Genomic DNA, 115,343 nt, shown 5'->3' on the forward strand with positions numbered 1-115,343 from the left:
CTGCAAGGGCACAACGCGTAACCCCGCACTGTTTGCGGGGCACCCCAAACCGGCCTGATCAGCCGGTTTTTTTTCGCCTGCGGTTAACGCAGGTCGCGGTCCACCCACAGTACCGCCTTGCCGATCTGCTGCCGCGCCTCGATACGGGCATGAACGTGCTGCACCGTCTCTAGGCTGTAATGCCCTTCAATGTCCACCGTCAGCGTGCCTTCCAGCATCGCCGCGAACACAGCGTTGGCACGCCGTTGCACGGTCGCGCCATCGGCCATGTGGTCAGCCAGCCGTGGGCGCGTCAAGAACAACGAGCCCGCCTCCCCCAGCTCCATCGGGTCCAGGTCCGTCAGCGAGCCCGAGACATTGCCGTAGTTGACGATCAAACCGCGCGTGCGACAGGCGCGAAAACTCTCACGCAAGGTGTTTTTGCCGACGCAATCAAACACCACATCCACCCCTCGCCCGCCCGTGGCTTGCAGCACCTGGTCGGCAAATCGCTCATAGGTCCAGGCTTGATGGGCGCCCTGCTGCAAGGCAATCGCACATTTCTCGACGCTGCTGGCGGTGGTCAATACCGTTGCCCCCAACCGACGCGCCATCTGCACCAGTAATTGGCCGATGCTGCCGGACGCGGCATGAACCAGGCAGGTACTGCCCGCCTGCAAACGCGCTACATCGTCGATCAGGTAGTGCGCGGTGCAGCCCTGAAACATCGCCGCAGCGGCCTGATCGAAACCGATTGCGTTCGGGATCTGCGCAATTTTCTCGACAGGCACATTCGCATACTCGGCATACGCACCCCAGGCGATGCACCAGGCCACGCGGTCGCCCACAGCCAAGTGGCTGACGCCCGGACCGACTTCGACCACCACACCGGCGCCTTCCATGCCCAGGGTGCACGGCAGGCGCACCGGGTACGTCGAAGAGTGTGCGTATTTGCCCTGGCGGGTATGAATGTCCATGAAATTGATCCCGGCGCAGGCCACCTTGACCAGCACATGCCCCGGCGTGACCCGGGGTTTTTCAACGTCGTGGCGCAATTGGGCGACTTCGGGACCGCCGTAGGCTTGCAGGGTGATGGCTTTCATCGGGTAACAACTCCGTTTGCACTGGGAAGCGGCCATGGTAAAAGGGCGCGCTCGGTAGGAATATTCCCCAACCCTTCCCAGCCTCTGTGCGGAAATAACCCGATGTTCGATTGGCAGGATCTGTATTACTTCACCGTTCTGGCCCGCACCCAGTCGCTGTCGGCGGCCGCCCGCGAGTTGCAGGTGGAACACGCCACCGTCGGGCGCCGCGTCGATGCGCTGGAAAAAGCCCTCGGCGTAAAACTGGTAGACCGCCTGCCACGCAGCCGGCCACTCACGGCTCAGGGCCTGGCGCTGGCCGAGCTGGCCGCGGGCATGGGCGAGATGGCCACCGACGTGCTGCGCCTGTCGCGGGTAGCCTCCATCGAACTGGCCGGCACTGTGCGGGTCAGTTGCCCGCCGTCCATCGCCAACCACTGCATCGCGCCTCACATAGCGCGGTTGCGGGCCCAGTACCCCCAGCTGAACCTGGTGCTGATACCGTCCACTCAACTGGCTGCGCTCGACAAGGGCGAGGCCGATATCGCCCTGCGCACGGTGCGCCCCGACGAAGAGGCGCTGGTGCGCCGCAAGGTCGGCGTGGTGCGCTTCGGTCTTTATGGCGCGCCCGCGTTCAGGCAGTTGCCTACTGCCCAATGGACCTTCATCGCCTACGACAGCAGCCGTGATCACCTGCCGCAACAGGCGTGGCTGCACCAACTGCGCGGCCAACGCCCGATCGTGTTTGCCGCCAGCGAGTTGATCACCCAACAGACGGCCGCGCGCGCGCACGTCGGCGCAGTGGTGTTGCCAACGTTGGTGGGCGACCACGATCCGCTGCTGGCCAGGTTGCCGACACCCGGCGACGGGCCGGTCCGCGATATCTGGCTGACGGTGTACCCGGATATGCGCCGCTCGCCGTCGGTAAAGGTGGTGATGGAGTTTCTGGTGGCATGCATCGAAGGTGAAGCGCAGCTGCGGCGTTGAATCAGCCGGCGGTGGCGTTGACTCCAGCATCTGCTTGGCGCGTTCCAGGCGCAGGGTTTGCACATAGCTCTGTGCATCAGGTAGATGAGTGTCGGTGTACTCGGTCATAAGGTGGGAGCGGGCTTGCTCGCGAAGGCGGCCTGCCAGTGACACATGAGCTGACTGTCCCACCGCATTCGCGGGCAAGCCCGCTCCCACATTTGGTTCTCTGTGCATCAGATAGATGGGTGTCGGTTGTACTCGGTCAGAGGTGGGAGCGGGCTTGCTCGCGAAGGCGGTGTGCCAGTGATACATGAGCTGGCTGACCCACCGCATTCGCGGGCAAGCCCGCTCCCACATTTGAATCTCTGTGCATCAGGTAGATGGGTGCCGGTTGTACTCGGTCATAAGGTGGGAGCGGGCTTGCTCGCGAAGGCGGCCGGCCTGCCAGTGACACATGAGCTGACTGTCCCACCGCATTCGCGGGCAAGCCCGCTCCCACATTTGGATCTCTGTGCATCAGATAGATGGGTGTCGGTTGTACTCGGTCAAGGGTGGGAGCTGGCTTGCCTGCGATGGCATCAACCCGGTGTACCTGATGGACCGAGGTGCCTGCATCGCAGGCAAGCCAGCTCCCACAGAAAAGCAAAAGCAGTGCGGTGGTGGAGGCTGAAGTCGGTCAAATTGTGGCGAGCTGGCTTGTTGTGGCGAGCGGGCTTGCCCCGCGTTGGGGCGCGAAGCGCCCCCAGAACCTGACACCGCCGTCTACCAGTCAGCGCGCGGTGGCCTTGATGGGGGCCGCTTCGCAGCCCAACGCGGGGCAAGCCCGCTCGCCACAACAAGCCCGCTCGCCACGACAGGCCCGCTCGCCACGACAGCCCGGCTCTTCTCAGGAGGCGGTTTCAGGTTGCCAGATCCGCCAGCCCCAGGTGCTCGCGCAGCGTCGAGCCTTCATAGGCGGTACGAAACAACCCCTTGCGCTGCAAGTGCGGAATCACGCTCTCGACAAACTCAGTGAACGAACCCGGCAGGTAACCCGGCGAGATCACAAACCCGTCGCAGCCGCCTTGCTCGAACAGCTCCGCTAATTGGTCGGCGATCTGCGCGCCAGTGCCCACCAGTTGCGGCACGCGCACGCTGCTGGCGAAGATGCGGCCGAGTTGCTCAAGGGTAATTTCAGGCCCTTGCATCAACAGCTTTTCCGCCGCAGCGGCAGGGATCAGTGGCGACCGGGCAACCTCGGCCAGGGTGGCCGTCAGCGGGAACGGCGACAGGTCCACATTGAGCTGCGAAGCAAGTGTCACCAGCCCCAGCTCAGGCCGCGCCAGGGCGTTGTGCCGATCGCGTTTGGCGCGGGCTTCGGCCTCGCTGCCGCCAATAAACGGCATCACCGCGGTCAACACCTTGCAGCTGTCGGCGTCGCGGCCTTGCTGCACCACTTGGGCACGCACGTCATCGCGAAAGGCGCGCATCGCGTTCAAATGCGGGTGAATGGTGAAAATCGCCTCGGCCCAGCGCGCGCCAAACCGCCGACCGCGCCCGGACGAGCCGGCCTGAATCAATACCGGACGGCCCTGGGGCGTGCGCGGGATATTCAGCGGGCCCTCGACCTTGAACCACTCGCCCTGATGCTGCACCGACGTGATCAAGGCCGGGTCGGCGAGCACGCCGCGTTCGCGGTCCAGCTTGAGGGCGTCCTTGCCCCAACTGTTCCAGAGCTTCAATGCGACTTCGACAAACTCATCGGCACGGTCGTAGCGCAGGTCGTGTTCCAGGTGCTTGTCCTTGCCGAACAGGCGCCCTTCACTGTCGTTCATCGACGTGACGATATTCCACGCCGCGCGGCCCTTGGACAGATGGTCGAGGGTGGCAAATTCGCGCGCGATGTGCGCCGGTTCGTAATAGGTAGTCGAGCGCGTCGCGCCCAGCCCCAGCTTGCGGGTCTGGCCTATCAGGTAGGAGAGAATCGGCAACGGGTCCAGGCGTGTGGCGTCCTGGGCGCCGTAGCGCAAGGCAAACTCGCGCGAGCCGCCCATCTGGTCGCCCACGGCCAGGCGGTCGGCGAAGAACAGGAAGTCGAACAGGCCCTCCTCCACCACCTTGGCGATGCGCGAGTAGTAGTCGGGGTCGAGGTAATTGCCGAGCGTTTCGGGGTGGCGCCACACGGCGTGGCTGTGCACCACCGGCCCACTCAGGAGGAAGGCTGACAAATGGATCTGGCGGCTCATGGTTTGGGGGTCCACACGGTGATATCGGCGACGTTCAGTGGCTTGGGAATCAGCTTGGCGGCGTAATAGGTGTCGGCGATGCGTTGCTGTTCGGCAAGGTTTTGCACCTTGACCGGGATGATGTCGTAGCTGCGTCGGCTATTGGCGCGCTCCACCGTGGCCGGTGGGATGTTGCCCCACAGCGGCGCAAGGATGTCAGCGGCTTGCCTGGGATGGGCTTTGACCCATTGGCCGGTTTCGCGCAGGGTATCGAAGGTGATTTGCAGCACCTCCGGGTGCGCCTTGGCAAATTGTGTGGTCGCCAGGTAGAAGCGGTTGTAGTTGGCCAGCCCGTCGTTGCCATCGGCGATCACACGCACGTGATGCTCAAGCTGCTGGGTGGCGAAGAACGGGTCCCAGATCACCCAGGCATCCACGCTGCCATTTGAAAACGCCGCGCCACCGTCGGGTGCCTCAAGGTAACGCGGGGTGATATCGGCCAGCGTCAGGCCGGCCTTGTGCAGCGCCGAGATCAGCAGAAAGTTGCTGCCCGAGCCCTTGGACACGGCAACGGTCTTGCCCTTGAGGTCGGCGATGCTGTGGATCGGGGATGCGTCCTGGACGATGATCGCCTGGGCGCCGGGCGACGAGTTTTCCTGGGCGTAATACGTCAGCGGCGCATCGGCGGCCTGGGTGAACAGCGCAAAGGCGTCAGCCACGTCCGCGTGCAAATCGACACTGCCGGCGTTCAAGGAACTGAGCAGGCCGGTGCTGAATTCATGCCAATTGACGGTGAACCCCAAGGGCTTGAGGCGCTGTTCGAGCTGGCCATTTTGCTTGAGCAGGATCCACAGCGTCGACGAGCGCTGGTAGCTGATGTCCAGGGTCTGCTCGGCGTGGGCCGCCGCTGCGGCAAACAGCAGGCTGGCGGCGAGAATGAGTTGTTTCAACGTCATGGAAGGCCTTGGCATAGGTGAGTTGAAGGAAGCTGCTTATGCAAAAAGACCACATAAGACCTGGCAGACAAGCGAACTCGATTATATTAACGACGTGTAATTATGAAAGAACCCTATAATTCTATGGTTATGCCCAATTCGTCGAAACGCGTGAAAAGCGCCCTAAGCTCAGACCGAAAGAGTATTTATCGAATGCTTTTTAGAACTTTAAGCTTGGCCTTATTTCGCTGAAGATCGAGCGCGCCATGTCTATTCGTCGTCCCCTCGCCGTTGTCCTCGGGCTGCTGGCTTTTTCGGTTGCGGTGAGCGCCGAGGCTCAGGAAACCGTGCGCATCGGTTACCAGAAATCCTCGACCCTGATCACCCTGCTGAAAACCCAGGGCACGCTTGAAAAAGCCCTCAAGGCCGACAACATCGACGTGAGCTGGCATGAATTCCCCAGCGGCCTGCCGCTGCTCGAAGCATTGAACGTGGGCAACGTGGACATCAGCGCCGACGTGGCTGACACCGTGCCGATCTTCGCTCAGGCCGCCCAGGCCAAACTCACCTACTTCGCCCAGGAAGCGCCCTCGCCTTCAGCCCAGGCCATCGTGGTGCGCAAGGACTCGCCGATCCAGCAGTTGGCAGATTTGAAAGGCAAGAAAATCGCGGTGACCAAGGCCGCCGGCACTCACTACTTGCTCATCGCCGCACTGGCCAAAGCCGGCCTGGCGTTCTCGGATATCGAGCCGGCCTATCTGTCGCCGGCCGATGGTCGCGCGGCCTTTGAGAACAACAAGGTTGACGCCTGGGTCACCTGGGAACCGTTCCTCACCAGCGTGCAGCGTCAACTGCCGACCCGCACCCTGGCCGACGGCGCAGGCCTTGCCAGTTACAAGCGCTATTACCTGACCGGCACGCCTTACGCCAAAGCCCATCCCGAGGTCTTGAAACGTGTGTATGAGCAATTGGAAAAAGCCGGTCAATGGGTAAAAACCAACCCGCAGGACGCGGCGAAAGTACTCGGCCCACTGTGGGGCAACCTGGATGTGGCCACGGTGGAAGCCGCCAACGCGCACCGCAGTTACGAGGTGCAACCGGTCACGGTCGAACAGTTGGGTGAACAGCAGAAGATCGCGGATGCCTTCTTCAAGGCCGGCTTGTTGCCCAAGGCGGTGGATGCGCAGGATGTGCAGACCTGGAAGCCGTGAGAAGTTTCATTTTGACGATGAGGCCCATGCGCGCGCATGGCTGGCGGCCGAACCGTTTACGCATGGAGGGTTGTTCAAACAACTGGATGTGCAGGTTTTCCAGAACCGCTGGCCGCAGAAAGTCGGCTTCCCAGAGGCGTAAAGGCGTGGCGCGCGGGTAAACAAGCCGCCTGGGAAGTGGTACAACGGGTGTCCCGTGCCGCCCAGCGCTGCGCCACATCCCACTTCCTGGAGACCGCCGCTCATGACGCCCAAGCTCGAACAACTCAAGCAATTCACCACCGTGGTCTGCGACACCGGCGACCTGGAAGCCATCAGCCGCCTGCGTCCGGTCGACGCCACCACCAACCCGTCGTTACTGCTCAAAGCCGCCGCCATCCCGGAATACGCCGAGCTGCTGCGCACTGCCGTGAGCCTGTCCAAGGGCGACGTGGGCCTGGCCTGCGATCACTTCGCCGTGTCGGTCGGTGCGGGCATTCTCAAGGTGATTCCCGGGCGCATCTCGACCGAAGTCGACGCGCGGCTGTCCTTTGACGAAGACGCGCTGTGGGCCAAGGCCAGCCAGCTGATCGCCCTGTACGACCAGGCCGGTATCGGTCGCGAGCGCGTGCTGATCAAGCTGGCGTCCACCTGGGAAGGCATCCGCACTGCCGAACGTCTGGAAAAAGCCGGCATCCAGACCAACCTCACGCTGCTGTTCTCCTTCGCCCAGGCCGTGGCGTGCGCTGATGCCGGGGTGTTTTTGATCTCGCCATTCGTAGGCCGCATTTACGACTGGTACCGCAAAAGCACAGGCCTGGATTACACCGGCGCCGAAGACCCGGGCGTGCAATCGGTCACCCGCATCTACAATTACTACAAGGCCAACGCCATCCCGACCGTGGTCATGGGCGCAAGCTTTCGCACGCTTAGCCAGATCGAGCAACTGGCAGGTTGTGACCGCCTGACCATCAGCCCGGACCTGCTGCACAAACTCGATGAAGACAACGGCACGCTGGAGCGCAAACTGGTGCCGGGCGCTGAAGGTGAAGTGCGTCAGCAACTGACCGAAGCGCAGTTCCGCTGGGCGTCGAATGAAGATGCGATGGCAACGGAAAAACTCGCCGAAGGCATCCGGCAGTTCGCGCGCGATCAGGAGAAGTTGGAGGCGGTGCTGGCGGCGTTGTAACAGGACGCCCGATTGCTGTGGTGAGAGAGCCTGCTCCCTCGCCACGGCAATCACCCAAAGGCTGAGTGTTCGATGTGATTCAGAACGGCCCCTTTGTCATCACCCGCTCATCAATAAACCCGCGCAACATGCCAATGCGTTGCGTGGAGGCGTCACTCAGGCAACTCAGCCGCGCGCCACACGCGCGCCGCTGCTTGAGCCAGTCCGCCTGCCCGTCCATCAATGAGCCGCGCCCGCCCATGGCCATGAAGTGCTTGTTCAGGTCGTAGAGCAACGCCATCGTTACGTCCTGATCATTCAGGCTGCGGTTGGCGCAGATGGCAATTTCGTCAGCGGCCTTGGCCTTGGCGCAATCAAAGCTGGCGGCCTGGCTTGAAAGGCTGAACATCAGGGCACAAACACCGGTAAAGAGTGCAGGTTTGAGCAATAGACGTGACATCGGCGGTGGGCTCCGAAAAAAAATGGGCAAACAGCGGCGTTATAGATAGGCCCGCCGCTGGCCAAAAAGTTCTTCGACACCGAGCACCGTTCAGTCGCGGCCACCCAACTTACGGGCGGGCGGCGCACCGAGTAGTGCGCCGACGATCGGCGCCAGCCCGAGCCGCGACAGGTATTCGCTGCGGGCAAACAGCGCCGGGCCGGTGCTGCGGGCCGGTTGACGGATCAATGCACGTTTTTAGACTGATCCACGGCATCCATGTAGGCGACGAGGTGTCTCACGGGTTCAATCCTTTGATTTTTTCAAGTCATCATTGACCAACGCATCAGTTGCTACGCGCCACACCCTGCCCATACCGGTGAATCGCCAGGCAGTAGCCGATCAGCGCCACTGCCGCGAGCAACCCGCCCGCCGCGCCGATCCAGGCGAAGCCGAAGTGGCTGCCGACCCAGCTGCCCATCAGGGCGCCGCCGCCGATGCCAATGTTGTAGATACCGGAGAACATCGCCATGGCCACGTCGGTGGCGTCGGGTGCCAGCACCAGCACTTTGGATTGCATGGCCAGGCCAAAGCCCATGATCGCCATGCCCCAGAACACGCTCAGGCCGACGAGGTAGGACTCGGCGCCGCTCAAGGGCAGCATCAGCGCCAGGCACGCAGCAAGCAGGAACACCGCACTGACCACGAACAGGTGCGGGTTGAAACGGTGCACCAGGCTGAACAGCAGCGAGCCGATGATGCCCGCGCCGCCGAACACCAGCAGGAACAGGGTCACCACGTTACCGCTCAGGCCGGCGACGCCTTCGACGAAGGGTTCGATGTAGCTGTAGGCGGTGAATTGCGCGGTCACCACCATGGCGGTGAGCACGTACAGCGCCACCAGCGCCGGGCGCTTGAACAGCAACGGCAGGCTGCGCAGCGAGCCGGAGTTCTGGCTCGGCAGCAGCGGCAAGGTGCGCGCCAGCCAGAACACCAGGGCCGCGGCAAAGGCGGCGATCACCAGAAACGTGGTGCGCCAGCCCATCGCTTCGCCGAGCAGGCGGCCCAGCGGAATGCCCAGGACCATCGCCAGTGACGTGCCGGTGGCCAGCAGGCCGAGGGCTTGCACCTGCTTGCCCTCCGGCGCCAGGCGCACGGCCAGGGAGGCGGTGATCGACCAGAACAACGCGTGGGACAAGGCGATGCCGATGCGACTGACCATCAGCAGGCCGAAGCTGGTGGCGACGCTGGAGAGAATATGGCTGGCGATAAACAAGCCGAACAACACGATCAGCAACTTGCGCCGTTCGACGTTACGCGTCAGCAGCATCACCGGCAGCGACGTCAGCGACACGATCCAGGCATAGATGGTGAGCATCAGGCCGACGCTGGCGATGGGCATGTCGAAGCTGGCGCCGATGGCGCTGAGCAGGCCGACCGGTACGAATTCGGTGGTATTGAACACAAACGCGGCCAAAGCAAGGGCGATGACCGGTTGCCAGTTGGCTTGGGGGGTTGCGGCTGAAATGCTCATTGGCGGGCGAGGTACTCTGGCGATGATCCAACGGCCACGCAGAACAGCGCCGCCGCCGAGCATTCTATAGGTTTCTCGCCGCGCTGTTGACGCGGATCGTCGCTCTGAGGTTCAGGGCAAGGTCATGGTGATTACATAGTTGCCCGACACAATCGGCGTGCCGGCGCTGTCCACCAGCAGGTAGCGCTGGTCGTAATAACGCCCGGCGCCACTGTCGGCAACCAGCTTCACCCGGGCCGCGTTGACGCTGGCCACCGGCGCCAGACTGCGCACCTCGAAGCGGCTGCCGCGGTTAAAACTGGCGCAGCCGGTCAACTCTATCACCGCGCCGCTGCGCGCATTTGTCGCACACCCAGGCTCAACGATTGCGCCGGTGAACTGGATAGTGCCCTGCCCCACGGTCTGTGCCGCACCACAGGCACTGGCCCATAGGCAAAACAGGCCTGCAAACACCGAAATACCTTTAACGCTCATGCCGACACTCCTTATTGGGCTCTTACCCAGGAAGTCGTCTGGCCGGGCGTTAACTTGAGGTGATTCGGCCTAGGGTGTGATCTGGATCACGGATCCACCTGCCCCATCAGCTCGGGGATGCTTTCCGGCCGTTTGGCGTAGCGCTGCGCCAGCGCCGCGCACACCATCAACTGGATCTGGTGAAACAGCATCAGCGGCAGGATCAACACGCCCATGGTTGCGCCGGCGAACAGCACTTGGGCCATCGGCACGCCGGTGGCGAGGCTTTTCTTCGAGCCGCAGAACAAGATGGTGATGCGGTCTTCCTGGTTAAAGCCAAAGGCCTTGCCCAGCACGGTGGACGCCACCAGTACCAGGACCAGCAACACACAGCACGCCACCACCAGGCCGCCCAACTCCCACAGCGGGATCTTGTGCCAGATGCCTTCGTTGACCGCTTCGCTGAACGCGCCGTAAACCACCAGCAGGATCGAGCCCTGATCGACGAACTTCAGCCAGGACTTATTCCGGCCGACCCAATCGCCGATCCAGCGACGAGCGATTTGCCCGGCGATAAACGGCAACAGCAATTGCACGCTGATTTTCAGGATCGCGTCGACGGTGGAGCCCGCGTCGCCGTGCACGTTGAGCAGCAGCGTCACCAGCAGCGGCGTTAGGAAGATGCCGAACAGGCTGGAGGCCGCCGCACTGCAGATCGCCGCCGGAATGTTGCCGCGCGCAAGCGACGTAAAGGCAATCGCCGATTGCACCGTGGCCGGCAAGGCGCACAGGTAGAGCATGCCCATGTACAGGTCTTTGCCGATCAGCGGCGACAGCACCGGCTTGAGCGCCAGGCCCAGCAAGGGGAACAGCACAAAGGTCAGGCTGAACACCAGCAGGTGCAGGCGCCAGTGCCCGGCACCGGCAACGATGGCCTGGCGCGACAGCTTGGCGCCGTGCAGGAAAAACAGCAGCGCAATGGCCAGGTTGGTCACCCAGCCAAAGGCCACGGCGGTCTGGCCGCTGGCGGGCAGCAGGGAAGCGAGAATCACCGTGGCAATCAGGGTCAGGGTGAAGTTGTCAGGCAGAAAACGTGGACGGGTCATAAGCAAATCTTCCAGGGGTTGCCAAGAGCATCGATGCGACTCTAACGTAACGGCTTGTTACCGACTAACGCCAATGAGCCAGTAAATGCCGCCTAAAGGACATGACAAGACCGTCCGGCGCAGTGTGCCCGGGCTTTCCAGCCTGCCGCGGCCCGTGTATGGGCGCACGGAGTCGCTGCCCAATCGCGCGCTGACCCGCCAGCACAGCCACCCGTGGGTGCAGTTGTCCTACGCGATATCCGGGGTGCTGGAGATCCAGACCAGCGTCGGCCGCTTCGTCGCCCCGCCCCAGCGCGCGGTGTGGATCCCGGCGGGCGTGCCGCACCGGGTGTTCAGTTCGCCGCACACGGAAATGCGCAGCCTGTACCTGGCTTGCAGCGTTACCGCCTGGGCGGCCGAGCGGTGTCAGGTGTTGGAGGTGAGCAGTTTGTTGCGCGAGTTGATCCGCAGTTTCAGTGAGTTGCCGGTGGAATATGCCGAGGACGGGCCGGATGGGCGCCTGGCCCAGGTGGTACTCGACCAGTTGGCCGCTGCGCCGCAGGTGGATTTGATGCTGCCTTTGCCCCTGGACCCGCGGTTGCGTCAGGTTTATCGCAGCTTGAATCTGCATCCGGAGCAGCAGACGACCTTGGGGGATTGGGGGCGCAGGCTGGGGGTGAGTGAGAAGACGTTGAGTCGGTTGTTTTTGAGTGATACCGGGCTAACGTTTCGCGCTTGGCGTCAGCGGTTGCGGTTGCTGAGTGCGTTGCCGGCCCTGGAGCAGGGGGAGCGGGTTACGGATGTGGCGTTGGGGTGTGGGTATGAGTCGACTTCGGCGTTTATTGCGGCGTTTCGGCAGCAGTTTGATGCGACACCTGGGGAGTTTTTTCGGTGATGTTTGGGGTGGGTTATTGGGTACATATCCGTTATTTGGGTGATGGCGGGTATGGGTTCCGCTCTTACAGCGGGTCACTTTTGAAAAGAGCCCAAAAGTAACCAAAAGGCTCTTGCCCCACCACTCGGCACCTCGCCTAGGCTCGGTGTGCCCTCACGCAGGCTTTGGAGCGTGGGCCGCCGCGATGGGCCATCCATGGCCCAACACGGCTAAACCGGCGTCCTGCCGGTTTACCCACGCTCCAAAACCTGCGTTCGGCCAGCGTAGTTTAACGGGGCGCCTAAGATCAAGATCAAGATCAAAAGCACGGCGGCCTAGTAGCCGACCTGAGTGGTAGAAGCAAAAGCACAGCCGAGGCGGCCTGACAGCCGACCTGATTCTGGAAGCTGAACTCAATCAAATGTGGGAGCTGGCTTGCCTGCGATGGCATCAACCCGGTGTACCTGATGGACCGCGGTGCCTGCATCGCAGGCAAGCCAGCTCCCACAGAAAAGCAAAGCAGTGCGGTGCTGGCAGTTGAACTCGGTGAAATTGTGGGAGCGGGCTTGCTCGCGAAGGCGGTGGGTCAGTCAGCTTATGTGTCACTGAACCACCGCATTCGCGAGCAAGCCCGCTCCCACATTTGGAGCTCAGTACATCAGATAGAGGTGTGTTGCTGTGCTGTTGCCCTGCTTTTGCTTCAACCACTCAGGTCGGCTACCAGGCCGCCGTGCTCTGCTTTTGATCTTGCTTTTGACCTGACAGGCCCCGTCAACCACGCTGGCCGAACGCAGGCTTGAATCCGTGGGTAACCCGGCAGGACGCCGGGTTAGCCGTGTTGGGCCATGGATGGCCCGTCGCGGCGGCCCACGGATTCAAGCCGGAGTGAGGGAATGCCGAGCCTAGGCGAGGTGCCGAGTGGTGGGGCACAGACCTTTTGGTTACTTTTGGGGCGTTTGCCAAAAGTGACCCGCTGTAAGAGCGGAACCGCCAGCCGCCGTTACCGCAGAAATGGATATGTACCCCGCCCTACCCCCATGACGCCCCCGATTCACCCGAATGGCCACTCAACTCCCATTCCCACCATGAGCCTCTTCAAAGAAGTAATCCTTCCAACTCGCCGCCTTGTTCTTCAACACCCCCAGCTCCTGCAATTTCTCGGCATAGATATAGGTCCGCTGCGGCACGATGGTGAAATCGATCTCCGGGTCCTGGACAATTTTCTCCACCAGGTCCAACGGCAGCTTGGATTGCTCCACACGGATATACGCCTTCGCCGCGGCCGGTTTGTCGGCCTTGATGATCGTCTCGGCCTCAGCCAGCGCGTCGTAAAACGCCTTATAGGTCTTGGGGTTCTCGTCGTGGAATTTCTCAGTGGTGTAAAGCACGTTGAACGTAGCCTGCCCGCCAAGGATGTCGTAGGAACTGAGCACCTTGTGCACGTTAGGGTTAAGCAACTCCTGGTACTGGAACGGCGGGCTGGAGAAGTGCGAGTTAATCTCCGAACCACCGGCAATCAACGCCGCCGTGGCGTCAGGGTGAGCCAGGCTGATAGAGATATCGTCAAACTTCTTGTAGTTCGCATCGCCAAACTGCTTGGCGGTTTCGATCTGCAGGGTGCGCGACTGAAACCCCACACCGGCAGCGGGCACAGCGATGCGGTCTTTCTCGGTGAAGTCCTTGAGGGTCTTCACGTTAGGGTTGTTGGTCAGCAGGTAATTGGGCATCGAGCCGAGCGAGGCGATGGCCTTGACGTTCTGCTTGCCCTTGGTGCGGTCCCACAGGGTGAGCATCGGCGGCACACCGGCCGAGACCACGTCCAGCGCACCCGCCAGCAGCGATTCATTCATCGCCGTGGCGCCGGAGATGCTGTTCCATTCCACCTTGATATCCAGGCCCTGCTCCTTGCCGTGTTTCTCGATCAAGTGCTGGTCGCGCACCACGTCGAGGATCAGGTAGCCGATGCCGAACTGCTGGGCGATGCTGATTTTGCCTTCGGCCTGGGCACCGGGGCTGAGCAAGCTGCCAGCAGCGGCCAGCGACGCAACCAATAAGGTCAGGGAGGAACGCTTGAAAGTCATGGGGGAATCTGCCGCGTTTTCGGGAAGGTGATGAAGCCTAGCGGCGTTTTTTAAGACACGAAAAGAATATATAGCTCTATTCTTATGCAATAAATCAGCAGCGCTGAACGGCGGCGATGTTCGAGCGTCCGACGCCAAAACCTGCCAGCACGTGGTCGAGGTTTTCCAGGGTTTTACGCGTTTGCGCTGCGTCGCCATCGACGGAGGTTGATTGGGGAAACGCTAACAAGGCTATTGGCGAATGGACGTCGACCCTGAAGCGAGTACCTTCCGCGCAAAAAATCCCCATGGGCGCCGCTCGGCTGCTATTGTGCCGCGCTTTGAAATGCACCTGCCGACCTGCGAGGAAATGGACGTTGAACACTGACGATAAAATGACCGGAGACCTGTTCGAGGTGGATAAGCGCCTGTCACTCAAGCCCGTGGTGGACTTCAACGCCTACCTGCGCAGCGCGTTCGGCGACGGCCCATGCACCTGCGTACGCTGCGCCGCCAGCAACGGTGACGAAACCGGCTACGCGTACCAGCACAGCTTCAACTTTGATGGCAAACCCAGCCACCGCCGTTTTGCCTCGACCGCGGGCAGTGATGTGCTGACGATGCTGAAAAAAGCCTGGCTGTCGTACACCAAGGCCGAGCTGCCGCTCAGTGGCGAGCTGGCGCTGGACACGGTCAAGGAGTTCGTCGAGCCGCAGTTGCACAAGCGCGTGGCGCCGTTGTTTGTGGCCAGTGGCCTGGTCAAGGACGTGGACGGCGTGCTGCAGATCCAACCGCAGGCGGCAGCCTGACGTGAATGCGGGAGGGGCTTGCCCCCTCCCGGTTTGCGCTGCGTTCGGTTTAGAAGCCTGGAACGCCCTGCAGGCGTAAATCAGGCGTCACTTCTTCCAGCGGTTCGACAATCGGCCGCTCATCCATGCCCGGCAGCAGGATCACCTTGCGGCACTCCTCCTCGGCCTTGTCAAACAGCTCATAGCCGCGCGCAGCCTGCTCCAGCGACAACCGATGCGTGACGATCGCCTCGGGATTCAGATGCCCCAGCTCGATGTGCTCAAGCAACTGCGGCAGGAAGCGCTGCACATGGGTCTGGCCCATCTTGAACGTCAGCCCCTTGTCAAACGCGTCGCCAAACATAAACCCGTGAATAAACCCGGCATACACCCCGGCCACGCTGACCACCCCGCCACGGCGCACGGCAGCGATGCACTGGCGCAGGGCCTTGCCGCTGCTGCCTTCGATCTTGAGCGTGGTGAGGATGGTCTCGGTGGTGCTGCCCTTGGCTTCGAACCCCACTGCGTCCACCACGCCGTCCACCCCGCGCATGCCGGCGGTCTGGCGAATGATGGTGTCGGCGGGGTCGTCATCTTCTTCGAAGTTGATCGGGATCACCCCGTACATTTTCTGCGCGTAGGCCAAGCGATAGGGATGGTCATCGACCATGAAGATCTGCTCGGCGCCAAGCATCTGCGCGCACGCCGCGCTGAGCAGGCCTACCGGGCCGGCGCCGTAGATCGCAACGCTGGAGCCCTTGCCGATGCCGGCGTTGGTCACCGCCTGCCAGGCCGTGGGCAGGATGTCCGAGAGGAACAGGACCTTTTCATCCGCCAGCAACCCAGGCACCTTGAATGGCCCGGTGTTGGCTTTCGGCACCCGCACCAGCTCGGCCTGGCCGCCGGGAATGCCGCCATACAGACGGCTGTAGCCGAACAACGCGGCTCCCGGCGGTATCGCCTTTTTATTCAGGATCGCGCCGCGCCCATCATTGGTGGTTTCGCAGGCGGCAAATTGTTGCAGTTGGCAGAAGAAGCAGTCGCCACAGGCAATCACGAACGGGATCACCACGCGGTCGCCGCGCTGCACGGCCGTCACTGCCGGCCCGGTTTCCTCAACGATGCCCATGAACTCATGGCCGAAGATGTCGCCGTGCTCGACGGTCGGGATCTTGCCGCGGTACAGGTGCAAGTCCGAGCCGCAAATGGCGGTGGCGGTGACGCGCAAAATAATGTCGTCGGGCTGCTCAATGATCGGATCGGGCACCGTATCGACCTGCACTTTGTGCGCGCCCTGGAAAGTCATCGCTCGCATGCTCTGCACTCCTGTTGTTGAGAAGGTGTTGAAAGGGTTATTGATTAAGGGGCGCGACACCTGCGAGCGTTCCGTCGAGGTAGGGCCACAGCCGATCAGTGGTCGCCGCTGATGCGCGCCAAGCTTCAGCGCAATCGGGTGACGGTGAGCGCCACCACGGCGATCCGCTCGACGCCCTCATAGCCGGGTTTTTCCAGCTCTTCGCCAAAGACGTCAGGGTCGATTTCGCGGTAGGTCCAGCCGTAGTCAGCACTGGCCACCAACGGTTTGATCGCCTCCAGAAAGGCATCGGCACCGGCCACCATCGCCACGCCGGTGTAGAGCACCAGGCTGCCACCCAGAGCCAGGCGCTCGCGGGATTCGCTGACGATACGCACCGACAACTGCGCCCCCAAGGCACCGCCACCATGGCGGTAGGCGCGCTGATGCTGGTCATTCATATAGGGCGGGTTGGCAACGATCAGGTCGAATTCGCCGTCGACGCCGGCCAGTATGTCGCTGTGGTACGCGCTGACATTCGCCAGGCCCGCCAGCTCGGCATTCACCGCGGTCATGCGCAAAGCGCGGGGGTTGATGTCCACCGCCAGCACGTCAGCGTCAGGCCGGGCGCGGGCGATGACCAATGCACCGACACCCGCGCCGCAACCGATGTCCACCGCCCGCCGCACAGGGTCGAAACGCTGTTGCAGATGGGCTTGGATCACGTGGGCAAACCGGTAGCTGTCGGGGCCGAAAAACACCGCGTCGGCCTGGGTGGTCGGGTACGGCGAGTGGGCGAACAGCAACTCGTCCAGGCTCGACCAGCGCACGGTGCTGCGCCATAAAGCGTCGTGTTTTTCGATCACCTGCGCTTGCTGCAATTCTTCGCGAAAGGCCTCAGGCAACAACGCGTTATCAAATGGCAGCGACCAGCCGAACACATCGCGCATCGTCATCGCCAGCGGCGTTGCCAGGCGCTGACACACCCGTTGATGGGTCAGGGGCGTCGGCGTGATAAACCGGTAGCCGTTCTCCTTCAATCCGCGGCCCAGGTTCAACAAGGTGCGATCAACGAGCTGCTGTGCAGACATGAACCACACCCCTCAGCGCAGACGCGCGCGCAGTTGGATAAAGCGCCGCGTCGCGTAAAGCCCAGCCGGAGCGCAATGGCGCCGCGCCGACATCCACGGAATCAGCGCATCGAGCTGCTGTTCATCGGCCAGTTTGCACAGTGACTCAACCAGCGCCTGGGTGTCCGGATCGGCCGGGCGATGCTGCTCCCGGGAGAAACGGCTGCCGCGCCCCGGCCGTGCAGGCGGCACGCGCTCGCCGCTGACCCAGTCACCGGCAATCCAGTCGTGCAGCAGCTGCTTTTCAGCGCCGCTGAACACGCCGAACATCGCTGCACCGGCGCCCTCGATCAGTTGCCAGAAGCGGCTGTCGGCAGGGTCCTGGTTGCGCTTGATCCAGCCTTTGTCTTGCAGCGCCTGCAGGAACTCAGCGATCTGCCCAGGCTGTGCCAGCCATTGATTGACGGTTTTGCCCTCGAAGCGGCAGTAATCGGAATGCATGTGCTGACCGTACGTGCGCTTACGCTCAAGCATGGCCACGACTTGCTCCTGAACGTCGAAGCGCTCGATCACGGCCGTGGTGCCCGGCCCGAGGTCATTGAGCTGATAACCGCGGGCCACGCGGCGGTAGAACTGCTCCCTGCCCTCGCCCAGCGGCAGCAGGTTCAACACCGATTGCGCGGCCTTGCAGGCATGGCCGCTGCTGGCGTTGTCGATGGTGACGTGGAGGGTGAAGTAATAGGGATCGATGCCCAGCTCGCTCAGCTCGTACGAGGTGATCAGCAGGTGCAGGGGTAATTGCTCATAACCCAGGTTGTAACCGATCACCTCCGGCAGAAACTCCTCGGTACACAGGCCCAGCGCCAGTTGCAAGGCGCCTTGCAGGTAGTCGTCATCATTGAGGCCGGCTTCGCTGTCGGCATCGTGCTCGCTGAGCAGCTTGCGATAGATCACCACATGGTTTTGCGCGGCTTCGCCGTCGCCCAGTTCTTCGAGGTAGGTGGTCAGCAGCCCATCGAAGCGCTGGTCCTGCCAATAGCGCAGTAAACCGTACAGCCAGGCGCCATCGACCTGTTTGGTCGGCGCCAGGCATTGCAACACGTACAAGGCGTGGGCCTTGTTCTGGAAGTAGCGCCGTGGCTGACCCTGCTGGCGTTGCTCCAGGTAGTCGGCGTAGTCGCGGGCCACGGCGGCGCAGCGCTGCTCGACCCACGCGGGCAGTTGTTCGGGCGTGTCGGGCAATTCGCAGGGCACGTCCTGCACCTGGGCCAATTGCGCCAGCAAGAATTCCCGTGCCAGCGCCTCGCAACCCTCCGTCTCGTTGTACAGCTGCTGGTACACGCGTTGATGGCGGCCGTCGGCCGAGTCAGTCAGGGTGGCCGGTTGGCCCGACAGCGCTGTAAGAAGCGTCATGATGGCAGTTTCCACAAAGTCCGATACAACTCGGCTTTCTCACCAGAAAGCCCCGCAAGAGCGCTCAAAACGCGCGCTTCTAAAGTGCAGAGCATCTGGCTGTGGGGAAAATTCAATCGGCATTGCATGGCTGCGGATCAGCGGTTATCCGGCATCACTCGACAGATGCAAGGGGGTTGTAGACCAACTCCAGGCTTTACGACTACGTTGGCTGCGTACGAACGGGAGATTCTCTTCCTCGTATTGCAAGGCCCCCATGGCTGGATGTTGCCCGACATCGCCGCGCCGGACACTGCCATGGCGCGCGTCAGCCAGGCCAGCCAATGGATTCGCCAGGATTTTGCCGAACCGGATACGAAAGCGCGACCCAGTTCAGCCGCGACTATGCGCGGGTGTCCGGGCTGCCGCCCGCGCGGGAAACGGCGCGGATTTTGGCGGCGAACAAGGGGGTCAGTAGACACAAAATCAGTGGGCTGAGCGGCCCATTGGGGCGAGTGGGTTTGCTGTGGCAAGCGGGCTTACCGTGGCGAGCGGGCTTGCTGTGGCGAGCGGGCTTGCCCCGCGTTGGGCTGCGAAGCAGCCCCATAAAAGACGCCGAGTTCACCCAGACAGCATTCGGTCGTCAGGTTTTGGGGCTGCTTCGCAGCCCAACGCGGGGCAAGCCCGCTCGCCACGGATGCTGTGTTACTTACGCGCTGCCTCCCACGACTTGAGCAGGTCGTTGTAGCTCACGGTTTCGCCTTTGGGTTTCTCATTGGCCAGTTTCGGCTTTGGCGCGCCGGGTTGGTCGAACCAGTATTGGGCATCACGCTCGGGGTTCATTTTCGGGCCGCATATTGGCTGCACGTTGGAGCGTTCCAGGCGCGTCATGATCGCGTCCTGCTCCTTGGCCAGGTTGTCCAGCGCCTGCTGCGGGGTTTTCTCGCCGCTGGCGGCAGCCGCGATGTTGCTCCACCACAGTTGCGCCAGGCGTGGGTAGTCCGGCACGTTGGTGCCGGTCGGGGTCCACTCGACCCGTGCCGGGCTGCGGTAGAACTCCACCAGACCACCGAGTTTGGGCGCCAGGTCGGTCATGGCCTGGGAGTTGATGTCGGACTCACGAATCGGCGTCAGGCCAACGATGGTTTTCTTCAGCGAGACGGTTTTCGAGGTCACGAACTGCGCGTAGAGCCAGGCCGCGAGTTTCTGCTTCTCAGGCGTCGACTTGAGGAAAGTCCAGGAGCCCACGTCCTGATAGCCCTTCTTCATGCCCTTTTCCCAATAAGGCCCGACCGGCGATGGCGCCATGCGCCATTTCGGCGTGCCGTCGGCATTCACCACCGGCAGGCCCGGCTTGGTCATGTCGGCGGTAAACGCGGTGTACCAGAAGATCTGCTGGGCGATGTTGCCCTGGGACGGCACCGGGCCGGATTCGGAGAAGGTCATGCCCGCCGCTTCCGGTGGCGCGTAGGCTTTCATCCAGTCCACGTATTTCTGCGTCGCGTACACCGCGGCCGGGCCGTTGGTGTCGCCGCCGCGGGTCACGCTGGAGCCCACCGGGTGGCAGTCCTCCACGCGAATGCCCCACTCGTCCACCGGCAAGCCGTTGGGCAGGCCCTTGTCGCCGCCGCCGGCCATGGAGAACCAGGCATCGGTGAAGCGCCAGCCCAGTGATGGGTCTTTTTTGCCGTAGTCCATGTGCCCATAAATACGTTTGCCGTCGATTTCCTTGACGTCTTCACTGAAGAATTTGGCGATGTCTTCATAGGCCGACCAGTTCACCGGGACGCCGAGGTCGTAGCCGTATTTTTCCTTGAACTTGGCTTTCAGCTCCGGCCGCTCGAACCAGTCGGCGCGGAACCAGTAGAGGTTGGCGAATTGCTGGTCGGGCAGTTGGTAGACTTTGCCGTCCGGCGCGGTGGTGAACGAAAGGCCGATAAAGTCTTTGATGTCCAGGGTCGGCGAGGTGAAGTCCTTGCCTTCGTTGGCCATCAGGTCGGTGATCGACTCGGTCTTGCCATAGCGAAAGTGCGTGCCGATCAAGTCCGAATCGTTGACCCAGCCGTCATAGATGTTCTTGTCGGACTGCATCTGGGTTTGCAGCTTTTCCACCACGTCGCCTTCCTGCAGCAGGTCGTGGGTCAGCTTGATGCCGGTGATTTCGCTGAAGGCCTTAGCCAGCACCTTGGATTCGTACTCGTGGGTGGTGAGGGTTTCCGACACCACGTTGATCTTCATCCCACGGAACGGTTCTGCCGCCTTGATAAACCACTTCAACTCTTCGAGCTGCTGGTCTTGGGTGAGGGTGGACGGTTTGAACTCGCTGCCGATCCATTTTTTCGCCGCGTCTTCGTACGCATCGGCCCAGGCCGTGGCGCTCAAACCGCTGAGGGCCAGTACGCCGGCCAATGAAATGCTATGTCGCAGCTTATTGTTTTTATTCAACATAGAGACCTCCTGGTGGTTTATTCACAAGGGCACTAGCCCCAACGCATCACACTCAACAGCCATACCAGGGACAGCGCGGACGCCACCCAGATGCTCCAGTCGGTAACGCCGATAACCAGTAAATGCAGGTAGGCGCTGCCGAGAAGACCGATGAACAGGCGATCACCACGGGTGGTGCTGATCGGTAAAAAACCGCGCCGAGGGATGCTCGGCGAACGCAGTTCCCAGGTGGTCATGCCCACCAGCAGCACGCCGATGGCCGCAAAGAACAACGCGGTGGGAGTGGTCCAGGCCATCCATTCCATCATCGACTCCTCAGACCCGGCCCAGGGCAAAGCCCTTGGCCACGTGGTTGCGAACAAACCAGATCACCAGCATGCCGGGCAGGATGGTCAACACCCCCGCCGCCGCCAGCACGCCCCAGTCGATACCCGAGGCCGAGACCGTGCGGGTCATCACCGCCGCGATGGGCTTGGCGTTGACCGAGGTCAGCGTGCGCGCCAGCAACAGCTCGACCCAGGAAAACATGAAGCAGAAAAACGCGGTTACCCCGATGCCGGAGCCGATCAGCGGGATAAAAATCTTCACGAAAAACTTGGGAAAGCTATAGCCGTCGATGTAGGCGGTTTCGTCGATTTCCTTGGGCACGCCGGACATGAAGCCTTCCAGAATCCACACCGCCAACGGCACGTTGAACAGGCAATGCGCCAGGGCCACGGCGATGTGTGTGTCGAACAGGCCGATGGACGAATACAGCTGGAAAAACGGCAGCAAAAACACCGCCGGCGGCGCCATGCGGTTGGTCAGCAGCCAGAAGAACAGGTGCTTGTCGCCCAGGAAGCGGTAGCGTGAGAAGGCGTAGGCTGCCGGCAGCGCCACACTCAGGGAAATCACCGTGTTCAGGCTCACGTAATACAGTGAGTTGATATAGCCGGTGTACCAGCTCGGGTCGGTGAAGATCACCTTGTAGTTGGCCAGGGTGAAGTCCTGCGGAAACAGGGTCAGCCCGCCGAGGATTTCGGTGTTGCTCTTGAAGGACATGTTCAGCAGCCAGTAGATCGGCACCAGCAGGAACAGAATGTAGACCAGCAGCGGTATGACCTTGCGTTTGCTCATGTTGGCGGCCTCAGCGGTTGGCGTCGGAGTGGGTCATGGCGGTGTAGAACAGCCAGGACACCAACAGGATGATCAGGAAGTACACCAGCGAGAACGCCGCCGCCGGGCCCAGGTCGAATTGGCCGACAGCCATCTGGGTCAGGGTCTGACTGAGAAAGGTGGTGGCATTCCCCGGTCCGCCGCCCGTGAGGACGAAGGGCTCGGTGTAGATCATGAAGCTGTCCATGAACCGCAGCATCACCGCGATCAGCAGCACGCTTTTCATCTTCGGCAACTGGATATGCCGGAACACCGCCCAGGCCGATGCGCGGTCTATTCGCGCGGCCTGGTAGTACACGTCCGGGATCGCGCGCAGCCCCGAGTAACACAGCAACGCCACCAGCGAGGTCCAGTGCCACACGTCCATCACCAGCACCGTGACCCAGGCGTCCATGGTGTTGGCCGCGTAGTTGTAGTTGATGCCCATGGCGTTGAGGGTTGAACCGAGCAAACCGATGTCGGCACGGCCGAAGATCTGCCAGATGGTGCCCACCACGTTCCACGGAATCAGCAGCGGAATCGCCAGAATGATCAGCACCAGCGAAGACCAGCGGCCCTTGGTCGGCATGGTCAGGGCGATGGCGATACCCAGCGGGATTTCAATCAGCAGCACGCAGGCCGAGTAGATGAACTGGCGCAGCAAGGAGTCATGCAAGCGCGGGTCGAGCAGCACCTGCTTGTACCAGTCGGCGCCGACAAAGTAGCGGCTGGACTGGTCGAAGATGTCCTGCACCGAGTAGTTGACCACGGTCATCATCGGGATCACCGCACTGAACGCCACCAACAGAAACACCGGCAACACCAGCCACCAGGCCTTGTTGTTCTGCACCTTGTTCATGGCTGCACCTCCAGCAGGTAGTCATCGGCGTAGACCATCAGCCACTGCGCCGGAAAGCTGATCGAGGCGCTGCCCTGGGGCACCGGTTTGTCTTCGGCCAGGCGTATTTTCAACGGCGCGCCGTCGAGGTTGAGGGTCATGATCTTGTAAGTGCCAAGGTCTTCGACATGCGTGACATCGGCCTGCAGCGCGTCAGGGTTGTACTCGTCCCACACGTGGATAAATTCCGGACGGATGCCCACCTGCAGTTTTTTGTAGTCGCTGTCGCGGATGCGCTGCTGCATCGCCTCGGGCAACGGCAGCAGCGTGCCGGCAAACCGCACCCCGCCCGCCTCGGCCTGCACTTCAATCAGGTTCATGCCGGGGCTGCCAATGAAATAGCCGACAAACGTATGGCTGGGCCGCTCAAACAACTCGCGCGGCGTGCCGAACTGCACGATCTGCCCGCCGTACATCACCGCGATCTTGTCGGCAAAGGTCGAGGCTTCAAGCTGGTCGTGGGTCACGTAGACCATGGTGATATTGAACTGCTCGTGGATCTGCTTGAGCTTGCGCCGCAGTTTCCACTTCAGGTGCGGGTCGATCACCGTCAGCGGCTCGTCGAACAGGATTGCCGACACGTCATCACGCACCAGGCCACGGCCCATGGAGACTTTCTGCTTTTCATCGGCGGTGAGGTTGCGCGCCTTTTTGCTCAACAGGGTTTGCAGGTCGAGGACTTCGGCAATTTCCTGCACCTTGCTGTGAATTTTCGCCTCGGGCATGCCTTGGTTGCGCAGCGGAAAGGCCAGGTTGTCGAACACCGTCATGGTGTCGTACACCACCGGGAACTGGAACACCTGGGCGATGTTGCGGCGTTCCGGAGTGAGTTCGTTGACCACCCTGTGGTCGAACAGCACCTGGCCCTCCGAAGGGTTGAGCAGGCCGGAGATGATATTCAGCAAGGTCGACTTGCCGCACCCGGACGGCCCGAGCAAGGCGTAGGCACCGCCCTGCTCCCACACGTGGTTCATTTCCCGAATCGCGTAGTCTTCAGGGCCGGCGGGTGTAGGGCTGTAGCTGTGCGCGAGGTTCTGCAAATGGATCTCGGCCATCAGGCAACCCTCGCTACGCGGCGCCCGGGGGCCTGGACCAAGCGGCCCTGGCCATCGAACACAAACAGTTTATGGGTGGGGATGTACACGCGGATCGGCGCATCGACGTCATACTCGTGCACGCCCGGCAGGTGCAGCACCAGCAGAAAATGCTCGCTGCGCACGTGCAGGAAGGTTTCCGAGCCGCTGATTTCGGCCACTTCCACGGTCACGGCCAGTTCCAGGTCATCGTCGTTGCTCGGCACCAGGCTGATATGGCTGGGGCGCACGCCAAAGCGGAACTCGCCCTCGCCGATGGGTCGCAGGTCGACGTTGAGCGGGAAGTGCACAAAATTGGCGAAGCTGACTTCATTGCCGCTGATCCGCCCCGGCATCAGGTTGATCGGCGGCTCGGAAAACAATTCAGCGGCCAGCACGGTCTGCGGCTGGTGGTACACCTCGGCAGCCTTGCCACTCTGGATCACCCGGCCCTCATGCAGAATCGTGGTGGTGCCGCCAAGCGCCAGGGCTTCATTGGGCTCGGTGGTGGCGTAGAGGGCGATGGTGTGGCGGGCCTTGAACAGCTCGCGCATTTCCTGACGCAGTTCTTCGCGCAGTTTGTAGTCCAGGTTCACCAGCGGTTCATCAAACAGGATCAGCTCGGCGTCTTTAACCAGCGCGCGGGCCATGGCCGTGCGTTGCTGCTGGCCACCGGACAACTCCAACGGATGGCGCTGCAGGAATTTCTCGATGCGCAGCATTTTCGCGGTTTCGAGCACCTTGCTGTGGATCAGCTCGTTGGACACACCGGCCTGGCGCAGCGGCGAGGCGATGTTCTCGAACACGGTCATGGTCGGGTAGTTGATGAACTGCTGGTAGACCATCGACACGTTGCGCAGGCGCACCGGCTTGTGCGTGACGTCCACGCCATTCATCAGGATGCGGCCACTGTCGGGCTTGTCCAGGCCGGCCATCAGGCGCATCAGACTGGTCTTGCCGGACAGCGTGCGGCCCAGCAAGACGTTGAAGGAACCGGCTTCGAAGCGCAGGTTGGCGTCGTCGATCCAGGTCTGGCCTTCGACGACGCGGGAGACATGTTCCAGGGTCAATGACATGACACGCCCTTTTTTATTATTGGAATGAATCTGGCAACGACTCGGAGCGAGTTTCGTGCCAGAACTGGCAGGTGATTGATCTGTAAGGACATGGGCCGAATACGCCGCTCGAGCATGAACACAGGTGAACACCTGGGGCTGAACAACTGAACAGGCGCGGGGTTGACAATGAACAGTTGTGAACAACAATTGATGGGCGACGCGAATCAAAGGTGGGAGTGGGCTTGCCCGCGATGACGGTAGAACAGTCGGCATCTGTATTGACTGACCCACCGCATTCGCGGGCAAGCCCGCTCCCACATTTCGACCCTGTTTCTTCAGCCAGATTGTGCAAGCCCAATAACAATAAAAAAGAAGGTCGCCTCCATGGCCGAACCCCTGGCTCACGACACCCTCATCCAGGATTCCTGGCGCCGCTGCCGCGCGTTTGGCCTGGACCACCAGAGCACGCCCAGCTTCGACCAACTGCCCGCCGAGGGCATCAGCCAATTGCTGGAAAGCCAGCATTCACTGGTGCAGACCACCCACCAGGAAGTGCTGCCCTACTACGAAAACATCCTGAGCAATTCCAACTGCCTGATCATGCTGGCCGATAACCAGGGCCAGGTCCTGACCTCGTGGGGCACCCAGCGCTTTATCGAGCCGAAACTGGCGCGCGGTTTCAACGCCGGCGCCAGCTGGAGGGAGCGCAGCAGCGGCACCAATGCGATCGGCACCGCACTGGCCTGTGCCCAGGCGGTGCATATCGAGCACGACGAACATTTCCTCAAGGCCAACCGCTTCATGACCGGCTCGGCGGCGCCGATCTTTGATGCCCAGCGCGAAATCATCGCGGTGCTGGATGTGTCCAGCGACAGCTATCTGCCGCCCTCCCACACCCTGGGCATGGTCAAGATGATGAGCCAGACCGTAGAAAACCGGCTGATCCTCAACCTGTTTCGCGGCGAGCATTTCCAGCTGACCTTTAACACCGGCCTGAACAACCTCGACAGCCAGTGGGCCGGGCTGCTGATTTTTGATGAGAGCGGGCAAGTGCTGTCGGCCAACCGCCGTGCGGACAACTTGCTGGGCATCAGTTTGTCGCGGGTGCTGATCGACAGTTTGTTCAAGGTCTCGTTGCTGGAGTTGCTGAACCAGCCGGAAGGCTTGCCGTTCTCGCTGCAGGCGGCGGGCCGCAATCGGTTTCAGTGTTTATTGAAACGGCCGAAGAAGATGCCGATACAGGCGCGGGTCTTCAGTGAGCCCAAGCCGGGCAAGCCTGCCGAGCTGAAGCCGACCTCGATCAGCCTCAACACCCTGCACTTTGGCGACGCGCGCGTGGAAAAAGCCGTGCGCCAGGCCGAGCGTCTGCTGGAAAAAGACATTCCGCTGCTGATCCACGGCGAGACCGGCGTCGGCAAAGAGGTGTTCGTCAAAGCCCTGCACCAGGCCAGCTCGCGCAGCGCGCAGGCGTTTATCGCGGTGAACTGTGCGGCGATTCCGGCGGAGTTGGTCGAGTCTGAGCTATTTGGCTATGAAAAAGGCGCCTTCACCGGCGCCAATCAGAAAGGCAGCATCGGCCTGATTCGCAAGGCGGACAAAGGCACGTTGTTTCTGGATGAGATCGGCGATATGCCGCTGCCGACCCAGGCCCGTTTGCTGCGGGTGCTGCAGGAGCGCTGCGTGCAGCCGGTGGGCAGCAGCGAGCTGTTCCCGGTGGACTTGCGGATCATCTCCGCCACCAACCGCGCGCTGCGCGAATGGGTGCAGGCCGGGCGCTTTCGTGAGGATTTGTACTACCGCATCGGCGGGTTGACCCTGGAGCTGCCGCCGTTGCGTGAGCGTACCGACAAGCAGGCGTTGTTCCAGCAGTTGTGGCAGCAGCACCGCGACCCAACTCAATGGGCCGGGCTGAGTGCCGAGGTGCTGGCGTTGTTCGAGCAACACCCGTGGCCGGGCAATTTGCGCCAGGTCAGCAGCGTGCTGCAGGTAGCGCTGGCCATGGCCGAAGAACAACCGGTGCGCCCCGAGCACCTGCCGGATGATTTTTTTGTGGATTTGAACGTGCCAGCGCCGTTGCCTGCCAGCCAGGGTGTGGAAGATGGCATCGACCTCACGCAACGCTTGAAGGCCGCTGGCGGCAATATTTCCCACCTGGCGCGGGAGTTGGGCGTCAGTCGCAACACGTTGTACAAGCGCCTGCGCCAGCATGAACCTTGACTTAACGCGGCTTGACCACCACCAGCAAGTCCGTGAAGTACTCCACCTTGATCGGCAGGTTATCGGCCAGTGCCGCGAGCGCCGCCGCGGTGTCGTCGAGCTTGAACACACCGGACACCCGCAGGTTTTGCAGGGCCTGTGGGTCAAACCGCACCAGGCCATGGCGGTAGCTGGCGAGGGTTTGCAGCACGTCGCTCAAGGGCTGGTCATTGACCTTGAGCAGGCCACGCGTCCAGGCGTCCGGGTCGGTGTTGCCAATCGCCTGCGGCGACTGGGCGCGGCCATGGTCAAGCACCGCACGCTGGCCGGCTGCGACCTTGACGCCTTCTGCGCCCTCGCCTTTGACCGCCACGCTGGACTCGATCACCGTGACCACGGTGGTGCCGTCCGCGGCGCGCTTGACCAGGTAGCGGGTGCCCAGGGCGGTGGCCGTGCCTTGATCGGTGCGCACCACGAATGGCCGTTGCGCATCCTTGGCCACCTCGACCCATAGCTCGCCTTGCAGCAACTGGATCACGCGTTGGTGGCCGTCGAACTTCACGTCCACGGCCGAGTTGCTGTTGAGCTGCAAGCGGCTGCCGTCCTCGAGCGCGACCTGACGACGTTCGCCGACACCGGTGCGCTGATCGGCCATCCACACCGGCGCGCGCTCCAGACCGACCCAGCCGCAGAGCAATACGCCGAGTAAACCCAGCACCTGTGCGCCCCGCGAGCGTCGTGGGGCGAAGGCACGGTTAAGGGCGATGCGCGCCGGGCGCGCGGGCACGGCGTCGAAATTGCCCCACAGCGCACGCATGCGTTCGATGGCGACGGCATGGCGCGGGTCGGCCTGGCACCAGGCGTTGAAGGCCTGGCGGTCGGCGTCGCTGACGTCTTCGTCGTGCAGGCGTGTCAGCCAGTTCGCCGCTTGCTGGATGATGTGTTCAGTGCTCACGACAGCGGGTCCGCCGCGTGCAGGCTGTGGTAGCAATGCACCAGCGCCGTGGAAATGTAGTTTTTGACGGTACTGGGCGACACGTCCAGGCAGCACGCGATTTCGCTGTACGTCAGCCCGTCGAGGCGGCTTAACAGAAAGGCTTCGCGGGTCTTGGCGGGCAAGCCGGCGAGCATCTCGGCGATGCGCTCCAGGGCCTGCAACGCCACGTGGATTGCCGCCGGATCGGGCATGCCGGCGTCTTCGCACTGAATCACCAGGGCTTGCATGTAGGCCTTTTCGATGCGTCGGCGCCGCGCGCCGTCAATCAGCAAACGCCCGGCGGTGGTGGCGAGAAAGGCCCGCGGTTCCTTGATGTTGTGGGGGTCGGCCAGCATCAGGACGCGGATGAATGCGTCGTGGGCCAGGTCGGCGGCGTGCTGCGAACAGCCGAGTTTTTTGCGCAGCCAGCCGTGCAACCAGCCGTGGTGCTCGCGGTACATTGCCGTGAGGGTCTGCTGACGGGCGCCATCGCCCGGCGCGGCCGGAATGTCATGCATGCGCAAAAACTTCTCAAATGGGAAATATTACCAATTGCGCGAACAATGCCAGCAAAACGGTATGAGGGCAAGGGGGGCTCAGGTCGGCGCCAGTGCTGTTTTCGGGCGTTACTTGCTGGTAGTTATGGCGAGCGGACTTCCTGTGGCGAGCGGGCTCGCCCCGCGTTGGGGCGCGCAGCGGCCCCAGTAGGCCCACCGCGTTTTGGCAGGTAGAGCGCGGTAGCTGGTTTTGGGGCTGCTGCGCAGCCCAACGCGGGGCAAGCCCGCTCGCCACAGGAAGCCCGCGCTTCGCAGTGAGCCCCCTCGTCATACAAGTGTTGCTTAACGCCAACTCCACGACACGCCGGTAAAAATGCCTCGCCCGTCTGCCGGTGTGGACCGTGCCACATCCAGGCCCTTGTCGTCATAACCCGGCGTGACCGTATTGGCGTAGCGCCGGTTGGTGAGGTTGCGCACATCGACCCAGGCTTGCCAATCCTGCTTAGGCGCGTCGTAGCCGAAGGTGGCGCCGAGGGTGGTGTAGGCCGCCGCGTAGTAGGAATTGGCGTAGTCCACCGCCACGCGCGAGGAATGCTCGGTGTTGAGGCTGGTGTAAAACCCCGTCGGGTGGCTGTAGCGCAGTTGCGCCTGGTAGTAATGCTTGGGGATGCCCGGCAGGGTGTTGTCGCCGAAGCGGTCGTCGTCGCGGTAGTGGAAGTCGCTGAACGTGTAGGCCTGGCGCAAGGCCAGTTGGCCATTGCCGCCGCCGTCCCACAGCGGGCTGAGCAGGCTCAGTTCCACACCCTGGTGCACGGTGGGGCTGGCGTTGGCCTCGGCGACAATCGCGTTGGTGGTGGCAGTTTGCGCCTGCGTTTCGACGGTGAGCAGTTCGTGACGCACTTCTGAGCGGTACAGCGCCAGGTCCCACTGGCCAAACCACTGTTCGCCACGGCCGCCGACTTCCACAGTGGTAGCGGTCTGATTGCGCAGGCTCACGCCTTCACGCTGCAAGCCGGTGGCCGGGCCGCTGCCGGTGGGAAAGTATTTATTGGAACCCCAGATCATCGACCACGCGTGCGGTGGCTCGACCGAGCGACTCAGGTTGCCATACACCTGCAATTGCGCGTTGAAGTCATAGCGCAGGCCGATACGCGGGGCGTAATCCCAGTCGTGCTGGCTCAACGGCGCCTGACCTTCTGGATAAGTGACTTGGGTTTCGCGGCGGGTGTAGATCGCGGCCAGGCCGGTGGTCAGCCACAGGTCCGGTACCAGCTCCAAGTCGTTGCCGACATGCAGCACGGTGTCAGCGCCGAGATAGCTGTAGTCGCGGGTCTTGGTGCCGGGCGCGTAAATAGCCGTGTTACCGGCAGGCGTGCGCACGTATTCCGAGGCACCGTTATTCGGCATCGCCTGGGTGCTGCGCAGCCCTACCGTGGTCTTGCTGTCGTGGCCGAACAGCAGGTCCTGGCGGATGTAATTGAGGGTGCCACTGACGTCGGTGTAGGCGACTTTCAAGCGATTGGTGCCCTCGCGCAAGTCCATCGGATAGTCGTGATAGGCCAGCCCGACCTCGACGCGGGAATTGTCATCCAACTGCAAGGTGGTCTTGTTGGCGATCCAGGTCGAACCGGGCTGCAAACGCTTGGAATCGCGGGCGGCGTTGAGGCTGTTGGCGGCCGTCGGATCGTGGCTGATCTGCTCACGCGTCAGCTTGCCGGGGGTTTCGTTGGTGGTTTCGCGGTAGCGAAAATAGAAGCGCGTTTCCAGGTCCGGGTTGAAACGGTAGCCGAAGTTGGCGGCGATGCCCTTGCCGGTACCGGCGCTCTGGTGCTGGTAGCCGTCGGATTCGGAGTCGGTGAGGCTGATGTAATAGTCGGCATCGCCCAGCACCTGGCCGGAGCTGATCTCGCGCTGGGCATAACCGCGACTGCCTGCTTCATAACGCACCTGCAGTTTGGGTGCGTCGTAACCCGTGCGGGTGACGTAATTCACCGACCCGCCCAAAGCCAGCGCGCCCTGGTCAAAGCCATTGGCGCCGCGCAGCACTTCGACGCGGCTTTGCCACAGTGGGTCCTTGAGTTCGTAGGGCGTGCCGCCTGGGCCGGTCAGCGGCAAACCGTCGAACATTTCATACAGGCCGGAGGCGTGCGAACCGGGGCTGCGGTTCAAGCCCGAACCGCGTATCGAAAGCTTCACGCCTTCATTGTTGGCCGCCTTGGCGTAAACACCGGCCTGGTACTTGAACACGTCTTCATTGGTGCTGACCCGGCCCTGCTGCACGCTGCTCATGTCGATGTAGTTGGTGCCACCGGGCACGCTGTTGAGTTGCGCCTGGGCCACTTCGCCTGCGCTGACCTCGCTGCTGGTGACCTCGACCGGTGCCAATTGCAGGTCTTCGGCCTGCACCAGTGAACTGAGGGTCAAGGCGGCAAAAAGGAACGGAGGTTGGCGCAACAGCATGGGCAGATCCTTGGAATTTTGGGGCGCGACAGGCCTGGGCCGAGCACGCGAACAGGGGTGGGAAGCCACGCAGGCTTACCGAGTCACGCCTTATTAACGGACCAGACCCTTCCCACAACAGCTTCGGACGGCCTGTGTTGGTTAAGTCCAAAATCGAATTAACACATGCAAACTCAGTATTTAAGGAAATACGGCCGAGCTGATGTGGGCGATGTACACGGCACGCGCCGGGCTTGCCGTGTTGACCGCCCAGGCGGCGCCCTCCATTGATACGCGCCAGGCGTAAGACCGATGAATTTTCTGCAGGCACTTGCCGAGTCAACCGAACCGCTTCCAAAACCTGGCACCGATGACGACGACACCAGCCTGTGTGTCGCGCAGCGCCTGCGCAGCAAACGCCACCTGTCGCTGGACGGCCTGGCACGCGCCTGCGGCGTCCGGGCAATGCTGGCGCAGATCGAATCGGGCCGCAGCGTGCCGTCGATCAAGGTGCTGTGCAAAATTGCCAAGGGGTTGAAGGTGTCAGTGGCGGCCTTTCTAGAAGACCGCGCCTTTGAAGGCATGGAGGTGTTGCCGGCGCAGCAGAGCAAACGCCTGGTGGTGCCGATGGTGCGTTTGTCAGCCGCGCGTAGTTCCCCTACGACACGGCCCTCCACCGGCGATTCGATCCTGTTCTACACCGACCAGCCCCACCGCTACCGCAACTCGGCGGACAGCGAGGCGGTGGCGTCGTTGACCTCTTGTATAGGCAGATAAACGTCGCTGTAGATATGCGATTAGGCTCTTGAGACCAATCGTAAGGAAATAAACGATCTAACCCGCTTCAAATAAACCCCGCACCGGTCTCATCGGCCGTCGGCGCCAGCGAGCGCAGCAAATCATCCGCCTCCGTGCCCTGCGCAAATCTGAACCCAAGCATTTCGTCACACGCCAGAACATTCGCGAGCGCGTCACGCAACTGCGCCTCTGTCGGCGCGTCGCGCAGCAGTTTGTGGGCGGGCAATAGCACATCAGCGGGGACGCCTTGAGCACTTGCCACGTCGATCACGGCAAACAGGATAAATCGCAGGCGGACTTCGCGATCAGTAGGCCAAACCGTTTTGCGCTTTCCCAAGGTAGGCACTCATCGTTAAGAAAAGTCCGAGGCTATTGCCGACCGTGGGTATGTTTCAAGCAAAGGGGGGCAAGATAGGCCGTTTCCCACATATGAAAGGGAAATGCCGCACCGCATGATCGGTCCCCGCATCACTGCACGGGCAAAAAATTCATCAGCAGCAAGCTCTGCGCGTAATTGAGTGCAACGCGCCGGTAACGCTCGTCAAGCATTTGGGCAAGCAGGTCGAGGCGCGCAACCACTTTGCCGAACTCAACGGCGAAACTGAGGTTGCTGCCCTCCTCCGAGATTTCATTGGAGAACAGCAGCAACACGCCATTGGCGTCCTGACGCTGGCTGAGCAGCCAGGTGGCTTTCTCGATATTGCGCGCGGCATTGCTGACAAATTGCGGGTTGATCGAGTCGGTGACATAAAACTGCGTGCGCCCACCGTGTGCAGTCACCAGCATGCTGCCGATGGCATAGATAAACGCCCCGACCCGGTCGCCGCGAAACTCCGGGCTCAGCGAATAGCTCAAGGCCACCAGGTCACGACGGTCCCCCAGGGCAGGCAGCGGTTGCCGGTTCTCGATGGCCCGGCGAATTTCCCGCGCGGCAGTCACGGCATCGGTATAACCCGATTGGCGCCACTGGTTGGGGTTGCGCAGGTAGAGCTTGTTCATCAGCACGTACAGGCTTTGCAGGTTGTCGCGCATGCTCAAGGTTGCCATGCGGTCGACGCTGGTCTGAAAAAACTCATCGGGCTTGCCATCGCGCAACTGCCTGGCGATATCGCGGCCCTGTTGCTGGCTGCAGCCGGAGGCACAGAGCATAAACACCGCTGCGATCAGCAGCGGCCAGCGGGTGATAAAAGCAATTGACGTTCGATCCATCGGCACCGGGTCTGGCTGCTGTCCACGCGCAGAATGAGCGCGGTCGTGACAGGGATAGATCAGAAGAATGAAAAAAAGTGCGGCGCACCGGCCTGGATCAGCAAAGGCCTACAGGCTAAAAGCACGCGCAGTGGTGCAATCCTGTCGAATTCTTGCCTGATCCTCCGAGTTGTCGATGACTGGATCGATAGCTGTTGCGCCGTGGTCTAGAGTGCAACGATGGGCAACTTATAAAAAAAGCCACACCAACCGATGATCAGCAGGTGAACCATGCAATTACGTATCAACCAGAAATCCTACGAGGTCGATGCCGACGCCGATACGCCGCTGCTCTGGGTGATCCGTGATGACCTGGGGCTGACCGGCACCAAATACGGCTGCGGCCTGGCCCAGTGCGGCGCCTGCTCGGTGCTGGTGGACGGCAACGTGGTGCGCTCGTGCGTCACGCCAGTGGCGGGAGTGGTTGGCCACGAGATCACCACCATCGAGGCGATCGAAGCCGATGACGTGGGCAAGCGCGTGGTCGCGGCCTGGGTCGAGCATCAGGTGGCGCAGTGCGGTTACTGCCAGTCCGGGCAAGTGATGGCCGCCACTGCGCTGCTCAAGCACACCCCGGCGCCCAGCGATGCGCAGATCGAGGCGGCGATGATTAACCTGTGCCGCTGCGGTACCTATAACGCCATTCGCATAGCGGTGCATGACCTGGCCGTTCAGCCCGCCCGGCAGGAGAGCGCCTGATGAACACGCGCAACGCCCTCCTCGACACGCCATTGGGCGAACCGATCAACCTGTCCCGGCGCCGCTTCCTGGCCAGCACCGCCGTGGGCGCGCTGGTCATTGGCTTCGGCCTGCCGCTGGGCACGCCCAGGGCCTACGCCGCCACGCCCGACGCGGCAGAACGCGGCACCCAGGTGCCGGCGTTTTTAGAGATTCACCCTGATGGCACCGTGCGTTTGCTCAGCCCCTTCATGGAAGGCGGCCAGGGCACTCACACCGCCATGGCGCAGATTGTCGGTGAAGAGCTGGACGCCGACCCCGCCACCTTCATCGTCGAGGCCGCGCCGCCCGGCGATGCGTATGTGGTGATGGAAAACGGTATGCGCATCACCGGCGGCAGCATGTCGGTGCGCATGAGTTACCCGACCATGCGCCGCCTCGGCGCCCTGGCCCGCGCGATGCTGCTGCAGGCCGGCGCCGAGCAGCTTGGTGTGCCGGTCGCGCAACTGACCACAACACCCGGCCGCGTAGTGCACGCCGCTTCCGGCCGCTCGCTGGGCTACGGTGAATTGGCCGGGCGCGCCCTGGACATGCCAGTGCCCGACCCGGCCACCATCACCCTGCGCGACCCGAGCCAGTTCCGCTGGATCGGCAAGCCGGTCAAACGCCTGGATGCCTACGACAAATCCACCGGCAAGGCGCAATACAGTATCGACCTCAAAGTCGACGGCATGCTGCACGCCGCCGTCCAGCACGCGCCGCGCCTGGGCATGACCGTGGGCAGCCTGCGTAACCAGGCGCAGGTCGAAGCCATGAAGGGCGTGCACTCGGTGCATCAACTGCCCGGCGCCGTGGCCGTGGTGGCCGAGCGCTGGTGGCACGCCAAGCGCGCGGTGGAGGCGATCCAGGTGGAATGGCTGGAAGCCGCTGCGGATTCGACCGTACGCGCGATGCCGGCGGATTTTTCCAGCGACAAGTACCGTGACTTCCTCGCCGCCCAGCAAGGCCCGGCGCGTGACGACGAGAACGAAGGCGATGTGGCCGGCGCGCTGGCCAACGCCAAAACCAAAGTCGAAGCCACTTACCATAACCAGTACGTCAACCACGCCCAGCTGGAGCCGCCTTCTGCCCTGGCACGCTTCAACCCCGATGGCACGCTGGAGGTGTGGCTGCCGAACCAGGCGCCGGATATGTTCCGCGCCGATATCGCCAAACGCACCGGCCTCGACCCGGCGAAGATCACCCTGCACTCACCGCTGCTGGGCGGTTTTTTCGGCCGGCACTTTTTGTATGACTCGGCCAACCCTTACCCGCAGGCCATCGCGCTGGCCAAGGCAGTCGGTCGCCCGGTCAAGCTGATCTGGAGCCGTGAAGAGGAGTTTCTGCGCGACGTGCTGCGCCCGGTGGCGGTGGTCAAGTTCCGCGCCGCGCTGGACGCGCAAGGGTTGCCGGTGGCCATTGAAGCGGTGAGTGCAACCGAAGGCCCGAGCGAAGCCATCGCCGGTAAACAGGGCGACAAAATCGACCCCACGGCCCTCGAAGGGCTGTCGGGCAAAAGCTATGCGATCCCCAACAAGCGCATCGCGCAGATCTACGTCAAAGGCCCGACCATGCTCGGCTACTGGCGCTCGGTGGGCAATTCGCTGAATGACTTCTTCTATGAAGCCTTCCTTGATGAGCTGGCCGACAAAGGCGGCCAAGACCCCTACGAGCTGCGTCTGCATTTGCTGCGCGATAACCCGCGGCTGACCACGCTGCTGCAGGCGGTGGGCGAGTTGTCCGGCGGCTGGAAGCGTGGCCCCTACACCGCAGAGGACGGCAGCCGCCGCGCGCGTGGCGTGGCCATGGCCTCACCGTTCGGCTCCCACGCTGCGGTGGTCGCCGAAGTGTCGATCGAAAACGGTCAGGTCAAGGTGCACCACATCTGGGAAGCCATCGACCCGGGCAGCATCGTCAACCCGGCGATTGTTGAAGCACAAGTGAATGGCGCGGTGGCCCTGGGCTTGTCGCAAACCTTGCTGGAGGAAGCGGTGTACGTGGACGGCAAACCACGGGCGCGCAACTACGACCTGTACCCGATCCTGCCGCTGTCGCGCATGGCCCAGGTGCACGTCAAGATTGTCGAGAGTGGCGAAAAGATGGGCGGCATCGGCGAACCGCCGTTACCTGCAGTGGCGCCGGCCGTGGCCAATGCAGTCGCGCACCTGACCGGCCAGCGCATTCGTAGCCTGCCTTTGAGCCGATACACTTTCGCCTGACCGACAAGGAACGCGCATGAACAACCAACGATTGGCTAGAACCGCAGGCTGGCTGGTGCTGGCCGGTGCGGTCGCCGCAGGCGTACTGGCCTGGTACGTGACCCGCGAGCCCGCCTCGCCTTTTGATCAACAACCTGCCGCCAAAGCCGACCCGGCATTGGTCAGCCGCGGCGAGTACGTCGCCCGCGTCAGCGACTGCGTGGCCTGCCACAGTTTGCCGGGCAAGGCGCCGTTCGCCGGCGGCCTGGAGATGGCCACGCCGTTGGGGGCAATTCACGCCACCAACATCACGCCTGACCGCAACACCGGCATTGGCGCCTACACGCCGGCCGACTTCGACCGCGCGGTGCGCCACGGCGTCGCGCCGGGTGGGCGCAGGCTTTACCCGGCCATGCCCTACCCGTCTTACGCCAAGCTCAGCGATGACGACATGCGTGCGCTGTACGCGTTTTTCATGCAAGGCGTGGAGCCGGCCAATCAGCCCAACATTGAAAGCGGCATTCCCTGGCCGCTTAACATGCGCTGGCCCATCGCCCTGTGGAACGGCGTGTTCGCACCCAACGCCACCTACGCGGCCAAACCCGCCCAGGACGCGCTGTGGAACCGCGGCGCCTACATCGTCCAAGGCCCGGGCCACTGCGGCAGTTGCCACACGCCGCGCGGCCTGGCATTTAACGAGAAAGCACTGGACGAGTCCGGCGCGCCCTACCTGGCCGGCGGCCTGCTCGACGGCTGGTATGCACCGAGCTTGCGCCAGGACCACAACACCGGGCTGGGCCGCTGGAGCGAGGACGAGATCGTGCGGTTCCTCAAGACCGGGCGTAACCAACATGCGGTGGTGTATGGCTCGATGACCGAAGCGTTCAACAACTCGACGCAGTTCATGAGCGATGAGGATTTGAACGCCATCGCCCGCTACCTCAAATCCCTGCCCGGCGACCCGCAGCGCGACGGTTCGCCGTGGCAGTATCAGGCGGTCAACGCGGTTGCAGACGTACCGGGTGCCCACACCTACGCAACCCGCTGCGCTTCCTGCCATGGCCTGGACGGAAAGGGCCAGCCGGAGTGGATGCCACCGCTGGCGGGCGCCACCTCGGCACTGGCCAAGGAAAACGCGTCGGCGATCAACATCACGCTTAATGGCTCACAACGGATCGTGACCGCCGGTGTGCCGGATGCTTACCGGATGCCGGCGTTCAGGGAGCAGCTGTCGGATGAGGAAATCGCGCAGGTGCTGACTTACGTGCGAGGTACATGGGGCAATAACGGCGGTGCGGTCGATGCCGCGGCGGTGAACACGCTGCGCGGGCATACGGACCCGGCGAGCAGCAGCCCGATCATTTTGCATATGCGCTGAGAGATGGCTCCCACGCTCCCGCGTAGGAATGCAGCCCGGGGCGCGGTGTGCCCCCGGGCCTACCAACCGTACAAAAGGGTCCAGAGGACACCGCTGGCAGCCACTATCATCCCAAAATAATACGGCCACAACGCCCAGCGTTTGAGGGACAAAGGAACGGCCGCCAGTTCAGCCTCGGTTACTTCCCCTCTGTTGATATGAAATTTAGGCATCCCCAACAGTTCAGTGATCAGGAGCATGCGATGAAACCTGTCGATGTGCTTATTTCTGCCCCAAAAGCGTTTGTTGTCGCAGATCACCTTGTTCTCGCTGAAGTAGCTTTCCAGGGCTTCGAGCTTTGTGTACTCAGCGTATAGAGTGAGCCCCGAGAACACGAACACACCTGCACACATAAAAATTGCAAGGATGAGTTGAAAATCCATGCTTAAGCGCCCTCTGGTTGAAAGATCAAATCACCGTCGATCTCTTCGATCTTCCCGCCCAGAAACGCACCGCCAGTGCCGAATACGTTGCCTATCACTGCGCAGGCCAGCGCACCGTTTTCTTTAGCCGCGACGCCAGTGTCAAGCACCCGTGAGAATGCCGCCAGAAACGTGGTGCGTCCCGGGCTACCAGCCATACAAAATGGACCAAAGCATACAGCCGGCAATCCATACCATTCCAAAATGATACGGCCACAACGCCCAACGCTTGAGGGACAAGGGCACGGACGCCAGTTCAGCCTCGGTTACCTCCCCTCTTTTGATGTGAAATTTAGGCATTGCCAACAGGCCATTGATCACGAGCATGCGATGAAACCTGTCGATGTGTTTATTTCTGCCCCAAAAGCGTTTGTTGTCGCAGACCACCTTGTTCTCGCTGAAGTAGCTTTCCAGGGCTTCGAGCTTTGTGCACTCAGCATATAAAGTGAGTCCCGCGCCAACAAACGCCCCTGCAAATAAAAAGATTGCCAGGATGAGTTGAAAATCCATGCTTAAGCGCCCTCTGGTTGAAAGATCAAATCACCGTCGATCTCTCCGATCTTCCCGCCCAGAAACGCACCGCCAGTGCCGAATACGTTGCCGATCACTGCGCAGGCCAGCGCACCGTTTTCTTTAGCCGCGACGCCAGTGTCAAGCACCCGTGAGAATGCAGCCCGGACCGCCGTGCGTCCCGGGCTACCAGCCATACAAAATGGACCAAAGCATACAGCCGGCAAACCACACCATTCCAAAACGATACGGCCACAACGCCCAACGCTTTAGGGACAAGGGCACGGACGCCAGTTCAGCCTCGGTTACCTCCCCTCTTTTGATGTGAAATTTAGGCATTCCCAACAGGCCATTGATCACGAGCATGCGATGAAACCTGTCGATATGCTGATTTCTGCCCCAAAAGCGTTTGTTGTCGCAGATCACTTTGTTCTGGCTGAAGTAGCTTTCCAGGGCTTCGAGCTTTGTGTACTCAGCGTATATAGTCAGCCCTGCGAAAATCAGTGTCCCGGCAGCTAAAATGATTGCCAGGATGAGTTGAAAGTCCATGCTTAAGCCCCCTCTGGTTGAAAGATCAAATCACCGTCGATCTCTTCGATCTTCCCGCCCAGAAACGCACCGCCAGTGCCGAATACGTTTCCTCCCGCATACCCGCCCGCAGCGCCGCCGATCACTGCGCAGGCCAGCGCACCGTTACCTTTAGCCGCGATGCCCAAAAGAACCCTACAGCCGCTACGGGCTAATGTTGCACCCAGCTTCCCTGCGCCATAAGCCCCCGCCACCCCTCCCATCAATTTCCCCGTCTCCACATATTTCGCCCGCCGACACTGCGCCTCCCGCCCCGCCACACACGCCTCCTTGATTTCCAGCCCTGCCACGCCCACGTCCAGTGCCAATCCCACATACGCGCCCTTGCCCAACCATTTCGACGTTTGCGCAATATCCCGCATCCGCTGCGCATACCCGGCGATCTCGCCCTTTTGCAGATAGCTTTTGGTAGAAATCCCCAACACCTTCTTCAGCGCCTGATTGCCCTGCAATCCGGTGCCAAATCGCGCCGCACCTTGCAGCTGGGTGTCCAGCAGCCCGAACAACGCCTTACGCTGGCGAAGAAACGCCTCACGGTCCAAACCAGTGTTTTTCAGGCGCTGATACAGCTGCTCAATCGCCTCCAGGGTCTGCGCCACTTCATCCAGATGCCGGGCCCACGCTGACGTCGCGCTGCCCACGCCCAACGAGCCGTACCCCAAAAAACTCTGTAGCAGGTCATAGTTATTGACCACTTGGGGTCCGGCGCCAGCGTCCAACTCACGACGAATTGCCTCGGCCCGGCGTACCAGCCAGGCCTCTTCCATCGAACAGGTCACGCTGTAGGGATCGGGAACGATCACCAACTGCCCAGGCATCACCAGCCCAGGACGCAGGTGCCTGTTCAGCACGTCGAAATGATCGGAACGCTGCCGACTCGGGGCACTGCCCATCAACCGGGATTTCAAGCCGTTGTAGTCCGTGGTGCGGTCGTTGATATAGCCCTGCGCCATGCCTCACATCCCTGGATGCAATGAAGTTGGCGTCGGAATATAAGCAAGCGGATACGCCCCGCACACAAGCCTGGGTAGGCTGAGTGATATTTCAGAAGCTGCCTACGTCGCAGGGGAAAAGCACCTACAAAAAGCTATTCACCACCACCGTTGATGGGCGGGTTAGTGGCATTCAGTCATGGTTTTTGAAGGGCCAGCAGGGCGTGTCTCTTTAAATTGCAGGACGTTTCCTAGACAATTCCTGCCGCCTTGTGCCTGCTCGAATCGATGGCTAGTCTGCGGTCCGTCACTGCTTATCAGTGATCGGGTTTAGTCGCTCGGGTCTCATATGGCGCATGGTCCTCCGTGAAGTTTTATGGTGGCTGTGCGTAGGGCACCTCCGGGTGCGCCGGTTTTCCATGTGGCCGGTCGACTAACCTGCGTACAGCCGCCACCCTCGTTTAGTCGCGACGGATGTCAGCTCCAATCATGTGGAGTTACACCATGAAAAAAGTCGTCCCCGATCCACCCCACAACGCCACTAAAGACCGCGCCGCCTTCAACCGCGCCATCGACCATTACCTGCCAGCCCAAGGCGTTCAAATCGAAGACCTGAGCTTCGAAGACGCCCTGCTCTACACCTCAAGCTTGCTCGACAGCGCTTCGGCCACGACACTTAACTGCAGTGAGCAACTGCCTAACCCCGAGCGGGCGAAAATTCTGGCGGTGTGGCATTTGCTGGAAATGGCCAAGACCACCGTAGACCGCTCCATCGAGTGCCTGAACCCCACAAAGTCGCCTGCCTGAAAATAGAATTGGGTCAGACCACCATTCACATGTTTCAAAGAGCAATTTTGATTACCTTTACAAAACCGTGGTCTGACCCCGTTTTCCATTCCACAGGACGTGACACGAGCGCTTTCTCTATCTCACCAAACGTTAGTGGCGAGTCAGCTAAATTTACAACAACACGGCTAGCCTGCTTTCAACTTTCTCAGAGAAAGAAATAGGGGCCAGACCACCATTCACATGCTTCAAAGAGCAATGCTGATTGCCTTTACAGAACTGTGAACTGCCCCCGTTTCGCGTTTAACTCTCGTTTCACAAGTGTTGCTTGCAGCTGACAACTGAAAATTCCCGAGCAAGCACTTCAAACCCTGTGCCTCCATAGTCTTTCAGCCTATATTTAACTCCTTCAAGCTGATCTGCTGAGACGTCATCCACTTCAACTTCGCTCAAGTAAAAACTCCCACACACATCAGGAACTGCTAAACGACGAACCCCTGTAAACCCTAAAATAACTTCAAACGCCGACTGCTCAGACTCATAAAGCATCTCTAAGGTAACTCTGTAAGTATCAACTGCGTGCCCCATATTTTCTCGCTGCAAGCTGAGCCCCAGCACAAGATTTAGATTATAGAAATCAAAATCTGGAATAATGGAAAGCTTCTCAATGCCCTCAATGCTCATTTCAAGTGGCCGCATATTCCCTCCTAGTAATCTGGATGCACGCCAGGCCTGGCACCTTTGACATTTTGATTTCGCTCCACATCTCGCACATGATGGTGGGGATTAGGATGCACGTCAGGTTGCCCATGATCGGTCATATGGGTCTGACCTTTGCTACGCCCATACTCATCATAATGCGTGGTCCGCTCATAAAACTCATCTTTTTTACGGCTGCTCGGTTTGATGTCCACCACCCGCGTAGTCCCCGGGGTAACCTGAGTGGGCGCTTCTTTGTTCTTCCAGTAACTGTCAGGCAGCAGCGGGCCTTTCGAATCATTAGCAAAGATTTTACTGCCGGCCTTCATCCCTAGGGACTTGACCTCGCCCAGGACGGCATCAATCAGGAACTCCGTTGCAACAACGTATTCATCGCCATTCAGAACACTATTAGCATCAGCTTTAGCCTCCTCATGGATCTCCCGCATAAACTCAACTTTTCGGTCTGTCAGCTTTGCTGCCAACTCAATAGCGGCCGACTCTTTATACTCCTGATATTTTTCACCGGCTACTTCCTTGACGACAGCATTCGCAACAGCGCTCACTACAAACTTTAAAGGCCCCATCATAGCTTGTACGCTGAGCATCGCAGCTTGGAACTGCTCTATTGGGAGCGCTTGAGAAATCTTAACAATATCAACGATGCCATTAAGCGCTGCCTCACCGCCGTTACGCGGTAAATTATCTATGTTCGTCGCCGCCAGTTCCAGTGGCTGCCCAGCTTTTTGCTCAGCCGAAGAGGCGAATGGACAACTGCCATCATCAATACAACTTTTAATTTTCTTATCGTAAATCTCTGCATTTTGCGAAAAGGTAGTCAATGCGCTAATCACTTCCGGTGGAAGCGTTTCTAGCGCATTAGGGTCAAGGCCTTTGCGGGCTAAATTTTTCGCAATGGTTAGCGCTTGCTCATCCCCAAATGTTTTGCGGGTCTTCGCCGAGATATCATTGATACTTACACGTTGAGCTTGGATTTCTCCCTTGATCTGGTCGAGCGCGCTTGCGACTTCCTGAATCTTCTTCTTTTGATTTTCGCCGAAATTAACAACGTCCTTAACCAAGTCTTTAGCAGTTTTCTCGGGGTCCATCACCGCATCAATCGAGGAACTGCTCGCATACAGATCGGTGCGTTTCTCTCCATCCTTAGTGATTTCATAGGCTTTGCCCACGTCGCGGTTCAAACTGGTCGTGGAGTCAGCACCTGTTTCGGCATCCTCGCGTACAACGATCTCACCGGTCCCAACAGTTGCACGCACAATCTGCTCGCGTTCTTTTTCGTAGTTCCAACCCTCAACGCTCCAACCGGTCTTACCTTCCTTGCCTTTGCCCGTCTGGCTACTGTCTTGTACGGTGCTGCCTTTACTGTCATTGCTACCGGCTTTGTAGGTCCCGCCTACGTTGAGGTAGTAACCGTGCTCTTTATCCTGCCCGGCGATATCGCTGAAACCCAGCGTACCGGTGTCCAGTTTAAGGTTGCCGTTGTCGGCAGCGATGACAGCACCGTCGACCTGGGTATGGTTCTCGGTACGGATATCGACTTTGTTTTTGCCGGTGATGCTGGTTTGTTCTTCAACCCAGTCGGTCTTGCCGGTGGTTTGGCCATAGCCGACCGAGCCGCTGACACCCGCTCCCGGGCCGATCGTGGCCGTAACACTGATGTCAAACTCTTTGCCGTTGACCTTGCCGGTATCGGCCACCGAGGAAACGTTGAGGTTGCCACCGACACGGCCTACTACTTCATCACCCCGTAGGTTGGCACCGCCGATGTTGGTGTCCTTACCGCTGTTGAACCCCAGGCGGTCGCCTGCGTATAGATATGCCTCTTGTTGACGTTGGCCTTCTCGTTCCAAGTTGCCTTTGCCCAAACTCACACTGACATAAACGCCGATGCCATCGGAGCCAAAGGTAAGACCCGCCTCCCCGCCGCCACTGTGGCGATTGTTTTCGCTGGTGCTGTCGTTATGCGCCGAACGGATATTCAAATCCTTGCCGGCATTCAGCTCAATATCTCGTTGCGCCTTGGCCTGTGTACCAATCAGGTTGAGGTCATTACTTGCCTTGAGGTTGATATCGCGGCCAGCATCAAGTTGCGTAGGCGTAGAGGTGCCCTGGGCACTGTCGCCCGTGGCGGTGCCATAACTGCCACCGACACCGACCTTGATCCCGCCACTGGTGCCGCCATGAATACCGCCCCAACTCTGGGTGTTGGTGGTTTCCTCACTGACGCTGCCTTTGGCGATATCAAGGGTCACGTCGCGCCCTTTAATATTGATGTCGCGACCGGCGTCCAATTGGCTACCCTTCACCACGACGTCGTTGCCGGCGTTGAGGCTCAGGTCTTTGCCAGCATTGAGCGTCGAGGACCTGTTGGTCTGCTCGACCACTTGTTGGCTATTGCTCTGTTTGCTATTACCAAACTTGGCATCACCCGTCGGGCCATTAACAAACTGGCCGACCGAATCCACTGCCTTGAGCGTGCTCGAACCTTTGCTGACATTGTCCTCGCCCTTGCCCGCACCGCTCACCGCTTCCTTGGTATTGGCGTAGTTATGGTTGATCGAAGCCCCCAGGCCATTGCTCTCTTTTTGTCGCAGTTGCTCGGTGAGGGTGCTTTCACGGGCGGCATCGATGTTGATATTTCTCCCGGCCGTCAGGTCAATATCATTGGTTGCATCAAGGTCGGAGCCTCGCTGATTGATATCGCGTTTGGCGTTGATCGCGACGTCCTGGCCTGCACTGATCTGGCTGCCCGCAGCGGTCTCGCGTTCCAGGCGATCTTTTTTCGTGGAGCCTTCGGTGCCTGCAAAAACACTGAAGCCATTGCCATTGCTGGAGATACTTGAGCCCGTCTGTTTTTTCTTCTCCCAACTGCGTTCGCTGCTGGAGTTCTGAGCGGCGACCACGTTGACGTCACGCCCGGCGTCCAGGCTGACGTTGCGCCCGGCACTGATGCCGCTGCCCACCAGGTTGATGTCACGTTCAGCCTGCAAGGTAGCATCGCGGTCAGCATTGACCTGGCTGCTTACGCTCGTGCTGCTCTGCGCTTCACGCCCGGCCTTCTTCGCCGAAGAGATCGCCACCGACGTTGGCCTCTCCACATAGCCAAATTTCTTTTTGTATTCCTCGCTGCGGCTGTACGCCGTGTCATTCGCAGAAACCAGGTTAATGTCGCCGGTGCTGTTCACCAGCCCGGCGCGCAGTTCAGTGTCGTTCTCAGCACTGATCTCACTCGCCCGCAACCGCACGTCATTACCCGCAGCCACCACCACGTCATTGCCGGCCTCCAACTCGCTGCCGACCTGGCTGGCGGTGGTTTTCAGCTGGCTCTTGCCGCTTTTCGAAAGCCCGAGGAACCCGGACTTGGTCTTCTTGCTGTAGGAACCGTGCTCCTCGACACCCGACAGCACCGCGATATCGCCCGTGGCACCCAGCAGCATGTCGCCGCCGGCTTTCAATTGGCTGCCGATCACGGTGACGTCGCGCCCGCCTTCGATGTTCATGCCGCCGTCGGCTTTTTTGCTGGCGTTGATGGTCAGGTCTTTGCCGGCTTCGACGACGGAGGCGACGTTGGTGCTGTCGTAGCTTTCACGTTGTTCGCTTTTGCTGCGACCGAACGAGCCTTTGCTCTTTTTCGAGTAGAACGAAGCGTCTTCGTCGAGTGCCGAGAGGATGCTCACATCGCGCTGTGCCTCGAGGGCGACGTTGCCGCCACCGGCAATTCGGCTGGCGGTCAGTTCCAGGTCCTTGCCGGCATTCAACGACACGTCGCCGCCGGCGGTCAGCACGCTGGAGACTTGGCTGATGTGGTCTTTGGACTGTGTGACTTTCTTGGACTTGCTGGAGGAATGCTGCTCATCGGCAGCCGAGGAAACGCTGAGGTTTTCGGTGGCCGTAATGCTCAGGTCGCGCTTGGCGTCGATGCGGCTGGCGATGGCGCTGAAGTCGCGGCCTGCCGAGACTGTCAGGTCACGGCCGGCTTCTACGCTGGCACCGTTTTGTGTCACGGTTTCGGTGCGCAGGCGGCTACCCATGTTGAAGCCATCGCGCTGCTCAACCGCATCAATATGAACATCGCGCCCGGCGGTGATGAGGGTGTCGCGCCCGCTTTGCAACACACCACCGGTGTTGGCCACGTCGCGCCCGGCATTCAGGGTCAGGTCATTCGCGGCCTCGATGCGTGACACGCTGTCGAGGTAGTCGCGACGCGTCGCGGTACCGCCACCTGTGCTGGTCACGGCGCGCTCGTTGATCACATCACCCTTGAGGGCCGTGAGCGTGACGTCGCGCCCGGCAATGATGCCACCAGACTTATTGACGATGTTGTTGCCGGCCAGCAGGTCCAGACGATTACCGGCTTCGATCACGCCGCTGTTGGTCAGGTCGTTGCCGGCTTTGGCTGAAAGGTTGTTGGTAGCGCGCAGGGTGCCGGCGTTCTCCAGGTTTTCCCCGGCGATCAGGTTCAGGTCGTTACCGGCGATCAGGGCACCGTTCGGCGCAAGACGGTTGTCGGCCTGGGCCATGTAAAGCACCGGCACCAACACTTTCTCACCGTTCACTGAATGCTCTTCGAGCCAGACGATGTCGTGCGTCAGGGCGGCAACCTGCTGCGAGGTCAACGACACGCCCACGGCCAGGTTCAGCTGTTGCTTACTGCTGATGGCGTTATCCATCAAGTACTTGAACAGTTTTTCGTCGGTGTTCTGGCCGTCGATAAAACGCTGCCCCGTACGCGCTTGCACGGCTTGCTGGATCAAGTGTTGCTCATAAAGCCCGTCGCCCAGGCGTTTGGCACTTTCATCCGGGTTGTAACCCAGGCCCGCCAGCAGGTAGTCGGAGCTCATGAACTGTTTCAGGTCGGTGAGCACCGGGTTGGTTTCGACCAGGTATTTGTGCGGTTGGGACACCGGCCCGGTGGGCGTAAAGCCTTGTACACGGCTGACGGTCTGGCTGGCGACCGAGGTGGTTTGCGCGCCTGCGTCGAGTGGTTTAGCGACCACCGTGGCTACTTGCGTTGGGCGATTGCCTTGGCTTTGTGTATTGGGCGTGCCGGCTACCGGCTGGATGCCTGGCATCACCGGGGTGACACCGGGAATGTTCACTGTGGGGCGCGCGAGGTCGCCGGGTGTAGTGACCTGTATGCGCGTATCGCGCTCAGTCAGCGCCAGGTTTGGCTGGTCACCAGGCCCGCTGACTTTGACCGTAGGCAGGGTCGAACCTGCGGACGGATTTTGGCTGTTGATGCCATCCCCACGGGCGATCTCACCGGTAGTGATCTGGCCAGGCGTCCAGACGCCGCCGTTGTCCACATCGGTGGCCGCAGAGACGTCAAACGCCGTGGCGCTGGCGGTGACGCCACTGACCTGGCGTGCTGTCGAGCCCAATTGGCGAGTCGCGGCGCTCTGTTGATCGACTTGGGTCAAATCGAAGGTACGCGTCGTCGGTGCTGGTTGCGCGTCCTTGCGTTGCGCCAGGCCGAGGCTGGCGCCGCCCATGGTCCAGCTTTGCGGGCCCGTGTTGGCCTGTACCGCCTGGGTGCCGTCGACCGCTTGGGTACTGAGGTGGAACAGGCCGTGGGTACCGGTCGGCAGGCTGAACTCACGCAGTGTCAGCGGGTTGACTTGCTGTTTGGCAAGGTCAGGCGGCAGTTGCGCAGCGAGTTGCACCACCACCGTTACCGGTCCGGTGCTGATAGCGGTGTCTTCGTGGCGCGCGGCGCGTTCGGTCAAGGCTGTGAACGGTGTCTCACTGCTGTTGATCAAGGTCTTGGTGGCGGTGATGTTCACCGCACCACCGGCCTGGATGATCGCCGGCGCCAGTGACGCCCCGGCGGTCGATACCAGGGTGTCGGCAACCAGTGGGAACGCCGACAACGCACCGACCGGCAAGCTTTTAGGGCCGCCCTGCGCGTTGTACGGGTCTACGACGCTGCGTTTGAAACGCCAGTAAGTACCGTTGGACGCGGTCAACCTCCAGGTACGGGTGCGCGTGCCGGAGCCGGACGTCGCACCTTTGTTGGTGAGTGTGTCCGCCGTGATATTCATGTCCGTGCCGGCAGCCAGGGTGCTGTATTCGTTGAGCACGTTGTTTGCGGCGATGTCCATTCGCCCGTTCGACTGGATAGTCGAGGCAGCCGAGGTGTTCAGCAGCTCACTTTGATAATTCTCGGTGCCGACAAAGTCGACGACAAAACTGCCACCACTGCAGTCCCAGCAAATGGTGCCGAGCGAGCCGCCACTGCCCGGGATTTCTTTGGTCTGGAACACATCCCGACGGTTAGTCAGGTTGGCCACCTTCAGCGACATATCCCCGCTGGACTGGATGCTGCCGGAGACGTTCTCCAGGCGGGCGGCTTTGCTCACGCCGTCACGGCCGGCAACGTCCAGGCGCCCAAGGCTGTAGATGTCGCCGTATTGATTGGTGATCGAGTCGCTGTACATCGCCATGTCGTTGCCGCTGAACAGCAAGCCATGATCGTTGAGCAGGGTCGCGCTGGTCAGCGTTACCTTTTGCGCTGCGCCCAGGGTCCCGTAGTTGTTCAGGCCACCTGCCGCGAGGTTGAGAGTGGCCGCAGAGGTCAGGCGCCCACGGTTATTGAGCTGGCCATCAACGTTGATCACCGCATCGCCGCCGCTGGTTATCTTCGCGCTGTTACTCAGGTCCAACTGGCCCGCGTGCAGGTTGAGGGTGCCTTGGCTGGTGACTTTGCCATTGCCCGAGTAAGCGCCCGCCAAATCGAGCTTCAAGCTGCCGTCACTGGCAATCAAGCCGTTATTGACCCAGCTGCCGCCCTTGCCTTCCAAGTGCGTGGAGGCCAATAGCTGCCCGGTTTCGGTCTGGGTAAAGTTATTGACATTGACGTTCAAACGCCCTGCCTGGATGACGCTGGTGTTGGTCCAGGTATCCGCGTTCAAGGTCAGGCCGCCACGGGTGACGATGGTGCCGCCGGCACCGGTGACATTGGGCAGGGAAATATCGAAATTGCCCTCACCCATGTGCAGCAATTGCCCGCCGCTGTTCTGGAAGCTGGCAGCGGCCAGGGTCAGGTCCTGGTTGGCGGTTTCTACTGCGCCGTTGCGGTTATCGAACAGGCTGCCGATCTGGAATTGCGTGGCACCCGTGCGGCCCAGCGCGCGTAGCTTGCCGCCCTGGTTGTCGATGGCATTGGCCGCCACCGTCAGGGCGTTGGTGCTTTCGATCAGGCCATTCTGGTTAGTCAGTTGGCCCGTGAGGCCCAGTGCTATCTGGTCGCCGGCGATCTGCCCGTTGCTGTTGTCGAGGTTGTCACCCTGGACCCGCATCAGGCCCTTGGCATACAGCGCGCCTTGCTGGTTATTCAGGGTGGCGAGGGTCAGCAGCGCGTCACCCGACTGCGCCGCAATGTGGCCGCCCTGGTTGTCGAGCCGGCCAGCAGTGAGCAGAAGACGCTCACCCTGGATCAAACCGCCCTTGCGGCTGCTGCTCTGGTCATAACCATTACGCATCACACCGACCACGCCGGCGTCGATGTCACCCTTGAGGGCGGCAAGCACACCGCCACGGTTGTCGAAATTACCGGCTTTGAACTGCACGTCACCGGTCTGGCTGATGATGTTGCCGCCCTGGTTATCGAGGTCGCCATTGACCTCGACACGCAATCCGTTTTGCCCCTGCAGCTTGCCTTGCGCGTTGCTCAGGCCGAAGGATTTGATCTGCAGGTCGCCCTCTTGGCTGTAAATCAAACCATCGGCGTTGTTTTGCACCATAGCGCTGGCATCAATCGCCAGTGGGCCTTTAGCGGCGACCGTGCCGCCTTGGCTGTTGTTCAGGCCACCCATGGCCAGTGACAGGCGCCCTTGGCTGGCGAGTTGGCCGCCACGGTTATCCACCTCGATAGCCTGCTTGAGCACCAGCGCCCCGGTGCCGGCGATCTTGCCGTTGACGTTGCCCAGGTTACCTTGCAGGTCGAGCACCAGGTGGTCGTTGCCCATCAGCGAGCCGCCGGTGTTGATCAGGTTGCCACCCAATACGTTCAGGTTGCGCATTGCCGTGATACTGCCGGCGCTGTTGTCGAGGTTGGCCGCGCTCAGGTCCAGTGTTGAGCCGCTGTCGATCAAGCCGCCTTGGGCGTTGCTCAGCAGGCCAATCACACTCAGGGTCTGCTGCGCACCGCTGGAAATAATGCCTTTGTCACTGTTGTCCAGGCTGGCCGCGCTGACACCCAAGCGTCCCTGGCTGACCAGTACGCCTGCGCCGCTGTTGAGCAAGCCACCACTGAGGCGCAGGTCGAGGTCGCCGTTGCGGCTGGAGAGCGTGCCGCCAGCGCGGTTGTCCAGGCTGGCGCCGGCAATATTCAGCCCCTGCCAACCCGATATCAGGCCAGCGCGATTGACCACAGCGTCGGCATTCAGGCTCAGTACTTGTTGGCTGATGAGTGTGCCGGCGCTGTTGTCCAGGCTACGCCCGCTCAGGCTCAGGGCACTTTGGCTGGAGATCTCGCCGCCCTGGTTTTGCGCGTCGCGCAGACGCTTCAAGGTCAAAGGTCCCTTGGCGAGGATCAGGCCTTGACGGTTGTCCAGGTCACCATTGGCCAGGTCCACGGTCAGGCGCTGATCACTGATCAGCCTGCCGTCGCGCAGCGCCAATGCGCTGAGGTTGAGGTCGATATCGCCCTTGGCCGACACCTCGCCACCGTCGCTGGCGTCCAGCGCCTGGGCATTCAGCACAAGGCTGCCCTGGCTGTTGATCAGGCCTTTGGCGCTGTTGTTCAGGGCCTGGGCATTGAGCGTCAAGGCGCGGGTGCCGAGCAAGCTGCCGCCCTGGTTATTGAGGTCGCCGCTGTTCACCGTCAGTGTTTGTGCGGCGTTGATCAGGCCTTGTTGCTGGTTATTCAGCAGACCGGTGCTGGTCAATTCGAGGTCGCCACGGCTGGTGAGCGTACCGCCGCTGTTATCAACAGAGGCTGCATTGGCACTCAGGCTGGCACCTGCAACCAACCCCTTGACGTTGGTGAGTACCTGGTCGATACGCAAGGCCAGGCCTTGGTTACTGAGCAGCCGGCCATGGCTGTTGTCCAGGTTGCGCGCCAGCAGGTCGAACGCCTGGCCGCTGGAGATTTCACCGCCTTGGTTGTTCACGCCATTGAGACGATTGAGCACCAGCGGCCCGTTCGCGTTGATCAGGCCTTGCTGGTTGTTCAACTGCCCGTTGTTCAGGTCCAGCGTCAGGCGTGTATTGCTGAACAGCTTGCCGCCCTGCTGGTCAAGGCCATCGACGCTGGCCGTCAGGGCCTGGGCACTGCCGATGCTGCCAGCGGCGTTGTTCAACAGGCCAGCCTTCAGGTTCAAGGTGTCGCCGCTGTTGAGGCGAGCGTTGGTATTGTCCAGCGCACCGGTAGTTACCGAGACCGCCCCTTTGCCACTGACCACACCTTTCTGGTTGTCCAGGCTGGCGCTGCGCAGCTGCAACGTACTGTCGGTCACCAACTGGCCGTCTTGGTTATCCACCGCGCCTGCCAGGTCCAGCTCCAACGCTTGAGCGCTGGAAATACGGCCTTGGCGGTTGATCAGGTTGGCGGCATTGACATTCAGGCGCCCTTCACTGCTGAGCACGCCCTGGCTGTTATTGAGCTCGCCGTTGAGTTCCAGTTGCAAAAGTTGCTGGGCAAGCAACTTGCCGTTGCTGTTGTCCAGGTCCTGCGCCGTGAGCATCAGCCGCTGGGCATTGAGCTGGCCGTCGTTGCGGTTGAGCAGTTTCGCCACGGTCAGGCTCAAGGCTTGCCCGGCCAGCACACGACCGCTGTCGCTGTTATCCAGGGTTTGTCCGGTGAAGCCCAGGTCGCCATTCGTGGACAGCTCGCCGCCACGGTTATCGACATTGCCGACCTGCAGTTTCAGCGCTTTTTCGGCGCCTGCCAGGCCTTTGCGGTTGTCCAGGGCCGTGCCCTGCAACGCCAGCTCGGTGGTGCTGATAAGTTGACCGCCACGGTTATCGACTTGGTCAATCGTGGCCGTTACCGCGGCCTTGCCCGTCACATCACCGGCACGGTTGTCGAGCCGCGCGGAAGACAGCAGCAACGCGCCGTCGGCGATCAGCGTACCGCGCTGGTTGTTGATCAACTGGTCGGCGGCGACGTCCATTGCCCCGTGGCTGCTGAGCAGGCCATCGCTGTTGTCCAGGCTGGCGGCACGCGCGTTGATCGAGGCTGCGCTGATGGTCCCGTGGGCGTTGCCTAACGCCTCTTTCACCTGCAGCGTGAGGCCCTGATTGCTGATCAGCTTGCCGGTGGCGTTATTCAGGTTGCGAGCCGCCAGGGTGAACGCTTGTTGGCTGGAAATCTCGCCGAGCTGGCTGTTGTTTACATCCGCCAGGTTTTTGAGCATCAACAGCGGGCTATTGATCAGTCCGGCGACGTTGGTCAACTGGCCATGATTGAGGTCAAGGTCGAGCCGGGTTTTGCTGAACAGTTCGCCACCCTGCTGGTCCAGCCCGGTCACTGTGGCCGTGAGGTTGTTGTCACTGGCGATACGCCCGCTGTTGTTCAGTTGGGCGGCCGAGACGTCCAGGCGGTCGGCACTGGTGATACGGCCACTATTGTTCAAGGCGCCGGTGGTCAGCGTCAGCGCGCCGCGACTGTTGAGCAGGCCTTTGGGGCCGTTGTCGAGGCTGGCACTGGTGAGGTTGAGGCTGGCATCGGTTTCCAGAATGCCGCCTTCGTTGGCGACAGCGCCGCCGACCTCCAGCGTCAGCGCAGCGGCCGAAGACACTGCGCCGCCTGTGTTGTTGAGGTTGGTGCTGGTCAGTTGCAGCGTGCCTTCGCTGCTGATCTGGCCCTGCTGGTTGTCCAACTGCCCGTTCAGTTCGGTGCCGGGAATGGCTGCCAGCGCAATGTTCAGGGATTGCTGGCCTGAGAAGGTGCCATGGCTGTTGTCCAGCCGCGCGCCGTTGAAGTGGTTATCGCGGGCAAACACCAGCCCTTGGGCCTGGTTAATCACCTGGGCCACGGCCAGCTCCAGCGCCGTACCGGCGACCAGTTTGCCGCCGCTGTTATCCAGGCGCTGGCCCTTGAAGTCGATGCTGCTCTGGCTGGAAATTTCGCCGGCGCGGTTATCAATGGCGTCGACCGTCAGTTTCAGCGCTTTTGTAGCGCCTACCAAGCCTCCGTTGCGATTGTCCAGCGAGGTACCGCTCAAATTCAGCTCACCCAGGGCAACCAACTCACCGCCTTGTTGAGCCAGCACGCCAACAGTGGCCTGCAGGTCGTTCTGGCTGGCGATACGGCCCGCCGCGTTTTGCACGTTAGCGGCGGTCAGCCGCAGCGGCCCTACGGCACTGATCAGGCCGTTCTGGTTACGCAACTGTTGCCCGGCGTACACCAAGGCCGCCTTGCCGCTGAGCAAACCTTTCTGGTTGTCCAACTCAGCCACATTGAGTTGCAGGTCTTTTTGCGCGAGGACCACGCCGCTGCGGTTGTCGACATTAGCGCTGTGCAACGTCAGCAGGTCCTGGCCGATCAGCCGCCCTTCGCGGTTGTCCAGCTGGCCGGTGTGCAGTTCCATGGTGCCCTTGGCCAACACCCGGCCCTTGGCCTGGTTGTCCAGTAACCCGTCAACGGTTGCGTTCAGTTGACCGTTGCTGACCAGTTGCCCGCCCTGGCGGTTATCCAGGCTGGCGGCGTACACATCCAACAACGTGCCGGCGCCCACTGTGCCGCCCTGGTTGTTCACTGCGCCCTTGACCTTGAGGCCCAGGCTCACATCACCAAGCACTTGCCCCTTGGTGTTGCTCAAGCTGGCTGCATCCAGCTGGGTGTGCCCTGCGCTGACGATCTCGCCCTGGTCGTTCAGCAGATCTTGCTGGACGGCCACGCGCGTGTCCAAGGTACTGCTGACGCTGCCTTCGCGGTTATCCAGGCGCAAGGCTTCAAGCCCAACTCCAGCCGCTGAAATCAAGCCTTTGACGTTGAGCAGGGCGTGTTCGACTTTAAGGGTCAATGCCTGGTCGCTGAGCAGGTTGCCGCCGCTGTTATCCAAGGTGTCGGCGGTCAAGGTGAAGGCGTGTGTGCTCGAGACCTCACCGTTGCGGTTGTCGACGTCTTTGAGGTTCTTGAGCAGCAACATCCCCGGTGCATTGATAAAGCCATCGACGTTGTTCAACAGCCCATGCTGCATGTCCAGAGTCAGTTCACTGTTGCTGTAAAGCTCGCCGCCACCGCGTTGGTCGAGGCTGGTCACACTGGCGTCGAGCGCCTGGCCACTGGCGATACGGCCTTCGAAACGGTTGTCGACGCTGGTCGCTTTGAGGTTGAGGCGATCGGCGCTGGTGACACGGCCTTGGTGCTGGTTGAGCAGCACACCCGTTGTGAGTTGCAATGCGCCGTCAGCGATGATGTGCCCTTGGCTGTTGTCCACACTGGCGCCGTTCACGGTCGCGGTGCCGGCACTGAGCACTTCACCGTTCTGGTTAGTGATCGCACCCTGGGTGCTCAGCACCAGCGCCCCGCCGCTGCTGATACGCCCACCGCTGTTGCCCAGGCTGGCAGTGCGCAGTTGCAACCCAGCATCGCTGCGGATCACGCCTTGGGTGTTGTCGGCGTGCTCGGCCAGGTTCAGGTCAAGGTTGTGCTTGGCGTAGAGATTGCCTTGAGCGCTGTTGTCCAGGTTGCCGGCCTTGAGGCTGACGTCCTGTTGCCCTGAAATCAGGCCCTTAAGCTGGTTGTTCAGCCTGCCGAGCGTCAGTTGGAGTGCGCCGTTAGCCAGCACACGACCGCCGTTACTGTTGTCCAGGTCATGCCCTGCCAACGTCAACTCGGTCACGCTGGACACTTCACCGCCACGATTGTCGACCTTACCGACGGTCACGTTCATGGCCTTGCCCGAATTGAGCAACCCGCCCTGGCGGTTATCCAACGCGTCGCCCTGGACCTGCAGTTGGCCAACCGAAGTAATGCTGCCCTCGCGGTTATCCAGTTTGCCCACACGCAGCTGCGCATCACCTTTGCTGGTGATGCGGCCTTTGGCCTGGTTGTCCAGGCTGGCGGCATTGAGCTGCACACCGTCGCCGGCCGCAAACAGCCCGGCCTGGTTGAGCACGTTGGCCGAGACCTGCACCGTCACGGCGCCTTCGCTGGTGAGCTTGCCGGCGCTGTTATCGAGGCTGGCGGCATTCACCGTCAACACCTGCCCGGCAGCCAAGGTACCTTGGGTGTTGGTGATGGCGCCCTGGCCGGTCAAGGTCAACTGGTTGTCGCCCTGGAGACGACCCTGAGTGTTATCCAGTGCTGCCACGTTGACCGTCGAGCGCTGGCCAAGCAGTTCACCATGGCGGTTACCCAGCACGCCCTCGATGCTGAGGTTCAAGTCAGTGGCAGCGCTCAATTTGCCGCCCTGGTTGTCCAGGCTGGCGCTGTTGACTTGCACGGCGGCGGCGGCAATCAGGCCGCGGGTGTTGTCCAGTGCCTGGGCGATACGCAAGACCAGGGCTTGCTCGCTGAGCAGCTTGCCGCCCGAGGTGTTCAGGGCCGTTGCCGCCAGCTCAAAGGCGTGCGCACTGGAAATTTCACCGCCCTGGTTATCCACGCTGCCGAGTTGCTTGAGCAGCAACTGCCCAGGCGCGCTGATCAAGCCACCCTGATTATTGAGGTGACCACCTTGCAGGTTCAGGCTCACATCGGCCTGGCTGGAGATATGCCCCGCGCGGCTGTTATCCAGCGCCGTCAGCGTCATCCCTAACTGCGTGCCGCTGCTTACGCGCCCGCCCTGGTTACTCAACGTGCCGGTAGTGATCTGCAGCGCATCGCTGCTGGACAGCGTGGCATCATTGTTGGCCAAACCAGTGGCTTCGATAGCGAGATGCCCATCACTGACGATCGAGCCCTGCGTGTTATTCAACTGACCGCCAAGCGCCAAACCCAGCTGGCTTTTGGCAGCCAGGCTGCCCCCCGCACTGTTGTCCACTGTCTGACCCGCAATGTGCAGTTGCTGGGCGGAAATCCGACCTTTGAGTGAGTTGTCCAGGTGGGCGACAGTCAATTGCAGGTCAGCACCGGCGCTGAAGAGCCCCGCCTGGTTGAGCATGTTCCCGGCAATGCGCGCGGTCAGTGACGCGTCGCTGGTCAAGTTGCCGCGACGGTTATCCAGACTGGCGCTGTCGAGGGTCACGCTTTGCCCGGCTGCCAACGTACCGGCCTGATTGCTGATTGCACCCTGCGTGTGAAGCGCGAGCGTCGATCCAGCCTGCACCTGGCCCTGATCGTTATTCAGCGCGCCAAGCCCTAATACGAGTTGCTTGCCGAGCAACTTGCCCGCGCGGTTATCCAGTTCGGCATCGACGTGCAGGTTGAGGTCGTCTACCGCAGCGAAACGGCCGAATTGGTTGTTCAGCGTGCCGGCCTGAACCTCCAGAGTCTTGGCCGTTACCAGGCCTTTGGCGTTGTCCAGAGCACGGGCGATGCGCACACTCAACGCTTGCTCGCTGAGCAACTTGCCGGCGCCGTTGTTAAGTTGATCGGCGTTCAGGTCGAACGCCTGCACGCTGGAAATTTCACCGCCTTGGTTATCGACACTGCTCAGCTGCGTCAGCAGCAACCGCCCCGGCGAGTTGATCAAGCCTCCCTGATTGTTCAGATGGCCACGATTGAGGTTCAGGCTCAGGTCGCCCTGGCTGAAGAGCTGACCGCCGTTGCTGTTGTCCAGGCTACCCACAGTCAGCTGCGCGCCAGCGTCGGCGCTCAAACGTGCACCTTGGTTAACGAGCGCGCCGCTCACCCGAGCGTTCAGCCGATCACGGCTATGCACAAGGCCGCTCTGATCGTTGATCAAACTGGCAACGTCAATCTCCAGGCCATTGGCGGTAATAACGCCGGCGCCGTTGTTCAGGGTTTGCGCGATGCGCAGGCCCAGCGCTTGGTCACTGAGCAATTTGCCGCTGCGGTTATCCAGGCTGTTTGCGGTCAGTTGAAAACCATGCGTACTGGAAATCTCACCGCTGCGGTTATCGACGCTATTGAGGTTGTTGAACGTCAGTTGGCCGCCCGCGTTAATCAAGCCGCTGTCGCGGTTGTCGAGGTGGCCATTGCCCAGGTCCAGGTTGACGTCGTTGTTACTGTACAGGCGCCCATGATCATGCTGGTCGAGGCTGGTGACGCGGGCATTGAGAGCCTTGGCGCTGCTGATCGAACCGCCTTGGCTGTTATTGACCGGCCCTGCAACCAGATCAAGCGCGCCACCACTGATGAGTACGCCGCTCTGTTGGTTATTGAAGCTGCCGGCATTGATCTGTGCGCCAGTGCCGGATTCGATGCGGCCCTGCTGCTGGTTATCCAGCGTACCGGCAATGTTCAGCCCCAGGCTGCCCTGGCTGCTGACGACGGCTGACTGACTGTTGTTCAGTTGCCCGGCGTCGATCTGCAGGTGCTGCCCAGCGGCCAGGCGACCGGCCTGGTTATTCAGGGTCGCGCCGGCGCTCAAGCGCAGCGCTTGGCCCGAGGAGATCAGGCCAGCGACGTTGTCCAGGTCATCGACATGCAAGGTGACGTCGGCCTGGCTGGAGAGTTCGCCCTTGCGGTTGATCAATTGCCCGACGTTAGCGCGCAGCCCGCGGTCGCCGGCGACCAGCCCGGCCTCAGAGTTGAGCAGTCGAGCGGCATTCAGCTCAATGCTTGCAGCACTCAGCACGCGGCCTTGTTGCTGGTTATCCAACGTTGCGGCGCTGACCTTGAGCTGGTTTTTCGCACTCAGGGTGCCGCCCTGGTTGCTCAGCGTTCCATCGACATTCAGTGAAAGGTCGCGACTGGCAATGAGGGTCTTGCCGTTGTTATTCAACTGCCCGGCGCTGATTTGGATGTCGCCCTGCGCGTTGCGTGTCTGGTCAGCGTTAACGCCAGCTTCGATGATGCCGTTGTTGGTCAACGCCCCGCCGCTTTGCAACTGCACGCGATCACGCGCAACCATGCTTTTTTGGTTGATCAGTGCGCCTTGGGTCTGCACATTCAAGGCACTGCCCGCCAAGACCGATCCCTGTGCCGCCACGCTTGCGGCCTTCACATTTACGGCGCCGGCTGCCGAGGTCTGGCCCATCACCACATTGCCCGCCGCATCAATCTGAATATCGCCGCCGGCAACCATGTCACCCGACAGCCGCACGCCCACACCGGCCTCGGTGCCGATCAGCTTGACCGCGCCCACGTACATGCCACCCAGCGCCGAGGAGTCAATCGCCAGATCCGGCGTCTGGCTGCCATCCGCCGCACGCGCCGTGGCGTTCAAAGTGCGCGCGTCGACGTCGTTGCGACCGGCCACGATGGTGAGTTTTTTCGCCTGGATCTGCGCGTTGATCGTGGTGGCGCGGGTGATGATTTCGAACTGGTCGACGTTGCTGGCGTTCAAGCCGGCACCTTCGATGGCGACGTTGCCTTGGTCGACCTGGTAGCGGCTGATCTGGCCGTTTTCGATCACCGCTTTACCAGTGGTCAGCGTGGCTTGTGGGGTGTTGATAAAGCCGCAACCGTTGCAGCTGATGCCGTACGGGTTGGCAACGATGACATGGGCCGACTGCCCCGCCACTTCGGTATAGCCACGCAGCTGGCTGGGGCTGCCGCCGTTGACTTCGTTGAGGATGATGTTGGCGGCAGTGCCCTGGAAATTCGGGTTGCCGACAATAATGCCGCCCAGCTGAGTGGACTGCGTACGCCCGGTGGCGTTGTTGAGAATGACCCCGTTGGCGCCAACGTTGTAGTCATGGAATTGGTTGTGCGACAGCCCGCTGCCGTTTGGCGCGGCGATGTTGACGATAGGTACGCCATTGGCCGCTTGCCCGAGGCTGGTTCCCGGCGCGCTCACCACGATGCCGTCGGCTTGCGCCAGCAGTGGCTGCCAGAACATGGCGTTGGCCAGGATCAACGCTAACCCACGTTTAGGCAGCCCCAGAAAGCGGGAGCGGCTTTTTACGGCAGCAGAAGGCTGTTGCGCGAGGAAGGCGAGCTGACGAACGTCCATGTAATGTCTCTATGCCCGAGGGCGGTTAAAAATTTAAAGGAAAAAATCCAGGCGGAAATAAATCGGCGCTTCACGTTCCGTGATCGCAGCCGGTCGTTCCAAGGAGTGAGCAAAGGTCACGCTGGCCGCGACGTTCTTGCCACGGGCAAACAGGTCCAGAGAATTGCTGCTCATGCGCCCATGCTGCTCGGCGTTGTAGCGGCCGTGGCTGATCACGCCCTGGTCATAACCAAGACTGGTGCCGTATTCGCTGAACACCGGCTGCAGCCAGGCCCAAGTCACTGGGCGGCTCCAACGCAAATCGTTGCGCCAGTAACCACCGCTGTCACCAGCGAGCATCTGGTCTTTGTAGCCGCGAATCGACGATTGCCCGCCGAGGCTCATGCGTTGTGGGCTGAATAACACGTCTTCACTGTGCTGGCCGGTCATGAAGCTGCTGAAACTGAGTGACTCGCCCCACAGCGTGAACGGGTACAAATAGCTCACCGTCGCGCTGTATTTGCGGTAGCGCGCATCGGCCTGGCCGGGCTTGGGGTGATGATTGGCCTGGGCATCGAAGGCGCCGATGCCGTCCTGCATGCCCAGGTCGATGTTGAGGAACGAGCTGCCAATCCGCCGACCATGGTTGATGCCGAACTGCGCTTCGCTGAGGCGGTTGCTGCTCAGGGCGAGCTTGCTGTCTTCGATGAAGTTGTTAGTGCGCAGGTAGGCCACGCCAGTGCTCAGGGAGGTTTTGCTCAGCGCGTCACGATGAATCACACGCTCCAGGCGCAGTTGGTGGTTTTGGCTGTCGCCGGTTTGCTTGAACGTGAAGTTATTCGCCTGGGCCTGGGAGCGGTATTCGCTCTCGCTGTAGGTGTACGTGAGGTTCCACCAGCCAAACGGCAGGCTGTAATTGAGCATCGAATTGCGTGAAGTTTTCTGGTGGTCGCTCACCGCATCGTGGCCGCCGCGCAGCGAAAGTTGGTCGGCCAACCCCAGCGGGTTGTCCCAATCCAGGCTCGCACCCCACTGTTGCTCGCCGGTGCTGCGCTGGCCGCCGTTATGGCGCGACAAGCCGACACGCCACGGTTTCTGCGGAGTGTTTTTGACCAGAACGTCGCTACCACCCACGGCCCTGCCCGGCGCCAACTCCATCTGCGCCTGGTTCGACGGCAGGCGGTTGAGCTGGTCGACCATCTGTTCGATTTCGCGCAGGTTGAGCAACTCGCCGGTCTTGCCTGGGAAACTCATCGCCAACTGGCGGTCGGTGATGCCGCTGCCTTCGACGCCCTTCAAACTTTCGAGCTTGCCTTCGACTACCTGGATCTTGAGGTTGCCGCTGGAAAGGTCCTGCTGTGGCAGGTAGGCACGGCTGGTCACCAAGCCTCTGGCCAAGTAACGGTCGGTGATGACCTTGAGCACTTCATTAAGCTGCGGCACGCCCAGGCATTGGCCGATATAGGGCTTGATCAGCGCGTCCCGCTCACCTTCGGGCAGCGCATCGGCGCCGGCGAGTTCAATGGTTTTGATCGGGAAGCAACGGGTATCCACGGGCGTGGTCGGCGTTGCAGGCGCGGCGGATTTGCCGGGCAAGTCTTTGAGTTCTTCGAGGCGCCGCTGCTGGTCTTCGAGCAGCCGGTCCTGGCGGTCGCGAATCAGGTCGGTGATGCCCGGGGTGGCCTGCGGGGGGGCAGCTTGCGCTAATCCGGCAACGCCCAGGCAAAAAAAAGCGGACAGCAGGCCAAGCCTTGTCCGACGTTCCAAACGCCACATTTCTAGATCCCTCTATATGGCACTGAGCCACTAATCGGCGGCGATAATAGGATGGCGAAATGCTGGCGTCAATTAAATGTACCCATTTGTATCAGTCCTGATGCATTGATTCAGTGCGTATCACAACTTTCCGGGAGGCAGCGCTGTAGCTTTTTTGATACGGATATTGCTCAACAGAATTATAAGTCCATAATGGACAAATCAGTTTATCCGCGGAGATAGCCATGCCCAGCACGCCTCACGTGATCAACCAGGCCCAGGCCCACGAATTACTTGCGCAAATCGATGTGCCTCACATCCTGCGCAAGCTGTTTCGCGACCTGGCCGCAGGGCTTGCGATACAGCCGGCGCAACAGCTGGTGGAGTTCCCTCAGGGCGCCGGCGACTTTATCAACTACCTGGGCGTGCTGGCCGAAGACGGGGTTTACGGGGTCAAGACCTCGCCCTACATCGTGCGTGAGCAAGGGCCGCTGGTGACCGCATGGACGCTGTTGATGTCGATGCGCACCGGCCAGCCTCTGTTGCTTTGCGATGCCGCCGAACTGACCACCGCGCGCACCGCAGCTACCACTGCGCTGGCGGTGGACGCGCTGGCACCGGCGGCCGCGCGGCGCCTGGCGATTATCGGCAGCGCCAAGGTTGCGCAGGCGCACGTGCGCTATGTGCAGAACCTGCGCGACTGGCAGCACATCAGCCTGTATTCGCCACGCCTTGGCCGCGCGAATGCCGACACCCTCGCCCACCTCAAGGGCCTGGACCCGCGCCTGACCCTCGCCACGAGCTGTGACGCCGCCCTGGAAGACGCCGACGTCATCCTGCTCTGCACCTCCTCGGCAACACCTGTGATCGACCCGACACGCTTGCGCAAACCCGCGCTGATCACCTCCATCAGCACCAACGCGCCGCGCGCCCATGAAGTGCCGCCCGAATGCCTGGAGCACATGCACGTGTTCTGCGACTATCGCCAGACCACCCCAGGCGCAGCCGGTGAAATGCTGATCGCCGGTGAACGGCACGGTTGGGACAAGCGCACCATCGTCGGCGACTTGCCTGAGTTGCTCAGCGACATGGCGCAGCGCCCGGACTACGACCGCCCTGTGTTTTTCCGCTCCATCGGCCTGGGCCTGGAAGACATTGCACTGGCCAATGCCCTGTATCAGATCCAGCGCTAACCGCCTTTTGAGGAAACGATCATGAACTCTGCAGACTTCATCATTATCGGCGGCGGCATTGCTGGCGCCTCTACCGGTTTCTGGCTGGCGCAGCACGGCAAGGTGCTGGTACTGGAGCGCGAAAACCACCCGGCCTATCACTCCACCGGGCGCTCGGCAGCCCTCTACACCGCCGCCTATGGCACCCCGCAAGTGCGCGCGCTGACCCTGGCGAGCCGTGAATTTTTCGACAACCCGCCGCCTGGCTTTTGCGAACATCCACTGCTGACGCCCCGCGGTGAAATGACCGTGGATTTCATTGGCGACCCGGTGGAACTCAACAGCCAATACCTGAGCGCCAAGGCCACCGTGCCGCAAGTCGAGCGGCTGAGTGCCGACGAGGCCTGCGCACGCTTGCCAATCCTGCGGCGGGAGAAAGTCCATGGCGCGATTTTTGACCCTACCGCCAGCGACATCGATACCGACGCCCTGCACCAGGGCTATTTGCGCGGCATCCGTCGCAACCACGGCGACGTGCGCACCGACAGCCACGTACTGGGCTTGAGCCGTGACGCCGACGGCCTGTGGCATGTGCGCACCCAGGACGCGACCTACACCGCCCCAGTCATCATCAACGCCGCCGGCGCCTGGGCGGATCATATCGGCGGGCTGGCCGGCGCGGCGTCCATTGGCCTGCAACCCAAGCGCCGCTCGGCGTTTATCTTCGCCGGGCCCGAGGGTGTGGACACCCACCACTGGCCGATGCTGGTGGCGCTGGACGAAGCCTTCTACATGAAACCCGACGCCGGGATGTTCCTGGGTTCACCGGCCAACGCCGACCCGGTCGAGCCACAGGATGTGCAGCCAGAGGAGCTGGACATTGCCATGGGCATTTACCAGATCGAAGAAGCCACCACCCTGACCATCCGCCGCCCGACCCGCACCTGGGCCGGCCTGCGCAGCTTTGTCCACGACGGTGATTTGCTCTCGGGGTTCGATCCGCAGGTTCCGGGGCTGTTCTGGGTGGCGGCGCAAGGCGGCTATGGCATCCAGACGTCACCGGCCATGGGCCAGGCGAGCGCGGCCCTGGTGCGCGGTAACCCGCTGCCGGAGCCACTGACGCGGTTCGGCCTGGACGCTGGTATGCTCTCGCCCGTCCGCCTGGAGCCGCATTGATGAACACCGCCGAGCAAGAAAAAGTCATGCAGAATTTTCGCGCGATCGCCGATGCGATCGCCACGCTGTTCTTCCCCCATGCCGAAGTGGTGCTGCATGACTTGCGCACGCAAAAGGTCGATTACATCGCCAACAACCTGTCCAAACGCGCTATCGGTGACGACTCGTCGCTGGAGGACATGCTCAGCGATGACGTCAGCGAAGTGAACATCGGCCCGTACGAAAAGCTCAACTGGGACGGTCAGAAAATCCGCAGCCTGAGCACCGTGCTGCACGACCACAAAGGGCGCCGGCTTGCCGTGCTGTGCATCAACCTGAATATCTCGCTGTTCGAAAACGCGAAGGCGGCGCTGGACCTGTTTCTGTCGCCGAGCAAGCTGATCCCGCAGCCGGATTCGCTGTTTCGCGATGACTGGCAGGAACGGATCAACACCTTCCTGCATGCGTGGATGCGCGAACGCCAGTTGAGCCTGAATCTGCTGACGCGCGACCACAAGCGCGAGCTGGTATTGGCGCTGCATGCCGAAGGCGCGTTCAAGGGCAAGAGCGCGTCCAACTATGTGGCGAATGTGCTGGGCATGGGACGGGCGACGGTTTACAAACACCTCAAGGAATTGAAGGGCTGACCCGTCGCACGAGCCGGCGTGCCGGCCCCTGCGGGGAGTCGGCACGCCGGCTTGAGGCGTCAGTCGCCGTAGATGTCGGACTTGAAATACTGCTGTGAAATCTTCTGGTACTCGCCATTGGCGCGGATACCGTCGATGGCCGCGTTCAGCTCGCCGACCAGTTCGGTATTGCCTTTGCGTACCGCAATCCCGGCGCCCTCGCCCACGTATTTCGGGTCCTTGAGTTCAGGGCCGACAAAGGCATAGCCCTTGCCACGTGGCATCGACAGAAAATCGCTCAGCGGGATGGTGTCGGCAAAGATCGCATCGAGGCGCCCTGATGCCAGGTCCATGTAGATTTCTTCGTTGTTGCTGTAGCGCTTGACGTTGATGCCCTTGGGCTCGAACACCTCGGTGGCATAACGGTCGGTGGTCGTGGCGCGCTGCACACCGACGGTCTTGCCCTTGAGGCTGGCGTACTGGTCATCCACGGCTGCGCCGTCCTTCATCACCAGGCGTGAGGAGGTGAAATAGTATTTGTGGGTGAAGTCCACCGACTTCTTGCGGTCTTCATTGATGGTCATGGACGACAGGGCCATGTCGATTTTCTTCACTTTGAGGGAAGGAATCAGACCGTCGAATTCACCCTCGACCCACACGCATTTGACTTTCATCTGCGCGCACAAGGCGTTGCCGATGTCGTAGTCGAACCCGACGATCTTGCCATCCTGAGTCTTGGAGGCGAACGGTGGATACGCCGCCTCAATGCCGATGCGCAAGGTTTTTTCGGCCGCCAGCACATGGCTGGAAGCGAGCAGGCTGAAGGCCAGGGCGGTGATAAGCGTGTGTTTCTTCATGATTGAGGTCTCGCAAGTTATTGTTGGTTTGGCAAGCGTGAAGAAATAAAAGCAGGGTTGACGCATTTTTTGTACTTATAATTCCATACTGGACTTTTACGTATCACACGTCAATCCGCCTTCCCTTCAGGAAAAAAACACCCGCCTCCATCGTTCCTAAACAAAACCTCCCATGAAACTGTATCTGGGCTGCGCACAATAACGCCGCGCGCTGCAAATGCAGCTGGCACTCAAACTGACCTGTTGCTGCTGGATGTGCTGATGCGGCATGTGGGTGGCTGGCAGGTACTGGCGGGTGACTGCGCCGATGAACAATGGGCTGATCGTGGCGCAAATCATCATCGATGAGAGGCCTATGACCCTGCTGTTGCGTGTGGACCACGCGCGCGACCTGCTCCGGCGGGCACGGCAAAGCAGCCTGTAATCAGACTGCGACACAGGGCAAGACCACAGCGACTAAAGCCCGTGGCCCTCACAACACAAGCAGCGCCTCATGCAATTGAATGCACGGTGTAGCGCCCTCGGCACGCCGGCTGTGCAGCCAGTCACGCGTCTTGGCAATATCGAAGATCTGGCCGTTGTCCATCAACGCCAGGATCAGTTCGTCTGCCACCCGATAACGCCCGCAGTCCGGGCAGTCGCGTTCTTCCCACGGGCCGTCACAGGAAACCCGTTCGGCCACTCCCACACAAATGAGGCAATTCATCGCGATCACCCTTTTTATCATTGTAAGCGGTGCAGTCCAGGCTGCTCGCGACAGCCCGGACCTCACGGAATTTACTGGCTTTCCTGTGACTTGCCTTCCTGCATCTGCACCGAGGACTTGCTACCGCTGGTGTTGTCCTTGGTGGTGTTATTGGCGCTGTCAAAACAGCCGTGCAGCATCAACACACTGCACAGCCCCAAGCATCTATATAACGTCTTCATCATCGTTTACCTGTTAGTGAGGTGGGTGAAAGCGCAAGGCCTTGCCAGGCGTCAGACTGTTATCGGTCCGCACATGATTTATCTGGCCGGAGCGCAGCCGCGCTCGTTCAACTATTAGGCTCAATAGCTGACGAGTGGTTAGGACGTTACGCGGGTTAAAAAAACTGAATCATTCATCTCACCCGCCCTCTTCCTATTTAAAGGTCTGGCAATTAAGGGAGCGGGTTTGATTAATCTGGATTGGGTGCAGTGGCCAGCAATGCTGGTCACGGTTCTGGCGGCATGGCTGATCGGCTCTCAGCGCCCCTCGCGCAGAATGGCGGGGTTCGTGTGCTTTTGTTTGAGCAATATTCTGTGGGTTGTCTGGGGCGCTTACGCTGATGCCTATGCGCTGATCGTGCTGCAGATCTGCCTGGGCTTGATGAACCTGCGCGGGTTTAAAAAGAACTTCCAGAATCAGTGATCCGGGTCATTCGGACGCCCGGTGTGTGCGCTGATTCTTCCTGAAGCCGCGCGCGTTCATGCCCAGCAGCGTGCACTCGAGCACGATCAACGCATAGGCATTCGCGTGCCAGCCCCAAGCCACCCATAAGGCGTTGCTGAGGATGAAGCCCCAAAACGCGAACATGCGCCGGCGAGGCCGTTGAGAGCCGATGAACCAGGCCGAGATCACCGTCACGACCATCGCGGGCCATTGCACCCAGTCGATAAGCACCCGAGGTCACCCGGCCCCGAGCGTGACGTTTGCACTCGCGCAGGGCTCGCTCACCACGTGGCCCGTGCCAGGCATGAGCGAAGCCAGGTATTCGCCGAACCCGCCGCGACATTTGTAATCACGCCGCGCACTGGTGATCACCGGGTTGGTGGCCGTCCACGCAATCCGCGCGCCGGTCCTTTCCAGGTCAGCCACCAGGCGCACGTCCTCGTGGGCAACCAGATGCTGAAACCCGCCGGCGTTGCGATAGGCGTCTGCACTCAGGCCCAGGTTGGCGCCATGGATATGCCGATGGTTTTCGACAAACTGGTAGAGGGCGAGGTATCGAGAGCGTGCGACTTCGTCGTACTCGCTCCAGCTGTCCACTTCGACGGTGCCACACACCGCGTCGGCGCCGAACGCGAGCTGGCGCACCAGCCAATCCTGCGGCACGAGCGTATCGGCATCGGTGAAGGCCAGCCATTGAGCACCGGCCTCCAGCAGTCGCTCTGCACCGACGGCCCTGGCCTGGCCGACGTTTCTAAAGCAGACGTCAAGTGTTGCCACGCCCAGTGCGTTTGCCCGCGCGCCGGTTTGGTCCGAGCAGTCGTCCAGCACCACGAGGACCTCGACGCGCTGGTTTTGCAATGCCGGATGTTCAATGGCAAGCAGCACCGAAGCCAGGCAATCACTGATGTGCCTTTGCTCGTTATGGGCAGGTATCACAATCCCTATCATTGACGTTCCCTCTACCTGGCGAAGTGTCTCCAGCTATCGACACCTCGCTTATCACGAAGGTTTAAAGTTTCTGGAACGTCCCTAGGCCGTGGCCGCTCAGATAGTTTATCGGCGCGCCACACTGGCGCTCAGCGGCTTTGCACTGTTATTGCGTGCAGGAGAACACGGCATGAAAAACGCGCATCCATCTGCGGGCAGGGTCAAAACCTTGCTGCTCGAACGCAACGGCTGGGTGCCGAACAACCCGCGCTTGCCGGTGATCATTTACCCAAACGCCATCCCCGTAACAGGACGTGATCCGGCGGCGCTGTTTGAACAGACGTTTTCGGCAAACGGCTGGCCGCCACAATGGCGGGACGGGGTCTACGATTACCATCACTACCATTGCGAAGGGCATGAGGTATTGGGCGTCGCCCGTGGTCATGCTCGCCTGATGCTCGGCGGCCCCAATGGCCACGTGGTGTCGGTGACGCCAGGCGACGTGTTGCTGCTTCCCGCCGGTACCGGTCATTGCAATCTCGGTTGCAGTGAAGACTTTCAGGTGGTTGGCGCCTACCCGCCCGGCCAGCACGCAGATATAGGCCGCGAGGCACCGAGCGACGCGCAGCTGCAGAGCATTGCCGGCCTGGCGTTTCCACAGCAAGACCCGGTTCAGGGTGACGCGGGCGCCGTGTGTGCACATTGGTCTGCCTTGCGCGCAACTATCGAATGAACAGCAGGGTCAAAAATCGACACTGTTGAATTCGCAGTCACCACAGAAGGTAGCCCGTTATGTCCTATGATTATCAAGGTATTGCCAGCGTCATTACTGCATCACGCCACCTGGGAACCGGCTCAGACGAACACCTCAATGAGTCGGTGAACATCCAATTGACCAGCAGCGGCAAGCCGACGATTGCGCGCCTGAGCTTCGACAAGCCCCTGCAATGGCCCGGTCACCCCAACTTTGTCGCGGTAAACCTGCCGGATGGCACCTCGATTGGCGGCGTCATTATGGAAATCGAAAGAGCGAATGACGGCCCGGGTTGGGTGACCTTTACCGTGGACGACTGACACGTGCGAGTGTCGCCAGCACGGCCATCGAATTGTCAGACAACTTTTTTGAATCTTCTTTGACGCCAAATATCTGTACTTCATGAGCAACAGGAGGCCTCATGAAAGCGAGCGATCTATTTACCATCGAGTATCAGCTTCACGGGGTGCCGAAGTCTTTCATCGTTCGCGCGCCGCAGATGGACAACGCCCAGGCCTGGCACTGGGCCAGCTGCGACGCCGGCGTCGCAGTGATACCCAAATTTGGCCAGAACACGCTCAAGCGCGTTTCCAAGCCGATGGCCGAGCAATATGGAATTACTCATGTGCGCTGGAACAGCGCGGCAGAGATTCAATGGATGGAGGAACTCACGCAATGACCCGTCAAACCCTTCAATACTCCACGAGACAGGCGTGGGATGACCAAATCGCGCACACCACCGAGATGTTTTTCGAAGCCGATCGACTCGAAGCGGCGGCCTACAACATCATCGAATCCTACAGCGGTGACACGGCGACCTGGGCACGCTTCAGCCAGGCCAAGCAGACCGCCGACAGACAACGCGCCGCTGCGCATCAAGAATGGATGCGAATACAACGGGCGATGCGCAACTAGTCAGCCGCCAGCCCTGTCACGGCAGGGCTGGCTTGCTGGCCTCATGCACCCGACTCTGGATCCTTCGACGGGCCGCCGGGGGCAACCGCGCCCTGATTGACATCAGGCTCCCAGGGCCGGGCGACATTCGGGTCTTCTGATTTGTCACTTCGCTTCGCCGTCTCGGGGCGTACTTTCTGCCCGGTAGGGGCGCCTTCAGGTCGCTTCAACTGATCGCTCATGCAGCCTCCTCAATCGCTCACGTGCAGGACAACCTTGCCGTGCACATGCCCGTTGGCCAGAAAGTCTAATGCCTCTACTGCCGCCGCCAGCTCAAACTGCCTGGCGATATAGACCTGCACATTGCCCGCCTCGATCAACCCGGCAATCTCGGTCAACTCTTCGCCGCGCGGCGCCGCCGTAAACCGCGTACCGGTCTTGCCCGCGGCCTGCGGATGATGGGCATCGGGCTGGGTCAGGGTCGACACCAGCCGCCCGCCCTCGCCCAGCACCTGCCATGAGCGCGCTTGCGTATCGCCGCCAATCAAGTCGATGACCAGGTCAAAGTTCTGGCAGATGTCTTCGAAACGCTCGGTCTTGTAGTCAATCGCACGGTCCACGCCCAGCTCACGCAAAAACGCCAGGCTGTCGGTGGATGCCGTGGCGTAGACCTGCGCGCCCTTGACCTTGGCAAATTGAACGGCGAAGTGCCCCACACCGCCGGTGCCACCGTGGATCAGGACCTTTTGCCCCTGCTCGATGTGGCCATGCTCCACCAACGCCTGCCAGGCGGTATGGCCCGCCAGCGGCACACCGGCGGCGACCGGCCAATCAAGCGCGGCCGGAATGCGCGCCAGATGCGCGGCAGGCACGCGGGCATATTCGGCGTAGCCGCCATCGGCGCCGATCATTGCAAAGACCCGGTCGCCCGGTTTGAAATCACTGACACCCTGCCCGACCTTCTCGACCACACCGGCCACTTCGCGGCCCAGGGTCAACGGCAGTTTGTCCTGCTTGACCTCGGGGTATTGGCCCTGGCGAATCTTGTAGTCCACCGGGTTGATACCCACAAAAAAATTCTTCACGAGCACTTCGCCCGTCTTCGGTTCCGGCACTTCGACATCGCGTAGCTGCATGACCTCGGGGCCGCCGAACCGCTCAATCCTGATTGCTTTCATGCCGCACACCTCATTGTCTTTTCAGAACACACAGGGGTGTGGAGGACTGTCGGCAACCTGGGGTTCAGTGAGTGTTGGGTTATGCAGACCAACGGTTCGGTCTGCCCTGCGAAAGCGCCTACGCGTTTTGCTCCGCATAGGCGCTTTGTGTGAGGGTTATTTACAGCCGATACGGCCCGGCAACTGGCCCTGCTTCGCCTTCAGCGCAGCCTGCACCGGCTGCGGCAAATTGCTCCAGAAGGTCAGCCCCGAACGCTCTTCGATTTGGCTCACGGTGACCTGGTAGTCGCAGAAGTTGGCGCCTTTGGGCGTCTCCTGGTTCATCACAAACGATGCGTACACACCGTTTTCGGGCGAGCTGCCGACAAAGATGATTTTCCAGTAGCCACTGGGAATGGTGTGCACCTTGTTTGTGCCCGGCAGCGTGCCGACAAAATGCTCATACAGCGGCCCGGTGCTGACATATACCTGGTCGACGCCCGCCTGTTTGCTGAGGTTGCGCTCCTGATCTTCAAGATGCGCCCAGGGCCCCTGGTTAAGGTCGGACTTCTGCGGGGTGATGTTGGACAAATAATTGAGCGTCTGCCAGTCAGGCACGCCCGCCATGGAGGCGAGGTTGGCCTGATGGCCACGGTCGACTTTGAGCGCGACATTTGCGCCGTTGTAATCCACCGGGTCAAGCGTTTCCCCGGCCGGAATGTCCGGATCCGTCTTCCAATCGCGCGGGCGTCCGCTCGCCGGGGTGTCCTTGGTGATTTTGTACGAGACCCAGTTGGCAAACTTGGTCGAGCCGTTGTTGTTCAGCGTGTAGGCCTGACGGTTCAACGTCAGAGGGCTGCCGCCGGCCGGACAGCCCACCGCGCAGTTGTCGAACTGCAACGCCTGCTGTGGCTGTGGCTGAGGCTGAGGCTGGGCAATGACTGCCGATTCGCGGTTTCTATCCGGTGTGGTACAGGCGGCAACGAGCGGGATCAACAGAAACGCGAGGTGCTTGAACTTCATACTTCCTTGCATGGTGTAGCTCCTTGGGTGGATCAATGACAGAGAGGTCAATGGAAAGCCGACCGTTGCGATTCCATCGCGGGTCGACATAAACATTAAACCACTTTAAACATTTCAATATGAGGAAGGCTTTCAGGTCGTTTGAAAAAACGGATTCGACATTGCCTTGCTAGGCGTTGACGTCATTCAACGGCCAAGCAAAAAACGAGGTGGCCATCGAGGCGATGGGCTCAGAGGTGAATAGCGATGCAGGCGGGATTTTCGGCTGGTCATCCTGTATCGACTGCCGCGGGTAGGTTGATGGCGTTCATGGAAACGGACGCTGCAACCGAAGGCGGTTTTTTGCAGGGAGCCCTGCGTGATGGGATGGCAACTCGGGATTGGCGCGCGGCCTTTTGAGCCGCCGCCTTTATCGAAGACAAACCCGCGTGAAGAAGCTAGGGCATAAAGCCCTAGCAGGTATCACTTTTTCTTTTTCGGCGACTTCTCTGACTTCTCGGTTTTTTCTGACTTCTTCGCCTTTTCTGGCTTGCTATCCGCTTTTTTTACAGACTTCTTTGGTTCGGCTTTTACAGATTTCTTTGGTTCGGCCTCTTTTTTCTTGTCTTTCTTCTCGGAAGACTTTGAAAGAGCCGATGCTGCTGCGGATTTTTTTGCGGGTGAGGACTTTTTGTCTTTCAATTCCTTGCTGGCTTTCGAAGCGTCACCTTTGCTTTTCTTCTCGTCTTTAGCCATGTTGCCCACCTCTCGGAGTATGCCGATATTGGCAAATCGCCTGTGCAATTCGTCACAAGCTAATCGTTAGGTAAGCGTGTTCAGCGGCGGTTCAAATTTTTGCTGTGTCGAAATCGGCTGACCGATTGGGTGTCGTCTTTGCAGATCCAGGTTTTCCGCAATCTTGTATCGGGACCGCACGGCACAACGGCGAGCAATCCCTTTTGGTTGGCAGCCGGCGTGGCGTGAACACACCCGTCGCCGACGAAATAATGAACGCGTGGCGGCCTCACGTTTCAGAACGGTATGCGCCAAGCTTTGATTGACGGGAGATAGGCAATAGGGGTCGCGTTACAGCGGGCCCGCTGATGATGAGCGAATTGAAAAAACGATGACCGCTTAATCTCAAACCGCCAACGAACTACCCGTCACGAACATTACAGCTATCAACCTGGAGACACGCCATGCGACCTCAAACATCTTTTATATTCGACCTCGATGGCACGCTCACCGACAGCGTTTACCAAAACGTGGCGGCGTGGAAAGAGGCTCTTGATTCCGAGGGCATCCCGCTGGCTATGTGGCGTATTCATCGCAAGATCGGCATGAGCGGAGGGCTCATGTTAAAGACCCTGTCGCGTGAAACGGGTGTAACCATTACTGCAGCGCAAGGCGCGACGTTAAGTAAGAAACATGCCGCTGCCTACGAGGCCCTCAAAGGCCAGATAACGGCACTTCCAGGTTCAGTCGAGTTATTAAAAACACTGACTGAAGAAAATAAACAGTGGTGCATCGCCACCAGCGGCGGTTTGTCTACTGCCAAGATCAATTTAGAAGCGCTTGGCTTGGATATTAACGAGATCAATATAATCACCCGCGACGATGTTAAATACGGCAAGCCAGATCCAGATCTTTTCCTTGCCGCAGCGCGCAAGCTCAACGTGCCGATTGAGGATTGTGTGGTAGTGGGAGATGCCATATGGGACATGCTTGCGGCAAGGCGCTGCAAAGCGACAGGCGTCGGCTTGCTTTCCGGTGGCTACGATATCAGCGAGCTTGAAAGAGCCGGAGCGCTGAGGGTGTACGAGGACCCGCAAGATCTTTTGCAGCATTTAGAGGAAGTCGCCTCCAGGCCGTGATTTCCCACAACCCATCCAGGTTTTTAACAGCCGTATGACGCTGCCCGATGGATATCCAAAGCGCTGTAATCGAATGGTGTGCCAAAACCCTTTTCAAGCAGCCTGGCAGGCACTGAATGAAATTGACTGAAGGGACTCTCCAATGAGCGCAATCTGCAAACCCTATGGGATCAACACGCTGTGCGCGGCGGTGTTGGCTCCATTGCTCGCCGCCTGTGCGGGCAACAACTCGCCCTCTAACGTTGTTGCGCCGGGGGATACCAAATCGCCCACTACGCAGTCTCTGGATGCAGGCGCTGCACTGCTTCAATCACGCCCGCCGATAGACGCATTGAATGCCTACCTGGATGGCTTCCATTTTTATAACGGCCATATGAATGCCCAGATGGAGGCCCACCATTACTGCGCCATCCTCAACGAGGAAGTCATCCAGTGTGTGATCTACGATGGCAATCGCAAGGACGCCAAACTGATGGGGGTCGAGTACATCATCAGCGAACAATTGTTTGCCGGTCTGCCCAAAGCCGAGCAAGCGCTTTGGCACAGTCATGTTCACGAAGTGAAATCAGGTCAGCTCATAGCGCCCGGCATCCCTGAAGTAGCCGAGCATGCATTGATGGAAAAGCTCGTCCATACCTATGGCAAGACGTGGCATACCTGGCATACCGATCTCAATAAAGACCTGCCCCTGGGCGTGCCTCAGCTCATGATGGGTTTCACAGCAGATGGGCAGGCAGACCCTCAGATGGTTGCAGATCGGGATCGTCGATTCGGTGTCGATAGCGCGCAAAAGAAGAACGCGCGAGTGGACATACCGGCCCCGGCCGTTGCGCCAGGCGCGGATGGGTGGCGTCAGGGCAAGGTTTTCCAGATCGTTGATCCGACGAACACGCCGCATCAGCACTGACGTCATCGCGAATTAAACGCCAATAAGAAAAAGGCGCTCCGATGAGCGCCTTAAAGGGAATTATTGCAGGCTTACTTGACGCTGGTCTGGCTTGCCGGCGGTACCGATCTGGATGCGTTTTGGCTTGGCTTCTTCGGGAATCACTCGAAGCAGCTCGATTGCCAACAGACCATGGGTGAGCGATGCACCCTGCACCTCGATATGGTCAGCCAGCCGGAAGGACAAGCGGAACGCCCGCTGCGCAATCCCTTGGTGAAGGTAAGTCACCTTCTCGTCGTTTTCACGTTTTCCACCAGAAACGTTCAATACGCCATTTTCAACCTGAATGTCTATGTCCTCCTCAGTAAGACCCGCCACTGCAATCACGATGCGGTATTGATCATCACCGTGTTTCTCGACGTTATGAGGTGGATAGGTGTTACCGGCCTCGCTACGAAGCGCCGATTCAAACAGGTCGTTGAAGCGATCAAAACCCACAGACTGACGAAACAGAGGGGCCAAAGAAAGAGTAGTAGCCATAGCAAAATCTCCTGAGTTTTCTCCAAGTGATTTAAGACGCGACCCGTTTGCGGCATCGCGTAAAACCGAAAATAGGTACTACCAAAACATTTTCAAGGGCATCTCGAAAAAAATTTTCCAACTCAAAATCCTGGGTGAAAGCCTTGCGCACAGCGTGCCGCGCAGGCGCAGGTCTGAACCGATTTTCTCTCGCCAGAACGCGCCTGCAGCGAGCGAATGCGTCAGCTGCTTGAGGGCAGCGCTTGCTACTCAGACAGGTCGCGGTGCCGCAAAAGCCAGCAAAGCAGGCCCAGTACCAGCGTCGCGAAACCTAGCGCCGCGATGGTCGAAGCCGGAGTGACGGCCGAATCGAGGATGACAAATTTTCGGCTCAGGGCCAGCAACGCAATCATCAACACCGTTCTCACCTGCACGACGCTGTTTCGCCTGAGGGCGGGTCGCACTATCGAATGCTTGAATTCCAAGGCAATCAATACCGTGAAAATGGAGCCGAATAGTGCCTGGAATGCGTTGTGATCCAGCGGATCAATGGCTCCTCCTATCAGAAGGGGCACTACATTCCTGCAGAGTTGCAACACGGCGATAACGATCACCAGCGCTATGATCAGGCTCAGCGTCAACACCACCAGTTGCTCGAAGCGTTCATAGGCGCTCATCAACGCCCACTGGATTTTAAAGTTTTTGAATGTCGAGTTATTCTCACGATTTTCTGGATGAAGCTTAGACACGACCTCTCTCCTCTTGTCTTGGAGGACTTATGTAAGACGCTCGAAGTAAGTTCATGAAAAGATAGCTATTGCCTTGAGTTTCAGGACTGCTGATCTGCGCTTAAGATGCGCACCGTTTCACGGGTTGATCAGGTAGGGGCATACGAATTTAATATCAAGGACGCCTCTTGAAAAAGTCAGAGCTTCCAGTCAAAACCTGTGCTACCTGTGGGCTTCCGTTCACATGGCGAAAGAAATGGGCCCGTTGCTGGGACGAAGTACGCTATTGCTCGGAGCGCTGCAGACGCGGCAAATCACTCAAATCCTGAATAAAAAAAAGGGCTCTTTAAGCCCTTTTTGTGTTCAAGCGAAGTTTACTTGGCCAGCCAGGACTCAACCGTGTCAGCGCCGTGATTGCTTTTCCACTCTTTCAAGCCTTTGTGATTACCACCTTTGGTTTCAATGGTTTCTCCAGTGTGCGGGTTTTTATAAACCTTCACCTGACGAGCTTTGCGGGTGCCCGCTTTTGGCGCCGGTGCAGTATCGCGGCCCTTGGATTGTGGACCGAGCAGATTGATCACGTCTTTGAGGCTATAGCCATACTTTGCGAGCAAATCGCGAAGCTTGGTTTCGAATTCAATTTCTTTCTTTAGACCGGCGTCGCCTTTAAGCGCTTCGAGCGCTTGGAGTTGCTCAGCCAGGTGTTTTTCGAGTTGACGAAATTCTGCGAGTTTAGACATGGGAAACCTCTTCTAGATGTGTTGTTACGTTACACCAAAAAAGACATGTGCATGAACTGGTAAACCTGTCGACACGCGTCCGGGGTCATGAATTGAATCCCATAGAAAGAGTAAGTTCAGCTACTGGGAGAATAGAAATCCCGTGCTTGGACTGTATCTACCGGCAGTAAACAGTCCAAAGCTGATCGACACGGGTCGTGAAACGTTGGCTCATCATCTCTCTTCGCATGCTCCAATCCGGTTCGATAGGCACGCCGGCCAAGCGCATCGTCCCCCTGCTCCACCGGCCGTTGATTGCATCCAGAACGCCCATGACCTTCTGCGTAGTGACCATAATGCAAACGCCAAATACTGACTATTGGTGAGTGTCCGCCTCCTCAGCCGGATAAAACTCGCCTTCCTTCCCCATCTTCTTCAACCGTTCGCGCACGATCGATTCAATGCTGGCCACTGCCGCCTGATCGTCAGGGTTGACCAACTGCAAGCACAGGCGTTGGATATTCTGGTCGTGCGTGCCCTCGCTCATCATTTCGTGAGTGAAGACTTGTTCACCACGCCATAGGCACAGCTGGGTATGCGTCTCGCCCAGCCATATCTCGTTGATTGATCCAAGGTCGGCCGTCGCCAGTTGATCCACGGTGATTGTCTTATCCATAGCGCTGTACCTTACCGATGAGTAGATACAGGTAGACTTGCAGGCGTAGTGGGTCGTTCCCGGCGTCGGCCGTTCAACCGCACCAGTGGTGGTCAACCACGCGCCAAACGAAAAAACACGCCGAAGCGTCTATTGCGTAAATCCAGGCATTGCCTCCCGTGCAATTATTGCCCCCGGGTACTGAATGACTCGCCCGGCCAGTCGATGACCTTCGGCAGCTGCTTGCTGCGGTATGCCTCCTTGCAGCCGACAGGCCAGGTAAGCGGCACTGAACGCATCACCGGCGGCGGTAGAATCAATCACCCTGGCAACCCTGGTCGCAGCGACTTCGTGCAACGCCCCCTGGTGCTGAACCAGACAGCTCTGCGCACCGCGCTTGATCACCACCTCATTCACCCCCATTTGCCGGTAGCGTTTGAAAATCGACTCGACGTCGGCCTCCTCGAACAGGGCCTGCTCATCGTCAAGGGTCAACAAGGCCAGATCCAGATGAGGCAGCAGGCGTTGATAGGTTTCTGTCGCCTGCTGACGGTCGCGCCACAGGCGGGGCCGGTAGTTATTGTCGAATACCAGTTTGGCGCCGTGCGCACGCGCCGCGATCAATCGCGGCAAGACGCGATCAAGTCCCGCTTCACCGAGCACGGCCAGTGAGATGCCGCTCAGATAGAACACGCGATAGTCGTCCAGCGCCGTCAATACCTGCGCAGCCGCAGCCTGGGTAAAACACTCGCGGACGGCGGCTTCGTTGCGCCAATACAAAAAACGCCTTTCGCCCTGGGCGTCAGTCTGGATGCAATACAACCCCGGCAGGCGTCCCGGCAGACGCTGCACCAGCGACAGGTCCAGCCCCTCACTGGCCCAGGCGGCGCACATGGCATCGCTGAAACTGTCATCGCCCAGCGCCGTGACATAAGACACCTGCCATTTGGCAGCGAGCAGGCGACGCAAATAAACGGCCGTGTTCAGCGTATCGCCGCCAAAGCTCTGGTTTAGCTGGCCATCAGAGCGTTGTTGCAGTTCGATCATGCATTCGCCGATCAGGGCAATACGCAGAGCCGCTTGGGGCGGCGCAATGAAAGTCATGACGTTCAATTATCCGATGCGGTTCATAAACAGCCCCTCGCAGGGGAAGGGCCGAGGCGTAAAACGGTGTTCAAGCGAAGATCAGTTGCACCTTCGCCGCTTTGCTTTTGTCGCCGGCCAGCTCCAGTGCCTCAACCACCTGGTGCTGATTGAACTCAGCGGACAGCAGCGGCAGCGGATCGATACGGCCACTCTCCAGCCAACGCACCGATGTGGTGAATTCGTCGATAAAACGGAACGAGCCGACCAATTTGATTTCTTTGACCAGCAGCAGGCCCAGCGGCATCTCGACCGTGTTGTGGCCCATGCCCACTTGCACCACCGTGCCTTTGGGACGCGTGAACGCTGCCGTGGAGGCGATGGCTGCCGGTGAACCGGAGGCTTCGAAGCAGACATCGAAGTACCCGCCCTCCTCGGCCCATGGCGCGGTGCGTGCGGTGTCGGTCGGGTCCACGGCGAGCGTCGCGCCCATTTGCAGGGCCAGTTCGCGGCAGCGCTCGCTCATGTCGGTGGCAACCACTTCGGCGGCACCCGCCTTGAGCGCGGCCGCCATCACCAGGCACCCGATCGGGCCGGAGCCGGTGACCAGGACCTTTTTGCCCACCAGGTCACCGGCCTGATGCACCGCGTGAATGGCGACAGCCAACGGCTCGGCGAACACCATCACGCTGTCTTTGGAGCTGTCGGCGTACGGCACGCATTGCTGCTCAGTCACGGCGACGTAGTCAGAAAAACCACCGTTCACATGGGGGTTGAATTGCGCGCTGCCCATGAACTTCATGCTGCAACAGACATTCTGTTTGCCCTCCAGGCACAGTGCGCAGCGGTTGCACGGCTGCGACGGGTTGACTGCGATCCGCTGCCCCACCTTCAGTGTGCTGCCCGTGGGCACGGCGGCAATCACCCCGATGAACTCGTGCCCCAGCACCAGCGGGTTCTTGAGGATCGACATGCCCGCCTTGGCATGCTGGTAATAATGAATATCGGAGCCGCAGATCCCGCCGCGACTGACCTTGACCAGGACCTGCTCCTCGTCGGAGTACGCCAGGGGCAGCGATGTATGGCGTACGTCCTTGACCCCGTAGGCGACACAGGCGCGGTTTTCGATTGTTTGAATGGCCATTGCGATTTACCTCATGCCTGGGAAGGTTTGCCCAGCGGGCGGTCGGATTCAGGTGCGGATGTGGATTGCTTGTTTGGCAGCGCGACGACTTCGATCTTGCCCACCAGAAAGGTGTAAGCGAGCAGCCCCATCAATGCCACGGCGGCGATGTAAAACATGGCGTACTGAAAGCTGTGGGTGCGCTCCAGAATCACCCCGATAACAATCGGGCTGATGATCCCCGACAAATTGCCGAAGATATTCAAAAAACCACCCAGCGTGCCGATCAGGTGCCGTGGAATGACGTCACTGCACACCACCCAGCCAAGATTGGAGAAGGCATTGGCGAAGAACGCCACGGACAGAATCGCGATGGCAATCACCGGCTGGTCTTCGAAAAAATTCACCAGGCAAATGCTGGTCGTTACCGCCAGCCCGCACATCACCGGAATCTTGCGCGCCTTGGTGCGCGAATGACCGCGCTTGAGCAGCATATCGCTGAGTACGCCGCCACACAGCACGCCGCACATAGCCATCAGATACGGGAACATCGCGCCAATCCCGGCGGTGGCAATCGACAGGCCCAGGCCTTTTTCCAGATAAACGATGAACCAGGTGAGGAAGAAATACAGGGTCGAGGACGCGGCGAACTGAGCGATAAACAACCCCCACACCGTCGGCTGACGCAGCACGTGGCGTACGTCCGGCCAGTTGACCCTGGTGCTGTTGCCTCGCTGGTTGGCCGAACCATAACCACCACCGTCGCGGATCATGTCCAGTTCTGCCTGATTAGCTTTGGTGCTGTCCTGGGGATCGCGATAGGCGATCAGCCAATAGATGCCGAAGACGATGCCCACTGCCCCAGAGAGGTAGAAGGACGCTTCCCAGCCCCAGGTGGCGACGATGTAAGACAGCACCGGCGTCAGCACCGCCAGGCCAATGTACTGCGCGCTCGAATAGACCGCAGTGGCTCGCGCCCGCTCATGGTCGGGGAACCAGTTGGCGATGATCTTGGTGTTGGAAGGAAACGATGGGGCTTCAGCGACGCCGATCAGCGCGCGGCAGACCAGCAGCATCACAAACGACGCCGACGCGGTGGCGAACATATGATGGGAAGCGAAGCCCATGACAAATGTGAACACACTCCACAGGATAATCGCGCTGCCGTACAAGCGTCGTGGCCCCACGCGGTCGAGTACGTAGCCGACAGGCACCTGGCTCATGGCGTAGAACCAGGTGAACATCGAAAACAGCAGGCCCAACTGGGTCGGCGACAAGGCGAACTGGCCTTGAATCGCCGAGCCGGCCACCGACAGGTTGGCGCGGTCCATATAGTTGATTGCCGTGACCACAAACAGCATGGCCAAGACCGAAAGTCTTGCGCGTGTGGGTTTCATCGCTCTACCTATTTATTTGTATTTATCAGGTAAGTGCTTGCGCCCGCGGGCATGGCGAACAGGCAATGCCCGCCTTATCGAACGGACCCGGTCAGAGCGTGGCCAGCCAGCCTCCATCGACATAAATAATCTGGCCGCTCACATAGTTGGAGGCCTGGGATGAGAGGTAGACCGCCGTGCCGATCAACTCATCGGGGCGCCCCCAGCGTTGGGTCGGGTTGCTGCTTTTAACCCAATGATCGAAGTCCGGATTGTCCACCAGGGCCGCATTCATTTCGGTCAGGATGTAACCCGGCCCGATGGCGTTGCACTGGATATTGAACTGCGCCCATTCAGCGGCCATGGCCTTGGTCAGCATCTTGATGCCACCCTTGGCAGCCGTATAAGGCGCGACCGTGGCGCGGGCCGCTTCGCTGGTCAGGGAGCCGATGTTGATGATCTTGCCGCCACGCCCAGCGGCCACCAGACGCTTGGCCACCGCCCGGCCAACGATGAAGGCACTGGTCAAGTTGACGTCCAGCACTCGCTGCCAATCGGCCAGCGCCAACTCGAGCATCGGCTGACGGTGCTGGATACCTGCGTTGTTGATCACGATATCGACCAGCACGCCCTGGCTGTCGAGTTCGCGGAACATCGCCTCCACCGCCGCTTCATCCGCGACATTGAACAGATGACCCGTGGCGCGATACCCCTTGGCAGTGAGCTGGCCGACGGCGTCTTCCAGACGCGCCGCGTCGGTGCCATTGAGGATCACCGTGGCACCCGCCTCTGCAAGCCCAAGTGCGTAGGAGAAACCCAGGCCGCGAGTGGAACCGGTTATCAGTGCGGTGCGTCCGCTCAAATCGAAAAGTGATGACATGATTTCCTCGGTGTTCAGCGTTTTTTATTCTTGGAACAAAGTCCCGATACGCCTGGCGACGCCACAACTTAACTAATAAGTTGGCCGTAAAAATACGAACTCATGGGACAACCTGAGGCTATCCTGATCTCGAATCGGCGCAATAATCAAGAAAAAAATCCACTTTCTCCCCTTCAATGTATTTACTTCTTAGATTTATTGGCGGAAGGTGCTAAAAGAATCAAACTTATGTGACGAGTTGAAAACCACAAAAATGAACCGTGAAATCGTCAAAACGCAAAACACCGTCAACGCTGTTTACGAGCAGATGAAGCACAACATTCTGGAGGGTCTCTGGCCGCCCGGCAGTAAGCTGCCCTCCGAATCCGAGCTGATCGCCACCTTCGACGTGAGTCGGGTCAGTGTGCGAAGCGCGGTCCAGCGGTTGCGCGGCCTGGGCATCGTGGTGACGCATCAAGGCAAGGGCACCTTCGTCATCAAGGACCTTGAGCAGCACGGTGTGCTCAATGACAGCCAGCCGATCATGCATCTGTCCCAGGAAGAATTCGAAGACATGCGGGTGTTTCGCGAGGCCGTGGAGTTTCGCTGCATGGAACTGGCAGTCAAGCACGCCACCAGCGACGACATCGCCCTGCTGGAAGCGGCCCTGAACCGGATGCTGGTGAACAAGGACGATTACAAGCGCTATTCCCAGGCCGACTTTGACTTCCACTACGCCATCGTCAAGGCCTCGCACAACAAGATCTTCATCCATGCCATGGATTCGATCCGGCACATCTACCTGTATTACCTCGAAGAGTTGAATCGCGTACTGGGGGTCACCCTGGAAAGTGTCAATGCGCACATCAAGGTCTACATGGCGATTAAAAACCATGACGCCGTGGCTGCGGCCGAGACCCTCAACGAGGCGATGGCCAACAACGTAGACGCGATCAACGAGGCACGGCTCATCGAGTCACGCAGCAATGCCGGCGACGGATTCAAGACATAAGCAAACGACAGCTCAATGGGAGAGCGAGATGGAATCCATAACAATCACAAATGTAAAAACGATTCTCACCGCGCCAGGCGGCATTGATCTGGTGGTGGTAAAAGTGGAAACCAACCAGCCGGGGCTCTACGGCCTGGGCTGTGCAACGTTTACCCAGCGTATCTTCGCGGTCGAGGCGGCCATCGAGCAGTACATGAAACCCTTCTTGATCGGCAAGGATGCGCTGCGCACCGAAGACATCTGGCAGTCGGCGGCCGTCAGTGGGTACTGGCGCTCAGGGCCGATCATGAACAATGCACTGTCCGGTGTGGACATGGCGCTGTGGGACATCAAGGGCAAAGTCGCCGGGTTGCCGGTCTACCAGATGCTCGGTGGCCGCTGCCGCGATGGCGTGCCGTTGTACCGCCACTGTGACGGTGAAGATGAAGTCGCAGTGGAAGACAGCATTCGCGCAGCCATGGAAGAAGGCTATCAGCACGTGCGCTGCCAGATGGGCATGTACGGAGGCTCTGGCACCGAGGACCTGAAGCTGATCGCCGGCAAGCTGGCCAGGGCGAAAAACATCCAACCGAAAATCTCACCGCGCAACAAGACCCACGGTATCTACTTCGATCCGGATGCCTACTTGCGTGCCGTGCCCAAACTGTTCGATCACCTGCGCGACAAGCTGGGTTTCGGTGTCGAGTTCATTCACGACGTGCATGAACGCGTGTCGCCGATCGCCGCCGTGCAATTGGCGAAGAACCTCGAACAACACCAGTTGTTTTTCCTCGAAGACCCTGTTGCACCGGAAAACATCGAGTGGTTGAAAACCCTGCGCACACAGAGTTCGACCCCGATTTCCATGGGTGAACTGTTCACCAACGTCAACGAATTCAAGCCGCTGATCCAGAACAACCTGATCGACTTTATCCGTTGCCATGTCAGCACGGTCGGCGGCATTACACCGGCGAAAAAAATCGCCACCTTCGCCGAGTTCCACGGTGTGCGCACGGCGTGGCATGGCCCGGGCGATATCTCGCCGGTCGGCGTGGCCGCCAACCTGCACCTGGACCTGAGCACCACCAACTTCGGCATCCAGGAATGGACCCCGCTCAACGACAATCTGCTGGACGTCTTCCCTGGCTGCCCGGAAATCGACCGTGGCTACGCCTACCTCAGTGACCGGCCGGGTATCGGCGTGGACATCGACGAGGAAAAAGCCAAGCGCTATCCGTGCCAGGGCGGCATTCCAAGCTGGACCAATGCACGCCTGCCGGACGGCACGGCGGCGCGTCCCTGAAAGGTCCCGGGGCGACGTCGGTCACCCCTCGCCTGGCGTCTGCGCCAAGGCCCCGGCGCTGATCCGCTGCACCTGAATGCAACACCCTCGATTACAACAATAATGAAGGGCTATTCATGAACACCATCAAAGAGACTGCTCTCTCGGCAGGAGACACCCGTGCCACCCGCGGGTCCAAGTCCGAGCGCTTTGCGATCAAACGCTGGCTCTACCTGATCCCGCTGATCTTCATCACTTACAGCCTGGCCTATCTCGATCGGGCCAACTACGGCTTCGCCGCCGCCTCCGGTATCGAGCAGGACCTGAACATCAGCAAGGGCACGTCCTCGCTGATCGGTTCGCTGTTCTTTCTAGGCTATTTCTTCTTCCAAGTGCCCGGCGCCATCTATGCCCAACGCTACAGCGTGCGCAAACTGGTGTTCTGCAGCCTGATCCTGTGGGGCTTCTGCGCCATGGCCACGGGCCTGGTGACCAATATCCCGATGCTGATGATCATTCGATTCTCACTGGGGGTGGTGGAGGCGGCAGTGATGCCGGCGATGCTGATCTTCATCAGCAACTGGTTCACCCGCAAGGAACGCTCACGCGCCAATACCTTTCTGATCCTCGGCAACCCGATCACGGTGTTATGGATGTCGGTGGTTTCCGGCTACCTGATCCACGCCTGGGGCTGGCGAGAAATGTTCATTATCGAAGGCGCGCCGGCGGTGCTCTGGGCGTTTGTCTGGTGGCGCCTGGCGCGGGATAAACCCGAGGAAGTCAGTTGGCTGACTCGCGAGGAGAAAGACCGACTGGCCGCCACACTGGCCGACGAACAAAAAAACATGAAGGTGATGCGCAACTACCGTCAGGCATTCACCTCACCCTTGGTGATCAAGCTGTGTCTGGTGCATGCACTGTGGAGCATCGGCGTGTACGGCTTCATCATGTGGCTGCCGTCGATCATCAAGCAGGCCTCGGCGTCTGACATCGTCACCACCGGCTGGCTGAGTGCTGTGCCTTACGTGGCCGCAGTAGTGACCATGCTGGCGGTCTCCTGGGCCTCGGACAAAACCGGGCAGCGTAAACTGTTCGTCTGGCCGCTGCTGGCCCTCGGCGCCTTGGCCTTTCTGGGTTCTTACTTGCTGGGTTCGACGCACTTCTGGCTGTCATTCAGCCTGCTGACCATTGCGGCGGCGGCGATGTACGCACCTTACGGCCCCTTCTTTGCGTTGATTCCGGAGTTGCTGCCGGCCAACGTATTCGGCGGTGCTATCGGGCTGATCAATGCCTGTGGCGCGCTGGGCGCATTTCTCGGTTCGTGGATCGTCGGCTACCTCATCGGCCTGACAGGCAATCCGGGAGCGGCCTACATTTTCATGACCGCAGGCATGCTGGCGGCGGCCGTCATCATGGGGTTAGTGGTGGTAAGCGAGAACCGCAGGTAATAAGACCACCGCTGAAATGATCGGATGGCCCCAGGACAACGATAGCGAGCCCGGGGCCTCGAACTTCCGGTGTCGGCCCTGCTTTGGGCAAAGTCGGTCCCAGTGGAGCGCATCGAGCGCCGTGCCTTGCGGCGTTCAAAACAGTCAGCGCCTGGTTGTTATCACTGCCGTCCTGAATGCCATAAGGCACACCACGCATCACGTGCGCCACAAACCACAGCGCCATCAACCTGGCGCTCTCAGTCAACTCTGACCGCTGCGTTCAAGCAACAGCAAAGCTCAAGAATTAAAGTTGAAGCGCCAGGGGAAGCAACCCCAGCTCACAACTCCAATAATAGAGCGACGTCAATGAAACTGAACGCATCCTTGCCAGCGTGCCTGGCTTTCAGCTTCGTATCACTTGCCGCCCAGGCTGCTGAGGGCCCTCCTCCGCCTTCCGTCAGCCAGCCCAGCGGTATCAACCTGGGCGGCACCAGCTTCTACGACGGCTTCGCCGGGCCACCCGGGCTGACGCATCAGACCTACCTGAAGTTCAGTACGTCCAGCAGCATTCGTGACAATGCCGGCAAAGACAACCGCAACTTCGATAACCCGAAAATCAATGTCATTACCCTGATCAACCAATTCAGCTATTACTCACCCAACACCATCGGTGGCGGCGCGCACCTGGGCTGGAGCCTGTTGGTCCCGGTGGTCTCCCTGGACGGCGACTTTGGCGACAACGGTGTCAAGCTCAAGGACAACGGGGTCGGTCTGGGTGACGTCACTGTCGGCCCGCAGATCCAGTTCGACCCGATCGTCAACGCCGAGGGCCGGCCCGTGTTCGTGCAGCGCGTGGCCTTCGATACGATCCTGCCCACCGGCAAGTACGACAAACACAAGGACTTGAACCCCGGCTCCAATTACTTCTCCTTCAACCCCTACTGGGCCGCCACCTTGATGCCGGCACCGCGTTGGGAAGTGAGTTGGCGCTTGAACTACCTGTACAACTTCAAGAACGACGACCCGGCCAGCAGTTCGGCACAGTTCTATGAAGGGCGACCGGTGCGCGACACCCAGGCAGGGCAGTCGGCCTGGGCCAACTTCACGGCCTCGTACGAGGTGTTCCCGAAGGTCTCGGTCGGGATCAACGGCTATTACTTCAGGCAGATTTCGGATGACCAGGCCAACGGCGATCGCCTTAGCAATTCTCGCGAGAAGGTGCTCGGCATCGGCCCCGGCCTGTTCTGGAAAATAACCGAGGACAAGGCCTTCTGGCTCAATACCTATAAAGAGACCGGCGTGGAAAACCGCAGCAAAACCGATTACGCCGTGCAGGTTCGCTACGTTCACAAGTTCTGACTGAGGTGATGTTTGATGAATGCGCTCAACTCCATCGACAGCAAGAAATCACTGGGCGCTATCTGCCTGATGATGGTCATTTCCCTGGGCACGCTGCAGATCCAGCCGATCCTGGGTGGCGCGTTGATTGATCAGCTGGGTGTGCCGCTCAATGCCATCGGCGTGATTTTCGCCGCCGAGCTGATCGCGATGGCCATCGCCTGCGGCGTATGTGCGCTGCTGATGGCACGTGTCGACCGCCGCCGCTTTGCGCTGGTTGCCTTGTTGATATTGGCCGCCGGCAACCTGGTCAGCACCCAGCTTCACAGCCAGGCGTGGCTGGTGGTTTTCAGGGTGATCTGCGGTGCCAGCGGTGGCGCGGTAATGGCGGTGGTGTATGCAACCGCTGCACTGCGCAGGTCAAAAGACGCGACATTTGCCGTGATCAATATCGGCAACCTGCTCTGGGGCATGCTGCTGGTGACGTCCATGCCGCTGCTCTTGCAGGCGTTTGGCGTGCAAGGTGCCTTTTTCCTGCTGGCCATCACCAGCCTGCTTGCCGCACTGGGTTGCTGGAGAATACCCAGGCACTACTCAGACGCCCATCGCATTGCTCACGGTGCGGCCCGGCCGTTCGGGCTGACCTCCATGCTGCTGATCGCACTGTTTGCGCTGTTGTTTTTCGGGCATTCCGCCCTGTGGGTGTATCAGGAGCGAATCGGCAAGAGTCTGGGCCTGGAGCCCCAGCAGATCGGCGCCATCCTCGGTGGCAGCATCCTGGCCGGCGCCCTGGGTGCGGGACTCTCCGGGATGATCGGACGACGCCTGGGTTTGTTGTTCCCGCAACTGTTGAGTTTTGGCACCGCCTTGCTGGCGACGCTGATCATGGTCTACGGCGACAGCACCGTTGCGTTCGCCACCACGGCTTGCCTGATTCATATGGTGTGGTTTTTCAGCTTGCCGTATCTGCTTTCGATGGCCGCCGAACTGGACCCCTCCGGTCGATTGGCGGGCCTGGGCAACGCCGCGATTTTCGTCGGCCAAGGGCTTGGCCCCTTTGGCGCCGCGCTGGTGGTGGGTGATGGACACTTTCGCGCGGTGGGCTGGCTGGCCGCCTGCGCTTATGTGCTGGCCTTGATCATCTCGTGCCTGGTGGTGGCTCGCTTCCGTCGAGGCGTGAAGCCTTGTGGGCAGGCGCTCTCGACGCAATCGGCCTGAATGTCATTAACGAAACCGATCCATGAGATGAAGCGATGAATACTCCATTCCCCAACACCCCCGAATTTTCCGGGGCGCTGTACACACCCAGCCGCGTCGAAGGCGAGGTGTATGACCTTGAGGTCGAAGGCGCGATCCCCGAGGCGATCCGTGGCACCTTTTACCAGGTGTCACCGGACCCGCAGTACCCACCGATGCTGGGCACCGATATATTCTTCAACGGCGACGCCCTGGTCAGCGGCTTTTACTTTGCCGATGGCAAGGTCTCGCTGCGCCGCCGCTACGTGTTGACCGACCGATTGGTCGCTCAACGCCGTGAAGGACGTTCGCTCAATGGTGTGTACCGCAACGCCTACACCAACGACCCGCTCGCGGCAAAAAACAACACCACCGCCAACACCTCGGTGATCGCGCACAACAACGTCCTGCTGGCACTCAAGGAGGATGCCATGCCCTGGGCGCTGGACCCGCAGACGCTGGAGACCCTTGGCGAGTGGAATTTCGACGGGCAAATCGACGCTGCGACCTTCACGGCCCACCCCAAGCTCGACCCGGTCACCGGAAACCTGCTGGCCTTCAGTTACGAAGCCAAAGGCGACGGCACACCCGACATGGCCTATTTCGAGATTTCGCCGCAGGGGAAACTGCTGCATGAGATCTGGTTCCAGGCGCCCTACGCCGCGATGGTCCACGACTTCGCGGTCACCGAGCATTACGTGGTGTTCCCACTGATCCCCTTGACGGTGGACGTCGAACGCATGAAAAACGGCGGCCAGCATTTCCAGTGGCAGCCCGAGCTGCCCCAGCTGTTTGCCGTGGTGCCCCGCCATGGGCACGCGCGGGACGTGCGCTGGTTCAAGGGGCCCAAGGACGGCTTCCAGGGCCATACCCTGAATGCCTTCGACAAAGACGGAAAAATCTACCTGGACATGCCGGTCACCGGCGGCAATATTTTCTATTTCTTCCCCCAGGCGGACGGCTTCGTACCACCGCCGGAAACCCTGGCAGCCAGCCTGATGCGCTGGGTGTTCGACCTCCACAGCTCGCACGATGAGCTGCAACCCCAGGCACTGACGGACTTTCCCTGTGAATTTCCCCGCTGCGATGACCGCTACATCGGCCGCCAGTATGAACACGGGTTCTTGCTCGCCTTCGATCCGCAGCGGCCCTATAACCCGGCGAACGGGCCGATGCCGTTTCAGTTCTTCAACCTGCTGGCGCACCTCAACCTGACAACGGGCGTCACCGATGCCTGGTTCCCCGGTGACAGCGGATGCTTTCAGGAGCCCATTTTCATTCCACGCTCGGCTGAGGCACCGGAAGGTGATGGCTACGTGGTCTGCCTGCTCAACCTGATTGCCGAAGGCCGCAGCGAACTGGTGGTACTGGACTCGGCTGACATGTCAGCGGGCCCTATCGCACGCATCAAAATCCCGTTTCGCATGCGCATGTCGCTGCACGGCTGCTGGGTGCCACGTTAAGTCGGCCTGGCATTCCCCACTCCTCCATAGCCACACCCGTCGCCATCCACCCCCCATGGAATGGCCCGGGTTGCTTGGCGTTGGAAATCTCGATTCGATGATCGAACACAAAACCCACACTTATTCCGCAATACGAGATTTATGCATAAATCCCACTTTACAGGATTAATGCATAAGCCTAGATTAACCCCATTACTGCCCCGCTCCCGTTCCCCTTTCCGAGAGGACGCTTCATGAAATTCGCAAGCTTCGTTGTTCAAGGCCGCACGACTTACGGTGTGGTTGACGGTGATCAGATAATTGACCTGGAATCGGTCAAGGCCACCTTTGGCGCCGACCTCAAGCAGGCGATTGCCGCCAACCGCCTGGGAGAACTGACCCAGGCCGTGCTCGCGCCACTGCCACGCGTGGCAGTGGCAGACGTGACGTTCCTGCCGGTTATCGCGAACCCCGGCAAAGTGCTGTGCATCGGCATCAACTACGCCACCCACGTGCGTGAAACCGGCCGTGAAATGCCGACTTACCCGATGATCTTCACGCGTTTCGCCGACAGCCAGGTGGCCCACCTGCAACCGATCATTCGCCCCAAGGCTTCGCACAAACTGGATTTCGAAGGCGAGCTGGCGGTGGTCATCGGCAAAACCGCACGGCACGTCAAAGCGATGGATGCACTGGACTATGTGGCCGGCTATGCCTGCTACAACGATGGCAGCGTCCGCGACTGGCAGAAGCACACGATCCAGTTCGTGCCTGGCAAGAATTTTCCGAACACCGGCGGTTTCGGTCCTTGGCTGGTGACCGGCGATGAAATCGGCGACCCCCAGGACCTGGAATTGACCACGCGCCTGAACGGCGAAGTGATGCAACACACCCGCACCAGCGACATGATTTTCGACGTGCGCCAATTGATCGAGTACTGCTCAACCTTCACCGAACTGGCGCCTGGCGATGTGATTGTCAGTGGCACCACCGGCGGTGTAGGCGCCTTCCGCGAACCGCCGGTCTGGATGAAGCCTGGCGATACCGTCGAGGTCGAGATATCCGGTATCGGCATCCTGCGCAACAGCATCGCCGACGAGCAGTAAGCCATGAAGCCATTGTCTGAATCACAAGCCCCGCCGGAACAGGACGCCGATAACAAAGGCTCGAGCCTGGAACGCATGCTGCGGGTCCTGGATTTATTCACCGAAGCCAGCCCGATCTGGGCGGTCGACGAAATGGGCGCGGAACTCGGTTATACCCGCTCGACCATCTACCGCTACGTTCGCGAACTGGCCGAGGCGAGCCTGTTGTTTCAAGTCGAGGCCGGACGTTACGCGCTGGGCGCGCGGATTATCACTTGGGACCGCCAATTGCGCCTCAGCGACCCCTTGGTGCGCGCGGCACAGTCCCTGGAACAGGACCTGCCGCGCTGGAGCGAGCAGCAGGTGTGGCTGATCTGCCGGCTGTTCAAGGACCAGGTGGTGTGCATCCACCAACAGGGCGAGTTGTTCAGTGAGGTCAGCTATTCCCGTGGCTCACCCAGGCCGCTGTTCCTCGGCGCCACCTCGAAAGCGATCCTCGCCAACATGACTTCGCGCCAGCACAACAAACTGTTCCTGGAAAACCCGGACGAAGTCCGCGCCAGCAACCTGGGCCACACCTGGGAACAGTTCCGCCGCTCACTGCAGCAACTACGCCGTCAGGGGTATGTCGCCAGCGCGGCTGAAATTGATCCCGGTGTCTACGGCCTGGCGGCGCCGATCCTCGACAGCGACGGCAAGGTGGTTGGCAGCATCAGCTGCGTTCGTCCGATCGAAGAGCGCGACAACACCCTGGAAGCGCAACAAGGGGCACAGATGCTCAGCCTCGCGCAGGCGCTTTCGCAACGCATGGCGGCGCTCACCCACGCCCCCCGACAGCCGGACTGAAACCTTTGGAAGGGAATAACAATGACAACCCTCAACAGCTTCAGCACTCAAGTCCTGATCATCGGTGCCGGCCCCACCGGGCTGACCCTGGCCAACCTGCTCGGCCAGGCCAATGTCGACACGCTGATCATCGACCGCAAGGCCGGCACCGTGACCGAACCCCGCGCCGTCTCGATCGACGATGAATCCCTGCGCACCATGCAGGCGATCGGGCTGGATGACGCCGTACTGCGCGACGTGGTGCCCGGCTACGGCGTGCACTACTTTACCCGCCCGGGCGGTCGTTGCTTTGGCAAGGTCGAGCCCACCGGCAAGGTGTATGGGTTTCCCAAACGTAATGCCTTTCGCCAGCCGTTGTTTGAAAGCACGCTGAAAAACGGCCTCGAGCGTTTTGCGAGCCTGACAGCACGCTTCAATCACGAACTGCTGGAGTTCACTCAAGATCAACACGGCGTGCGCGCGTTGATCATGGACGCCGATGGCCAACTGCTCGACGTCAAGGCCAGCTACCTGGTCGCCTGCGACGGCGGGCGCAGCCCGGTGCGCAAGCAACTGGGGATCGAGATGGTCGGGTCCAGCTTCGCCTCACGCTGGCTGGTGGTCGATACCGACCAGGACGACGATCCGTTCTGGCAGACCCGCGTGTACTGCGATGCCAGACGCCCGGTCGTGGAAGTGCCCGGCCCGCACCGCACACGGCGCTTCGAGTTCCAGCTCAAGCCTGGGGAAGCCGATGCGCAGGCACTGAGCCCCGAGAGCCTGCACACACTGCTTCGTCCGTTCAAGGGGGATGCCCCGGTGTCCATCGTGCGCAAGACGGTCTACACCTTTCATGCCCGCGTTGCCGAGCGTTGGCAGGTTGGCCGCGTCTTTCTGGCCGGCGATGCCGCACACTTGACCCCGCCCTACGCCGGGCAAGGGATGAACAGCGGCGTTCGCGATGCCCACAATCTTGGCTGGAAGCTGATCGGCGTCATCAAGGGAAAAATGGCCGCGACCGCCCTGCTGTCCTACGAAAGCGAGCGGCGCGACCATGCCTGGGCCTTGATCAAGCTGGCCCTGAACCTGGGCGTGGTCATGGCCCCGGCCACCGTACTGCGGGCTCGATTGATCAGCGCGGCCTTCGCATTGATCGGCCTGGTGCCACCGCTGCGCGACTATTTCCTGCAAATGCGCTTCAAGCCCAAGCCGCGGTTTACCAAAGGCCTGGTGCTGCCCGAAGGCAAAGCGGGAAAGCTGGCCTGTGGGCAAATGTTTCCTCAGCCATTGCTGACCGACGCCCAAGGCCATGCCCACCTGCTGGACGCGAGCCTCGGGGACGGCTTCGCCCTTATTCAATATGGCGACCCTGCCCACCAGCGTCTTGACCAACTGCACCACGGTCTTTGGGACCACCTGGAAGCCAAGCGCATCCTGATCCTGCCCGCGCACTGGCAGACACTGCCATCGCTCCCGGGCTGCACCGTGCTGCAAGACCGTGAAGAGGTGCTCAAGGGCGTGCTCGGCGACAGCCAACAGTTTTTGCTGCTACGCCCGGATCGCTATATCGCCGCCATCTTCGACATGGCCACCCAAGACCAGACCGCCGAATCATTGCAGACGCTGTTCGGCATCACCCTGACGAACAACTGCGCGGCTGAGCCACGCATGGCACCCGTCTACCCCTGAACCTTCAGCCCCAGAGGTGTTTATGCAAACCTTGCAGACTTCCACACCCGCACGCCTGTGCTATCTGCACCTGGCAAGCAAAGATCCCCAGCAGCAAGTCGAGTTCTATCGGCGTCTGCTGGACATGGACGGCCTGGCGCAAGCCGACGGCAGTTGGCTGCTCCAGGGACCCCAGCGCGCCATGCTGATTTCGCCCGCCGACCACAGCGGCCTGCTCGCCGCGGCGTACGACCTGGGCAGCCAGCCGCGCTTGAGCGAGCTGCACGCGCGCCTGGTAGCCAAAGGGTGCAGCGTCGAACCGCTCGACTCGCCGTTGCTGGAAGCGGGCGCCTTTCAAATCCGTGATCCCCAGGGACGGCAAACCGTCTTTGGCGTCGCCCGCAACGCATCCACGGCCAACCCCAAGGGCATGCCGGGACGCCTGCAGCACGTGGTGTTCCAGACCACCGAACTGGAAGCGATGATCGACTTCTACGTCAACACAGTGGGCTTTACCGTCTCGGACAATGTCGTGGACGAGCAAAGCGGCCAGCTCACCACCTGTTTCCTGCGCTCGGACGATGAGCACCATTCACTGGCGTTTTTCCGCGGTTCGAAAAACGAATGGGACCACCATTGCTACGAAACCAATGAATGGAACGACATTCGCGACTGGGGCGACCGTTTCGCCAAGGAGCGCATCACCCTGTTCTTCGGCCCGGGTCGCCACGGTCCCGGCAACAATCTGTTCTTCATGGTGGTCGACGCTGACCGCAACCGCCTGGAGTTCTCGGCCGAGCTGGAAATCACCGAAGCCAGCCGTCCACCCGGGGTCTGGCCACAAGAGGAATACACCCTCAATTCCTGGGGGCGCGCCTGGATCCGAAGCTGAATACGTTCAACCACAGGGCCTGCCCTCTCCTCCCCTTAAATTGACGCGGCTACCTGCCTCTAAGGTAAGACAATGACAACTCCAATCATCGCGCCCTATGCCATCAACGGCGACCAGTACATCAACGGCACCTGGCGTGCAGGTCGTTCTGCACGACGCCTGGACGACCGCAACCCCTTCAACGGCGAATCCTTGCTGGAAATGCCCCTGGCCTCGGTGGCCGACCTGGACGACGCCTACCAGGCCGCCCGGCGCGCGCAAACCGATTGGGCAGCGCTGCACCCGACCCAACGCAGCGCGCAGTTGGAAAAACTCGCCCAGGTCATCCAGAACCGTCGCGAAGAAATCATCGACTGGCTGATCCATGAGTCCGGCAGCACCCGTATCAAGGCGGGCATGGAATGGCAATTCACCCTCAGCCTGGTGCGCGAGTGCGCAACGCTGCCGATGCAGGTCGAGGGCCGGATCCTGACCAGCTACAAGCCTGGCGAACAGAGCTTCGTGTTTCGCGAGCCACTGGGGGTGGTCGGTGTGATCAGCCCGTGGAACTTCCCGCTGTACCTGAGCATGCGCTCAGTGGTCCCGGCACTCGCGCTGGGCAATACCGTGGTACTCAAGCCGGCCAGCGATACGGCGGTCACCGGCGGCCTGCTGATTGCCCATCTGTTCGAAGAAGCCGGTTTCCCGGCGGGCTCGCTGAACGTGGTGGTCGGCGCAGGTTCGGAGATAGGCGATGCGTTCGTCGAGCACCCCATACCGAGCCTGATCTCCTTCACCGGCTCCACGGATGTGGGCCGCAATGTCGGACGTATCGCCACCGGCGGCAAGCACATCAAGCGCGTGGCGCTGGAGCTGGGCGGTAACGCGCCGCTGGTGGTGCTGGCGGATGCGGACATCGAGATAGCGGCACACGCCGCAGTGGTCGGGCGCTTCCTGCACCAGGGCCAGATCTGCATGAGCGTCAACCGGGTCATTGTCGACCGCTCGCTGTATGCCGACTTCGCGGCGCTGGTGGTCGAGCGCGTGCGCAACCTCAAGACCGGTGACCCGGCCCTGGCCGACACGGTGATCGGGCCGGTGGTCAACCAGAGTCAGCTCGATGGCCTGCTGGGTAAAATCGACGCCGCCGAACGCGCCGGCCTCAAGCAACTGTGCGGCGGCCAGGCGCGCGGCCTGGTGCTGCCGGCCCATGTCTTCGGCGAAGTGGGCCCCGACCAGGCCCTGGCCCGGGATGAAACCTTCGGACCGTTGTTGCCGCTGATGGTGGCAGAAAATCAGGCGCATGCCCTGGAGTTGGCCAACGCAAGCGAGTACGGTCTGTCGAGTGCGGTGTTTACCCGCGACATGGCGCGCGGCTTGAGTTTTGCCCGCGGGATTGTGGCGGGCATGACCCACATCAACGACATTACCGTCGATGATCAGCCGAATGCCCCTTTTGGCGGCGAAAAGAACTCCGGCCTGGGGCGCTTCAACGGCCACTATGCTCTGGACGAATTTACCCGTGCACATTGGGTCACCTGGCAAGCCGGGGGCCATCACTACCCGTTCTGATCGCGTGCCAGGATCGGGCGAGGCTCAGCCTTCGCCCGGTCAGCCAACACCAAAAATAAAAAGGGCGAAACAATGAATAATCTAGCCTGTGTGTCCACCGAACAGGTCGTTTGTTCTGACCGGCTGATGAAGTGGAAAGAGTTCATGAGTGATCACCTGGGCCGCACGCCGGAGTATATAAAGCGCCTGGAATCCACCAGCATCGACCCGTTGCAGGACGGCAACTTCCAGGGCCGGCTGGAATACGGTGACCTGGGCCAACTGCGTTTTTGCCGCATGACCGCCAGCGCCCATCGTTACTCACGCCACCTGAGCCAGGCGCTCGACGTGCTCGACACGCCGCGCATGCTGATCCTGCAAATCGCCGGGGTCAGTCATTTCGACCAAGGCCAGCAACACAGCACCGTCGCGCCGGACGAAATGCTGCTGGTCGATTGCGGCAAACCCTTTAGCGTCACGAGCCCCCAGGGCTGCGAGCACTTTCTGCTACTGTTCCAGGGCGCCAACGGGCAACTGAAACACCCCGGCGACATGCACCTGAACGCCCGCAATGGGCTGGGCCGCATGCTGATGCACCTGATCAGCGACGCCTACCAGCACTATCCGTTGCTCAACAGCCACTCGGCCGCACTGATCGGCGACAGTATCGCCGGGCTGCTGGACAACGCGCTGAAGAACAAGCAGGACGAAAAACAACTCGAACATGACTTCCGCTTCTTCAAGCAGAACCGCCTCAAGGCCTATATCGAGCGCCACCTGGCCGACCGCGACCTGAGCACCGAGCGCATCGCCAACGCAGAGCAGTGCTCGGTGCGCAGTTTGCACCGCGCGTTTCAGGATGAGTTGGGGTGCAGTGTCAGCGAATACATCTGGCAGCGTCGGCTGTCCCGTTGCGCCGAAGACCTGCGCAACCGCGAACAAGCCCATCGTTCCCTGACCGAGATCGCCTATGCCTGGGGCTATGGCAGCAGTTCGCACTTCAGCCGGCACTTCAAATCGACATTTGGCATGTCGCCCCGATTGTTCCGGGAAACGGCCAGCGAAAGCCGGGGTTAGTCGCCAGCCGTTTGCGCATCAAGCGCCTCAACTTCGACGCAAGAGGGTATTGGGCGCAACACCAAAGGCCTTGCGAAACGCGTGACTGAAATGGGAGAAGTCAGAAAACCCGAAGTCCAGCGCCGCCTGGGACACGCTGCGCACCTGGCCGCGCTCGATCGCCTCACGGCTGGCATTCAGACGCTCCTTCCAAATCTCTGCAACCGGGGTTTTCTGGTACCGCGCGAAGGCGCGCGTAACGGTTCGCGTGGACACATTGTGGGCTTGCGCGATGACTTCAATCGACAGGTCCGGCTCGGTCAGGTGTCGTTGGATGTACTTCATGATGCGGCCGTAGAGGTCCAGCTCCTGGTGGGTTGTCTTCAGGTCCTGGAGTTCCAGGCTGATCACCAGCAGGTCAATCAATGCGCCTGAATAACGATTCGAGATGTGCTCATCCTGCAACGACGTCGGTGCGCTCGCGGCCTGTCGCAACATTTCACGCAGTGGAATGACACCGGGGCGCCGGTCGTCGAGGACCATCGCCGTGTAATCGGCGATCCGTGGCAGACGCTCGGTCAGCAAGGCTCGCGGAATACGGACCAGGTGGTTTTCGGTACCACCGAAGCTGAATCGAAACGCTTGAGTTGCGTCATAAAGAAACAAATTTCCGGTTGCCAGGTTGGCTTTTCTTCCGCCTTGCTCAATTTGTCCATGGCCATTTCGGGAGAAGCCCAACCATAAGTCTTCAGCCGGTCCGCTGCGCAGGTGCCGCTCGGAGCGTTCCCAGTAATGCAGCGGCGATGACAACGAACAGATGTCCAGATCGCCAACAGTGTTGATGGCAAGCGCTCCGTCAAAACTGCTCTGGGACAAGGGTTTGCTATCTGCCGACAGGCAATGGCGGCAGACCACCTCTTTCCAGTAATCAAAGCGACGGGGCGCCGCTACGGCAAGGGTCGAATACTGCGTGCTTGGGTTCATGGCACTGACCTCAACAACGATGCAATTGACGCTCGATAGGTTTGATTTGCGGCCAATATCCAGCCATCAAAAGCAATTAGCAGGCCAAGCGCAGCCGCAGGCCTCTTCAGGTCCTGCCGTGCGATTTCCATCGAGACGTTCGCCAGGCTTCGGTGCTGTCGCCTTCGCCGTCATCCCCATTTAGAAGCACCGCACGTCACGCGGTTGGCTCACGTGCACCAACGCGGACCACAGGTGCAATTGCAGTTCAGCATTGTCTTTTCCAACCAAACGGTTGTCTCGTCGAACAAAGCGCGCCCTCGCCGCCCAGCCTAATTTCCACCTCACAGCAGCTCACCCCACCGCTGATGAGGCATGCCATGCATCGACCCTATTCACAACGAATGGCTGATTCCTCCTGGCTTCTGCAAAGGCGCGACCTCGCACCTGAAGAGTCGGCTTATTGGTTGATTGAATGGTGGGCCATGACGCTGCTGCACCGATGGCAGGTCGCCAAGCGCGACCTGCCGCCGAAGCGCTGACGCCCACCCGTAGGCCTGAACGAAAATAACGAGGAGCTCAACATGGAATCTGCAATCGACACACATCTCAAATGCCCACGCACCCTGTCCCGCCGCGTGCCCGACGAGTATCAACCGCCGTTCCCGATGTGGGTCGCGCGCGCTGACGAGCAGCTGGAACAGGTGGTGATGGCCTATCTCGGCGTGCAATATCGTGGCGAGGCCCAGCGCGAGGCTGCATTGCAGGCAATGCGCCATATCGTCGGCAGCTTCAGCCTGGCCGATGGCCCGCAAACCCATGATTTGACCCACCACACCGACAGCAGCGGTTTTGATAATTTGATTGTGGTCGGGTACTGGAAAGACCCTGGCGCCCACTGTCGCTGGTTGCGCTCATCCCAGGTCAATGACTGGTGGAGTTCGCCGGATCGGCTCAGTGACGGCCTGGGCTATTTCCGCGAAATCACCGCCCCGCGCGCCGAGCAGTTCGAGACCTTGTACGCCTTCCAGGAAAACTTGCCCGGTGTCGGCGCAGTCATGGATACCACCAGTGGCGAGATCGAAGAACACGGTTACTGGGGCTCGATGCGCGACCGCTTCCCGATCTCCCAGACCGACTGGATGAAGCCCACCACTGAGCTGAAAGTGGTCGCGGGTGACCCTGCCAAAGGCGGCCGGGTCGTGGTGCTGGGGCATGACAACCTCACCCTGATTCGTTCAGGCCAGGATTGGGCGGATGCCGAGGCGGACGAACGCTCGCTGTACCTCGACGAAATTTTGCCAACCTTGCAGGACGGCATGGACTTCCTGCGTGACAACGGCCAACCCCTGGGCTGCTACAGCAACAGGTTCGTGCGCAATATCGACATGGACGGCAACTTTCTCGACCTGAGCTACAACATCGGCCATTGGCGCTCGGTGGAAAAACTCGAACGTTGGGCCGAATCCCACCCTACCCACCTGCGTATTTTCGTGACGTTCTTCCGCGTGGCCGCGGGTTTGAAAAAGTTACGGCTGTACCACGAAGTGTCCGTGTCAGACGCCAAGAGCCAGGTATTCGAGTACATCAACTGTCACTCGCAGACCGGCATGTTGCGCGACGCGCTGTCGCCAACCGCCTGAGCGCCATCGGCGCTTACAGCCCAATTTCGGCTTCCTTGCCACCCTCCCCGGGTGGCCCGGTCTCCCTGTGCGAGGAATAAAAGATGAATAAGATTCGCCTGCTGACACTCTCCACCCTGTTGCCCGCACTTCACGCGAACGCCGGTGAAGTAGCCCCTGGCGACTATGAGCAATACCCGGTCGGCGCGACCATCGGTGCGATTTATTACCAGCACTCCACCACAGACTCGGCTTACGCCAACGGGCACAAGGTCAGCTCTGACTACAGGTTGAGCTCAGACGTCGGCATTCTGCGTCTGCTCCATGTCTACGCGCTCAGCGACACGGTCACCATCGACCCGCAATTCCTTTTGCCGTTCGGGCACGTCTCCAGTGCAGGTGATGCCTCGACGCTGGGCAGTACCCGTGGCGTCGGCGACTTGATCCTGACCGCGCCGGTCAAGTGGCGGCTCAACGAAGCCCGCGACACCCTCAGTATCGCCCCCTATCTGTACGTACCCACCGGCACCTACGACAAGAATGACGCGCTGAATATCGGTGAGAACCGCTGGAAGTTCGAACTGCAGAGTGCCTACGTCAAGCACTTCACAGAACAATGGGCAATGGACCTGGTCGGCGGCGCTACCTGGTATGGCGACAACACTGATTATGGTGCGAATGCCGACCGTATGAAGCAAGACGTTTCCTACGCAGCACAGATCATGGGCCGTTACATGCCGGACGCCACCACCGCATTTGCTATCGGCGTCGGGCGCACCTGGGGAGGCGAGACGAACGTCGAGCACGTCAATCAGGATAACGAGTTGGGGACAACCAACTTCCGTCTGACGGCCACCAAATTCGTCACCCCCAAGGACCAGATCCAACTGCAGTTGGGCAAGGATCTCTCGGTGGACTATGGCGCCAAGGAGGACTTTCGCATGAACCTGCGTTACGCCCGCATCTTTTGACGCAGCGTCCACCGGACAGCCATCGCAGACCTCTGCTGCCTTGGCGCAGGCTGTCCGGCTCAGCCAAGTCGATGTCTTTTCCAACCAAGCCTGCGACCGCAGGCGCGGACTATCTTGAGCACCAAGCCCACCGATATTGACGAGTACACAGTGCTCTTCGGCCACTGACGATAAGGACCGCCCCACCATGGCAATCGTTCGCCCCACCCTTGAGCAGCTATTGGATATCGCGAGCAGCCTGCACATGCAGCTCAGCCCCGAGCAAGCTGATGAATACTTGCTTCTTATGCAGTCAAGCTTCGACGCTTACGACCTGATTGACGAGTTGCCCGACTTTATCCCGCCTGTACGTTACGAACGCAGCTCGGGCTATCGTCCATCGGCCGCACACAACCCACTGAACGCCTGGTACTTGCGCACGGAAGTCAGCGGCGCCCGTGAAGGCAAACTGGTCGGTAAAACGGTCGCGCTCAAGGACAATATTTCACTGGCTGGCGTGCCCATGATGAATGGTGCCAAGCCGCTGGAGGGCCACGTTCCAGCGTTCGACGCCACCGTCGTCACCCGATTGCTGGATGCGGGCGCAACCATCCTCGGCAAGGCCACGTGCGAGCATTACTGCCTGTCCGGTGGCAGTCACACCTCCGACCCCGCACCGGTGCACAACCCTTATCGCCATGGGTTTGCCTCGGGTGGATCGTCTTCCGGCAGCGCGGCGCTGGTTGCCGCGGGCGAGGTCGACCTGGCAGTCGGCGGCGACCAGGGCGGGTCCATCCGGATTCCTTCCGCATTCTGCGGCACCTACGGCATGAAGCCGACCCACGGCCTGGTGCCTTACACCGGAATCATGGCCATCGAAGCGACCATCGATCATGCCGGCCCCATCACCGCCAATGTGCGCGACAACGCCTTGATGCTGGAGGTTATGGCCGGCGCGGACGGGCTCGATCCGCGACAAGCCGCCCCGCAGGTCGACACGTACAGCGATTACCTGGAGCGCGGCGTGAGCGGTCTCAGGATCGGCATCCTGCGCGAAGGCTTCGAACTGGCCAACCAGGACCCGCGCGTGGCTTCGTCTGTACGCAATGCCATCGCACGGTTTTCGCAGCTGGGCGCGCAGGTCGAGGAGGTGTCGGTACCGGAACACAAGATTGCCGGTTCGCTGTGGCACCCCATCGGCTGTGAGGGCCTGACGATGCAGATGATGCACGGCAATGGGGCCGGCTTTAACTGGCAAGGGCTGTATGACGTCGGGTTGCTGGACAAGCAAGCCGGATGGCGCGATCAGGCCAATGACCTGTCGGCCTCTCTCAAGCTGTGCATGTTCGTCGGTCAATACGGTGTCGAGCGCTACAACGGCCGTTTCTACGCCAAGGCGCAAAACCTCAGGCGCCTGGCACGCTCCGCTTATGACGCGGCATTGGCGCGCTATGACCTGCTGGTGATGCCTACCGTGCCGATCATTGCCCAGCCCCACCCGGAGCCGGGTTGCTCGATCACCGAGTATGTGGCCCGAGCCCTGGAAATGATCGGCAACGCCTCCGCCCAGGACATCACCGGCCATCCGGCCATGTCGATTCCCTGCGGCCTGGTAGACGGCTTACCTGTCGGGCTCATGCTGGTGGGCAAGCACTATGCCGAAGGGACGATTTACCAGGCTGCCGCGGCGTTCGAAGCGTCTGTTGACTGGAAAAACTCTTAGCCGGTCCTGCAGCGCAAAAAGAAGCAGCGCAAAAAGAATAAGCCGTCAGGCGCTGCCTGGAAGATCAACGATGAGGAATCAACCCATGACCACACCTGAAAAAAACACGTCAACCCCGGGCGAACGAGCACAGGCTTTACTGCAAGTACTCAAGCAGAAGGACCTGATCCCCGACGGTTACATCGAGCACATGACGCAGCTGATGGCGCATGAATGGAGCCCAGAGAATGGTGCTCGGATTGTGGCCAAGGCCTGGGTGGACCCGCAGTTTCGCGAACTGCTGCTCAAGGACGGCACCGCAGCGTGCGCCCAGTTTGGCTACACCGGCCCGCAGGGTGAATACATCGTTGCCCTGGAAGACACGCCCAGCGTGAAAAACGTGATTGTGTGCAGCCTGTGCTCCTGCACCAACTGGCCTGTGCTCGGCTTGCCGCCGGAGTGGTACAAGGGCTTCGAATTCCGTGCGCGGCTGGTTCGCGAAGGGCGCACCGTCCTGCGGGAATTGGGCACGCACCTGCCGGCCTCGGTCACCATCAAGGTGTGGGACACCAGCGCCGAAAGCCGCTACCTGGTGCTGCCTGTGCGGCCGCAGGGGAGCGAATCGATGGATGAAGAAGCGCTTCGAAAATTGATCACCAAGGATGTCCTTATCGGCGTGGCGCTACCGCACGTAGCGTAACCGGGGCGCTTTGTTTCTTTCACTTTTCAGAGGTATTCACGATGGATGGTTTTCACGATCTCGGTGGTTTTCAAGGCTTTGGCAAGGTCCCTCATACCATCAACAGCCTGAGCTACAAACAGGTGTTCAAGCAGGACTGGGAGCACCTGGCCTACAGCCTGATGTTTGTCGGTGCCGATCACTTGAAAAAGTTCAGCGTGGACGAAATACGCCACGCCGTCGAACGCCTGGATGTTCGTCAACATGTCGGCACCCAGTACTACGAACGCTATGTCATCGCGACCGCCACCCTGCTGGTCGAAACAGGCGTCATCACCCAGGCGGAACTCGATCAGGCCCTGGGTGCTCACTTCAAGCTGGCGAATCCCGCTCATGCTGAAGGTCGCCCGGCGATCACCGGTCGAGCGCACTTTGAGGTGGGCGACCGAGTGCTCGTGCGAGACGAGTATGTGGCCGGGCATACCCGCATGCCCGCCTACGTGCGTGGCAAAGAAGGCGTGGTCCTGCACCGCACATCCGTGCAGTGGCCGTTCCCGGACGCGATTGGCCATGGCGACCTGAGCGCGGCGCATCAGCCCACCTACCACGTCGAGTTTCGCACTCAGGACCTGTGGGGGGACGCCGCAGATGAGGGTTTGGTGGTGGTCGACCTGTTCGAAAGCTACCTGGATAAGGCCGCAAGCCAACCTGCGGTGAACACATGATTGACGGCGCCCAGGCGGGCCGACTGCCGGTAACGGTACTTTCCGGCTTCCTCGGCGCCGGCAAAACCACCCTGCTCAACCATATCCTGCGCAATCGCGAAGGCCTGCGGGTGGCGGTCATCGTCAATGACATGAGCGAAGTCAACATCGATGCCGAAGAGGTGCAGCGCGACGTATCACTGCACCGTGGTCGCGATGAGTTGATCGAGATGAGCAATGGTTGCATCTGCTGCACGCTGCGCGCCGATCTGCTCGAACAGATCAGTGCCCTGGCACGCCAGCAGCGTTTCGATTACCTGCTGATTGAATCCACCGGGATCTCCGAGCCCATGCCCGTGGCGGAGACGTTCGCTTTCCTGGACGCACAGGGCTTCAGCCTCAGCGAACTGGCACGGCTCGATACGCTGGTGACGGTAGTCGATGGCAGTCGTTTTCAGGCGTTGCTGGCGTCGCCGGACACCGTGGCCCGCGACGACGCGCAGGAGGACACACCTAAGCGCCCTCTGGCGGACCTTCTGATCGAGCAGGTGGAGTACGCCAACGTCATTCTCGTCAACAAACTGGACCTGCTCGATGAGCCTGGCTACCAGGCCGTGCACGCGATCCTCACCGGGCTTAACCCGACCGCGCGGATCGTGCCGATGGTTGAGGGTAACGTTGAGTTATCCAGCATCCTCGATACCCATCTGTTTGATCTGCCCAGCCTTGCGGCGTCGCCGGGCTGGATGAAGAAAATGGAGGCCGGCGACGCACCGGCATCCGAGTCGGACACCTATGGCGTGACGTCCTGGGTGTACCGCGAGCGCGCGCCTTTTCACCCAAAGCGATTGTTCGACTTTCTCCAGCGGCCCTGGTGCAACGGGCGTCTGCTGCGCAGCAAAGGTTACTTCTGGCTCGCCAGCCGACACCGGGAAACCGGCCTGCTGGTGCAGAGCGGCAAGCAGTTCCAGTGGGACTATGTCGGCCACTGGTGGAACTTCATCGAGCCGTCGCAATGGCCGCGGGATGAATATCGGTTGCAAAGCATCATGGCCAAGTGGGACAGCATTGTCGGGGATTGCCGGCAAGAGCTGGTCTTCATCGGCCAGGATCTGGATACCCACACGTTGCAGCGCGAACTCGACCACTGCCTGCTGAGTGCTCAGGAAATCGCCGCAGGCCCGTCGGCCTGGCAAGCCCTGCCGGGGGCGACAGCCTTTGACGCCCGGGCCTTGTCGACATGCCCGACGCCCTCGCTTGCAGGCTGAACCCATTTGATCGAGGTAGAGGTGTTCCATGCTTTTTTTCAGCCGAACCACCCGCTGGGTACTGGCGCCACTTGCCGACAGGCTGGAGCAGCCTGACCAGGCGAGCACGCCGTTATCGTCGAACCACCCGTTATTGCGCCGCATCCTTGCAGGCGTCGAGCAACTGCTGCAGGAGCGACAAGCCCTGAAGGAGCAAACGCGCGCACTGACCTTGCACGTCAGCCAATTGGACGAGCGCCTGGCTGACCGCGACAAACATTTGCGCCAGTCGCAAGCACGCTGGGCACTGATCACCCGGGGCGCAGATGAACTGTTCTGGTCGCTGGACCTGGAGGGCGCCGCCGCACCCGCGGCGGAGTCCAGGATGGAGTGGACGGGGTCTGCATCGATCCAGGCCCAAGGTATTGATCAGCTTGGCCGTTGGAGCGAACAGCTACACCCGGCTGATCGGCAACCGCACCTGGAGGCGCTTGCCAGGCACCTTGCCGACCGCAACGGGCGGACGCCCTTTGCGCTCGAGGTGCGGATGAAGTCCGCATCAGACGGTGACTATCGATGGTGCAGGATCAGCGGCGATTCATGTCGCGATACGCAAGGCGTACCGCTCGCCATCGGTGGGACCCTGCGTGACATTCACGACCAGCACCTGCACACCGAAGCGCTCGAACTGGCGGCCACACGTTTCGACATTTCCCGGGAAATGCTGCATGACGGGCTCTGGGACATCGAGGTCGTGGCTGGCGACCCTGCGAATCCGACAAATACCATTTGGTGGTCTTCGCAAATGCGCCGGCTGCTGGGGTGCAGCACGGTTGAAGAGTTCCCCAACACCCTGGAAAGCTGGACCTCGCGCTTGCATCCCGAGGACAGCGCGCGGGCAATCGCAGCGTTTGTCGCCCACGTTGATGACCGCAGCGGCAAGACCCCGTTTGATGTGGATTATCGACTCAAACATAAAAGTGGCGCTTACCGCTGGTTTCGCGGCCGGGGGCAAACGCGCCGCGCGCAGGACGGCTCACCGCAAAGAGTGGTGGGCGCCATCACCGATATCCATGCCCACCATGAAGAAAGCACGATGCGTGAGGCTCAGGCGGAACAACATCGGGTAATGCAGGAAACCCTCAGCAAGTTGACCCAGATCGTCGCGACCATCCAGGGCATTGCCAGCCAAACCAACCTGTTGGCGTTGAACGCCGCCATTGAGGCGGCGCGCGCAGGCGAGGCCGGGCGCGGGTTTGCCGTGGTCGCCGATGAAGTGCGCAAGCTGGCCACCCGAACCAGCCAGGCCACGCAGCAAGCAGCCGAAATGATGGACAGCTGACACCATGAAAGCGCGTGCACTGGGCCAGTGCACACAGGGCATATTCCAACAATAATAATCAGGTACGTTATGCGCGATTACGACTCAGCAGTGAGATCTTTCGATTATCTACAACTGGCCGCCCAGGATTTGCACGGCGAGCTGGCCGCCTTGAACGCATGCATCGAATGCTGCGACCGGCACGCCGACGGTGATGCCGTGGCGTTGTATTGCGAAACCCGGGATGGCCACGCCACGCACTACACCTTCAGCGAACTGCAGGCACAGGCTGCGCGCTTCGGCAACTTTCTGCGAGAGCAAGGGGTCAAGCCGGGCGAGCGTGTAGCAGGCCTGATGCCACGCACGGTTGAACTGTTGATTGCCATTTTGGGTACCTGGCGCATCGGCGCGGTCTACCAACCGCTCTTCACTGCATTCGGCCCAAAGGCGATCGAGCAGCGGTTGGGCTGCTCCGAGGCACGCTGGATCGTGACCGATGCCCATAATCGCCCCAAGCTCGACGAGGTCACTGACTGCCCCCTATCATCGTGACCGGCGCTGATCCACGGCACCCGGGTGATTACGACTTCTGGGCCGTCCTGGGTCGTCAACAGGCGGATTGCGCGCCTGAGTTGCTGGACGCCAGCGCACCGTTCCTGCTGATGTGCACGTCGGGTACCACAGGGCCGGCCAAGCCGCTGGAGGTACCGTTGAGCGCCATTCTGGCCTTCAAGGGCTATATGCGTGATTCGATTGACCTGCGAGAGGACGACCATTTCTGGAATCTCGCCGACCCCGGCTGGGCCTATGGTTTGTACTACGCAGTGACCGGCCCGCTGGCGTGTGGCCGTGCCACGCTGTTCTATGACGGCCCTTTTGCGGTGGACAGTACCTGCCGGATCATCGCCAAGTATGCGATCAGCAACCTGGCCGGCTCGCCGACGGCTTATCGTCTGCTGATCGCGGCAGGGGCTGAGTTCGCCGACGCCGTGCGTGGCCACCTGCGTGTCATCAGCAGCGCCGGCGAACCGCTTAACCCGCAAGTCATTCGGTGGTTTGCCGAAGAACTCGGTGTGGTCATCCACGACCACTACGGCCAGACTGAAATCGGCATGGTGCTGTGCAATCACCACGGCTTGCGCCACCCGGTACGTGAGGGCTCGGCCGGTTATGCGGTTGCGGGGTACCGGATTGTCGTGCTGGATGACGCACATCGCGAATTGCCGACTGGCCGGCCAGGCGTGCTGGCGGTGGATCGCGAGCGCTCGCCCCTGTGCTGGTTCAACGGCTACTTCGGTATGCACACCAAGGCCTTTGTCGACCGCTATTACTTGAGCGGCGATATCGTGGAGCTCAATGACGACGGCAGTATCAGCTTCGTCGGCCGTAACGACGACGTGATCACCACGTTCGGTTATCGCGTCGGGCCTTTCGATGTGGAAAGTGCGCTGATCGAACACCCGGCGGTGGTTGAAACCGCCGTCATCGGCAAACCCGACCCGCAACGCACCGAGCTGATCAAGGCGTTTGTCGTACTGAACCGTCAGTACCTGCCAAGCGCCGAGTTGGCTGAAGTCTTGCGCCTGCATGTGCGACAGCGCCTGGCCGCACATGCGTACCCACGGGAAATCGAGTTCGTTGAACAACTGCCCAAGACACCGAGTGGCAAACTGCAGCGGTTCATTCTGCGCAGCCAGGAAATGGCAAGGCAGCAGGCGCTCGACAAATAAGGCCAGGGCCGTCGGGAGCGGCTACGTGTGTACAGCACGGCGCGAGTGTTGTGCTAAGCCGCACGGAATTCCAGCGCAGAGCCCTGGAGTTGTCAGGGACATCACCCGGTGGAAGGTCGGCGACCGTGTGACGGTCGCCCTTTGCAGGCTGATGTGGCGCGTGTCGCGAGTGCAACAGCGGTAACCCGCAAGTCTGCACTACCCAGTTTCAACCGGGCTTCACTCATTGGGGGTCGTTTGCCGAGTACGTCGGTATACACCAGGCCGACCTGAACCTCGTCGCACAGCCGGCGTGACCGCGTTCTAGAATCATTCACCTGCCACCGGCAATGTACAGGTGTGTGGGCTCCTCGCTTACTCTATAAACGCCGTATTGCCGTACCTGATCTATAAAGATATTGGCAGGTGTGCCGATAATCGAGAAAGCCCTTCAGGCGGTTGCTGTTCGTTTGGCGATGAGTAAGGAACACGAAATGATGCCTTTTCGTAAGAGCGCCCTTAAAGCATCCGACGTGACCCTCTGCATTCTTGTGTGCCTGGCTGGGGTGGCCGTAACGAGCTTGGTACTGATTCTCTACCACGGGTCAGAGCAGCGCACCGTTGCCGTTGCGTTCCAACTGGAGGTTGACGAACGATTCAGTCGCTTGCAGCGACGTTTTACTGTTCAAGACTTGAAACTGGACACCGTCAGGCGTTTCTTCATCAACGCCGACGATGTCACGGAAAAGGAGTTTATGGGGTTCGTCACGCCTCTCGTCGAAGAGGGCGAAACGTACGGCTGGGTACCGAGGATTCTCGAGCAGGATCTACAAGTGTTTCACACCAAGGCGCTGCTCAATGGTACGAGTGACTTTGCGTATCATGAGATCAATCCAATCACCGGTGCCGAAGCCCCCCCTCACCCGTCGCCCGGAACACATGGTCTTGCTCTATTTATCCAAGCGCGATGACGTGAAGGTTACCCCTGGCATGGATGTCATCGCCCGCCCGGATCGCGAGGCCCTGTTGAAGAAGGCACGAGAAACACATCAAATGGTCGTGTCGGAACCGTTGAAAATGAGCAATGGCCAGGCCGGGGTTTTCTTTGTCGCTCCCGTATTCAAAGAGTCCTCCGAGGCGCCAGTGAACGATGAAGGTTTGCAGGGCTTCATCATCTCGACAATGCGCTTGGCCTCCTTGATGGAACAAAGCATTCCGTTACCCAGTCTGCAACGACTGAACGTAACGCTGTCATTGACCGACACACAGCATCAGGAAGACAACATTTATCAGAGCTTATCGCCGGCTGCCCCATCGCCGCTTTACGCTCAGCGCGTGTTGAAAGTAGCCGACCAACACTACTTGATGCGGTTTCGGCCAACCTCAGCATTTTTGAGCTCCAACAGTCACGCATCGTTTATCAGTCTGATTGCCGTGTTCGGAACAGGATTGACGCTGCTGATGACGTTGATGGTGTACTTGCTGATCACGCAGCGCGCGCGGGCCCTGTCTCTTGTTGAAGAGCGCACGCAAGCCCTGCGTTTATTGAACATTACCGACCACCTGACGGGCGTGTATAACCGCAGGCACTTCGAAGAGCTGATGGAACGCCTGCTCATTGAAGCTAACACCCACTACCAGCCTCTATCGCTGATCATGTTCGACGTTGATCACTTCAAACGCATCAACGACAGCAGGGGGCATCAGTGCGGTGACAACGTGCTGAAGGCATTGTGTACACGAATACGTTCGGCAACGCGCAAATCCGATCTACTGTGCAGAACAGGTGGCGAAGAGTTTGCCTTGATCTGCCCGGGTAGCGAACTGCACGACACAAAGCGGCTGGCGGAAAAGCTTCGAGCCCTCGTCAGCGCCCTGCCCTTTGAGGAGGCGGGTCAGGTAACGTGTAGCTTCGGCGTCGCGGCGTGGGTGCCATCGGAGTCATTTGATGCTTTCATGCGGCGCGCGGACAGCGCTATGTACAGTGCTAAATCAAAGGGCCGTGATCAAGTCCAGCTTGCCAATGTGTAACAAGCCGGATGCAGGGTTATCACGACCTGGTGGGTCACGTCCCGATCAAAAGTCGTCCTTTACGGCTCCCCCGTTGATCTTGAACGCTCGGGTTTGCAGATAGACACTTCGAATGAAGTTGTACTTATCGCCCGTAATGAGCTTTTCGGACGTCAGATATTGAGCACGTCCGTCGATCAGGCTCACGCCGTAAAGGCTATTACGGGTAGGAACGTCGCCGATGTAGCGGACCGGATTGGTGTAGGCATCAGGAAGGATGGCAGGCGCATCGCGCAGTGTGCTTGGCCCCAGGAGCGGCAGTACCAGGTAAGGGCCGCTATTTACCCCCCAGTAACCTAAGGTTTGACCGAAATCTTCGTCACTGCGCTGCAGCCCCATGGGCGTCGCGACGTCAAACAACCCCGCCAGGCCAATCGTGCTGTTGAGTAAAAAGCGACTCGTATCCACGCCGGCACTATGAAACTTGGCTTGAAGTAAGTTGTTGGACAGATTTTTGACCTCCCCCAGATTATTGAAAAAATGATGAATGCCGTCTTGAGCAACCCGGGGAGTGACGAATTGGTAGGCTTGGGCAAGTGGTTTGAGTGCATAGGTATCCAACGTGTCGTTGAATGAGAAAATAGGTCGGTTAATACCTTCCCATGGATCTGCGTCGGCGTCCGCACGCGAAGGCGGTGAGATCGTGATGAAGCAGGCGCAGGCAAGCACCTGGACGCAACGGCTTACACTGGAACGAAAGGCACACATGGTTATTCCCCACTCAAAGAAGTCATCTGATTTGATGCGCGCAAGCCGTTCCTTCGCTGCGGTGATGTGTGCACGTGGCAGGGCCATTAATTCCACCCGCCCCCCAGCACTTTGTACAACGTGATGCGATTACTCTGCTCGGTCAGGCGCAGCGTGATCAGGTCCTGCTGTGCGCTGTAGAGCGAGCGTTGCGCATCCAGGGCTTCGAGGTAGCTTTGCGAGCCGCCCCGATACAAGGCATCCGAGAGTTCGAAGCTTTTGCGGCTGGCGTCGGTCAGCGCCTGTTGCGCGGCGATACGGCGATCCAGGGTGCTGCGCACCGCCAACGCATCGGCCACTTCGCGGAAGGCGGTCTGCAGGGTTTGCTGATAGGTCTGCACCTGGATCTCGCGTTCTACCTTGGCCGAATCCAGGGTCGCGCGGTTACTGCCGCCGTCAAAAATCGGCACGCTGATGCTCGGGGCAAAGGTCCAGGCACCGCTGCCGGACTTGAACAGGCCGGCCAATGCCGAACTGGACGAGCCGGCATTGGCGGTCAGGCTGATGCTCGGGTAAAACGCCGCACGGGCCGCGCCAATATCGATGTTGGCGGACTTGAGCGTATGTTCGGCCGAGAGCACGTCCGGGCGTTGTTGCAGCAGGCTGGAGGGCAGGCCCGCCGGAATCTCCACCAGCACCGCCGCCGATTCCAGGTGCGTCCCCGGCAAGAGCGCCTCGGGCAGATCACTGCCGACCAACAGGCGCAAGGCATTGCGGTCCTGCAGGATCTGGCTCTCGTAGGACGCCACATCGCCCCGTGCCGACTCGACCGTGGTCTGGGCTTGCGCCACGGACAACGCAGAAGCGCCGCCCAAGGTGTAGCTGCGCTGGGTCAGGTCGTAGGTGGCCAACTGGCTGGTCAAGGTTTCCTGGGCCAGCAGCAGCCGTTCGTTGTCGGCGGCCAGGGTCAGCCAGGCCGTGGCCACTTCGGCCACCAGACTGATTTGCGTGCTGCGCCGGGTTTCCGTCAGCGCCAGGTAGTCTTCCAGCGCCTCATCCCGCAGGTTGCGAACCCGGCCAAACACGTCCAGCTCATAACTGCTCAGCCCCAATTGAGCGCTGTAATCGTGAGTGGTGGCCGCCGCGCCGGAGTTGGACAGCGACCCCGGTGTACGGCTATGGGTGCCGCTGACGCTCGCGTCGACAGTGGGAAACAGGTCCGCACGCTTGATGCGGTACTGCGCCTGGGCCTTCTCAACGTTCAGGCTGGCCAAACGCAAGTCGCGGTTATTGGCCAGCGCCACTACCTGCAACTGCGCCAGGCGGCTGTCGGTAAAGAACTGCTGCCATTTGATATCAACCCCAGCCTGCCCTGTTGGCAGGCTGGCTGCTGGCAGCCATTGCTCGGACACCGGTGCAGCGGGACGCTCATACTGCGGTGCCAGGTTGACGCAACCGCCCAGGGCCATGGCGGCCAGCAAAGGCCAGTGTGACTTGATCATGCATCACCTGTCGGGGCAGATTGGTTAGCGCTGTGCACGCGGCCAAAACGGCGGCGGATCAGCACGAAAAACAGCGGCACAAAGAAAATCCCCAGCACCGTCGCGCTGAACATGCCGCCCAGCACCCCGGTCCCGATGGCCTGGCGCCCGGCGGAGCCTGCGCCCGTACTCAAGGCCAGCGGCAACACGCCGAACATGAACGCCAGGGAGGTCATCAGGATCGGCCGCAGGCGTTGGCGCACGGCGATCAGCGTCGCGTCGATCACGCTGTTGCCCTGCTCTTGCAAGTGCTTGGCAAACTCAACGATCAGGATCGCGTTTTTCGCGGCCAGGCCCACGGTGGTCAACAACCCGACCTGAAAATACACGTCGTTGCTCAACCCGGCGACACGGGTCGCCAGCACCGCACCGATCACCCCCAGGGGGACCACCAGGATCACCGAAAACGGCACCGACCAACTCTCATAGAGCGCGGCCAGGCACAGGAATACAAACAACACGGAGACGCCGTAGAGCAGCGGCGCCTGGGAGCCCGACAGGCGCAGTTGATAGGATTGCCCCGTCCACTCGTAGCCGATGCCCTGGGGCAATTGCCGGACAATGGCTTCCACCGCGTTCATCGCGTCCCCGGAGCTCACCCCTGGCGCAGGGTCGCCAACGATTTCCAGGGAGGCGTTACCGTTGTAGCGTTCCAGCAACGGCGAGCCGTAACTCCAGGAGCTGGTGGCGAAGGACGAAAACGGCACCATTTCATTGTTGCTGTTGCGCACAAACCAGTGATCAAGGTCCGCCGCCTGCATGCGCGAGGATGCCTGGCCCTGTACATAGACTTTTTTCACCCGGCCCTGGTTGAGGAAGTCGTTTACGTAAGTACCGCCAAGCGCCGTCGACAATGTGGTGTTGATGTCACTGGTACTCAAGCTCAAGGCCCCGGCCTTGCGGTCGTCAATGCTGACCTTGAGCTGCGGCGCATCGTCCAGGCCGTTGCTGCGCACGCCCAGCAAGCGGGGGTCTTTCCTGGCCAACTCCAGGAACTGTTCGCGGGCCGCCACTAACGCATCATGGCCCAGGCCACCGAGGTCCTTGAGTTGCAGGTCGAACCCCGAGCTCTGGCCCAGGCCGCGCACGGTCGGCGGCTGCATGACGAACGCATCGGCATCGCCGATGCTCGACAGCGCCATGGTCGCCCGCTGGGCAATGGCGGCTGCACCCTCACCAGAGCCACCGCGTTCGGACCAGTCCTTGAGGCGAATAAACGCCCGCGCGGTATTCTGGCTGTTGCCGCCCATCCCCAGCCCGCTGATGCTGATCATCGCTTCGACTTCGGGCTGTTTCAGGATGTAGTCTTCGAACTGCTTGATCACGGCCTGTGTGCGGCTGTCCGTCGCGCCGACCGGTAACTGGATCTGTGCCAGGAGGATCCCCTGGTCTTCATCCGGCAGGAACGACGTGGCCAGGCTCATGTAGCCCACCGCCATGACCACCAGCACCACGCCGTAAAGCAGCAGGCTGCGTCCCCAACGGCGCAACACCGCCCCCACCCAGCGCTCATATCCGGCACTGGCCCGTTCAAAGGTGCGGTTGAACCAGCCGAAGAACCCGCGCTGAGCCGTATGCGCCTGGCCGCCACGCGCCTTGAGCAACGACGCGCAGAGCGCGGGTGTCAGGGTCATCGCCACCAACACCGACAGGACCATGGCCGAGACAATGGTCACCGAAAACTGCCGATAGATAATCCCGGTGGAACCACCGAAAAACGCCATGGGAATAAACACTGCACTCAGCACCAGGGTGATACCGACCAGTGCACTGCTGATTTCACTCATCGATTGCCGCGTGGCGGCCACCGGCGACAGCCCCTCGCCCATCAACCGCTCGACGTTTTCCACCACCACAATGGCGTCGTCCACCAGCAAACCGATCGCCAGGACCATGGCAAACATGGTCAAGGTGTTGATCGAATAGCCGAACAGCGCCAGCACACCGAACGTGCCCAGCAGCACCACCGGCACGGTGATCGCCGGTATCAGCGTTGCCCGCAGGCTCTGCAGGAACAGGAACATGATCAGCACCACCAGCACGATGGCCTCGCCCAGGGCCTTGACCACTTCCTCGATGGACAGGCTGACAAATGGCGTGGTGTCGTAGGCAATCACGTTTTTAAGCTGCATTTCCGTCGGGTAGAACGGCTCCATCTCCTTGAGCTTGGCCTTGACTGCCTCACCGACATTCAGCGCATTGGCGCCAGCCGCCAGTTGCACACCCATGGCTGCGGCAGGTTTGCCGTTGAGGGCCGAACTGATGTCGTAGCTTTCACTGCCCAACTCCAGGGTTGCGACGTCGCCCAGCAGAACGACAGCTCCATCACTGTTGGACTTGACGACGACATTGCGAAACTCTTCGACGGTCTGCAGTTTGCTGCGGGCGCTGATCGTGGCGTTCAACTGCTGACCCTTGATCGCCGGCAAGGCGCCGAGCTGCCCGGCGGAAACTTCAGTGTTCTGCGCCTCCAGGGCACTGCTGACGTCCGAGGGCATCAACGCGTACTTTTCCAACAGGGCAGGATCCAGCCAGATACGCATGGCGTAGCCCGACCCCAACGTCTGCACATCGCCAACGCCGTCTATTCGGCTGATGGAGTCCAGCAAGGTGGTGGAAATGTAGTCGCCGATCTGGGTACCGGTGACACTGGGGTCATCCGATGCCAGGGCGACAATCATCAAGAAATCCGAGCCGCCCTTGGTCACGGTCAGGCCTTCGCTTTGTACCGTTTGCGGCAGTCTCGACTCCGCTTGTTGCAGCTTGTTCTGCACCTGCATCTGGGCGACGTCCGGGTCGGTGCCGGCAGTAAAGGTCAAACTGATGCTGGCACTGCCTGCCGAACTGCTGGTGGCCGACATATAGGTCAGGTTATCCAGGCCTTTCATCTGCTGTTCGATGACCTGGGTCACCGAATCCTCCACGGTCTTGGCCGAGGCCCCGGTGTAGGTGGCAGAAATCGTGACCGTGGGCGGCGCGATGTCCGGGTACTGCTCCAACGGCAACTGGCTGATGGACAAGCCACCACCGAGCATGATCACGATGGCGATCACCCAGGCGAAGATAGGTCGATCAATAAAAAAGTGCGCCATGTTCAACCCGCCTTCACAGGAGTCGGCGTCGTAGCCGCCTGGGTAGTGGCGTCTTGCGCGTTTACGGCGGCGCCGACACGAACCTTTTGCCCGCCTTCGACGATCAACTGGTCCCCCGCGTTCAGGCCTGCGGTGACCCACCACTGGTTACCCACCGCGCGATCGATGGTCAGCTCGCGTTGTTCAACCTTGCCGTCAACCACCAGCAACGCGGTGGTCACACCGCTGGCGCTACGGTTGACCGCTTTTTGCGGAATCAGAATGGCCTGATCATTGCGCGCCTGCTCCAGCACCGCGCGCACATACATGCCCGGCAGCAGCAGGTGGTCCGGGTTGGCGAACTCTGCGCGAAGGGTCACGGTGCCCGTGCCCTCGTTGACACTGACGCCGCTGACCTTGAGCCGCCCCTCATGGTTGTAGGCGGTGCCGTCGTCCAGCTTCAGACTGATCCGTGCCTGCCCCTCGCCGTTGGACTGCAAGGCCCCGCTGGCCAGGTCACGCTTGAGCCGCAGCAGTTCCGTAGTCGATTGGGTGACATCCACATAGATCGGATCGAGTTGTTGCACCGTGGTCAACGCGCTGTCCTGATCAGCCACCACCAGCGCCCCGGGGGTCACAGTGGACGTTTCAATGCGCCCGCTGACCGGCGAGGTAATACGTGTGTAAGCGAGGTTAATCCGGGCGGTCTCGACTTCAGCTGCGGCGACTTGCACGTCGGCGGCCGCGGTGAGCAACGTCGCCTGCGCGTCCTCGTTGTCTTGCTGGCTGATGGCATTGATCTTCACCAGTTCGGCGTCGCGCCTGGCGGTGGCCTGCGCCGATTTAAGCGTGGCGCGGTACTTGGCCAGGCTCGCCTGGGCCTGCGCCAGTGCGGCGTTGTAGGGCGCCGCATCCAATTGGTACAACGCTCGCCCGGCCTTGACATCCGCACCCTCGACAAACAGCCGCCGCTGGACGATGCCACCGACTTGCGGACGAATCTGCGCCACCATGAAGGCCTGGGTGCGCCCCGCCAGCTCGGTGGTCAGCACTTGGCTCTGGGGTTTTATGCTGATCACCGAGACCTTGGGGGTGACCGCCTCAGGAAGTGGCTCGCCGCCGGAGCAGCCGCCCAGCATGACCAAAATGATCAAGGACAGGAGCACCGCGGCGGTGACCAGGAATTTGGCGATTATTTTCGTCGACATAGCAGCCTCTGCAAGACGGGATGACTTGAGTCAGCGCCATGCTGCGAGGCAAATGTGCAGGAAAATTGAAGATTGCCCCGCCGGGTTGAATCTTTCGCTCGCCAGGGCCTAAATGGTCACCATCCATTCCCGACGGCCCGCCTCCATGAAGTTGAGTATCTCCACCAAGCTGTTTATTGCGGTACTGGCCGGTGTGTTGCTGGTCATCCTGAGCATGGGCCTGGCGACCAGCTGGAGCTTCGGGCGGGGCTTTCTCGGGTACCTCAATGAGCAGGCGCTGGAGCGCATGGCGCCCGTGCTGCCGCGCCTGGCCAGCGCTTACGCGCGCGAAGGCAATTGGGAGTTCCTGCGCAACCAGCCGGACCGCTGGTTCGACATCATGCGGCCCGAACTTGGCGAGGATCCGGCGAAGAACGACCTGCGCACGCCTTTGGCCTCCGACCTGACAGGCGCGCTATTTCGCATCGCCTTGTTGGATAAACACAAAAAACGCGTGAACGGTTACCCGGATATTGGCGACGACGCGCTGTTGCGCCCGGTTGTCGTGGGCGACGAAACCGTGGGCTGGCTGGCCGTGACCCCGTTCCAGAGCGTGACCGAAGCCGGCGGCGAACGGTTCCAGCAATACCAGTTACGCACCAGTTTGGTCATGGGCGCGTTTTCGCTGTTGCTGGCGATGCTGATTGCCTGGTGGATCGCCCGAACGCTGCTGGAACCGGTCAAACGGGTGGCCGCAGCGACCCACCGTCTGGCCAGCGGTGACTACAGCAGTCGGGTGGCGGTGGCCTCCAATGACGAAGTGGGCCAATTGGCCCGTGACTTCAACCAGCTCGCCTACACCCTGGAGCGCAATGAACAGATGCGTCGCGAGTTCATGGCCGACGTTTCGCACGAGCTGCGCACCCCGCTGTCGGTAATGCGTGGCGAGCTGGAGGCCATCGAGGATGGCGTACGCACCCTGAACCCAGGCTCGATGAAGTCGCTGCAAGGCGAGGTCAGCATGCTCAGCAAACTGGTGGATGACCTGTATGAGTTGTCCCTG

General features: G+C 60.5%; 95 protein-coding genes and 5 pseudogenes (1 of these 100 running past the window's edge). 48 read left to right on the top strand and 52 right to left on the bottom strand.

Going from position 1 to position 115,343, the window contains the following annotated elements:
- Positions 1 to 83 precede the first annotated feature (83 nt).
- Positions 84 to 1,082, bottom strand: coding sequence for a quinone oxidoreductase (locus tag L8K08_RS22670; protein ID WP_242200007.1), 999 nt, complete (start codon positions 1,080 to 1,082; stop codon positions 84 to 86).
- Positions 1,083 to 1,184: 102 nt separating this feature from the next.
- Between L8K08_RS22670 and L8K08_RS22675 the strand changes: the two genes are divergently transcribed.
- A complete protein-coding gene (locus tag L8K08_RS22675) occupies positions 1,185 to 2,048 on the top strand; it encodes a LysR family transcriptional regulator (RefSeq protein WP_242200008.1) in 864 nt (287 codons plus the stop codon).
- An 881-nt stretch (positions 2,049 to 2,929) separates the two neighbouring features.
- Here L8K08_RS22675 and L8K08_RS22680 read toward each other — a convergent pair.
- A complete protein-coding gene (locus L8K08_RS22680) occupies positions 2,930 to 4,255 on the bottom strand; it encodes an LLM class flavin-dependent oxidoreductase (protein WP_242200054.1) in 1,326 nt (441 codons plus the stop codon).
- Positions 4,252 to 5,190, bottom strand: coding sequence for an aliphatic sulfonate ABC transporter substrate-binding protein (locus L8K08_RS22685; RefSeq protein ID WP_242200058.1), 939 nt, complete (start codon positions 5,188 to 5,190; stop codon positions 4,252 to 4,254). The genes L8K08_RS22680 and L8K08_RS22685 overlap by 4 nt, the downstream gene beginning before the upstream one ends.
- Before the next feature lie 245 nt (positions 5,191 to 5,435).
- Here L8K08_RS22685 and L8K08_RS22690 point away from each other — a divergent pair, with 245 nt between their 5' ends.
- Positions 5,436 to 6,380 (top strand): aliphatic sulfonate ABC transporter substrate-binding protein, encoded by a 945-nt coding sequence (locus L8K08_RS22690; protein WP_242200061.1) that lies wholly within the window; start codon positions 5,436 to 5,438, stop codon positions 6,378 to 6,380.
- 244 nt (positions 6,381 to 6,624) lie between these two features.
- Positions 6,625 to 7,548: a transaldolase gene (gene tal, locus L8K08_RS22695; protein WP_242200063.1), complete on the top strand. Its 924-nt coding sequence runs from the start codon at positions 6,625 to 6,627 to the stop codon at positions 7,546 to 7,548.
- 79 nt (positions 7,549 to 7,627) lie between these two features.
- Here tal and L8K08_RS22700 read toward each other — a convergent pair whose 3' ends face one another.
- The 4 genes from L8K08_RS22700 to L8K08_RS22720 form a co-directional block, all read right to left on the bottom strand.
- Positions 7,628 to 7,987, bottom strand: a complete 360-nt coding sequence (locus L8K08_RS22700; RefSeq protein WP_242200066.1) for a lysozyme inhibitor LprI family protein — start codon at positions 7,985 to 7,987, stop codon at positions 7,628 to 7,630.
- Positions 7,988 to 8,312: 325 nt separating this feature from the next.
- A complete protein-coding gene (locus L8K08_RS22710; RefSeq protein ID WP_145163632.1) occupies positions 8,313 to 9,500 on the bottom strand; it encodes a sugar transporter in 1,188 nt (395 codons plus the stop codon).
- Positions 9,501 to 9,611: 111 nt separating this feature from the next.
- The gene (locus tag L8K08_RS22715; RefSeq protein WP_242200069.1) at positions 9,612 to 9,974 is read right to left on the bottom strand and encodes a type 1 fimbrial protein; all 363 of its coding nucleotides are present in this window, start codon (positions 9,972 to 9,974) and stop codon (positions 9,612 to 9,614) included.
- An 86-nt stretch (positions 9,975 to 10,060) separates the two neighbouring features.
- Positions 10,061 to 11,059, bottom strand: a complete 999-nt coding sequence (locus L8K08_RS22720) for a bile acid:sodium symporter family protein (protein ID WP_242200071.1) — start codon at positions 11,057 to 11,059, stop codon at positions 10,061 to 10,063.
- Between the two features lie 85 nt (positions 11,060 to 11,144).
- Between L8K08_RS22720 and L8K08_RS22725 the strand changes: the two genes are divergently transcribed.
- On the top strand, positions 11,145 to 11,933 hold the full coding sequence (locus L8K08_RS22725) for a helix-turn-helix transcriptional regulator (protein WP_242200072.1): 789 nt from the start codon (positions 11,145 to 11,147) through the stop codon (positions 11,931 to 11,933).
- Positions 11,934 to 12,979: 1,046 nt separating this feature from the next.
- Here L8K08_RS22725 and L8K08_RS22730 read toward each other — a convergent pair.
- Entirely contained in the window at positions 12,980 to 13,993 is a 1,014-nt protein-coding gene (locus L8K08_RS22730; protein ID WP_242200073.1) for an ABC transporter substrate-binding protein, read from the bottom strand.
- 356 nt (positions 13,994 to 14,349) lie between these two features.
- Here L8K08_RS22730 and L8K08_RS22735 point away from each other — a divergent pair, with 356 nt between their 5' ends.
- Positions 14,350 to 14,781 (top strand): hypothetical protein, encoded by a 432-nt coding sequence (locus tag L8K08_RS22735; protein WP_242200075.1) that lies wholly within the window; start codon positions 14,350 to 14,352, stop codon positions 14,779 to 14,781.
- 49 nt (positions 14,782 to 14,830) lie between these two features.
- On the opposite strand, the gene L8K08_RS22740 is transcribed toward L8K08_RS22735, so the two are convergent.
- The 3 genes from L8K08_RS22740 to L8K08_RS22750 form a co-directional block, all read right to left on the bottom strand.
- Positions 14,831 to 16,075, bottom strand: a complete 1,245-nt coding sequence (locus L8K08_RS22740) for a zinc-dependent alcohol dehydrogenase (RefSeq protein ID WP_242200077.1) — start codon at positions 16,073 to 16,075, stop codon at positions 14,831 to 14,833.
- 125 nt (positions 16,076 to 16,200) lie between these two features.
- A complete protein-coding gene (locus tag L8K08_RS22745) occupies positions 16,201 to 17,145 on the bottom strand; it encodes a class I SAM-dependent methyltransferase (protein WP_242200079.1) in 945 nt (314 codons plus the stop codon).
- A 12-nt stretch (positions 17,146 to 17,157) separates the two neighbouring features.
- On the bottom strand, positions 17,158 to 18,537 hold the full coding sequence (locus L8K08_RS22750) for an iron-containing redox enzyme family protein (protein WP_242200080.1): 1,380 nt from the start codon (positions 18,535 to 18,537) through the stop codon (positions 17,158 to 17,160).
- 207 nt (positions 18,538 to 18,744) lie between these two features.
- On the opposite strand from L8K08_RS22750, the pseudogene L8K08_RS22755 reads away from it, so the two are divergent.
- Positions 18,745 to 18,983: pseudogene (locus tag L8K08_RS22755) on the top strand (AraC family transcriptional regulator); the annotation flags it as partial.
- Positions 18,984 to 19,221: 238 nt separating this feature from the next.
- Here L8K08_RS22755 and L8K08_RS22760 read toward each other — a convergent pair.
- Genes L8K08_RS22760 through L8K08_RS22785 form a run of 6 tightly spaced genes read right to left on the bottom strand, consistent with a single transcriptional unit; the run spans position 19,222 to position 25,145 of the window.
- Positions 19,222 to 20,964 carry an ABC transporter substrate-binding protein gene (locus L8K08_RS22760; protein WP_145163614.1) on the bottom strand — a complete coding sequence of 581 codons (1,743 nt, stop codon included), beginning with the start codon at positions 20,962 to 20,964 and terminating at the stop codon, positions 19,222 to 19,224.
- Positions 20,965 to 20,996: 32 nt separating this feature from the next.
- Positions 20,997 to 21,269 carry a DUF2160 domain-containing protein gene (locus L8K08_RS22765; RefSeq protein ID WP_106580628.1) on the bottom strand — a complete coding sequence of 91 codons (273 nt, stop codon included), beginning with the start codon at positions 21,267 to 21,269 and terminating at the stop codon, positions 20,997 to 20,999.
- Positions 21,270 to 21,279: 10 nt separating this feature from the next.
- Positions 21,280 to 22,080, bottom strand: coding sequence for a carbohydrate ABC transporter permease (locus L8K08_RS22770; RefSeq protein ID WP_242200086.1), 801 nt, complete (start codon positions 22,078 to 22,080; stop codon positions 21,280 to 21,282).
- Between the two features lie 10 nt (positions 22,081 to 22,090).
- The gene (locus tag L8K08_RS22775; protein WP_017137728.1) at positions 22,091 to 22,957 is read right to left on the bottom strand and encodes a sugar ABC transporter permease; all 867 of its coding nucleotides are present in this window, start codon (positions 22,955 to 22,957) and stop codon (positions 22,091 to 22,093) included.
- Positions 22,954 to 24,051, bottom strand: a complete 1,098-nt coding sequence (locus tag L8K08_RS22780) for an ABC transporter ATP-binding protein (protein ID WP_242200087.1) — start codon at positions 24,049 to 24,051, stop codon at positions 22,954 to 22,956. Before L8K08_RS22780 ends, L8K08_RS22775 begins: the two co-directional genes overlap by 4 nt.
- The gene (locus L8K08_RS22785; protein ID WP_145163607.1) at positions 24,051 to 25,145 is read right to left on the bottom strand and encodes an ABC transporter ATP-binding protein; all 1,095 of its coding nucleotides are present in this window, start codon (positions 25,143 to 25,145) and stop codon (positions 24,051 to 24,053) included. The genes L8K08_RS22780 and L8K08_RS22785 overlap by 1 nt, the downstream gene beginning before the upstream one ends.
- Before the next feature lie 366 nt (positions 25,146 to 25,511).
- On the opposite strand from L8K08_RS22785, the gene L8K08_RS22790 reads away from it, so the two are divergent.
- Entirely contained in the window at positions 25,512 to 27,344 is a 1,833-nt protein-coding gene (locus tag L8K08_RS22790; protein ID WP_242200091.1) for a sigma-54-dependent Fis family transcriptional regulator, read from the top strand.
- A 1-nt stretch (position 27,345) separates the two neighbouring features.
- Here L8K08_RS22790 and L8K08_RS22795 read toward each other — a convergent pair whose 3' ends face one another.
- The 3 genes from L8K08_RS22795 to L8K08_RS22805 all read right to left on the bottom strand — a co-directional run bounded on the left by L8K08_RS22795 (position 27,346) and on the right by L8K08_RS22805 (position 31,256).
- Positions 27,346 to 28,278, bottom strand: a complete 933-nt coding sequence (locus L8K08_RS22795; RefSeq protein ID WP_242200093.1) for a FecR family protein — start codon at positions 28,276 to 28,278, stop codon at positions 27,346 to 27,348.
- Positions 28,275 to 28,817, bottom strand: a complete 543-nt coding sequence (locus L8K08_RS22800) for a sigma-70 family RNA polymerase sigma factor (protein ID WP_242200095.1) — start codon at positions 28,815 to 28,817, stop codon at positions 28,275 to 28,277. The genes L8K08_RS22795 and L8K08_RS22800 overlap by 4 nt, the downstream gene beginning before the upstream one ends.
- A 321-nt stretch (positions 28,818 to 29,138) precedes the next feature.
- Positions 29,139 to 31,256: a TonB-dependent receptor gene (locus L8K08_RS22805; RefSeq protein ID WP_242200098.1), complete on the bottom strand. Its 2,118-nt coding sequence runs from the start codon at positions 31,254 to 31,256 to the stop codon at positions 29,139 to 29,141.
- 291 nt (positions 31,257 to 31,547) lie between these two features.
- Here L8K08_RS22805 and L8K08_RS22810 point away from each other — a divergent pair.
- A pseudogene (locus tag L8K08_RS22810) lies at positions 31,548 to 32,012 on the top strand (XRE family transcriptional regulator).
- A gap of 67 nt (positions 32,013 to 32,079) precedes the next feature.
- On the opposite strand, the gene L8K08_RS22815 reads toward L8K08_RS22810, so the two are convergent.
- Positions 32,080 to 32,370 carry a hypothetical protein gene (locus tag L8K08_RS22815; RefSeq protein ID WP_242200100.1) on the bottom strand — a complete coding sequence of 97 codons (291 nt, stop codon included), beginning with the start codon at positions 32,368 to 32,370 and terminating at the stop codon, positions 32,080 to 32,082.
- 131 nt (positions 32,371 to 32,501) lie between these two features.
- Positions 32,502 to 33,242: a hypothetical protein gene (locus tag L8K08_RS22820; RefSeq protein ID WP_242200102.1), complete on the bottom strand. Its 741-nt coding sequence runs from the start codon at positions 33,240 to 33,242 to the stop codon at positions 32,502 to 32,504.
- 270 nt (positions 33,243 to 33,512) lie between these two features.
- On the opposite strand from L8K08_RS22820, the gene L8K08_RS22825 reads away from it, so the two are divergent.
- Genes L8K08_RS22825 through L8K08_RS22835 form a run of 3 tightly spaced genes read left to right on the top strand, consistent with a single transcriptional unit; the run spans position 33,513 to position 37,574 of the window.
- Complete coding sequence (locus L8K08_RS22825) at positions 33,513 to 33,980, top strand: (2Fe-2S)-binding protein (protein ID WP_242200104.1); 468 nt, start codon at positions 33,513 to 33,515, stop codon at positions 33,978 to 33,980.
- Positions 33,980 to 36,217, top strand: a complete 2,238-nt coding sequence (locus L8K08_RS22830) for a xanthine dehydrogenase family protein molybdopterin-binding subunit (protein ID WP_242200106.1) — start codon at positions 33,980 to 33,982, stop codon at positions 36,215 to 36,217. The genes L8K08_RS22825 and L8K08_RS22830 overlap by 1 nt, the downstream gene beginning before the upstream one ends.
- Positions 36,218 to 36,233: 16 nt before the next feature.
- A complete protein-coding gene (locus L8K08_RS22835; RefSeq protein ID WP_242200108.1) occupies positions 36,234 to 37,574 on the top strand; it encodes a cytochrome c in 1,341 nt (446 codons plus the stop codon).
- 59 nt (positions 37,575 to 37,633) lie between these two features.
- Here L8K08_RS22835 and L8K08_RS22840 read toward each other — a convergent pair whose 3' ends face one another.
- The 5 genes from L8K08_RS22840 to L8K08_RS22860 all read right to left on the bottom strand — a co-directional run bounded on the left by L8K08_RS22840 (position 37,634) and on the right by L8K08_RS22860 (position 40,086).
- Positions 37,634 to 37,996: a hypothetical protein gene (locus L8K08_RS22840; RefSeq protein WP_242200109.1), complete on the bottom strand. Its 363-nt coding sequence runs from the start codon at positions 37,994 to 37,996 to the stop codon at positions 37,634 to 37,636.
- A 2-nt stretch (positions 37,997 to 37,998) separates the two neighbouring features.
- Positions 37,999 to 38,193, bottom strand: a complete 195-nt coding sequence (locus L8K08_RS22845) for a hypothetical protein (RefSeq protein ID WP_124417036.1) — start codon at positions 38,191 to 38,193, stop codon at positions 37,999 to 38,001.
- Entirely contained in the window at positions 38,183 to 38,545 is a 363-nt protein-coding gene (locus L8K08_RS22850) for a hypothetical protein (protein WP_169366369.1), read from the bottom strand. Before L8K08_RS22850 ends, L8K08_RS22845 begins: the two co-directional genes overlap by 11 nt.
- A gap of 186 nt (positions 38,546 to 38,731) precedes the next feature.
- Positions 38,732 to 39,094: a hypothetical protein gene (locus L8K08_RS22855; RefSeq protein ID WP_106580610.1), complete on the bottom strand. Its 363-nt coding sequence runs from the start codon at positions 39,092 to 39,094 to the stop codon at positions 38,732 to 38,734.
- Positions 39,095 to 39,096: 2 nt separating this feature from the next.
- Entirely contained in the window at positions 39,097 to 40,086 is a 990-nt protein-coding gene (locus L8K08_RS22860; protein ID WP_242200110.1) for a hypothetical protein, read from the bottom strand.
- Between the two features lie 483 nt (positions 40,087 to 40,569).
- Here L8K08_RS22860 and L8K08_RS22865 point away from each other — a divergent pair, with 483 nt between their 5' ends.
- Positions 40,570 to 40,872, top strand: coding sequence for a hypothetical protein (locus tag L8K08_RS22865; RefSeq protein WP_242200111.1), 303 nt, complete (start codon positions 40,570 to 40,572; stop codon positions 40,870 to 40,872).
- Positions 40,873 to 41,166: 294 nt separating this feature from the next.
- Here L8K08_RS22865 and L8K08_RS22870 read toward each other — a convergent pair whose 3' ends face one another.
- Genes L8K08_RS22870 through L8K08_RS22880 form a run of 3 tightly spaced genes read right to left on the bottom strand, consistent with a single transcriptional unit; the run spans position 41,167 to position 60,296 of the window.
- Positions 41,167 to 41,550 (bottom strand): hypothetical protein, encoded by a 384-nt coding sequence (locus L8K08_RS22870; protein ID WP_242200112.1) that lies wholly within the window; start codon positions 41,548 to 41,550, stop codon positions 41,167 to 41,169.
- Between the two features lie 8 nt (positions 41,551 to 41,558).
- Positions 41,559 to 58,541 (bottom strand): hemagglutinin repeat-containing protein, encoded by a 16,983-nt coding sequence (locus L8K08_RS22875; protein WP_242200113.1) that lies wholly within the window; start codon positions 58,539 to 58,541, stop codon positions 41,559 to 41,561.
- 33 nt (positions 58,542 to 58,574) lie between these two features.
- Positions 58,575 to 60,296, bottom strand: coding sequence for a ShlB/FhaC/HecB family hemolysin secretion/activation protein (locus L8K08_RS22880; RefSeq protein ID WP_242200114.1), 1,722 nt, complete (start codon positions 60,294 to 60,296; stop codon positions 58,575 to 58,577).
- Positions 60,297 to 60,520: 224 nt separating this feature from the next.
- Between L8K08_RS22880 and L8K08_RS22885 the strand changes: the two genes are divergently transcribed.
- The 3 genes from L8K08_RS22885 to L8K08_RS22895 are packed head-to-tail and all read left to right on the top strand — an operon-like array spanning position 60,521 to position 63,249.
- The gene (locus tag L8K08_RS22885) at positions 60,521 to 61,468 is read left to right on the top strand and encodes an ornithine cyclodeaminase family protein (protein WP_242200115.1); all 948 of its coding nucleotides are present in this window, start codon (positions 60,521 to 60,523) and stop codon (positions 61,466 to 61,468) included.
- 21 nt (positions 61,469 to 61,489) lie between these two features.
- A complete protein-coding gene (locus L8K08_RS22890) occupies positions 61,490 to 62,623 on the top strand; it encodes an FAD-binding oxidoreductase (RefSeq protein ID WP_242200117.1) in 1,134 nt (377 codons plus the stop codon).
- Complete coding sequence (locus L8K08_RS22895; protein WP_145163566.1) at positions 62,623 to 63,249, top strand: PAS domain-containing protein; 627 nt, start codon at positions 62,623 to 62,625, stop codon at positions 63,247 to 63,249. The genes L8K08_RS22890 and L8K08_RS22895 overlap by 1 nt, the downstream gene beginning before the upstream one ends.
- A 59-nt stretch (positions 63,250 to 63,308) precedes the next feature.
- On the opposite strand, the gene L8K08_RS22900 is transcribed toward L8K08_RS22895, so the two are convergent.
- The 3 genes from L8K08_RS22900 to L8K08_RS22910 form a co-directional block, all read right to left on the bottom strand.
- Positions 63,309 to 64,085: an ABC transporter substrate-binding protein gene (locus tag L8K08_RS22900; RefSeq protein ID WP_242200118.1), complete on the bottom strand. Its 777-nt coding sequence runs from the start codon at positions 64,083 to 64,085 to the stop codon at positions 63,309 to 63,311.
- Positions 64,086 to 64,557: 472 nt separating this feature from the next.
- Positions 64,558 to 64,791 carry a hypothetical protein gene (locus L8K08_RS22905; protein WP_145163564.1) on the bottom strand — a complete coding sequence of 78 codons (234 nt, stop codon included), beginning with the start codon at positions 64,789 to 64,791 and terminating at the stop codon, positions 64,558 to 64,560.
- Between the two features lie 71 nt (positions 64,792 to 64,862).
- Positions 64,863 to 65,012 (bottom strand): hypothetical protein, encoded by a 150-nt coding sequence (locus tag L8K08_RS22910; protein WP_177410134.1) that lies wholly within the window; start codon positions 65,010 to 65,012, stop codon positions 64,863 to 64,865.
- 226 nt (positions 65,013 to 65,238) lie between these two features.
- Between L8K08_RS22910 and L8K08_RS22915 the strand changes: the two genes are divergently transcribed.
- The gene (locus L8K08_RS22915; RefSeq protein WP_242200119.1) at positions 65,239 to 65,475 is read left to right on the top strand and encodes a hypothetical protein; all 237 of its coding nucleotides are present in this window, start codon (positions 65,239 to 65,241) and stop codon (positions 65,473 to 65,475) included.
- A 6-nt stretch (positions 65,476 to 65,481) separates the two neighbouring features.
- Here L8K08_RS22915 and L8K08_RS22920 read toward each other — a convergent pair whose 3' ends face one another.
- The gene (locus L8K08_RS22920; protein WP_145163669.1) at positions 65,482 to 65,697 is read right to left on the bottom strand and encodes a hypothetical protein; all 216 of its coding nucleotides are present in this window, start codon (positions 65,695 to 65,697) and stop codon (positions 65,482 to 65,484) included.
- 36 nt (positions 65,698 to 65,733) lie between these two features.
- Positions 65,734 to 66,444: a glycosyltransferase gene (locus L8K08_RS22925; RefSeq protein ID WP_242200120.1), complete on the bottom strand. Its 711-nt coding sequence runs from the start codon at positions 66,442 to 66,444 to the stop codon at positions 65,734 to 65,736.
- 169 nt (positions 66,445 to 66,613) lie between these two features.
- Here L8K08_RS22925 and L8K08_RS22930 point away from each other — a divergent pair, with 169 nt between their 5' ends.
- The 4 genes from L8K08_RS22930 to L8K08_RS22945 all read left to right on the top strand — a co-directional run bounded on the left by L8K08_RS22930 (position 66,614) and on the right by L8K08_RS22945 (position 68,092).
- Positions 66,614 to 67,156 (top strand): cupin, encoded by a 543-nt coding sequence (locus L8K08_RS22930; protein ID WP_242200121.1) that lies wholly within the window; start codon positions 66,614 to 66,616, stop codon positions 67,154 to 67,156.
- A 59-nt stretch (positions 67,157 to 67,215) separates the two neighbouring features.
- Positions 67,216 to 67,497, top strand: a complete 282-nt coding sequence (locus L8K08_RS22935; protein WP_145163558.1) for a hypothetical protein — start codon at positions 67,216 to 67,218, stop codon at positions 67,495 to 67,497.
- Between the two features lie 101 nt (positions 67,498 to 67,598).
- The gene (locus tag L8K08_RS22940; protein ID WP_145163556.1) at positions 67,599 to 67,856 is read left to right on the top strand and encodes a DUF6555 family protein; all 258 of its coding nucleotides are present in this window, start codon (positions 67,599 to 67,601) and stop codon (positions 67,854 to 67,856) included.
- Positions 67,853 to 68,092: a hypothetical protein gene (locus L8K08_RS22945; protein WP_145163554.1), complete on the top strand. Its 240-nt coding sequence runs from the start codon at positions 67,853 to 67,855 to the stop codon at positions 68,090 to 68,092. The genes L8K08_RS22940 and L8K08_RS22945 overlap by 4 nt, the downstream gene beginning before the upstream one ends.
- Before the next feature lie 230 nt (positions 68,093 to 68,322).
- Here L8K08_RS22945 and L8K08_RS22950 read toward each other — a convergent pair whose 3' ends face one another.
- The 3 genes from L8K08_RS22950 to L8K08_RS22960 form a co-directional block, all read right to left on the bottom strand.
- Positions 68,323 to 69,249 (bottom strand): NADP-dependent oxidoreductase, encoded by a 927-nt coding sequence (locus tag L8K08_RS22950; RefSeq protein ID WP_242200122.1) that lies wholly within the window; start codon positions 69,247 to 69,249, stop codon positions 68,323 to 68,325.
- A gap of 156 nt (positions 69,250 to 69,405) precedes the next feature.
- On the bottom strand, positions 69,406 to 70,263 hold the full coding sequence (locus L8K08_RS22955; protein WP_242200123.1) for a DNA/RNA non-specific endonuclease: 858 nt from the start codon (positions 70,261 to 70,263) through the stop codon (positions 69,406 to 69,408).
- A 450-nt stretch (positions 70,264 to 70,713) separates the two neighbouring features.
- Entirely contained in the window at positions 70,714 to 70,995 is a 282-nt protein-coding gene (locus tag L8K08_RS22960; protein WP_242200299.1) for a hypothetical protein, read from the bottom strand.
- A gap of 434 nt (positions 70,996 to 71,429) precedes the next feature.
- Between L8K08_RS22960 and L8K08_RS22965 the strand changes: the two genes are divergently transcribed.
- Together L8K08_RS22965 and L8K08_RS22970 are read left to right on the top strand one after the other, a co-directional pair.
- Positions 71,430 to 72,104: an HAD family hydrolase gene (locus tag L8K08_RS22965; RefSeq protein WP_145163545.1), complete on the top strand. Its 675-nt coding sequence runs from the start codon at positions 71,430 to 71,432 to the stop codon at positions 72,102 to 72,104.
- 142 nt (positions 72,105 to 72,246) lie between these two features.
- The gene (locus L8K08_RS22970) at positions 72,247 to 73,011 is read left to right on the top strand and encodes an OBAP family protein (protein ID WP_242200124.1); all 765 of its coding nucleotides are present in this window, start codon (positions 72,247 to 72,249) and stop codon (positions 73,009 to 73,011) included.
- 60 nt (positions 73,012 to 73,071) lie between these two features.
- On the opposite strand, the gene L8K08_RS22975 is transcribed toward L8K08_RS22970, so the two are convergent.
- Positions 73,072 to 73,530: an Hsp20 family protein gene (locus L8K08_RS22975; RefSeq protein WP_145163542.1), complete on the bottom strand. Its 459-nt coding sequence runs from the start codon at positions 73,528 to 73,530 to the stop codon at positions 73,072 to 73,074.
- A 245-nt stretch (positions 73,531 to 73,775) separates the two neighbouring features.
- Positions 73,776 to 74,186, bottom strand: coding sequence for a phosphate-starvation-inducible PsiE family protein (locus tag L8K08_RS22980; RefSeq protein WP_124528285.1), 411 nt, complete (start codon positions 74,184 to 74,186; stop codon positions 73,776 to 73,778).
- Positions 74,187 to 74,425: 239 nt separating this feature from the next.
- Here L8K08_RS22980 and L8K08_RS22985 point away from each other — a divergent pair, with 239 nt between their 5' ends.
- The gene (locus tag L8K08_RS22985; protein WP_242200127.1) at positions 74,426 to 74,566 is read left to right on the top strand and encodes a DUF2256 domain-containing protein; all 141 of its coding nucleotides are present in this window, start codon (positions 74,426 to 74,428) and stop codon (positions 74,564 to 74,566) included.
- A gap of 45 nt (positions 74,567 to 74,611) precedes the next feature.
- Here the strand turns inward: L8K08_RS22985 and L8K08_RS22990 are convergent, their stop codons facing one another.
- The 7 genes and pseudogenes from L8K08_RS22990 to L8K08_RS23020 form a co-directional block, all read right to left on the bottom strand.
- Positions 74,612 to 74,977 carry a histone-like nucleoid-structuring protein, MvaT/MvaU family gene (locus L8K08_RS22990; RefSeq protein WP_242200129.1) on the bottom strand — a complete coding sequence of 122 codons (366 nt, stop codon included), beginning with the start codon at positions 74,975 to 74,977 and terminating at the stop codon, positions 74,612 to 74,614.
- A 157-nt stretch (positions 74,978 to 75,134) separates the two neighbouring features.
- Positions 75,135 to 75,296: pseudogene (locus L8K08_RS22995) on the bottom strand (DUF4113 domain-containing protein); the annotation flags it as partial.
- A 36-nt stretch (positions 75,297 to 75,332) separates the two neighbouring features.
- Entirely contained in the window at positions 75,333 to 75,632 is a 300-nt protein-coding gene (locus L8K08_RS23000; protein WP_242200132.1) for a hypothetical protein, read from the bottom strand.
- 129 nt (positions 75,633 to 75,761) lie between these two features.
- Positions 75,762 to 76,715 (bottom strand): sugar kinase, encoded by a 954-nt coding sequence (locus L8K08_RS23005; RefSeq protein WP_242200133.1) that lies wholly within the window; start codon positions 76,713 to 76,715, stop codon positions 75,762 to 75,764.
- A 70-nt stretch (positions 76,716 to 76,785) separates the two neighbouring features.
- Entirely contained in the window at positions 76,786 to 77,838 is a 1,053-nt protein-coding gene (gene idnD / locus L8K08_RS23010; RefSeq protein ID WP_242200135.1) for an L-idonate 5-dehydrogenase, read from the bottom strand.
- Positions 77,839 to 77,849: 11 nt separating this feature from the next.
- The gene (locus L8K08_RS23015; protein WP_242200136.1) at positions 77,850 to 79,214 is read right to left on the bottom strand and encodes an MFS transporter; all 1,365 of its coding nucleotides are present in this window, start codon (positions 79,212 to 79,214) and stop codon (positions 77,850 to 77,852) included.
- A 91-nt stretch (positions 79,215 to 79,305) separates the two neighbouring features.
- Complete coding sequence (locus L8K08_RS23020; protein ID WP_145163526.1) at positions 79,306 to 80,073, bottom strand: SDR family oxidoreductase; 768 nt, start codon at positions 80,071 to 80,073, stop codon at positions 79,306 to 79,308.
- Positions 80,074 to 80,326: 253 nt separating this feature from the next.
- Between L8K08_RS23020 and L8K08_RS23025 the strand changes: the two genes are divergently transcribed.
- The 12 genes from L8K08_RS23025 (at position 80,327) to L8K08_RS23080 (ending at position 94,848) form a co-directional block, all read left to right on the top strand.
- Complete coding sequence (locus L8K08_RS23025) at positions 80,327 to 81,064, top strand: FadR/GntR family transcriptional regulator (protein WP_177017707.1); 738 nt, start codon at positions 80,327 to 80,329, stop codon at positions 81,062 to 81,064.
- A 28-nt stretch (positions 81,065 to 81,092) separates the two neighbouring features.
- On the top strand, positions 81,093 to 82,346 hold the full coding sequence (locus tag L8K08_RS23030; protein WP_242200137.1) for an enolase C-terminal domain-like protein: 1,254 nt from the start codon (positions 81,093 to 81,095) through the stop codon (positions 82,344 to 82,346).
- Positions 82,347 to 82,462: 116 nt separating this feature from the next.
- The gene (locus tag L8K08_RS23035; RefSeq protein ID WP_242200138.1) at positions 82,463 to 83,773 is read left to right on the top strand and encodes an MFS transporter; all 1,311 of its coding nucleotides are present in this window, start codon (positions 82,463 to 82,465) and stop codon (positions 83,771 to 83,773) included.
- 348 nt (positions 83,774 to 84,121) lie between these two features.
- The gene (locus L8K08_RS23040) at positions 84,122 to 85,114 is read left to right on the top strand and encodes a transporter (RefSeq protein WP_145163518.1); all 993 of its coding nucleotides are present in this window, start codon (positions 84,122 to 84,124) and stop codon (positions 85,112 to 85,114) included.
- 15 nt (positions 85,115 to 85,129) lie between these two features.
- Complete coding sequence (locus L8K08_RS23045; protein WP_145163516.1) at positions 85,130 to 86,311, top strand: MFS transporter; 1,182 nt, start codon at positions 85,130 to 85,132, stop codon at positions 86,309 to 86,311.
- A gap of 35 nt (positions 86,312 to 86,346) precedes the next feature.
- Positions 86,347 to 87,792, top strand: a complete 1,446-nt coding sequence (locus tag L8K08_RS23050; protein ID WP_242200139.1) for a carotenoid oxygenase family protein — start codon at positions 86,347 to 86,349, stop codon at positions 87,790 to 87,792.
- Between the two features lie 233 nt (positions 87,793 to 88,025).
- Positions 88,026 to 88,877 carry a fumarylacetoacetate hydrolase family protein gene (locus L8K08_RS23055; protein WP_242200145.1) on the top strand — a complete coding sequence of 284 codons (852 nt, stop codon included), beginning with the start codon at positions 88,026 to 88,028 and terminating at the stop codon, positions 88,875 to 88,877.
- 3 nt (positions 88,878 to 88,880) lie between these two features.
- The gene (locus L8K08_RS23060; protein WP_242200148.1) at positions 88,881 to 89,702 is read left to right on the top strand and encodes an IclR family transcriptional regulator C-terminal domain-containing protein; all 822 of its coding nucleotides are present in this window, start codon (positions 88,881 to 88,883) and stop codon (positions 89,700 to 89,702) included.
- Positions 89,703 to 89,723: 21 nt separating this feature from the next.
- On the top strand, positions 89,724 to 91,370 hold the full coding sequence (locus tag L8K08_RS23065) for a bifunctional 3-(3-hydroxy-phenyl)propionate/3-hydroxycinnamic acid hydroxylase (protein ID WP_242200149.1): 1,647 nt from the start codon (positions 89,724 to 89,726) through the stop codon (positions 91,368 to 91,370).
- A 22-nt stretch (positions 91,371 to 91,392) separates the two neighbouring features.
- Positions 91,393 to 92,241: a VOC family protein gene (locus tag L8K08_RS23070; protein WP_242200150.1), complete on the top strand. Its 849-nt coding sequence runs from the start codon at positions 91,393 to 91,395 to the stop codon at positions 92,239 to 92,241.
- A gap of 72 nt (positions 92,242 to 92,313) precedes the next feature.
- A complete protein-coding gene (locus tag L8K08_RS23075) occupies positions 92,314 to 93,792 on the top strand; it encodes an aldehyde dehydrogenase family protein (protein ID WP_242200152.1) in 1,479 nt (492 codons plus the stop codon).
- Positions 93,793 to 93,864: 72 nt separating this feature from the next.
- Positions 93,865 to 94,848, top strand: a complete 984-nt coding sequence (locus L8K08_RS23080) for a helix-turn-helix domain-containing protein (RefSeq protein WP_145163502.1) — start codon at positions 93,865 to 93,867, stop codon at positions 94,846 to 94,848.
- A 27-nt stretch (positions 94,849 to 94,875) separates the two neighbouring features.
- Here the strand turns inward: L8K08_RS23080 and L8K08_RS23085 are convergent, their stop codons facing one another.
- Complete coding sequence (locus tag L8K08_RS23085) at positions 94,876 to 95,811, bottom strand: helix-turn-helix domain-containing protein (protein ID WP_145163500.1); 936 nt, start codon at positions 95,809 to 95,811, stop codon at positions 94,876 to 94,878.
- 359 nt (positions 95,812 to 96,170) lie between these two features.
- Here L8K08_RS23085 and L8K08_RS23090 point away from each other — a divergent pair, with 359 nt between their 5' ends.
- From L8K08_RS23090 to L8K08_RS23150, 12 genes and pseudogenes are all read left to right on the top strand, one after another.
- Positions 96,171 to 96,332 carry a hypothetical protein gene (locus L8K08_RS23090; protein WP_178119716.1) on the top strand — a complete coding sequence of 54 codons (162 nt, stop codon included), beginning with the start codon at positions 96,171 to 96,173 and terminating at the stop codon, positions 96,330 to 96,332.
- Between the two features lie 42 nt (positions 96,333 to 96,374).
- On the top strand, positions 96,375 to 97,433 hold the full coding sequence (locus L8K08_RS23095) for a phenylacetaldoxime dehydratase family protein (protein WP_017478889.1): 1,059 nt from the start codon (positions 96,375 to 96,377) through the stop codon (positions 97,431 to 97,433).
- An 83-nt stretch (positions 97,434 to 97,516) separates the two neighbouring features.
- Positions 97,517 to 98,383, top strand: a complete 867-nt coding sequence (locus L8K08_RS23100) for a transporter (RefSeq protein ID WP_242200153.1) — start codon at positions 97,517 to 97,519, stop codon at positions 98,381 to 98,383.
- 187 nt (positions 98,384 to 98,570) lie between these two features.
- On the top strand, positions 98,571 to 100,085 hold the full coding sequence (locus tag L8K08_RS23105) for an amidase (RefSeq protein WP_242200154.1): 1,515 nt from the start codon (positions 98,571 to 98,573) through the stop codon (positions 100,083 to 100,085).
- An 85-nt stretch (positions 100,086 to 100,170) separates the two neighbouring features.
- Entirely contained in the window at positions 100,171 to 100,764 is a 594-nt protein-coding gene (gene nthA / locus L8K08_RS23110; protein ID WP_145163493.1) for a nitrile hydratase subunit alpha, read from the top strand.
- Positions 100,765 to 100,805: 41 nt separating this feature from the next.
- Positions 100,806 to 101,468 carry a nitrile hydratase subunit beta gene (gene nthB / locus L8K08_RS23115; RefSeq protein ID WP_145163491.1) on the top strand — a complete coding sequence of 221 codons (663 nt, stop codon included), beginning with the start codon at positions 100,806 to 100,808 and terminating at the stop codon, positions 101,466 to 101,468.
- Complete coding sequence (locus tag L8K08_RS23120; RefSeq protein WP_242200155.1) at positions 101,465 to 102,715, top strand: GTP-binding protein; 1,251 nt, start codon at positions 101,465 to 101,467, stop codon at positions 102,713 to 102,715. Before nthB ends, L8K08_RS23120 begins: the two co-directional genes overlap by 4 nt.
- A gap of 28 nt (positions 102,716 to 102,743) precedes the next feature.
- Entirely contained in the window at positions 102,744 to 104,036 is a 1,293-nt protein-coding gene (locus L8K08_RS23125; protein WP_277933720.1) for a PAS domain-containing protein, read from the top strand.
- Between the two features lie 69 nt (positions 104,037 to 104,105).
- Positions 104,106 to 105,745 (top strand): annotated as a pseudogene (locus L8K08_RS23135) (AMP-binding protein).
- Between the two features lie 94 nt (positions 105,746 to 105,839).
- Positions 105,840 to 106,029: pseudogene (locus L8K08_RS23140) on the top strand (alcohol dehydrogenase catalytic domain-containing protein); the annotation flags it as partial.
- A gap of 189 nt (positions 106,030 to 106,218) precedes the next feature.
- Positions 106,219 to 106,695 (top strand): hypothetical protein, encoded by a 477-nt coding sequence (locus L8K08_RS23145; protein WP_242200157.1) that lies wholly within the window; start codon positions 106,219 to 106,221, stop codon positions 106,693 to 106,695.
- Positions 106,664 to 107,755, top strand: coding sequence for a sensor domain-containing diguanylate cyclase (locus L8K08_RS23150; RefSeq protein ID WP_242200159.1), 1,092 nt, complete (start codon positions 106,664 to 106,666; stop codon positions 107,753 to 107,755). Before L8K08_RS23145 ends, L8K08_RS23150 begins: the two co-directional genes overlap by 32 nt.
- Before the next feature lie 45 nt (positions 107,756 to 107,800).
- Here L8K08_RS23150 and L8K08_RS23155 read toward each other — a convergent pair whose 3' ends face one another.
- The 4 genes from L8K08_RS23155 to L8K08_RS23170 all read right to left on the bottom strand — a co-directional run bounded on the left by L8K08_RS23155 (position 107,801) and on the right by L8K08_RS23170 (position 114,301).
- A complete protein-coding gene (locus L8K08_RS23155) occupies positions 107,801 to 108,502 on the bottom strand; it encodes a VacJ family lipoprotein (protein ID WP_315975597.1) in 702 nt (233 codons plus the stop codon).
- A gap of 86 nt (positions 108,503 to 108,588) precedes the next feature.
- Positions 108,589 to 109,983, bottom strand: a complete 1,395-nt coding sequence (locus tag L8K08_RS23160) for an efflux transporter outer membrane subunit (protein ID WP_242200163.1) — start codon at positions 109,981 to 109,983, stop codon at positions 108,589 to 108,591.
- Complete coding sequence (locus L8K08_RS23165; protein WP_242200165.1) at positions 109,980 to 113,114, bottom strand: efflux RND transporter permease subunit; 3,135 nt, start codon at positions 113,112 to 113,114, stop codon at positions 109,980 to 109,982. The genes L8K08_RS23160 and L8K08_RS23165 overlap by 4 nt, the downstream gene beginning before the upstream one ends.
- Positions 113,115 to 113,116: 2 nt before the next feature.
- On the bottom strand, positions 113,117 to 114,301 hold the full coding sequence (locus tag L8K08_RS23170; protein WP_242200167.1) for an efflux RND transporter periplasmic adaptor subunit: 1,185 nt from the start codon (positions 114,299 to 114,301) through the stop codon (positions 113,117 to 113,119).
- A 145-nt stretch (positions 114,302 to 114,446) separates the two neighbouring features.
- Between L8K08_RS23170 and baeS the strand changes: the two genes are divergently transcribed.
- On the top strand, positions 114,447 to 115,343 hold the 5' portion of the coding sequence (baeS, locus tag L8K08_RS23175) for a sensor histidine kinase efflux regulator BaeS (protein WP_145163474.1). 489 nt of this gene lie beyond the right edge of the window; the window shows 897 of its 1,386 coding nt (coding positions 1-897); its start codon is at positions 114,447 to 114,449; the stop codon falls past the right edge of the window.

The organism is Pseudomonas sp. TREG-RG-20F-10-E-6-01 (assembly GCF_022662455.1).
GTDB lineage: Bacteria > Pseudomonadota > Gammaproteobacteria > Pseudomonadales > Pseudomonadaceae > Aquipseudomonas.

Coding starts and splice junctions, on each gene's coding strand:
- L8K08_RS22670 (WP_242200007.1), bottom strand. CDS start 1,082: ATGAAAGCCATCACCCTGCAAGCCTACGGCGGTCCCGAAGTCGCCCAA.
- L8K08_RS22675 (WP_242200008.1), top strand. CDS start 1,185: ATGTTCGATTGGCAGGATCTGTATTACTTCACCGTTCTGGCCCGCACC.
- L8K08_RS22680 (WP_242200054.1), bottom strand. CDS start 4,255: ATGAGCCGCCAGATCCATTTGTCAGCCTTCCTCCTGAGTGGGCCGGTG.
- L8K08_RS22685 (WP_242200058.1), bottom strand. CDS start 5,190: ATGACGTTGAAACAACTCATTCTCGCCGCCAGCCTGCTGTTTGCCGCA.
- L8K08_RS22690 (WP_242200061.1), top strand. CDS start 5,436: ATGTCTATTCGTCGTCCCCTCGCCGTTGTCCTCGGGCTGCTGGCTTTT.
- tal (WP_242200063.1), top strand. CDS start 6,625: ATGACGCCCAAGCTCGAACAACTCAAGCAATTCACCACCGTGGTCTGC.
- L8K08_RS22700 (WP_242200066.1), bottom strand. CDS start 7,987: ATGTCACGTCTATTGCTCAAACCTGCACTCTTTACCGGTGTTTGTGCC.
- L8K08_RS22710 (WP_145163632.1), bottom strand. CDS start 9,500: ATGAGCATTTCAGCCGCAACCCCCCAAGCCAACTGGCAACCGGTCATC.
- L8K08_RS22715 (WP_242200069.1), bottom strand. CDS start 9,974: ATGAGCGTTAAAGGTATTTCGGTGTTTGCAGGCCTGTTTTGCCTATGG.
- L8K08_RS22720 (WP_242200071.1), bottom strand. CDS start 11,059: ATGACCCGTCCACGTTTTCTGCCTGACAACTTCACCCTGACCCTGATT.
- L8K08_RS22725 (WP_242200072.1), top strand. CDS start 11,145: ATGCCGCCTAAAGGACATGACAAGACCGTCCGGCGCAGTGTGCCCGGG.
- L8K08_RS22730 (WP_242200073.1), bottom strand. CDS start 13,993: ATGACTTTCAAGCGTTCCTCCCTGACCTTATTGGTTGCGTCGCTGGCC.
- L8K08_RS22740 (WP_242200077.1), bottom strand. CDS start 16,075: ATGCGAGCGATGACTTTCCAGGGCGCGCACAAAGTGCAGGTCGATACG.
- L8K08_RS22745 (WP_242200079.1), bottom strand. CDS start 17,145: ATGTCTGCACAGCAGCTCGTTGATCGCACCTTGTTGAACCTGGGCCGC.
- L8K08_RS22750 (WP_242200080.1), bottom strand. CDS start 18,537: ATGACGCTTCTTACAGCGCTGTCGGGCCAACCGGCCACCCTGACTGAC.
- L8K08_RS22760 (WP_145163614.1), bottom strand. CDS start 20,964: ATGTTGAATAAAAACAATAAGCTGCGACATAGCATTTCATTGGCCGGC.
- L8K08_RS22765 (WP_106580628.1), bottom strand. CDS start 21,269: ATGGAATGGATGGCCTGGACCACTCCCACCGCGTTGTTCTTTGCGGCC.
- L8K08_RS22770 (WP_242200086.1), bottom strand. CDS start 22,080: ATGAGCAAACGCAAGGTCATACCGCTGCTGGTCTACATTCTGTTCCTG.
- L8K08_RS22775 (WP_017137728.1), bottom strand. CDS start 22,957: ATGAACAAGGTGCAGAACAACAAGGCCTGGTGGCTGGTGTTGCCGGTG.
- L8K08_RS22780 (WP_242200087.1), bottom strand. CDS start 24,051: ATGGCCGAGATCCATTTGCAGAACCTCGCGCACAGCTACAGCCCTACA.
- L8K08_RS22785 (WP_145163607.1), bottom strand. CDS start 25,145: ATGTCATTGACCCTGGAACATGTCTCCCGCGTCGTCGAAGGCCAGACC.
- L8K08_RS22790 (WP_242200091.1), top strand. CDS start 25,512: ATGGCCGAACCCCTGGCTCACGACACCCTCATCCAGGATTCCTGGCGC.
- L8K08_RS22800 (WP_242200095.1), bottom strand. CDS start 28,817: ATGCATGACATTCCGGCCGCGCCGGGCGATGGCGCCCGTCAGCAGACC.
- L8K08_RS22805 (WP_242200098.1), bottom strand. CDS start 31,256: ATGCTGTTGCGCCAACCTCCGTTCCTTTTTGCCGCCTTGACCCTCAGT.
- L8K08_RS22820 (WP_242200102.1), bottom strand. CDS start 33,242: ATGGATCGAACGTCAATTGCTTTTATCACCCGCTGGCCGCTGCTGATC.
- L8K08_RS22825 (WP_242200104.1), top strand. CDS start 33,513: ATGCAATTACGTATCAACCAGAAATCCTACGAGGTCGATGCCGACGCC.
- L8K08_RS22830 (WP_242200106.1), top strand. CDS start 33,980: ATGAACACGCGCAACGCCCTCCTCGACACGCCATTGGGCGAACCGATC.
- L8K08_RS22835 (WP_242200108.1), top strand. CDS start 36,234: ATGAACAACCAACGATTGGCTAGAACCGCAGGCTGGCTGGTGCTGGCC.
- L8K08_RS22840 (WP_242200109.1), bottom strand. CDS start 37,996: ATGGATTTTCAACTCATCCTTGCAATTTTTATGTGTGCAGGTGTGTTC.
- L8K08_RS22845 (WP_124417036.1), bottom strand. CDS start 38,193: ATGGCTGGTAGCCCGGGACGCACCACGTTTCTGGCGGCATTCTCACGG.
- L8K08_RS22850 (WP_169366369.1), bottom strand. CDS start 38,545: ATGGATTTTCAACTCATCCTGGCAATCTTTTTATTTGCAGGGGCGTTT.
- L8K08_RS22855 (WP_106580610.1), bottom strand. CDS start 39,094: ATGGACTTTCAACTCATCCTGGCAATCATTTTAGCTGCCGGGACACTG.
- L8K08_RS22860 (WP_242200110.1), bottom strand. CDS start 40,086: ATGGCGCAGGGCTATATCAACGACCGCACCACGGACTACAACGGCTTG.
- L8K08_RS22865 (WP_242200111.1), top strand. CDS start 40,570: ATGAAAAAAGTCGTCCCCGATCCACCCCACAACGCCACTAAAGACCGC.
- L8K08_RS22870 (WP_242200112.1), bottom strand. CDS start 41,550: ATGCGGCCACTTGAAATGAGCATTGAGGGCATTGAGAAGCTTTCCATT.
- L8K08_RS22875 (WP_242200113.1), bottom strand. CDS start 58,541: ATGGACGTTCGTCAGCTCGCCTTCCTCGCGCAACAGCCTTCTGCTGCC.
- L8K08_RS22880 (WP_242200114.1), bottom strand. CDS start 60,296: ATGTGGCGTTTGGAACGTCGGACAAGGCTTGGCCTGCTGTCCGCTTTT.
- L8K08_RS22885 (WP_242200115.1), top strand. CDS start 60,521: ATGCCCAGCACGCCTCACGTGATCAACCAGGCCCAGGCCCACGAATTA.
- L8K08_RS22890 (WP_242200117.1), top strand. CDS start 61,490: ATGAACTCTGCAGACTTCATCATTATCGGCGGCGGCATTGCTGGCGCC.
- L8K08_RS22895 (WP_145163566.1), top strand. CDS start 62,623: ATGAACACCGCCGAGCAAGAAAAAGTCATGCAGAATTTTCGCGCGATC.
- L8K08_RS22900 (WP_242200118.1), bottom strand. CDS start 64,085: ATGAAGAAACACACGCTTATCACCGCCCTGGCCTTCAGCCTGCTCGCT.
- L8K08_RS22905 (WP_145163564.1), bottom strand. CDS start 64,791: ATGAATTGCCTCATTTGTGTGGGAGTGGCCGAACGGGTTTCCTGTGAC.
- L8K08_RS22910 (WP_177410134.1), bottom strand. CDS start 65,012: ATGAAGACGTTATATAGATGCTTGGGGCTGTGCAGTGTGTTGATGCTG.
- L8K08_RS22920 (WP_145163669.1), bottom strand. CDS start 65,697: ATGGTCGTGACGGTGATCTCGGCCTGGTTCATCGGCTCTCAACGGCCT.
- L8K08_RS22925 (WP_242200120.1), bottom strand. CDS start 66,444: ATGATAGGGATTGTGATACCTGCCCATAACGAGCAAAGGCACATCAGT.
- L8K08_RS22930 (WP_242200121.1), top strand. CDS start 66,614: ATGAAAAACGCGCATCCATCTGCGGGCAGGGTCAAAACCTTGCTGCTC.
- L8K08_RS22935 (WP_145163558.1), top strand. CDS start 67,216: ATGTCCTATGATTATCAAGGTATTGCCAGCGTCATTACTGCATCACGC.
- L8K08_RS22940 (WP_145163556.1), top strand. CDS start 67,599: ATGAAAGCGAGCGATCTATTTACCATCGAGTATCAGCTTCACGGGGTG.
- L8K08_RS22945 (WP_145163554.1), top strand. CDS start 67,853: ATGACCCGTCAAACCCTTCAATACTCCACGAGACAGGCGTGGGATGAC.
- L8K08_RS22950 (WP_242200122.1), bottom strand. CDS start 69,249: ATGAAAGCAATCAGGATTGAGCGGTTCGGCGGCCCCGAGGTCATGCAG.
- L8K08_RS22955 (WP_242200123.1), bottom strand. CDS start 70,263: ATGCAAGGAAGTATGAAGTTCAAGCACCTCGCGTTTCTGTTGATCCCG.
- L8K08_RS22965 (WP_145163545.1), top strand. CDS start 71,430: ATGCGACCTCAAACATCTTTTATATTCGACCTCGATGGCACGCTCACC.
- L8K08_RS22970 (WP_242200124.1), top strand. CDS start 72,247: ATGAGCGCAATCTGCAAACCCTATGGGATCAACACGCTGTGCGCGGCG.
- L8K08_RS22975 (WP_145163542.1), bottom strand. CDS start 73,530: ATGGCTACTACTCTTTCTTTGGCCCCTCTGTTTCGTCAGTCTGTGGGT.
- L8K08_RS22980 (WP_124528285.1), bottom strand. CDS start 74,186: ATGAGCGCCTATGAACGCTTCGAGCAACTGGTGGTGTTGACGCTGAGC.
- L8K08_RS22990 (WP_242200129.1), bottom strand. CDS start 74,977: ATGTCTAAACTCGCAGAATTTCGTCAACTCGAAAAACACCTGGCTGAG.
- L8K08_RS23000 (WP_242200132.1), bottom strand. CDS start 75,632: ATGGATAAGACAATCACCGTGGATCAACTGGCGACGGCCGACCTTGGA.
- L8K08_RS23005 (WP_242200133.1), bottom strand. CDS start 76,715: ATGACTTTCATTGCGCCGCCCCAAGCGGCTCTGCGTATTGCCCTGATC.
- idnD (WP_242200135.1), bottom strand. CDS start 77,838: ATGGCCATTCAAACAATCGAAAACCGCGCCTGTGTCGCCTACGGGGTC.
- L8K08_RS23015 (WP_242200136.1), bottom strand. CDS start 79,214: ATGAAACCCACACGCGCAAGACTTTCGGTCTTGGCCATGCTGTTTGTG.
- L8K08_RS23020 (WP_145163526.1), bottom strand. CDS start 80,073: ATGTCATCACTTTTCGATTTGAGCGGACGCACCGCACTGATAACCGGT.
- L8K08_RS23025 (WP_177017707.1), top strand. CDS start 80,327: ATGAACCGTGAAATCGTCAAAACGCAAAACACCGTCAACGCTGTTTAC.
- L8K08_RS23030 (WP_242200137.1), top strand. CDS start 81,093: ATGGAATCCATAACAATCACAAATGTAAAAACGATTCTCACCGCGCCA.
- L8K08_RS23035 (WP_242200138.1), top strand. CDS start 82,463: ATGAACACCATCAAAGAGACTGCTCTCTCGGCAGGAGACACCCGTGCC.
- L8K08_RS23040 (WP_145163518.1), top strand. CDS start 84,122: ATGAAACTGAACGCATCCTTGCCAGCGTGCCTGGCTTTCAGCTTCGTA.
- L8K08_RS23045 (WP_145163516.1), top strand. CDS start 85,130: ATGAATGCGCTCAACTCCATCGACAGCAAGAAATCACTGGGCGCTATC.
- L8K08_RS23050 (WP_242200139.1), top strand. CDS start 86,347: ATGAATACTCCATTCCCCAACACCCCCGAATTTTCCGGGGCGCTGTAC.
- L8K08_RS23055 (WP_242200145.1), top strand. CDS start 88,026: ATGAAATTCGCAAGCTTCGTTGTTCAAGGCCGCACGACTTACGGTGTG.
- L8K08_RS23060 (WP_242200148.1), top strand. CDS start 88,881: ATGAAGCCATTGTCTGAATCACAAGCCCCGCCGGAACAGGACGCCGAT.
- L8K08_RS23065 (WP_242200149.1), top strand. CDS start 89,724: ATGACAACCCTCAACAGCTTCAGCACTCAAGTCCTGATCATCGGTGCC.
- L8K08_RS23070 (WP_242200150.1), top strand. CDS start 91,393: ATGCAAACCTTGCAGACTTCCACACCCGCACGCCTGTGCTATCTGCAC.
- L8K08_RS23075 (WP_242200152.1), top strand. CDS start 92,314: ATGACAACTCCAATCATCGCGCCCTATGCCATCAACGGCGACCAGTAC.
- L8K08_RS23080 (WP_145163502.1), top strand. CDS start 93,865: ATGAATAATCTAGCCTGTGTGTCCACCGAACAGGTCGTTTGTTCTGAC.
- L8K08_RS23085 (WP_145163500.1), bottom strand. CDS start 95,811: ATGAACCCAAGCACGCAGTATTCGACCCTTGCCGTAGCGGCGCCCCGT.
- L8K08_RS23090 (WP_178119716.1), top strand. CDS start 96,171: ATGCATCGACCCTATTCACAACGAATGGCTGATTCCTCCTGGCTTCTG.
- L8K08_RS23095 (WP_017478889.1), top strand. CDS start 96,375: ATGGAATCTGCAATCGACACACATCTCAAATGCCCACGCACCCTGTCC.
- L8K08_RS23100 (WP_242200153.1), top strand. CDS start 97,517: ATGAATAAGATTCGCCTGCTGACACTCTCCACCCTGTTGCCCGCACTT.
- L8K08_RS23105 (WP_242200154.1), top strand. CDS start 98,571: ATGGCAATCGTTCGCCCCACCCTTGAGCAGCTATTGGATATCGCGAGC.
- nthA (WP_145163493.1), top strand. CDS start 100,171: ATGACCACACCTGAAAAAAACACGTCAACCCCGGGCGAACGAGCACAG.
- nthB (WP_145163491.1), top strand. CDS start 100,806: ATGGATGGTTTTCACGATCTCGGTGGTTTTCAAGGCTTTGGCAAGGTC.
- L8K08_RS23120 (WP_242200155.1), top strand. CDS start 101,465: ATGATTGACGGCGCCCAGGCGGGCCGACTGCCGGTAACGGTACTTTCC.
- L8K08_RS23125 (WP_277933720.1), top strand. CDS start 102,744: ATGCTTTTTTTCAGCCGAACCACCCGCTGGGTACTGGCGCCACTTGCC.
- L8K08_RS23145 (WP_242200157.1), top strand. CDS start 106,219: ATGATGCCTTTTCGTAAGAGCGCCCTTAAAGCATCCGACGTGACCCTC.
- L8K08_RS23150 (WP_242200159.1), top strand. CDS start 106,664: ATGGTCTTGCTCTATTTATCCAAGCGCGATGACGTGAAGGTTACCCCT.
- L8K08_RS23155 (WP_315975597.1), bottom strand. CDS start 108,502: ATGTGTGCCTTTCGTTCCAGTGTAAGCCGTTGCGTCCAGGTGCTTGCC.
- L8K08_RS23160 (WP_242200163.1), bottom strand. CDS start 109,983: ATGATCAAGTCACACTGGCCTTTGCTGGCCGCCATGGCCCTGGGCGGT.
- L8K08_RS23165 (WP_242200165.1), bottom strand. CDS start 113,114: ATGGCGCACTTTTTTATTGATCGACCTATCTTCGCCTGGGTGATCGCC.
- L8K08_RS23170 (WP_242200167.1), bottom strand. CDS start 114,301: ATGTCGACGAAAATAATCGCCAAATTCCTGGTCACCGCCGCGGTGCTC.